The following is a 114,120-nucleotide window of genomic DNA, read 5'->3' as shown; positions in this document are numbered from 1 at the left end:
CTGCGCGACCAGCTCGCGTCGCGCCTCGGGCAGCGCGCCCAGGGCGATGGCCTGGGCATCGAACAGCGCCGGTGCCACCAGCAGGTCGTCGGGCAGCGGCACGGCGAGTCCCAGGTGCACCCCGAGGTGCTCGGTGATGCGGTTGTCCTCCAGGGTCGCGTTCAGCGCCGGGAACTCGGCCAGCGTCTGCACCACCAGGCGCAGCAGCAGGTCCTGCACCGAGGGCGCCGGCAGGCCGACGGCCCGGCAATGGCGACGCAGGGCCTGCAGGGCACCGAGTTCGGCGCCGGCATGGTGGGTCAGCTGGGCCGACGCCTGCAGGCTCTCGCGCATCCGGGTGGCGATCATGCCGCGCATGCCGCGCAGCGCAGTCTCGCGGGGCTCCCGTCTTACACCCGCTGGCGAGTGAGCCGCCCCCTCGGGGGCGGCGGCATTCTGGGTGTCGAGTGGCATGGGGGACCTCCTCAGGCTTCCAGGCTGGCGATGGGGGTGCCCTTGGCGACCACCTGGTCTTCCTGCTTGGCGATGGTCAGCACCCCGGAGACCGGGGCCTCGATCTCGTACTGGGCCTTCTCGACCATGACCTCGGCCACCAGGTCGCCCTGGGCGACCTCGCTGCCGTCGTCGACCAGCCAGGCGGTGATCACGCCTTCGCCGTCGCCTTCCCAGAGGTCCTCGGGTACGGTAATCGCGGTCATCATATGGTTTCTCCTGTCTTTAAGAGCTTCTTTCACGACTCGACGAAAGCGGTGAGCTGTTCCGGCGCCAAGCCGTCGCGAGGGCGCTGTGAACCCTTCCCTGGGCGCTACCTTTGCCCTGCTGGCGCTCTCGCGTCCTGCGCCGCTTGCAGGGCCGGTGCTGGCCTTCCATGGCCAGCCCGTTCGGCGGAATCCGCCTCACCCATGGCAAAGGACCCTCGCGCCGGCTCGTCCCCGGCGCTCAACGCGCTGGTTCTTTTGCACAGCGCCCTTAGTCGTTGCGCAGCATCTGATGGAAGGCGGCGACGATCTTGTCGGCATTGGGCAGGGCCCACTGCTCCATCGTCGGCGCGAAGGGGATCGGGATGTCCGGGTAGGCGACCCGGGCCGGGGCGGCCTTGAGGCGATGGTCGTGCTCGACCACGCTGGCGATGATCTCGCCGCTGACGCCGAAGCTGTGGTAGTCCTCGTCGACCACGATGAGCCGCCCGGTCTTGGCCACCGAGGCGCGCACCGTCTCGCGGTCCAGCGGCACCAGGCTTCTCAGGTCGACGACCTCGGCGTCGAAGCCCTCCGCTTCCAGGGCCTTGGCGGCGCGCAGGCAGTGGTGGACGCCGGCGCCCAGGCTGACCAGGGTCAGGTCGCGGCCTTCCCTGGCCACCGCCGCCTTGCCGATCTCGACGCTGTAGGCCTCCTCGGAGACCGGCACGGTGGCGCCCTTCTCGGTGCCCAGCCAGCCCATGCCCTGCAGGGCCTTGTGGTACATGAACACCACCGGGTTGTCGTCGCGGATCGCCGCGGTCATCAGGCCCTTGGCGTCATGGGCGTTGCTCGGCACCACCACCTTCATGCCCGGCAGGTGGGCGAAGGTGGCGTAGAGGCACTGGGAGTGCTGGCCGGCATCGGAGTAGCCGCCGCCGGTGGAGGTCATCAGCACCATGGGCACCCTGACCCGGCCGCCGGAGAAATAGGTGTTCTTGGCCATCAGGTTGTAGATGGCGTCCATGCACACGCCGAAGAAGTCGACGAACATCAGCTCGACGATGGGACGCATGCCGTCGGAGGCGGCCCCCACGGCGGCGCCGATAAAGGCGGTCTCGGAAATGGGCGTGTTCCTGACGCGCTCGCCGCCGAACTCGTCGTGCAGCCCGCGGGTGTTGCCGAAGACCCCGCCCAGGGGACCCACGTCCTCGCCCATGACGAAGACCGCCGGGTCCTCGCGCATGGCCTGGGCGGTGGCCTCGGCCATGGCCCGGGCGATGGTCAGCTTGCGTGTCGCAGTGGTGGTAGTCATGTCGTTCACCTCGATGGTGGCGTCGCGGCCCGCCTCAGGCGGGCTGGACGATGATCTTGACGTTCTGGTCCTTGCGGTGGACCAGCTCCTCGAAGCCCTTGTCGATGATCTCGGGCAGGCGGATGCGGCCGGTGATCAGGGGCGCCACGTCGATCGCCCCCTCGTCGATGCGGCGAATCACGTCGGCGAACTCGCCGCTGTAGGCCAGCGAGCCGACCACCTCCTTCTCGGTGGCCACCAGCTCGAAGAAGTTGTAGGCGCTGGGCTCCTCGAAGATGCCCACCATCACCACCCGGCCGGCCTTGCGCACGCTGTCGATGGCGAGCTTGGCGGTGTCCTTGTGGCCGATGCACTCGAAGGCCAGCTCGGCGCCAAGGCCGCCGGTGAGGGCCTGAATCTCGGCGATGGGGTCGCACTCGCCGGGATCGAGCACCAGGTCCGCGCCCACCTCCAGGGCCTTGGCCTTGCGGGCCGCCGACATCTCCAGGACGACGATCCGCTCGGCCCCCTCGGCCCGGGCACAGAGGATGGTGCACAGGCCGATGGTGCCGGCCCCGACCACCACCAGGGTGCGGCCCGCCACTCGGCCAGCCTTGCGCACGGCGTGCATGCCCACCGCCAGGGGCTCGATCAGCGCCCCGGCCTCCATGGGAAAGTCCTCGGGCAGCGGATAGATGACGTCGGCGGGCACGTTGACGAACTCGGCGAAGGCGCCGTCGTTCATCAGCCCGGTGAAGGCCAGCCGCTCGCAGAGGTTGAAGCGGCCTTCCCGGCAGTAGGTGCACTCGCCGCAGTGCTGGCAGGCATCCGCGGCGACCCGCTCCCCGGCGGCGAGCCCCTCGACGCCCTCGCCCACGGCGACGATCTCGCCGCAGAACTCGTGGCCGAGGATGCACTGTCCCTGCACCCCGGTGAGCGGGTGCGGGGCGTCCACCGGGATGAACACCGGCCCGGCCAGGTACTCGTGGAGGTCGGAGCCGCAGATCCCGCACCAGTGGACCCGCACCGTCACCCAGCCGGCCGCCGGGGCCGTGGGCCGCGGCACCGTCTCGAGTCGCACGTCCTGGCGGCCGTGCCAGACCGCTGCTTGCATCGTGTTCATGGCATTGCTCCTGGTTGTTGTTGTGGATTCATGGTGAGAGGCGTCAGACGAAGACGCTCTCCAGCGCCGCCTCCGGGGGCAGGAACTCGCTGTCCTGGGCGAAGCGGATCGCCGCCTCGACGCGCTCGTGGGCCTCGTCGACCAGGCCGGCGTCGGCGGCCGCGTCGAGCAGCCCGGCCTCGAGCAGCGCCGACCGGTAGCGCGGGATGGGATCGCGGCTCTGCAGGCCCGCCTTCTCGCCCTCGGGCCGGTAGTCCTCGCCGTCACCCATGAAGTGGCCGGCCAGCCGTGCGGTCTCGATCTCGATCAGGCTGGGTCCCTGGCCCTCCCGGGCCCGGGCGATGGCCTCGCCGGCCGCGGCGAAGACGCCGTCCACATCGTTGTCGGCCACGTGATGACCCGGCATGGCATAGGCCGCCGCGCGGCTGTCGTTACGCGGCACGGCGGTGGAGGCCTGCTTGGCCACCGAGATGCCCCAGGCGTTGTCCTCGATGACGAAGACCACCGGCAGCTGCCAGACGGCGGCCAGGTTCAGCGCCTCGTGGAAGGCGCCCTGGTTCGCGGCGCCCTCCCCCATAAAGGCCACTGCAACTCCCGATTTTCCTTGCATTTTCCTGGAAAGCGCCGCGCCCACCGCCGGGCCCAGGCCCTCGCCGATGATCCCCGAGCAGGAGAAGTTCACGGCCTCGTCGAAGAGGTGCATGTGGCCGCCGCGCCCGCCGGCGAGGCCGGTGGCCTTGCCGAAGATCTCGGCGACCATGGCGTCCAGGTCGACGCCCTTGGCCACGGCGATGTGGTGCGGTCGGTGGGTGGCGGTGACGATGTCCTCGGGGCCCAGGTGGGCGCAGACGCCCACCGCGCAGGGCTCCTGGCCATTGGAGAGGTGCATCTCGCCGGGAATCGGCCCCTTGGCCATGTTGAACACCGGCGTCTTGCCTTCCATGTAGAGCGTCTCGATGCGCTCCTCGAGGTAGCGGCTGGTCACCATCTGGCGATACATCCACAGCCGTTGGTCGCGGGTCGGTTGCATGGGGATTCCTCCGCTCAGAGTTCGCGGCGCTGCATGCGCGCAGCGATGTGGTCGGCCTGGCGCAGCGCCAGGGCGACGATGGTCAGGGTCGGGTTCTCGGCGCCGCTCGAGGTGAACTGGCTGCCATCGGAGACGAACAGGTTGTCGATGTCGTGGGTCTGGCCCCACTTGTTGACCACGCCGTCGGCAGGCCGCGCGCTCATGCGGTTGGTGCCCACGTTGTGGCTGGTGGGGAAGTCCGGCACGTGGAAGATGCGCTCGGCCCCGGCCGCCTCGTAGCACCTGGTGGCCTGCTGCTCGCCGTGGCGGCGCAGCGCCTCGTCGTTGGGGTGGTCGCCCTTGTAGACGATCGGCACCGGCAGGCCGTGCTGGTCCTTGCGGGTGTCGTGGAGGCTGATGCCGTTGGCCTCCACCGGCAGGTCCTCGCCGCAGATCCATACCCCGGAGAGGTGGTCGTACTTGTCCAGGGCACTGGTGATGTCACGCCCCCAGCCGGCGTGGGTGGGGTCCATGAACTTGGCGAAGAACGGCACGCCCAGCGACATCACCTCCAGGTTGTAGCCGCCGACGAAGCCCCGGGAGCGGTCGAGGCGGGCCTCGTCGGAGATGATGCCGGCGAAGGTGGTGCCCCGGTGCATGTGCACGGGCCCCGGCATCACGCCGAAGATGCAGCTGGTGGCGTGGGTCATGTAGTTGCGCCCCACCTGCCCGGAGGAGTTGGCCAGGCCCTCGGGGAACAGCGACGAGTGCGAGTTCAACAGCAGCCGCGGCGACTCGATGGAGTTGCCGGCCACGCACACCGCCCGGGCGCGCTGGCGATGCCGATTGCCGTCGCCGTCGGCATAGACCACCGCGGTGGCGCGCCCCTGGTCATCGTGCTCGATCGTGAGGGCCATGGAGCGCGGGCGCACCTCGCAAAGGCCGGTGGCCTCGGCACGGGGGATGTCGGTGTACATGGTCGACCACTTGGCGCCGAAGCGGCAGCCCTGCATGCAGAAGCCGGCCTGCATGCAGCGCGCGCGGTCATCGTATTCCTCGGTATTGATGGCCATGGGCCCGGCGCGCAGCTGGGTATAGCCGACGCGCTCGGCGCCGGCGGCCAGGACCTTGAAGTTGTTGTTCCACTGGTGGTAGGGCATGCCGGTGGAGTCACCGGTCACCCCCATGTGGCGCTCGGCCTGCACGTAGTAGGGCTCGAGCTCCTCGTAGGAGAGCGGCCAGTCCAGCAGGTTGGCGCCCTGGATGTCGCCGACCTCGCTGTGCAGCCGGAACTCATGGGGCTGGAAGCGCAGCGAGACACCGGCCCAGTGGATGGTACTGCCGCCCACCCCCTTGACGATCCAGGCCGGCAGGCCGGGGAAGGTCTCGGTGAGCTGCCGGGGTCCGGCGGTGATGCGCTCGTCGAGCCAGGAGATCTTCTTGAACATCTCCCACTCGTCGTTCTCGATGTCGTTCATCTGGTAGCGCTTGCCGGCCTCCAGCACCACGCTCTTGATGCCCTTCCTGGCGAGCGCGTGGGCCAGGGTGCCGCCCCCGGCACCGGAGCCGATGATCACCACCACACCGTCGTCGTCATGGGCGAAACGGGTCGTCATGGCGTGTCTCCTCGTTGTCGTTGTGCTTGTCGGTGGCCGGCGCCCTTAAAGCCAGTCGATCACCAGGTCGTCGAAGCCACGGTGCAGGTAGCCGCCCTGCTGCCAGGACGCCCCCTCGTAGCCGAAATGCGGCTGCCACAGCTCGGGGTTGTCGTAGAGCCCCACCACCAGGGTGTTGCGGACCGTCTGGAAGAAGTCGCCGTCCTCGATCTCGCGCAGCAGCGCCACCCGGTCGTCCTCGCGCTCGAGGTCGCCGTAGCGCTTGCCATGGGCCTGGCGGGCGCGGCGGTCGAGGTCGGCGAGGCCGTCGGCGATCAGCGCCCGGTCGCTTTCCAGCAGCGGCTCGAGGGGCATCAGGTAGTAGCGGTCGGCGATGGCCTCGTGGGGGTAGATGTCGCGCCCCATGCGCAGCAGGCCGGCGGCCAGGTCGGGCTCGGCCAGGGCCCAGCGCGGCCACAAGCCACCGGCGCCGAGCGCCAGGCCGCCGGCGAGCAGCGCGCCCTGCCCGGAGAGGCTGAGGAAGCGACGCCGGCTGAGCAGTGTCGTCTTGGGGGAAGTCGTCATGGCATGGCTCCTGTTGTTGTGCGACGCACTCATAGCGCTTGTGGTCAGCCAGGGCGGCCTCTCGGCCGCACACCCCTCCCTGGCAGCTTTCGTGCCAGAACAGACCAGTTAGACGGCAACTCTTTGTTATGGATGGAGAATATTCACAGACAGGGGGACAGAAAGGACAGCCGCGGGGGCAAGTGGAACGGCGGGGATTACACTGAACGTGACAAGGGCGTTTACAGGCCGCGTTACAGCTGTAACGGGGGATACCAAGGTCGCATCTTCGGGGACTTCCCGGGGTCGTACCTTGAAGGACACGACAACGACAACGACAACGACAACGACAACGACAACACCATGCCACGCCGGTATGCCGACGAAAGGCCATGACCATGAGCACCGCCCAAGCACAGCGCGCCCAGACACAGCGAGAGCATGTCGCGACCATCCTGCGTTCCCTGGACCACCCCGATGGCAGCGAGGATGCGGTGATCGAGCGTTCCTGGCGCCGCTGCATCGACCGCTACGGCCTCGATCCCGCGGCCCCCAGCCCAGCCCGCTACGTTCCCGACCACACCCTGCGCGAACACCAGGACCAGGCCGACGCCCTGATCCAGGTGGCGCGGGCCGGCGTGGAGCAGCTCTATCGTCAGGTGACGCCGCTCGACTACGTGGTGCTGCTCACCGACGCCCGGGGCATCGCCGTGCAGTTTCTGGGTTCCCGCGACGCGCAGCGCGAGCACCAACGCACCGGGCTCTACCTGGGCTCGGACTGGAGCGAGGAGCACGCCGGCACCTGCGCGGTGGGCACCTGCATCCAGGAGCGGGTGCCGCTGACCTGTCATCACAGCGACCACTTCAGCGCCCACCACATCCGCCTGACCTGCACCGCGGCGCCGATCTTCGATCCCGACGGCCAATTGCTGGCGGTGCTGGACATCTCCGCCTACCAGTCTCCCGAGTCCAAGGCCTCCCAGACCTTCGCGCTGCAGGTGGTCAAGCACTATGCCCGGATGATCGAGGATGCCTACTTCCTGCAACGCTACGGCGGCTACCACCTCGTCTGCCTGGACCGCTCCCGCGAGTTCGTGCAGATCAACCGCCGCTACCTGATCGCCATCGAGGAGGACGGCACCCTGGTGGCGGCCAACACCGCCGGGCGCAAGCTGCTGCGCCACCACGAGCTGCCGCTGCCCGGCCCCGGGCAGGCGCGGCCCTTCCGCGCCTGGAACATCCAGGACCTGCTCGACGCCGAGATCGACGCCATCCTCGACGGCCAGCACTATGGCGACGACCGGGTGCGGGCCTTCCATACCCACCGCCACCACGAGCTGCACTTCGCCACCCTGATCGAGCCCCGGCGCCGCCGGCCCGCGAGCGGCCAGGGCCGCCCGCGCGACGCCAGCCTGGCGCCACTCGAGGCGCTGGCGGACGACGACCCGGCGATGCGCGACACCCTGACCCGGGCCGCCCGGTTGCGCAACGAGCCGATCAACATCCTGGTCGTCGGCGAGACCGGTACCGGCAAGGAACGCATGGCCCGGGCCCTGCATGAATCCAGCCGGCGATGCGACAAGCCCTTCGTGGCCATCAACTGCGCCGCCATGCCCGAGTCGCTGATCGAGAGCGAGCTGTTCGGCTACGAGCCGGGCAGCTTCACCGGCGCGCGCAGCAAGGGCATGAAGGGGCTGATCGCCCAGGCCGACGGCGGCACCCTGTTCCTCGACGAGATCGGCGACATGCCGCTGCAGCTGCAGACCCGGCTGTTGCGCGTGCTGGCCGAGCAGGAGGTGCTGCCGATCGGCGCCAGCCGGCCACTCAAGGTGGATTTGCGGGTGGTGGCCGCCACCCACCGCGACCTGCGTGGGCTGATCGACCTGGGCCGTTTCCGCGAGGACCTCTTCTACCGCTTGAACGGCGCCAGCCTGCGCCTGCCGCCGCTGCGCGAGCGGGCCGACCAGGGCTACCTGATCCGGCGGCTGTTCGAGGACCTGCAGGCCGAGCGCGGCGGGCCGCGGGTGCGACTGCGCGGCGACGCCATGAGCGCCCTGCTCGCCTACCCCTGGCCGGGCAACATCCGCGAGCTGCACAACGCCCTGCGCTATGCCCTGGCCACCTGCGAGGGCGACGAGGTGGTGGTCGGCGACCTGCCGGAGGAATGCGTCAGCGGCCATCTGGCCCACCCGGCGGCGCGCACCCCCGTCACCGGCGGCGGCCGCGTGGCGCCGGCCCTCGGCGAGGACCCGCTGGAGGAGGCCCTGCGCCGTCACCGCTGGAACATCAGCGCCGTGGCCCGGGAGCTGGGGCTGTCGCGCCCGACCATCTACCGGCGCATGAAGCGCCTCGGCATCGTGCCGCCCAATCAGCAGATGCCGACATGACACCGCCCGAGGACACGTCCCCGGGCGGTGGTATGAAAGCTGGATTGGCCAGTCTCTCCGATTCAGACGTACATGATTTCCCCTTTCAGCGAATAGGCAATGCCGAGCACTTCCAGGCGCGTTTGCGGGTCGATGCCGTGACGATCGAGGACGTCCAGGATATCGTCAACGGCGGCCAGGTATTCCACCTCATTGATGTTCATGCCGCGGTGGGCCTCGGGCATGCTCTGCCCGCGATACTCTTGGGGCCCACCGCTGCCGGAGGAAAGGAAGTCGCGCAGGTGGCCCTTCACCTCCTCCAGATGCGCCGGGTCCTCTCGATAGGGCAGAAAACGTGCCTGGATCCGCGGGTTCTGCATATGGGCCGCCACGATATCCTCGACCAGGGCAGCTATGCCGCGCTCGCCCCCCAGGCGCTCGTAGAGGGTTGCACTAGTCATTTCACACCTCCCAGGCCGGCCATGTTACCGACCCTTGTCACTGGTGAGGGACGGTTCGAGACACCGTCCGGAATGGACCGGTTGGATCAGGCCCCCTCGCCTCCTAGCCCCCCAACCAACGACTTATCGGATCGCGGCCGAGAAATAGAAGTCGAGCATGGTCCCGAGCGGACCGGGATCGCGGCGCAAACGACTGCGCAGGGCGGCGCCCTCCCAGCAATCCACCAGGAGGTCCGCCATCTGCCGGGGATCCTTCTCCGGCGGCAGCTCACCCCGCTGCTGGGCCTCTTCCAGGCAACCAGCGATCCGTGTGGCAATAGCGGTGAAGCAGGACTCGATCTTGCGCCGGAACGTCTCGTTGACCCCGGACAGTTCCTGGCCGACCCCACCGAGCAGGCAGCCCAAGTAGCCTTCCTGGCGATACTTTTCCTGCGACAACTCGAAGAACAGGCGCACCCGCTCCACGGGCGGCAGGGACGTATTGCCCAAGGAGTGATCCAGTCCCCGGTGAACTTCCGCCATGTAACGGTCGATGACCTGGAGGGTGAAGTCCTCCTTGCTGCGGAAGTGGTGATAGAAAGACCCCTTCGGTGTCCCCGTCGCCTCCAACAGCGCCTGCATCCCCAGGTCGTTGTATCCGCGTTCCAGCAACATGCCGAGCCCCGACTCGAGTAGCCGCTCCTTCGTCATATGCGTCATCACACATCCTTCCAGACCGACCGGTCTATTGGTAAGTATTGAACACCAGCGGCCATCGTCAAATTCAGTATGCTTCGCTTTGCAGCCAGAGGCTCGAATGCGACTCCGCTTGGCGAATATCGACATCTTGTGCCTTACGCAAGTGCCATGCAGACCAGAGCCCGGCGGCTGGATCGGCTCCGGCAACCAGCCACCGACCATTCCGCAACGGCTTGATATTCAGCCATGTTTATGGGGATTCCACAGGGTCAGATCGGTGAGGGATCGCATCGCCGGTCTCCACCCTGGCGATGGGGCGACCGACGGTGAGCGCCCCGAGCAGCTCGGCGGGAAGCGAACGATAGGCCGAATCCGGCTCGGTGCCGAGGCCATCGAGGATCCGCGTGAAGAAGGCCCGGGCCGCCGCCACGGCGACGATGTCGAAGATCTCGTCGTCGCCGAGCCCGTGGTCGCGCAGGCCCTCGACATCCTCGGCGGTCACCGCCGGGGCCTCGCAGGCGACCTTGCGGGCGAAGGCCATCATCGCGCTTTCCGCGTCGCTCAGGGTGCCCGCCTTACCGGCCACCAGATCACGGGCGGCGTCCATGCCCAGCAACTCGCCAAGCGCCCGGGCATGGGCCAGGGCGCAGTAGCTGTTGCCCAGGGCCTGGGCGGCGGCCAGCGTGACCAGTTCGAAGCGACGCGGCTCGACATGGCGCCGGATGCTCGCCAGCAGGCTCGCCCAGCTCGCCATCACGTCCGGGCGGTGGCTGAACACCCGGGCATAGTTGGGCAGGTAGCCGAAGTGCGCCTGCTGACGCTGGTACATCGCCAGCACCTCGCCCTCGGCCTCTTCCGGGGCGATCGTCTCGATATAGCTCATGACCGGATCTCCAGATTGTCGGGGAGCCCGGGCCGACAGGCGGGCCCGGATCGAGCCCGGGGAATCGAGTCCCCGGCGGATGTGACACTCGATGCCGGAAGCATCGCCCCATGGCGAGGAAGCCGGCGTGGAACCCAGCGTGGTATTTCGTGTGCCCCCGCGTCGTCCACCCCGACGAAACGCGCGGGGGGGCGAGGCGCGCCGGACTATACTGAAGGCGTCACGACTGGCATCGGCCAGCCGCCCGGGACATGCCATGTGCGCCTTGACCCTCAACCTGCTGGGCGACCTCGAGGTCCTGCACGACGACCGCCCGATGTCGTTGCCTCCCTCGAGGAAGACCCGCGCCCTGCTGGCCTACCTCGCCCTCCACGTCCGCCCGATCAGCCGCGACCATCTCTGCGAGCTGTTCTGGGAGCGTCCCGACGACCCTCGCGGCTCGCTGCGCTGGAGCCTCTCCAAGTTGCGCCGCCTGGTGGATACGCCGGACAGGGTGCGCCTGGTCGCCAATCGCCTGACGGTCGGCCTGGATCTCGAGGACCTGGACGTGGATGTGCTGCGGCTGCACCGCCTGGTCGACCGGGAGCTCCCGGACGCCGACCTCGCCTGCCTGGAGGCCACCGCCGCCCGCTACCGAGGCCCCCTCCTGGAGGGCCTGGAGCTGCCCAACCTGCATGATTTCCACGGCTGGTGCCTGGCCGAGCGGGAGGGTGCCATGCGCGCCCAGTCGCGGCTGCTCTGGTCGCTGGTGGATCGGCTCGGCGACGCTTCCGAACACGCCCTGCCCCACGCCCGGGCCCTGGTTCGGCTGGCACCCTTCGACGAGTCGGCACGGGTCCGGCTGGTGCGCCTGCTCCAGGCCCTGCACCGCCCTCGGGAGGCCGAGCAGCAGTACCAGCTCGGCATGCGCCTGCTCAAGGAGGCGGGCCTGCCCGTCGCCGGGGTGCTGCCGGCGGCCAGGCGCCAACCGGTGCCGGTCACGCCGCCGGCGTCCCCCTCGCCGGCGGCCGGCTCGGCCGAGACCCTGGCGGGACTCGCCCCCGACACCCGGAATCTGCTGCAGTGGGCCTCGCTGCTCGGCCGCTGCCCCGACACGGGCGCCCTGGCTCGCTACAGTGGCCTGGACAGCCACCGGATCGGCCTGGCCCTGGAAGCCGCCGAGCACCTCGGGCTGCTGGCCACCAGCGAGCATGGCCTCTGCCTTGCCGACGATGACCTGGTCGCCCGCCTCTACGCGAGCATTTCGCCGGCAAAACGCCAGGTCATGCACCGCAGCATCGCCCAGCAGCTGGTTGAGGCAACCATCCACGACCTCGATGACGCCGCCGAGCTCGCCCATCACGCCCAGCGCAGCGGCGATCCGGCGCTGGCCGCCGAGGCCCTGGTGACCGCCGGCCGACTCTGCCTGCGCTTCTTCGCCAACGACGAGGCCCTGCGCCTGGCCCGGCGGGGCCTGGCACTGGCCGAGAGCCTGCATGGCCGGCGTCGCGTCTGCCTGCTGCTCGATCTCCAGGCGGTGCTGCTGGGCGCCGCCCCACCGGCGGACTGGCAGGCGGCCGCCGAGGAGCTGGTGAGGCTCGCCGAACAGGCCCTCGAGCATGGCGACCTGGCCCACGCCCGTCTCGGCTATCACCTGGCCAGTCACCTGCGCTGGGCCCACGGCCAGTGGACCCATGCCCGCGAAGAGTCCCTGCAGTCGGAGCGCGTGACCCGCAGCGCCGAGGATCCCGAGCAGGTCATCGCCATGGCCGAGACGGCTCGCTGCCTGGCCATGCTGGAACGCGACCTGGACCAGGCCAGGACCCTGCTGGCCAGTGCCGAGGAGCGCGCCGCGCGGCATCACCTCGCCCACCCGGCGATGTCACTGGCACGGGGGCTGCTGGCCTGGCACGACGCCCGGGCGACGGACGCGGAAGCGGCCTTCCAGGAGGCGCGAACCCTGTGCAAGGCCGGCGGCGACCACCTCGGCGAGTTCCAGGCCAACGAGTACCTGATGATGATGGCGGTGGACACACACCACTACCTGACGGCGCGACAGCGCTGCCAGGCCCTCGTCGCCCTGGGCGATCGCCTGCGCGGCGGCAGCGAGGGTCCCTTCGCCCATGCCGCCGAGGCCCTGTGCCGGCTGGCCGAGGAGGATGAGCCGCTCCCCCTGACGGCCGCCCTGCCGACCCTGCGCGATGCCGATGCCAAGCATCGGCTGGCCTGGGTGCTGAACCGGGCGGCGCTGCTGCACCTGGCCCGGGGACGCCCCAGCGAGGCGAGCCTCGCCGCCGAGGAGGCGCTGGCCAATGCCCAGGCGCTGGAACGCGACAGCGAGACGCTGCTGGCCCATGGCGTGCTGGCCCGCGCGCGGCACGTCCTGGGCGATACTGCGGGCAGCACCGCCCATGTCCGGGCGGCCGAGACACTGGCCCCGGCGCCCGTCGCCCATCGGGCCCGCCAACAAGCCCTCGCACTTCTGGCCGGGCTTGGGAGCCCTACCCCGACGCCAGTCGAGGCCGCAACGCACGCCCCCGATGGCGACGCGAGGAGATCACCATGATCGATATCTTCGTGGAGCGGGACTTCACGACCCCTCTGGCGCCGGAGTTCGTCCGCCAGCTGACCCTCGCCGCCCAGGACTGCCTGGACCTGCACCGCGTCGCCTGGCAGGGCAGCCTGCTGGCCCGGGACGGCCGACGCCTGGTCTGCCACTTCCGAGGCCCCGACGCCGAGGCGGCCAGGGTGGGCCTGCGCCAGGCCGGTGCCGATGTCAGCCGGCTGTGGGCCGGCACGGTCCATCAGGTCCCCGGCACGGCGGGCGCCTGGGGCAATGTCCTGGTGGAACGGGCCTTCGCGGCCCCCGTCGAGCTGGCCGAGATCCAGGCCATCGAGGATGCCGGCGCCGCCTGCCTGCAGAACCATCGCGTGCGCTTCCTGCGCACCCTCTTCTCGCGGGACCGGCGGCGCATGCTCTGCCTCTATCAGGCACCGGACGCCGAGTCGGTGCGCATCGCCCAGCGCCAGGCCGGGCTGCCCATGGAGTCGGCCTGGGCCTTTCGCTGGGTGTCCCCGGCCGCGTCCGCGTCGGCCGCTTCCACGCCGGCGGCGTGAAAAACCACGCGCGCTCCCACGCTGGGTCCCACGCCCCCCTCGCAGACTGATCCTCGAGCCGCCAGACACCCCGTCGGCGACCTCGATCATCGCAACACGCGAGGAGAGTCCCGATGACCACCACCATCCATGCCATCGACCATGCCGTCGACAACGGCGTCAACGTCGCCGCCCTGCTCGGCGCCCGCGAGGCCCTGGCCCAGGCGCCCGAGGCCGCACGCTTCACCTGGCAGGCCCGTTGCGACTGGGTCAACGGCACCCATAGCCGCAGCACCATCGATACCTTCCACGGCCTAGGCGACACTCAGTGCCACCGCCAGCGCACCACCTTCGATACCGACCACCCGGAGGTCTTCGCCTCCGAGGACCACGGCCCGACCCCGGTGGAGTACGTGCTAGTCGGCCTAGCGGGTTGCCTCACCGCGGGCATCGCCGCCGTGGCCCAGCATCGCGGTATCCAGCTGCGCTCGGTGAAGGCCTGCGTGGAGGGCAGCATGGACATCCAGGGCATCCTGGGCATGGACAGCGAGGTGCGCAACGGCTTCGATGCGGTCCGCGTGAGCTACGAGATCGACGCCGACGCCAGTCGCGAGGAGATCGCCGCCCTGGTGGCCCAGTCCCAGAAGCGCTCCGCGGTGTTCGACCTGCTGACCAACCCCACCGATGTCGCGGTGACGCTGGCATGACAGGGGAAGCCCTCCACCGCCGTGACCGCGCCGTGACCGTGGTGGTCATCGGCGCGGGCCACGCCGGGCTGGCCATGTCCCACCACCTGGCGGCGCGCGGCATCGACCATATGCTCCTGGAGCGCGGCGAGGTGGCCAACTCCTGGCGGAACGAGCGGTGGGACTCGCTGCGCCTGCTCACCCCCAACTGGCAGTGCCGCCTGCCGGGGCTGCGCTATGCGGGGCCCGCCCCCGATGGCTTCATGACCATGCCCGAGCTGATCGCCTTCCTCGAGGCGCATGCCCGCCGGACCGCGGCACCGATCCATCCCCATACCCGAGTGCTGTCGGTGCGACCGGGAGACGGCGGCTACCGGGTGGACACCGACCGGGGAGCGTGGCGATGCCGGGCGCTGGTGCTGGCCAGCGGCGCCTGCAATCTTCCAAGGGTACCGGCCCTGGCCGAGGCGCTGCCGGCCGGCATCGCCAGCCTGAGCCTGCACGACTACCGGCGTCCCGAGGACCTGCCGGCGGGCGGCGTGCTGGTGGTGGGCGCCTCGGCGAGCGGGGTCCAGCTGGCCGACGAGATCCAGCGCAGCGGGCGTCCCGTGACCCTGGCCGTGGGCGACCATGTGCGCATGCCGCGCCGCTATCGCGGGCAAGACATCCAGTGGTGGATGGAGGCGACCGGCCTGCTCGACCAGCGGCACGACGAGGTGGAGGATCTCGAGCGCGCCCGCCGCCTGCCCTCGCCCCAGCTGGTGGGCAGCCCCGAGTCGCGCACCCTTTCCCTGGGCACCCTGGCCGAGCGGGGCGTACGCCTGGTCGGGCGCCTGGTCGGGCTGCGCGATGGACACCTGCAGTTCTCGGGGGCGCTGCGTGCCCACTGTGCCGCCGGCGACCTCAAGCTCGGCCGCCTGCTGGACACCTTCGACGACTGGGCGCGGACCCATGACCGGGACGCCAGCCTGGCGCCGCCCGAGCGCTTCGCCCCCACGACCGTGCCCCCCTCGCCGTGCCTGGACCTCGACCTGGCCCGCGGCGAGATCGGCAGCGTCCTCTGGGCCACCGGCTACCGGCCCGACTACAGCTGGCTGCACCTGCCGGTGTTCGACCGCAAGGGCCGGCTGCGCCATCTCGGGGGGGTGGTCGACGCCCCCGGGGTCTACGCCATGGGCCTGCCGTTCATGCGCCGGCGCAAGTCCAGCTTCCTCCACGGCGCCGATGACGACGCCCGCGAGCTCAGCGCCCACCTCGCCGCCTATCTGGCGGGGACATCGGCGGGTGCGTCGCTGGGCGAGACGAATTGCCAGGGCGCGGGAACGCCCTTCGCCAGCGTCCTCGACTGAGGCGTTGTCCGAAATGTCGTCGAGCGATGATCAGGGCCAGGCTCGCTCCCGGCGGGCCAACGCATTTGCCATTTCCATGTGGGTCACAAGGCAAGAATCGGCGACACATCGTCAGGATTGACTTCTTGGGCAGCTCCGCTGCTCGCAGAGCGAGCGACAGGGATGTCGCGAGTCCAAAGACGGACGGGGCTCGCACACGAGTTTACGGGGGTAAATGAGGACCATGAGCCGATTTCTGACGCCGTATGGCCGAGCACAGACACGTTTCGGACACTGCCTGGCAGGGCGGCCCCCGCGAGAGCGGCGAGAGCTAGATCAGCCCGGCCGCGACCAGCACGTCGGCCACTGGCTGGAAGGTGTCGTCGGGGATCGCCTCGCCGTCGGCGGCGAGCCTGGCGATCCTTGCCGCCAGTTCGCGCTCGTCGGCCACCGGTACTCCTAGCCTGGTGGCATCCTCGAGCATCGCCGTGGACTGCAACGGATCCGCCCTGCAGGCCACCACGGGCACGGGCGTTTCGCCGCTCACGTAGCGCAGGCCTACCAGCCAGTCGCCGGCGGCGCCGAGCATGATCGATGCATGCTGCATACCCGTGCGGGCAGAGCCGGCCTGCATGTCGCGGCGCCGCTTCTGGCGGGCTCGACGGATTTCCGGGTCGCCCTCCATGTCCTTGCGCTCGCGCTTGTGCTCGGTCCGGGTCATGCGTTGATCCCGCCGGAACAACCAGCGCTGCATCTGCACGTCGATCAAGCCGACGATGAGAAAGGCAACCAGCGCGGTGATGATCAATGGCCGGAGCAGAGCCACGAGGATGCCCTCCAGGCAACCGAAGCCACAGCGGGGCGAATCCATCAGCGCCTGCAGCCCCAGCCGATAGACGACCACGAAGGCCACGGCCAGCGAGCCCATCTTGATCAGCGACTTGATGAATTCGATGATGCCCCGGGCCGAGAAGATGCGCTTGGCGCCTTCGGCCGGGTTGATGCGTTCGAATTTCGGCTTGACCGGATCGGCCGAGAACAGCATGCCGCGCATGATGACGATGTTGGTCAACACGACCGCCACGATGGTGATGACGATCAGCGGCAGCACCGCGCGCACCACGATCTCCGAGCCCAGCCCCAGCAGGCGCGGCCACAGCGTGTCGAAGGGTTCGTGGTAGAGCCGGGTCGTGGTATTGATCAGGTTGCGCACCCGGTCCTCGATGTCACCGGCGGCGCTGGCGAGATAGAGCGTGCAGCCGAGCATGACCATGGCGGTGACCATGTCGGAGCTCTTGTCCACCTGCCCCTTCCGGCGCGCATCGCGCAGTTTCTTCTCGGATGGCGGCAACGATTTCTCTTCGCTGGGCTTGTCGCTCATGACGGATGCCTCCTTGCTGCCGGTGGGATCACGACCTCGTACGGATCAGCGCCTCGAAGTGTCGATAGCTGTCGCCCACCGCCCCCAGCTCTTCGAACATCAGCGGCACCAGGAACACGATGTAGAGCAGCATCAGAAAGGTGAACAGCAGGTTCTTGATCGCCAGCGACAGCGAGAATACGTGAAGGTTGGGTGCCATCCGCGCCAGGTAGGCAAGCATCAGATCGGCGACCAGGATGGCGATCGCCAGGGGCGCGACCATCATCACCCCGACGCGCATCACTTGGTCCAGCAGGCCGAGCACGGCCAGCGCGGCCCGGGTTTCCAGCACCGGGACGAAGGCCTCCACCGGCCATAGCGCATAGCTGCGGTAGAAGCCATCGAGCATGACCATGAAGCCACCGGTGATGAAGAACAGCGCCACCAGGATGACGACCAGCAGCGTACTGGTCACGCCGGATTCGGTGCTGCCCATCGGGTCGAGCAGTTGCCCCATGGTCGAGGCACGCTGCAGGTCGACCAGCTCGCCGGCGACCTCCGCCGCCCAGAACGGGATGCCGAACACCAGGCCGATGATCACGCCGATCAGCAGCTCCTTGATCAGGAGGGCGGCGATGGTGAAACTCGACGGGGAGTCCATCGACGATAGCGTGGCGAAGATCGGCACCATCATCGGCAGCGAGATGGTCACGGCGACGGCGGTACGGATCAGGCCGGTCAGGCCGAGACGGTTGAACGCCGGGGTGATCAGGATCACGCCCATCGCCCGGGCCATGCCGATGGCCGCGGCGGCGAGCAGCGGATAGACCAGCTCGGTGAGAAAACGAACGACCTCGTCGAACACCATGCCGAACCTAACGCGACCAGATGGCGAAGTTGTCCAGCACCTGGTCGGTCAGGTTGACCAACTGGCCGGCCAGCAGCGGGCCCGCCACGATCAGCACCAGAAACACGACGATGACCTTGATCGACTGCGGCAGGGACTGGTCCTGGATCTGTGTCAGCGCCTGCAGCAGGCCGATGCCGAAGCCGATCACGATCGCCGCCAACAGCGCCGGTGCCGACAGCAGCAGCACCGTCCGCAGGGCGTTGTTCATCACCGTGAGAAAGATGTCATCCGTCATCGGCACTACTACCCCCCATAGCTGAGAATCAGGCCATGCATCAGCCGCGACCAGCCGTCGACGGCGACGAACAGCAGGATCTTCAACGGTACCGAGATCAGTGGGGGGGCCACCATCACCATGCCCATCGCCATCAGCACATTGGCCACGATCAGGTCGATGACCAGAAACGGAATGTAGATGAGGAAACCGATCTCGAAGGCGCGGGTGAGCTCGGAGGTGACGAAGGACGGCATCAGCACCACCAGGTCGTCTTTCTCGAGGTTATCGCGTGCCTGTTCCGACCAGATGTTCTGGGTGGCATCGATGAAGAAGGCGCGCTCGCGTTCGTTGGCATAGAGCGAGAGATAGTCCTGCAGTGGTTCGCGCAGTAGCGCGCCGGTTGCACGAATGTCCTCCACGTTCTCCAGTTCGCCGGTGTGACTCTCGAACTGGTAGACCATCTCGCCGACCAGGGGGGTGGTGATATACACGGTCAGCACCAGGGCGATGCCGTACAGCACCAGGTTGGGCGGCGTCTGCTGGATGCCCAGCGCATTGCGGATCAGAAACAGCACCACGGCGATCTTGAGGAACGCGGTCATGGTGACGACCGCCAGTGGCAACAGGCCCAGCGAGGCGACAACGATGATCATCCCGATCAGGTTGGGCTCGAAGTCACTCATCGCGGGACAGCCTCACGATCTGCACGCCCAGGCTGTCGCCGATCTCCACCAGCCGGCCGCGCCCCATGTGCCGGCCGTTGACCACGATATCCACGGCGTTCTCCGCCGGTCGAGACAGCGGCAGCACACTGCCCTGGTCCAGTTCGCGGAACTCGCCGAGGGAGAGTTCCAGGCGTCCCAGCTCGCATACCAGGCGTACCGGCAGGCGGTCCAGGGTCGCCGCATCCAGGCGTGGCGGTGCCGGTTTCCGAGCGTCGTCTTCCATGTCGTCACTCCTCCTCTGGGGGTTGTCGTTGTTCGCGGGCACCGGCGACGTGTCGAGGTCGCCGTCGTGCCAGGCGGCCGGCGGCACGGCCAGCTGAAGACCACCACGCTGCTCGGCCACCCGGATCAACAGGCGACCGGCCACCGCCACCGCCCTCTCCGGCCGCTCGAGCAGCACCACGTCGCCGGGCGCGAGACTGCGCAGCTCGGCCAGCGTCAGGTCCTGATAGCCGGCAATCCATTGCAGCGGCAGCGGCAGCGCCGAGCAGGACGTCGGTGTGCATGGGCAGTGCGCATCGAGCAGCGGCAACAGCGTCCGGGCGGTGGCGACACCCAACGACAGCGACAGGCGACAGGCCTGGCCGTCGACCTCGAGGCGCAGCGGCAGGCGAATGGGCGGCCCGGCCTCGGACTCGGGGGCATCGCCGAGCAACTGGATCGGCTGGCCCAGCTGCTCCTCCAGGGGCCCGATCCACTCCAGCAGGGCGTACTCCAGCCACAGCGCCCGCTGGTCGGGCGTGCACTCCGACAGCGAGCGGTGCAGCGCCAGATGTGCCGTCAGCACCGCCAGGCTCTGGTGAGAAACGTGCAGCACCGCTGGCGCTTCACCGATGCTTGCCGCGATCGAGATCGCCAGGGATGCCGGCTCAGCGCCCTTATCGAGTCGCACCAGCCACTCACGCTCGCCAAGGGGCAGCGTCAACGCCAAGCGGGGGCGATTCAGGGCGTTCAGCGTATCGACGAGCTCCGGGTCCAGGCTCGGCAACCGTGGAGGCACAGCGCCTGCCGGGAAATCCGCCGGGACATGCTGCCGCTCATCGCCGCGCGGCACCTCGAGCTCCACCATCAATGTCCTCCCCGGGGTGCGTCGTCCTCGATATCCAGTTCGTGGCGCCCTTCGGCGGCGATGTGGTCGGCACGGCGGTGACGCTCCAGCAGGGAGCCAAGGGCTTGCCTGGCACGGGTCCGGCGGACCCACTCGCTGGCGCACCGTTCGCGTTCGGCGAGTTGCCGGCGATGCTCGAGGTCGGCGGCGCGTCGGGCCTCGGTCAATTCGGCCTGGCGCCGGTAGTGGTCGTCGATGGCCTGCCGCGCCTGCTCCAGTTCCTGTGCCGACAGGGTCGTGCCCTGCATGGCGTCGAACCACTCGCGCTCGAGGCGATCGAAGTCGCTGCGCTCCCGGGCCAGGTCGCCGTCCAGGCGGTCGATGCGCCGCGCCTCGGCCTGACAGCGGTGGTGCTGTTCCATCAGGGCGGCCTGGGTCAGGCGTTCGCGACGCTCGCGCAGCGTCATCAGCCGTTCGAGGCGCTGGCGGTCGCTCATGACAGGAGCTCGCTCATGCGTCGCTGGGTCTCCTCGAAATCGCTGTGCTCCGTGCCGCCCTGGCGCAGGAAGGCTTCGATGGTGGCGTGCCTGCTGACCGCATCGTCGGTGCGGGCATCGCTGCCTTCGCGGTATTCGCCGACCTGCAGCAACAGCTCGACATCGCGGTAGCGGGCCAGCAGGTCACGTATCCGGCTGGCGTGCTGGCGCTGTTCGCTCGTGGTGACCGTCTCCATCAGGCGACTACGGCTGGCGAGCACGTCGATGGCCGGGAAGTGGTCGCGTCGGGCCAGGTCGGCGCTGAGGATGATGTGGCCGTCGAGGATGGCGCGGGTCTCCTCGGCCACCGGGTCGAGGGTTCCGTCACCCTCGGTGAGCACGGTATACAGCGCCGTGATGCTGCCGGTGGCACCCGGCCCCGCGCGTTCCAGCAGGCGCGGCAGGGCAGCGAAGAACGACGGCGGGTAGCCCCGCCGGGTCGGCGGCTCGCCGGCGGCCAGACCGATCTCGCGCTGGGCGCGGGCAAAGCGGGTGATGCTGTCGACCAGCAGCAGGACGTCGCGCCCCTGGTCGCGAAAGTATTCCGCCACGCTGGTAGCGACCATGGCGGCCCGGGCCCGCTCGATGGCCGGGCGGTCGGAAGTGGCCACCACACAGACCGTGCGCCGCCGTGCCTTGGCATCCAGTTGCACGTCCAGCAGCTCGCGCACTTCGCGGCCACGCTCACCGATCAGCCCCAGCACGATGACATCCGCCTCGCTACCGCACACGATGGCGGACAGCAGCGACGACTTGCCGACCCCCGGTTCACCGAAGATCCCGACGCGCTGGCCCTTGGCCACGGTCAGCAGCCCATCGATGGCGCGAATGCCCAACGCCAACGGGTGCTGGATCAATTGTCGCGACAACGGCATGGGCGGCTCGGCATGGACGGGATAGGCACTCAAGACGCCGACGTCGCCTTCCGGGGCGGCATCGACGAACGCCCCCAGCGGGCTGATCACCCGGCCGAGCAGCGCTTCCCCCACGGGCACCCCCTGGGGGCCGCCGGTGGCGATGACCTCGGCACGGGTCGACATGCCCTGCAGATCGCCGATCGGCGACAGGATGGCGTCCTCGTCCTCGAAGCCGATCACCTCGGCGGCCACGTGGCGGCCGCTCAACGGGTCGCGCAGGTAGCACAGTTCGCCGATGCCGGTGCCAGCGACGCTGGCATGCACCAGCAAGCCGCGGATGCGGCGTACGCGACCGTGCACCGGGCGCAGTTCGGCCTCGGCCAGGCGCTCGCCCAGGCGCGGCAGCAGCGCGTCGAAATCGATCTCGGGGCGGCTCATCGAGGCGGCTCCTTGCCGGCCATCAGCGCACTGCGCAGGGTCGTCAGCTGCACGTCGAGCCCGACATCGACCACCGCGACCGGGCTGACCAGCAGGCACTGTCCGGGGCCTAACTGGGCATCGCCCTCGACCCGGTAGGCGGGGCCATCGGGCGCGCCCGGCACGGCGGCCAGCAGCGCTTCGACATCCGCCACCCGCTCGGAGGCGACGCGGACGGTCACGTTCATGTCATGGCGATACTCGCGCAACGCCTGGCGCACGCAGCGGCCGATCAGTTCGGCATCGTCGAACTCGCCCAGGATGCGGTGCACCATCTGCAGGCAGAGTTCGGCCATCGACCGGTCGAGACCGCCCAGGTAGGACGCCACACGCTGCGTGGTCTGTGCCAGCAGTTCGGCCGACTGGGCTTCGCCCTCGCGGCGTCCCTCCTCGAAACCATCGGCATAGGCAGTGGCGGTGGTACGGCGCGTCTCGACGTCGATCTCGCTGGCACGCGCCCTGGCGCGTTCGAGGAAGGCGTAGCCGTCTATCCATGCCTGCGCTTCGCCGTTACGCAGAATCGTCTTGCTCGGACGTGTCGGAAGCTCGTTCATGATGTGATTCCCTGGGCTCGATAGCGGCGAGGATAGCCGCGGCACGGCGGGTAATGAGGACGCCCTGTGCATGAATTTCCGGCGGCATGCCCGCGTCACTCGCTGCCAGGTCGCAGGCCAGTCCCAGGCGTAGCCAGGCGATGAGTGCTGCCGGCTGGCTCGACAGCCATGCCGTGAAACAGGCCGAGCCATCGCGACGGACGGCATGGGCGAGCGCATCATCGTCGGCGAAGGTGGCGCCGGAGATCGCCAACTCCCGATTGGCCAGTGCAGCGGCAAAGGCGGCCTCGCCGAAACGCTCCTTGAGGGCCACCACCCGCGGTGCACGTATCTCCCGGACGAAGGCCATGGCGTGGCAGATCATGCCGCAATAGTGCACCAGGGTGTCGGCGGCATCGGATGGCAGCCTCAGCAGTGTCAGATCGGGCTCCCCTGGCGCGGGCAGCGACTCGGGAGGCGGCAAGTCATGCCGTCGGATCAACAACTGCATCAAGCGCCGCTGGAAGCGGGGATGACCCGCCAGGCTGTCCAGGGTGGCGTCGTCGGCGATATCGCCCAGGCAGTCGCGCAGCCATCGCGGTGCGATGCAGGCTGCCGGTGAGTCGAGGAAGCCCGCCCTCCGGGGGCTGTTGCCGGCGGCTCGCTCAGGGGGCTGGACACGCGAAGTGGAGCTCATGGCGGGGTTTCCAGTTCATAGGTATCCCGTCGGCGTCTGTGCCAGGCCATCCAGCCCAGGGCAGCGGCCAGTCCCAGCACCAGTACGATGAGGATGCCGAAGATCCATCCGACACGCCCCACACTCGTGGCCGGCATGGCGATGCCCAGAAAGGAGCTCATCGAAGGGGCGACGTCGATCCGGGATTCCAGCCTCATGGCCGCGACCGGCACCACCGAGACATTGTCGTAGGCGAGACCCGAGATGCCATTGGCGACCAGCGTCTTGATCCGCGGGATCAAGGGGCCGACATCGAGTTCCGGTGCATGACGAACGAACACCGATGCCGACGACGGCGTGCTGTTCTGGCGCATCAGGTCGTTCTCGGGCAATACGACGTGCACCCGGGCCGAGAGCACACCGTCGACCTGGGAGACCGTATGCGACAGCTCCTCGCTGAGCGCATAGATCATCTGGGCACGTTCCTGTACCGGCGATGACACCAGGCTGTTGTTCTCGAAGACCTCACCGAGGTTGGTGAACGTCTCCTCGGGCAGGCCGAGGCGGTCGAGGATCGCGACCGCCTCGGCGAAGCTGTCCTCGTCGACGGTGACGGTCATGCGCCCCTCATCCTCGGCCACCCGCTTGGCAGGAATGCCATGCCGCGCCAGGGTCGCCACCATGACGTTGGCTTCACGTTCGCTCAGGCCGGTATAGAGTTCGGCATCGCATGCCTGCAGCAGCAGGGCAGCGACGATGATCAGCAGCAGCCTGGCGGCCTGGGAGCGTGGCGCCCGGATCCGATCAGTAGAGAACAAGGCTCATTGTCCCCGCAGCAAGGTCTTGCAGGCCCCTGACACCTGGGACGCACTGGACGAGATCAGTCGCGCCTCGACCGCATGATCGAACATCGCGCCGAACGATGCGATCATGCGCTCGTACTCGGAGTCACCCAAGCCGCTGGCCTCCTCGCTGCGCATGCCTTCGCCATCGGCAATGGACGATGGTGCACCGGCGTCTCCACCGACCCTGTCGGTGAAATTCTGTATCCGTTCGATCGTGCCTTCCAGCTTGCTCATGAGGTCGCCGCCCAGCTCGGCGGGGGTCACGGCCTGCAGCGTCGAGCCGGATGTGCGCGCCATGTGTTCGAACAGATTCTGCGAGGCCAGGGCCCCGAGATCGGGGCCACTGGCCGACGCCGGCATCGGGCCTGCGCCAATCGCTGTCGTGGGGGTCATCTCGCTCCCTCCCTCGCTACCATCATGGAAAGTGCGGCATCACCCGCTGGTTCACACCGCACGCGGCCAGGCGAACATTCAGCCTTCGTCCTTGAGCATGTCGCCGGCGTAGTCCAACAGGTGCGATGCCGCCAAGGAGCCAACGGCTTCGCCGACCATCTCCGTCGCCCTGGCATTGTCGACCGCCGCATCGAAGGCCTGCTGATCGGACCCCGAGACGTCATTGGGCCCCGGCGCAGCTGTGGGTTCGATAGTCGCCATGTCAATCCTCCTAATCCAGTTCACTCATTCGACGACCGAGGTTTCCGTCGCCGTTCCTCCACGAAATACCCGGACCCCTGAAGGGCCTCTCGAAGCCGGTTTCCTCAGGCGCTCGACGTGGCGTGCCACACTGTCGATCCAGGGCTCGGGTCCCCAGGCCTGCAGCGTCGATTCGCCGTTTATCAATCTTGCTCTCAGTGGGCTGCCGATACGGGCGCGCTCGATCTCGTCCATCAAGCGCTGCGAATCGATACCCTCAAGATCGAAACGACGCTGGGTCATCTCCTGGCGGGTGTTGACATGCAGCACACCGCCATCGAAGAACCAGGCCAGACCATTGGTGGCACTGATCTGCTCGAGAAATTCCTCGACACTTCCGGTGCGAATGTCACCACGCACGCGCCCACTTACCTCACGAGAAATCTCCACCGGCATGGACAGGTTGTAGCCTAGTTCCTTCAATACATCGCGAACATCCTGATCGATGATGACATAGCGATACTCACGCTCCTGCCACTCGTCACCGAGCCATCCCGTGTCGTCGCTGGCTAGCGCATTCGTTGGCCAGACGAAACTGACGATGGCTGTCATGATGATAGAACCGATGAGGCGCAGCCATCTTTCGAACCGCTTGCGTGGCAGCACGTCAGCACATGGATCAGCCAAGCCAGGCTCGGAATTCATACGAGAAACCAGTCGCCCTTCCGACCCATTGCCGATCCCGATATTTTCATCACCCGATGTATCAAGGAGTGAAAGTTTCGCATAATATAGCGATGAATCATCACGCCATTGCTGCAGCCACCGCGTTACTTCATGCACTGAACTTCTTGACGCAGCACAGGCATTCCCGACTCGTCCTTGCCCGTTACCCCAAGGCCCCTGAAGAGCCCGGAAGAAGGAGAACCCGACAGTGACATGCCCCCATTTACGCCTTTCTCTCCTGCTGTCCTGCGCGGCATTGGCTGCCTGCACGACCACCGGCCCGAGGGGAGAGGAAGCGCGGTTGCTCGGCCTGGCTGACGACATCAACCAGCGCGGAGACCATGCGACTGCCGCCGCCATGTACGAGCGAGCCCTGGAAATGTCGGACGACTCCCCCGACATCCACGTTCGGCTCGGCAAGGCACGACTCGCCGCCGGGAATACGGAGGCCGCCAAGGCCGCGTTCCGTACTGCGCTCACTTTCGACATCGAGAACCCGGAGGCGCTGCTGGGACTGGGTATGACCCAACTCCAGCTCGGCGAAGTCGAGGGCGCAACACGCAATCTGCAAAAGGCCGTCCCCGAACTCGATACCCGACAGGCATGGAGCCGACTGGGCGTCGCCCACGCCTTGCTGGGCCAGGGAGAGGCCGCGCAGCATGCCTTCTCGCGTGCCGTGGCCCTTGCCCCCCAGGATCCCGACACCCTCACCAACCTGGCACTGGCGCACGCGCTGGTCGGCGAGAGCACCGAAGCCATTACGCTGATGCAGCGGGTCAGTGATTCGCCACTGGCCGAGCAGCGCCATTTCCGTAACCTGATACTGGTGCTGGTGCTGTCCCAGGACCTGGATCTTGCGGCAAGCGCGACGATCCCCGACATGCCCGACTCGCTCCGCCAGTCGCTGATCGAGCGTGCCCAGCGCATCGCCGAGATCCCCGACCCTGTCGAACGCGCCCGCGCCATGGGGCTGGCGATGGCCAAGTGATCCTCGCCGCCGGCGCCATGGGCGCCGGCGCCATGGGCGCCGGCCCCCGGGCGGCACAGGCCCAAGGCGCTCACATATCCCCCGAGGTGGCACTTCTGCCGGTGGCGCTGCGCGCCTCCGACTCGAGCTGAACGCGGCGACTGTTGGCCTGCTCACGCCCGTCCAGCCGCTCGCGGGCCGCCGCAGCGACCGGCGCCGCCGGCGCGGGGCCCATCTCGCGCCCATGCAGCAGATCGTCGGGACGCTCGACCATGCGTTGCAGGTTGAGATCGTTGGCACAACCGGATGGCAGGGTGACGATGCCGCTCTGGTCGGGTTGCACTCGACAGCTATAGGGCACGATCGCCAGGCGCTGGGCGGCGTCGCCATCCGCGGGATCCTCCGCGACCTGCCGGTACCCCGTCTCCCAGGAGATCGGACCGAGTGACGATGCGCAGCCGCCCAGCAGCATCGACAGGGGGATGAGTCGCCACCAGGCCGTGCGGCATGCATGCTTCATGTTCTTCATCCCCCCATTCATTGCAGATGAAACCCGAAGGGGTCATTCCGCTCCACCTGGTAGATGGTGCGAGTGTCGAGTCGGCCGTCGTCACCGGTGACTCTTGCCAGGTCCAGCGGCGTACGCGGTGTCGGCGCCGAGCTCGGCTCGACGATGTAGGGCGTGATCAGGATCACCAGTTCGGTTTCGTTGCGCTGGAAGCGCCGCGAGCGAAACAGGTTGCCGAGGATCGGGATATCCCCCAGCCCGGGAATGCGTTCGACATTGTTGAAGGTGTCACGCTGGAACAAGCCGGCGATGGCGAAGGTCTGGCCGCTCCCCACCTCGACCAGGGTGTCGGCGCGGCGTACCTGCAGCCCCGGCACGCTGAGGCCGCCGATCTCGACGCTGCTGCCGGTCAGGCTGCTCACCTCGGGACGTACCTGCAGGGAGATGCGGTCGTTGGGCAGCAGTGCCGGGGTGAACAGCAGCGAAACGCCGAATTGCTTGTATTCGATGCCGACCAGGTCGCGGCTGACCGGCACCGGGATGGGGATCTCGCCACCGGCCAGGAAACTGGCCGTCTCCCCGGTGACGGCAGTGATATTGGGCTCGGCCAGGATCTGCAGCAGGTCGTTTTCCTGCAGGGCCTGGAGCAGGCCGTCGACGCTGTCGGCTCCCGCCCCGATGGTGCCGAAGGTATTGCCGGCCTGGGAGCCGGGGAAGACGCCGAGCGAAAAGGAACCGTTGTTGATCAGCGCGCTCCAGCTGACGCCATACTGCAGCAGTTCCTCGCGAGACACCTCGGCAAAGCGCACGCGAAGGTTGATCTGGGTACCGCCCTCGTAGGTGGTATTGTCCAGTGACCCGCCCTCCTCCGGCGCGTGACTCTCGAGGGTGGACTGCGTGGCGATGGCACTGGAGACATCCTGGCCGTCGCCTTCTGCCACCAGTTGATTGCCGGCCATGCGCAGGCGGATCGGGGCATCGGCGCCCGCCTCGCGAAGCGCCTGGCGGGCAACCTGGTCGCCGTTGCGCACCTGCAGACGCATCGAGGCCTGGGTGCGATCGTCGTCACTCAGCACGATCAGGTTGGTATCGCCCTGAGTCTTGCCGAACAGGTAGAGAACGCCCTGCGACACGACCTGCACGTCGGCCACCTCGGGATCGGCCACGAACACCGAGGCCGCCGCTTCGCTGAAACGCAGGATACGCCCCTGTCCGGTTTCCAGGGTCAGGCCCTGCTCGTCAGCGGTATCGACATCCGTCTGGGCATGGCCGGGCAACGCCAGCAGCATCAGGAGGGGCGCCAGCAGCAGTGCCGCCAGGTGCGAGAGATGACGCTCCAGCGCCGCGTAGCCGAAAAGCGCTCTGGATATCGAGAAGGGGGCTGGCGACACAGGGGCTGCTCCATGCACAGGGGGTGGATTGTCATTGATCGACACACTCATTGGGCCTTGCCTTTGGGGGAACTCGTCGCTTCATTGATGCCGGTGCGTGACGGCACCTGCGGCAACTGCACCTGTGCCAGTGACTGCAGGTTGAATTCCGGCGCCACTTCCGGCCAGGCGATGACCGGCAAGTCCAGCTCATGGCGCTTCGACCATTGCTGCAGCGCCGGCCGTACGTCGGCGGAGGCGATCACGACGGGGGCCATGTCATCGTCCAGCTTGTCCAGTCGCTGCTGAAACCACTGGCTCAGCGAGCGGGACAGCGTCACCGGTAGCCCCCCGCCCCGGGGGGCGCCATCACCATCGCGTTGTGATGCGCGGATGGCATCCTCGAGCTGGCGGGTCACCACCCAGGCCGGCAGCACACGGTCCGCTCGCGCGAAGCGATGGCAGATCTGACGAGCCAGGGCGGTACGGATGCGCTCGGCCAGGCGCGGCACGCTCTGCTCCTGCGGCCCCCAGGTCACCATCGCCTCCAGGATGGTGCGCAGCGCGCGCAGGGGGATGCCGTCATCCACCAGGCGACGCAGGATGTCCGACATCTTCTGCAGCGACACCACGCGTACCGCCTCCCCCACCAGTTCCGCGTAGTCCTGCTCCATGCCCGACAACAGGGCACGTGTCTCCTGGATGCCGATGAACTCGCCGGCGTAGCGGGCCAGGATGCGCTCCAGGCAGTGGCACAGCACCTGATCGACCGTCCGGTAGCCGATGCCGGCCTCATCGAGGCGCTCGAGTTCCGGGGTGGCGACCCAGTGCCCGGGGCGGCGGCTCAACAGCGGCGGGTGACTGACAGATTCGACCCCGAGCAACTCCAGGTGTACGGGATCGTCGTCGAGCAGGACACGGTCGACGGGTATCTCGCCCTTCATGATCGGCACTTCGTCGAGCTCGATGCCGAAGTGATGCGCTTCCAGTGCCGCATCGACACCCAGACCGACGCTCGGCAAGTCGATGCCCAGGTCGTCACCCGCCCGGCGTCGTGCCTCGTCGAGCCCCTGGCGGAGAGTCTCGAGCACCAGCGCCTCGGCCAGTGACGTGGCCAGCGATAGCACCACCCGATGCGGGGCCGCCTGGGTTGCCGCCGAAGTAGTAACGGTCTCCGATGTTGCCGCCGCCGAGGGCGAAGAAGGCATCTCTCCCCTCGACTCCACCGTCGGTGCGGTGTCCGGCATCATGTCCCCGGCGAGCCGGAGTTCACGACGACGAATCACCCAGGCGGCAAAGCCGAGCCCTGCCGCCAGGCTCAGGAATACCGTGGAGGTGAACCCCGGGATGAAGGCGACGAAGAACAGGATCACGGCGGTCAATCCCAGTGCCCGTGAGTTCCTGCCGAGTTGGCTGACGATCTCGCTGCCGAGGTCGCCGCTGTGGTCGGAACTGACCCGCGTCACCACCGTGCCGGCGCCGACGGCGATCAGCAGTGCCGGGATCTGGGCGATGAGCCCGTCCCCGACGGTCAGCAGCGAATAGGTGTTCACCGCCTCGCCGAACGACATGTCACGCTTGACCATGCCGATCGATAGCCCGCCGACCAGGTTGACGCACAGGATCACCAGGCCCGCGATGGCATCGCCCTTGACGAACTTCATGGCACCGTCCATGGCTCCGTAGAGCTGGCTTTCCTGTTCCAGGCGCTTGCGCTTGGCATGCGCCTGGGCCTGGTCGATTTCGCCATTGCGCAGGTCATTGTCGATGCTCATCTGCTTGCCCGGCATGGCGTCCAGGATGAAGCGGGCGGCCACCTCGGCGACGCGTTCCGCGCCCTTGGTGATCACCAGGAACTGGGCCACGGTGATGATCAGGAAGACCACCAGGCCGATCACCACCTCACCGGCAATGACGAAGTTGCCGAACGCCGAGACGATCTGACCCGCATCCCCCTCGAGCAGGATCAGCCGCGTGGTGGTGATCGACAGCGCCAGGCGAAACAGCGTGGCCAGCAGGATGATCGGTGGCAGCGACGAGTATTCGACCGGATGGGTGATGTAGAACGCCACGATCAGGATCAGCAGGCTGAAACCGATGTTGAGGCCGATCAGGGCATCCACCAGGGCGGTCGGCAACGGGATGATCATCATGATGACCGCCAGCACGATGAAGATGGCGATCACCACGTCGCTGCGTTGCGCAGCGCGTTGGGCGATGACGTTGAGCTTGGTGAAGGCGCCGTTCATGTGTCGCCCCGGCGCTGCATGTACTCACGAAAACAGTGCCGGGCATCGTCCTCGCGCCCCTCGGACCAGAGTGCCCGGCTCTGCAGCAGCATCAGCGTGGGCGAGGAACCTTGTAGTTGCTCGAGGCGGTCGATCGCATTGAGCGCACGCCGAGCGTCACCGACAGCGATGAAGGCCCGGGTCAGTGTATGCAGAATGCCCGGGTGGACAGGAGCGATGTGCGCAGCCAGCAGCAGCAACACGAGCCCACGCTTGTGGTCGCCACTCTTGGCATAGAGGTGTCCCAGCATATGCAGCAGATCTGCGGCATTACGATCGCTATCGTTCATGAATGGCTTTCCCCGGCCTCGGCATGGCGCTCCGCCCACTCCAGCCGCTGGCTGATCTCCTCGGTGAGTACCTGGGCGGCCAACTCGGCGATGTCGACGTCAGTGTCCATCCCTGGCAGTACGTTATCGACGATGTGCTGCAGCAGTTCGATGCTGCGTTCATTGCTGTAGAGCGACGGATCGCTGGCGGTAGGCAGCGTCAACCGCTCGATCTGCTCGAGCAGCGAGCCGTGGTCCTGGCGGCGTGCCTGGCTGCTTTCCACGGCTCGCGCGAAATCGGCCTGGCGTTGCGGGTCGACGGGGCGGTGGCCACCGGTGTCATCGACACGCGCCGCCGACTCCGGGCTCCCGCGGAGCCGCTGGGCGTCATTGGTCCGGTCGGCAGTGACTTTCATCGGGTCCATCCCGCTAGAGCGTCAGGGAAAATTCATCGTCGCCACGGCGCACCGTGACACGGCTGTCGCCGATCTCGGCGAGCACCCAACCCTCCCGCAACGCGGCCCCTGGATAGAGTCTCTCGCCCCGGGCGTCGATGACGTAGGGGTTGTCACCGAACCACACCGCCTGGAACTGAAAGGCCGGGGCGTCGAGCGCCAGACCCGGCCGGGCATCGCTGATCAAGACCTGACTGCTGCCGTGGTGCTGGTCGAACCAGCGTTGCACGTCGCGCCAGGCATCGTATCTTTCCGGGGCGAACTCACCGGAAACGACCAGGTGGTTACCGGCATCCCGAACCTGCAGGCTGTCGAGACCGGCTTCCTCCAATTGCTGGGCCAGTGCCTCGCTCGGAGACAGGGAGGGTGTCATGAGCAACCGGGCGGCCTCGGCCGCCTGTGGGTGCAGGAAGGCGGCGGAGTGCAGGGCATGGGGAGAAATGCTGGCGTCGGCCTTGCCGACACCGACGAATTGATAAATGCCGATGAGCGCCACCGCCATGCACAGCGCAGTGACGGCCGCACTGCGCTTGACGAAGGTACCAGGCACAGCGCGACGTCGAGGCATCAGGCGTTCACGCCAGCGCTTCGGGACCGCAATCTTGCTCCCCTGTTCGCGTATCCACCGGGATGCTGGAGCCAGACACCTACCGAGCCAGCGGGCACCGGGGGAGACGAACCGCCTCACACCCAGGAAAAGCGGGGAAAGCGCCCGATGAATGGCGTTAAGGCCGGGGGCAGCGAACCCGCCGATGGCGTGGAGAGCGGGGGGAACCCTCTGCCTGGCCGCTTGCAGCACACCAGTGATGGACTCTCCCGTGGCACGGTAGACACCTTTAGCGATTTCCTGGATAGCTTGCACGGCCGGCGGCAAGGACAGTTCCGGCCGGGAAAGCTGCAGCCTCACCTCACCGATATCGAGCGTCACCGGTAGCGCGGTTCGCCAGCCGGTCCCGTGCGGGAGCCGCTTGCCATTGACCTCGATATCTCCCCCCACGGCCTCGATGGCGACCATGCGGGCATGGAAGCGCAGGGTGGCATGCTCGGCGACAACGGCATCGTCACTCAGCATCACGTCGGCATGCCGCGAGGACCCGATCCGACAGACCGGCTGTTCGACGGGAATGGCGACACCACGGTGGAGACCACGCGTGACCTCCAGTGTCGAGAAGACATCGGTCGTCGGCAACAGGAAGGTGCTTATGGATGTCATGAATGCGGAGGCCATGAGGACACCTGCCATCAGGAATTCAAGCCACCCCCCAAGGACGAGCGGCTAGTGAAAAAGTAACTGGCGTCCCTCGCGTGCAATGTCGATTGTTGCCAACACGCCAGGCGTGATTCAGCGGGCGGTGACACCACCGCCCGCCCTGACAACGTCAGTTATTCGGCCGCGCCGCCCTGGCGGTGTCGACCTCTGTGTTGCCCTCGGTCTTGGTCTTGCTGACCTCCATGGACTTGTTGGCAGCGTCTTCAAAGACTTTCTTCAGTTCGTTGACATCGATGCCGCCACTACCGGAACCGCTCACCCCCTCTGCACCGTTTTCCTTCTTGGGCATCAGTTTGAAAAGGACCATGGCATTTCTCCTTTACTGGCCTGTGGAATTGGAATGGAACATTCTTCTGAACCCCTTGCCGTCTATTCACAGACATCACAGCGACTTCAGATCACGGCTACGCCAGCGGGGTTACCAACCTACGGGTTCATCATAGATAAGTGAAATGACAGTGCAATTGCCGCAGGAGAAAAAACCAGATAAAAATGTTACCAAACAGAAACCTTTGGTTTTATATTATTATTAGCACACATAATTCATCACGCAGCGCTATGTATCAACCCAATTATAACGCCATACAATAAATACAAGAGGCGATCTCTATCATCACTAGAAACCACTCCCATGCCGTTGCTTATTTTCAAACTTATCAAGCATGGCCTTTTAATGGACGCTTGGCCGGAGCTGGTCGATGTGTGGGGGGGGAAAATGCCGGGTTCATTTCCCCTTGATGCCGTTTGAAAGCCAGGCATCGGCACCGTGACGTTCGGCAAACGGAATCGCCACGCCACGGAGCAAGCGATCCTTCATCTCCGGCACCGACAGGGCAGTGACAACGATGTAAACATCGTGGCAGGCCCGAACTTTGAGGTTGCTGGGCCACCGGACATGACCATCATCGCCGACATGCCCACTGCTCAGCACCCTACACCGGTGCAGAGAAGACATGGCGGTGACCAGACCGCGCATACGTATGAAGTGAACATAATGGCCGGGAGGCAGGGCACCCTGGTTCGACGCCCTGTTCAAGGCCTTGATATCACCAAGATGATAGAGAAGTGCCCCCCCCTCGGGAGGCACCATTGCTACCCGCGGTGTCAAGCTACTTGACCGCTGGTTCACAACGTCGTCGCCTGGCGTCCCGCGAGCCTTTTCCTGGACCAGGGCAAAGAAATTGGCATAATCCTTCCCCAGTAGCCCCAAGGCCCTGTTTCGCTCCCGGGTATCGGCTTCCATCGCCAGATCCGCCCTTAATCCGTGCGCCTCCAGAAAAGCGGGTTGCGTATATAGGCCCTTCGGGGCAGATGTCGTGGAAACGGGCTTCAGCCCGACACGCGCCCCGACTTTCGACAGCACGACAGGATCGACGTGAGACGTCATATCGACCGCACCGGGATATCGATACCCGATATCCAAGGGGTACTGCTCCCAGTCAAAGACAGTGTAAGGCGCTTGCCTGATGACACCCGGCCGTCCATAGTCGAAAGTCAGCACATAGCCCTCATCGAGGGCCACCCCGAGCTCACGCATCCAATGCATGGCCCTGGCGTTGACCGTCAACCGCTCGCCATCAGGCTGTGCCGCGATGGGGAACAGCTTGTTCAGGTCCAGGAGCACGGCGGCGAGAGCCGGACTCGGCGACCGCTCCTCTTCGACGAAGGCCCCGTGGGAATCGACGGTGACGTAAATCTCCCTGAGCTCGCCATCCCGAACCACGGCACGGTGCACCGGAAAGGCATCGGGGAGTTCGTTGGACAGCAACACGCCTCGTACCTTCCGCAACGGCAGGCTGTCTGCGTTGGCGTGGACCCAGCGAACCCGTTTCTTTCCCGCCAGGGCTTCCCGCTGACGCATGATCAGAGCCCGGCTGCACTCCACGATCGTATAGCGAAGCGCGCCATGAAGCTCGACGTGGTCGGCCTGCAAGGTTTCGATGATATCGTGAGCCAGCGTACCATTGCCCGCCCCCATCTCGACCACATCGAAGCACCGGGGACGGCCCATCGCCGCATGCATATCGACCAGCGCTTTCGCGATCGTACGGCCAAAGTAACGACTTCGCTCCGGTGCCGTGAGGAAATCGTCGCCACTGGTATTGCCGATCGAGACGATTCCCGAATTGTAATACCCCCCCTCCCCGTCGAGCCCATAAAGAGAGCGGTCCATGAACTCGGCAAAGGGAATGCCATCCCTCGTCCGGACATGCTCGACCAGCGCACCGACAAACCGGGGATCGAGCCGCAAGTCCAGCGCCGGATAGGGATTCGCTTCATGCCTGGCAACTCGTGAGTTCATCGGCCGAGTTTCCCGTCGATCTCGATAGCGCTAGGCCAGTTCCCGCTTTGGCAGATAGACCCGGTCCCCCGGTTGCAGAGCACCGGGATCACCGATATGGCCTAGGTTGAGCTCCACCACTTCCGCGACATCGTGTCCCCGGCTGATGGCGATGCCTCCCAACGACAGGTGTGACTCGACCTCGACCCAGTCATGCCCTCGGTGCTCAAGCTCCAGATTGAAACGGGCTCTCTCATTTCCACCAAGAGGTTCTAACTTAGGTCCTTCATCTTCGTGGCCATTTTCATCATCACTCGGAGGCCCTCCCATGGGTGCCTCATCCACTTCCTGGTCATTCTCTTCATCATTCGGAGGTTCAACCGTAGGTGCCTCATCCACTTCCTGGTCATTCTCATCATCACTCGGAGGCTCTACCGTAGGTGTCTCATCCACTTCCTGGTCATTCTCATCATCACTCGGAGGTTCTACCGTAGGATCTTCATCCACATCAAGGTCATCTTCTCTTTCGTTTCTTGAGTTGCTCCAAGCCACTGCAGCAGATGACGCTGCAAAAAAACCCAATCCAATTCCGTAGGTAAGGGGCGTGGTAAGAGTTGGCTTCAGCTTCGACTCACTTTTCTGTGATGATGCTTCAGACTCACCATTCATCCTAGGCAATGTCGAATTTTCTTGAGGAAGTTTCGTCGAAGACGACGTTACTGGCCAAAGCTTCGTGATAATTGGCTTGACACCTTTCTGCCATGTAGCACTCCCCTGCACCCACAAGAGTGCCGACCCAGCAACAAACAGGCCTCCTCCAGCAGCTCCCGTGGCATCAACGAATGCACCATGATCTCCCCCCCTGAGGCTCGATGCTGTATAGGGAACACTTCCAGCTAAATATAACGGGAGTGCGACATCATCCGCGTAGGGTGCAAATGGCCTCCCTGTCGTAGCCTCAACGTAATTTTTAATTATATATGCCAAATGACCCGCGCTATAGGGAAGATTTATATCGACATTACTACCCTGCATCACTGCGTTCGCAGAGCCAGGAAGATTCACCGACAGCGTACAGAACTCCAGCCCACGAAGCACGCGACCCCAGAATTGATCCACCTTAGTGTGATTGGGAAGGCGCGATCTCGCAATCAAGCTGGCACCACGCGCCGCGAAGGCGATGGCATCCGCGAGCGGATGAGTGGAAAGGGAAGCACCCGCAGCACCAGCAACACCAAGAATTGAGCCGATAACCTTCTCAGATCGACTTTTCCTTTGAGGTGTCTCACTACTTCCTTGCGACCGATACTGCTGACTTTCAATAGTTGCTGGTGGCACTTGTTGTTCGGATGTGTTCTTCTGGGTCGTCTCCGAAAACTGTGTGATATGACTGGGCTTCTCGGCCGCTGGCGGTGACTGTGGATGATGCGCCGACAGTTTCGACGCCATACTCCATAGACCTTTGCCACTATAGAGGGCGAAGGGCAGGCCCTCGCCTCTGCGGAAGCGCTCGCGGATCTGGCTAGCCGACAACTCGCTGACCACCGCGTAGATCCGGCCATGGCGGTTGGCGACATTGACCTCCCGGCCGGCCGGCCACCGGAAGTGACCGCCATCGTCCACCACTCCACTACGAGGCACCGTCCCACGCTGCAGCGCAAAGGTACCGGTATCCAACTCGGGGGGGCGAATCAGGTGAACGTAATGCCCCGGCGGCAACGCGCCATCGTTCGATGCCCGATTCAGTGCCTCGATGTCCTCGAGGCGATAGACACGAGCAAGGCCTTCGGTTTCCGGCGATAGCGACCGAACGCGCGCTGCCGCCTGGGTCGAGGATGCCTCGGTCAGCCGCTGCTGTGTCTCGACGGCGTGATCGGCCATTCGCGTCTGGGTGTCGATCGCCGGTCTGGCAAGCCGGGCCGCGATGGCTTCGATATGCTGAGGATTGATGCCGTCTCCTTGATCGGGCACGTGGCCTTCCGCGGCACCGCGGATCCACGGCATGAGCACCCTTTCGTCGGTTTCCGGGTCGCGGATCAGGATATGCGTCTTGTCCGCCACCGCCGAAGAGTCGCCGCGCTCCGCCTGAGCCCCCTCCGATTGCACGTAGATATGTCCTTCGGACTCGGGATAGGCCCCGTATACCCGATCCGCGATCGTCTCGCCCGTCGCTTCGCTGAAGTAGCGGCGAGGCCGGGCAGCCGGCACCGGAGAGGCACTGGTCTCCCCGAAAGTGGGATTGCGCACGAACTCGCCGACGAAGTTGCCATTTGGGTCCACCTGACGCCAGCCCAGCACCTCGTTCCATGAGATGCTGCCGTCGACGGCCATTTCGTTCACTTGCCCCATGTGGTCGCTGACGGGATGCCCCAGGGCCTCGAATTCTCCGGGAACGTGGAGGCGCTTGTTACTCGGATTGAGGATGTAGACGAACGTGTGCCCCAGATGCTTCGCCGCCCGGGACTCCTGCGAGACGAAGGCCTTGATGCCCTCGACCGAACCGCTGGTGCCGACGAAGCGTCCCGGCGTATTGGCAAGCACATAGTTGCTTAGGCTGACGCCCTTGGGATCATCCACCCAGATCCCCGTCGGCTCACGGGGATGGAAGCCGCCAGCGGCCTCGATATCCTGTGGAGAGCGCGTATCCGCCCGGAAGACGTAGGGGCCCATATTGCCTCGCGACCTGCCGCCGTGAGGGGGATGGTTGGCCGCGGTAGGCGTGGGGGACTCCCCTCCTGAACGGGCCTGCAACGCTGCGGTATCGATGGCCTCCGAGCCGGCACGCACGTGCGCCGTCGGATAAAGCCTCGTCGTCGTGGAAAACTCCCCGGACGTACTCCAAGGGGTAGAAGTGCGGTTGAGTTCCGGTAAAGAGGGGGGCGCTTGCTCCCTCGCCCCCCCCTGGTTCGGCCACGACGCCCGCAGCCCCCGGTACCCCATCCCGGTCCCGAAGATACCGCTGGCCACCCCCATGACCGCCTCGTGCCGCTCGAGACTCGACATCTCCTCCCAATGCGCAGCGATATTGTAGCCGGAGTAGCCCAGCAGCGGTGCACCGATCCCCATCGCCCCCACGTCCGCCCAGCGGGCCGCCGAGAAAGCCCCCCCCGGCTGCGAGAGCAGCTGCGACGCGTGGGCGTATTCCGGCGCGTAGCGGGCATGATTCGGATCCAGTCGACGGGCGTTGAACGCCCCGATGCTGGTGCGTGCCGCCACTGCGCCGTCCACCCCGCGCGCCGTCATCGCGGCGAAGCGCAGCCCGCTCGACACCATCGGCAATACGGAGGTCGCCAGCATGGCGCCTTCCATCACGCCTTCCGCGCTCGCCCAGGAGCGGCCATGCCGTTGCATGCTGGCCAGATTATCGATGCTGCGTGCGGCAAAGTAAGCCCCCCCTGCGAAGGCGATTGGAGCAGCGACCGGCGCCAGCAGCGGCATGAAGGCGGCTACCGTCGCGATGCTGGTCCCGATGCCGATGATCGGGTCCAACCACTCTTCGGTGAAGCTCTTCTCGCGGGCCTGCTGCCATTCATATTGGATGTCGCCGCTGATATCGGCGATCTCCGCGAGATTCTCCGGCACATAGACCTGGCCGTCCTCGGACAGGTAGTTGTTGTACTGGAAATCGGCGAAGTTGCGGTACCGGCTGCCGCTGTCATCGATGAGCCAGGGGTGGGTATCGTCTTCGCCCATCCGGAACAGGGCCGTGTCGTGGTAGGTACCATCTTCCTGGTAGAGTATGGGGATGATCTCGACCTCATCTCCATCGTCACCGAGGTCCCGGATCTGATCGGCCACCGGGTCGATCAGCTCGGCATCTTCCGTGCCGAACACTTCGCCCAGGCTCTCATCCAGTTCCTCGTCGATGGTGACGACACGCTCCTCCGGCAGGGTATCCAGTCCCGCCTCGACACGCGCATCATCGGCCTCCTGATCCTTGAATGCAGTGACGATCTCGGGCCAGTTATCCGGATCGAGGCGATGCGTCTCCTCCTGTTCCAGCAGGTGCGCGTTGAACCGACTGGATCTCTCGATATTTCGCCGATGCTCGTCATTCTCTTCCAACGATTCGCGCAGGGATGCCACTTCACTCTCCAGGGCGTCCAGCTCATTGGCTAGCTCCAACTCTGGATGCTGGTCCTGCCACTCCTCCGGAGCATTCTCCATCGAAGAGATACCCGCTTCCCCGAGGCCTATCTGGGTGAGGATACGCGCCTCACGACTGTCGGTGAGGGCCTGCTGGGCCTGGAGGTAACCACCCTCCAGCTCGAGATAGGCGTCCTCCCACTGCCAGGCTTCCGCCGGCCCCGGCCCTTCTGATGCCGGTGCGGCCGAGGTGCCGCCGTCGAGCAGTTGCCAGGTCGACGGCTGGGCGGCACGATAGGCTTCCATTCGGGCGTGCCACTCACTCGCCTCGAGAGAGTCGCGCTGCTCCTCGAGCAGCACCAACGCCTCCTGTGCCGCGGCCACTTCGGGATGCACCCAGCGCATCCCCTCCCCCATCTCATCATCGATGATCGGCACCAGCACCGGGTCCACGTCATCGGGCAGGGAATCGGTGAGTTGCTCCGTCCCGCCACGGCCGTACTCCTCGACGGTATCGTCATAGGAAGTCTGGGCTTCCTCCTTGGCCGTCGTGGCCTCCTCCAGGCTGCCTCCGGCGACCCAGTCCGCCCACTCCTGGTCGAGCCGTTGCTGCGTCTCGCTACGTTCCATTCCCTCGGAGACGTCACCCGGCGCATAGGTCAGCGGGGTTTCCAGGGTGTGGTTCTCGTAGATGATCGTCAGATGGAGCTGGCCGTCTTGCACGGTGACATTGACGTCGTTCTCGCTGAACCGCCCGGCAGACTGCATGCGTCCTTCTCCCCGAAGGTCGCGGCTCGCATCATAGTAGCGATAGTTGTCGCCGAAGCGATCCGGGTGCTGTTCCCGATAGGCCTCGAGCACCTCGTCCTCGAGGCGTTCATACTCCGCCAGCCGCTCCTCGGCGTCGTTCAATACCTCATGGGCCGCGGCGACCTCCGGGTGCACATACCAGGTCTCACCGTCGTCTCGCTCGATCGGTACCGTGGCCTCCCCATCGGGCACCAGCGAGCCATCCCCGAGCCGTTCCTCAACGTCATCGAGGCTCTGCTGGGCAGTGGCGATCTCGCCATCCTCGCCCTCGAGCCCCGCTCGCTGTTCCGCGAACTGCTCGGCGAGCATCTCCTGGTAGGCTTCCCTGGCCTCGTTATAGCTCTCCGTGACATCGATCAGGCCATCCTCGGCGCTGGCCCGATCCGCTTTCCAGCGCGTCCAGTCCTCATCCACCTGCTGTTGTGCTTCCGTACGCCCGGCTTCACCGGGGGGTTGGGTGAGCTGGATTTCCACTTCCTCGTGGGCGTAGGTATTCACCAGATAGAGCTGCCCGTCCCGCTCGATGACGTCCTGCTCCAATAACTCCCCGGTATTCTTGTCTCGGGTGGTTCGTCCCCCTCGACCTTGGGACGTCACTTCATATTCGTATCCCTCCGCCTCGAAATAGTGCGGATTCTCTTCACGTTCGGCATCGAGGGCGCTTTGCCGGATATCATTCAGCTCGAGGGGGTCGCCGCCGCGCATCAGGCTTTCCCACTCCTGGTCGAGATCCCGCGCCTGATCCGGACGATCCCCCGGGGCGTCCCCCGGGGCATAGGTAAGCTGGACCTCCTCCTCCTCGTCCATGTTCTCGTAGGTGTTGACCAGCCAGAGCTGCCCATCCCGCTCGATGACCTCCTGTTCCAGCAGCTCACCCGTATGTTTCTCCTGTGAGCCAGCCCGGCCACGGCTCACGGTAAATTCATAACCGTCCTCATCGAAATACCGTGAGTACTCCTCGTCTTCCTCATAGAGTGCCAGCAACCGCTCCTCGATATCCTGCGCTTCTTCCTGACGCGCCTGCCATTCCCGCTCCGCGTCGAGATAATCGATCCAGGAATTGACGTCCTCCAGCCGCTCTTGCGTCTCTTCCAGTGAGTCCTCGGGTTCCGGCAGCTCCCAGTAGACGCCATGAGCCTCGCCCGCAGCGTTGAGGCGCTCGAGGGCAGCGCTCCCGGCGCCCTCGTGCTCCGGCTCGAGGGCGTAGATATCCAGCTGCAACTGCCGTTGCATGACGGCTGACAGGGCCTCGTCACGGGCGCGACGCGCGGCCTCCTCCGCCTCGATCGCCTCGACCAGCTCGGCGTCCACCCAGACCCATACCCCGTTGCGCCGCACGGCCTCCCAGTCACCGCCGGAGGGCGCCTCTTCATCGGGTGGCGTACCCGGGTCGTCGCCGGCCGCATCGGAGGCGGGCTTGATGACGTCGTCCGCGTCACCTTCGTCCCCGAGGATCTCGTCGATGGCGGCTTGGGTCTCCTCCTCCAATCCGGCGAGCTCCTCTTCCAGCTCCTCAATGCGGGCCAGCTCCTCGCTACCCAGCAGGATACTCTCGAGAATTCCCTGGAGGGCCTGCTCCTCGTCCGAGTCGCCGTCCAGCCCCATCAACAGCTCGGTGAGCGACTTCTCCGGCGTCGCGGGTTCGATGTCGACTTCCAGGCCATCCTCGTCGCGCCGCAGTGTCATGCTCCCATCCGGCGAGGTGGTCAGCGTATAGCCATTGTCGGTCACCTCGACCGTGGTCTGCGTGGCACCCTCGATGACCACCGTTTCGCCTTCGTGGATGACATTGGGGTCGCGAGGCGAATCGAAGAGTTCGGGGTTACTCTCCTCGAGTTCCTCCAGTGTCACACCGTGGCGTTCGGCAATGGCGATCAGATAGTCGCCATCCTGGACCTCATACTCGATGGCCTCTCCATCGTTCTCCGCCACCGTGGTCGTCCTGGTTTCACGCCCGTCGGCGTCGATCACGGTTTCGATCACCGTGCCATTGCCATATTCGGTCCGGCGAGTCTCGTTGCCTTCGGCGTCGATATAGACCGAAGAGTTGCCGGTGCCTCGCCCGGAGCTGTGACTCGCGATCACCTCCTCGCCATCTTCCGCATCGACGATGCTGGTGGTGTATTGTTCACCGCCATTGCCCAGGGCATTGGTCTCGGACTGGATCACGTAACCTGCCGCCCGCAATTGGGCCTCGATTTGCTCACGGGTCAGATCACGCTCCTCGGCGATAGCATCGATGCTCTGCCCAGCGGCGAGGGCCTCGGCGATGCCGTCGATGCCCTCGCGGGTCGTCTCCTGCCCAGGATCAAGTGTCGTGCGCTCGCCGTCTTCATCGATGATCGTGGTGGTGGTTTCGCCATCGTCACCGGTGACTTCCTCGACCGTCACGCCATTTTGCTCGTATGTGACCGTCTCGGTCGTCTTTCCATCGGCATCCACCTGCGTCTCGGTCTTGCGACCATCCGGCTCGGTTACCAGCGTGGTGGTGCTGCCATCGGGGTGCACGGTATGGCGTACCTCGTTGCCATCGTCATCGGTCCGCTGAGAGACCGTCGTACCATCGGGCTTCGTCTCCTGATGGACCAGCGGCTCCCCGCTCTCTTTATCGGTGATCTCGGTGGTATTGCCTAAGGAGGGGCCCTGGCCCGTCCTGTCCGATTCGACATCGAACCCGGCCGCCTCGAGCTGAGCGACCACCTGGGCACGGGTCAGCCCCTGCTCCTCTGCGATCTCGTCGAGGCTCTGCCCGTCGGCGACACCGTCGACGATCTCGTAGGCGCCCTCGCGGGTCGTCTCCTGCTCGGGATCGAGCTCGGTGCGATTGCCTTGCTCGTCGATCACCGTCGTCGTGGTTTCACCATCGGCATTCGTGCTCTCCTCGACCACTACGCCATCTGGCTGTTCGGTGAACCTGTATTCGACGACTGTCTCATCCGTTTCGCCGTCGACGATTTCGACCGTGCTCTCACTGCCGTCATCGGATTGGGTGGCCTCTACCTCCAAGCCGCCCGCCTCGAGTTGGTCGAGAACATCCAGGGGGCTGATGCCGTATTCCTCGGCGACCTGGGCAATGCTCTTGCCCTCGGCGACGTCGTCGACGATATCCTCTGCCGTGGCCTCGTCGGTCTCGATATTGTCCACCGGCTCGACCGTAGGCACGTCCTGGAGTGGATCCTCGCCTCCCGCCGGGGCGTAGCTATCGGGAATGAGATAGGGGTCGTCCTGGTTCACGCTGAGGTCCAGGCTCATCGCCTCCAGATATTCCGGCGAATAGACGCCGTAGCCGGGAAAAGGCGTGCTGTTCGTGGCCTGAACCGGATGGAAGGTCGTATTGCCGCCGTTCCACTGCACCGGGGTCGCCACTTGCGGCGCGGAATATTGCGGTGGGTTCGGCGGCGGCGGGGGGGGCTTGGCGGCAGCCGTTGCGACGGCCTTGGCGAAAAAGGCCGCATTGCCGGCGAGGGCGAGTTTCGGGCTCAAGCGCAATATCGCGGGTATTCTGGCCATGACGATCTCCGTGCCTTACCGCTATCTCCCTGATGGCCGCTCATTCGACATCCTCGCCACAGGAAGAGCTCGGCGTATCGATGCACGCCGATATTCATCGACGATGCGCCCCTACCCGGCCACATCATGCTCGGCAGTGTGTTCAACCAGCGTTGCTGTTTTCCTGCCCTCAGGTTCTGTACGAAAAGTCAGCACGTACGCTCAGGCCGGCTCGGCCACCTGGGAAACCACCAGGTGCTCGGCAATGCCGTCCGCCAGTGCCGTCAACACTGCCTGGTCGCCGGCCGGGCTGGTCATGAGCATGAACTCTGCATCGGGCAAGGCGGGGAGACCGTACTCCGATGTCAAGGCCACCAAGCCCGAGGTCAGTTGACTGGCCGGCATAGGGGCCAGGGCGAATTCGCTCTCGGCCGCCGCCCGCAGGCTGGCACCACTCGTGCACAGCATGGCCGTGCGCTGGGCAATCCCCGACAGCGCCAGTTTCGACAGGGCGGCTTCCCGGTAGGGACATGGCTCGGGAAACAGGGCCAGAGGCAGGGGGGCCGACAAACGGACCGGAGCCCGCTCGGCCCAGGCCCAAACCATGGGTTCGCGCCACAGCAACCGCCCCGGTTCGTGCGTACCGCACTGGGCCCCCAGGACCAGGTCCACGTCTCCCCGCTTCATCGCAGTGACCATATCGCCGGGGATGCCGACATGAACCCCGATATCGACCCCGGGGTTGTCATCCATGAAGCTCTTCAGTGTCTGCAACAGAAGCGGATGCGCGCAATCCTCGGCGACACCCAGGCGAACGTTGCTCTGATACTTCGATCGCGAGAGTTGCGTCATGGCATCCCGGTTCAGGGCGAGAATCGCGCGAGCATACCCTGCCAGGCATTCACCATCCGGCGTCACTTCGAAGGCCCGCGTGGTACGCTGCAGTAGCGGCTTGCCGACCTGAGCTTCCAGTCGACGCAGATGGCCGCTGATCGCCGGCTGGGTCAAGTGAAGACGGTGGGCAGCCCGAGTGAAACTGCCCTCGTCGATGACGGCGACAAAGCTCCTCAGCAATAGTAGATCGAGCATGGGTATATCATTCCATGATAAATATTGTCACGCCATCTTATATATCGTTAAGGCAGCTCCGGCATCTGCCACCACTTTTCCGATCTTGTGGAGAATAGCAGAAGCTTGGAAAGTTACACATTCAGCTTCATGATCAATACCATCATGTAACGCAATTTATCTTTTCTTATGCGGCGTGTTTGCATAGGGTGCCCCACACACAGACATCACGAGCAATGACCACCATCCTGCATATCGAGTCTTCCCCGCGAAAGCAGCGCTCGGCTTCCTGAAGGTTGCCCGAGAGTTCATCTTTCACTATCGACAGCGCCATCCGTCCACAGCGGTCAAGAGCCTGGACCTCTGGACTGCGAGCCCTCCTGACATCGATGAAGATGCCTTGTCAGCAAAATACGCCGGCCTCAACGGAGCCTCCCTGACCTCGGCTCAGGAGCATGCCTGGAATGAGCTACGCTCCCGCGGCGCCTGTGCATGAGGCGGACATCCTCGTCTTGTCCGTGCCTCTCTGGAATTTCACCATTTCCTATAAACTCAAGCACTTCATCGACCTCGTCTCGCAGATGGAGATTTTCTTCTCGTTCGGTCCCGAGGCAGGATTCAGTGGGCTGCAGGAGAACAACAGAGCGGTCGTCGACTACGCGTGAGGCCTCGACTATCGAATGGAATCCTTGACCCCCGCCCAAGGGTTCGACTTTCAGAAACCCTACATTGAGGCATGGCTACGATTCATCGGCATCACCGATGCCTCCTCCTTGATCGTCGAGAAGACGCTGCTCGACAATCACGTCGATACGGAATCCAGGGCGCTGGCCAACTGCCAGGCCCAGTAGCTCGCCGCCATCCTTGCGTCCCCCCATCTCACCAGGCCGTCGCCTTGGTTCACCTGATCCCTGACCGGCCTTCGCGGGCTCGAACGTGGCTCGCGCCTGGGACGAAAGCCTCCGCACCAGGTCAGGTGCTGCCGGGCAGCGACGCATCCCGCTTGTCCCTGCTCATCATCGCCCCCCCCATTCCCGCAACGCGAGTCGTAATTCAGGAGGTGTGGCAACGGCTCAACAGCAAGGTGATTAGTCAATCACGCCATCAATTCGGCAAGCACATATGACATTCAGCCGCAAAAAAACCACCAAGGCCTGTATTGTTATCGGGTGATTGATCCTCTCCGCTCTTCTTGCATATCGCTGGCCGTTCTGCATGGCAGCAGACACAGGGCTAAATAACATCAATCGATGCCGTGCACCATCGAATGACATATGGTAAGCCCACTGATGCTCAGTACTACAGCCGCAATTGAACAACTGACAATGCATGTGATTGATAGGGAAGCGATTACATGCTGAAGGATGCAAGAGCTCGATCTCTGTCTCAGCATTGTCGGATGACCTGGCGGATCGGTTAGGCCCGCGCTTTCCCCGTTCGGAAATGCGCGATCGCGCTGCGCTATCTCCAGGGGCTGCTCAGTCATTGCGAACGTACGAATAGCTGGCATCTTGCCGAGTGGCTCGGGGATGCCACCCCGGATGGGATGCAGTACTTGTCGGATCGCGCCCTGGACTTGCACAAGGCCTGGACACAGGATCGTGAGCGTTGCCGGCGTGCCCGGATTCCCGATGTCGTCGGCTTTCCAACAAGCCAGAGCTCGCCCGTCGCATGCTGGAGCATGCGCTGGACCAGGGGATACCGGCCTCCCGGGTGACGAGGGATAGCGTCTATGGTGGCAACCGCAGCCTGCGTCTTTGGCTGTGGGATCGTGCCCACCGCTTTGTTTTAGCAGTGACTTGCAACGAACCCTTGTGGTGGCAGAGCTCACTACACGCGAGCCGACGAGATCGCGGCGGCACTGTCGGATGACACGCGGCGGACATCATCCGCCGGCTCGGGCACGAACGCTGTACGACTGGACCATGGCATCCCTGATGAGGCTGCAGCCTTCGGAAGAGGCGCGTCGATAAAACTGTTGCCGACAGGATCCAGTGGACATCCCGAGATCAGGCGGTTGATCGCTCGATGGCTATGGCACGGACAACAGGCCTTGTCACATGTCCTTCAATGGTCGGACTGACGACGAAAGCATCGGTACCGGCTTGGCAGTGCCATTGTCGGCAGCAGCGAGCCCGGATGGCGGCTCATGAATAATCACCACTATCGTTACGGCTGTAGTGTTGGAGGGTGTTTACAAATCTCTCCGGCTATGTGAGTTAATCAGGGGAGCGTCCTTGTGGCGCGTGATACCTGCCTCCTGAAGCGCCTTGCTCAGGGTGCCGATGTACAACGAGATGCCAGTCCTGTCGGCACACACATCGCGAATTTCACCGATCGTGCCGCTCATATCCGGGACCGTGGGTGATTGCAGCTGGACACCAGAGCACTGGAGCAGGGTTCGCTGTGACTCGCCCAGGATATCTCAGGCATCACTGTTCAGGCGTTGTAGGTCACCCGGCCGAGTTCGCCGACGTCGTAGCCGCCGAGCGCCTCGGCGCGCTCGCGAAAGCGCGGCTCCCGGGCGAAGGCCAACAGCCGCTGCAGCGGCGGCTCGAAGTAGCTGCGTCGGCGCAGGGCCAGGTCGAAGGCCTCGTCGTGGAGCGCCACGAAGGCCAGCCCCTGGCGCCGGGCGGCGGCCTCCACCCCGAGCCCCGCGTCGGCCTCGCCCTGGCGAATGGCCAGCGCCAGGTCGTCCTCGCTGAGCGAGGGATGAGCGGTGACGGCGAGCCGCTCGGCTGCCACCCCGGCCCGTCGCAGCAGCCAGCCCAGCAGCCGCTGGGCCCCGGCCCCGGCCTGGCGATGGGCGAGCCGCACCCCCGGCCGGGCCAGGTCGGCCAGCCGCATGATGCCCAGGGGATTGTCCGGGGCCAACAGCAGCCCCTGGCGTCGCGTCGCCCAGCGCACCATCACCAGGTCGCGCAGGCCGGCAAGCCCCAGGGCCTCGGGCCGGTTGTAGCGCCCGCTGACCTCGTCCACCAGGTGCAGGCCGGCCACCATGGCCTCCCCGGCGAGCAGGCGACGCACGCCATCCCCGCTGCCGTGGCACAGGGTAGCCAGACCCGCCCCGCTCTCGCGCACCGCCCATTCCAGCAGCGGGTCCTGGCTGCCGGCGAGCACCGCCGGCACCGGACGGCTTCCCGGCTGGTCGCCCTCCAGGTGGCTCATCAGCCACAGGTCGATGCTCTGGCGGGGAAACAGCAGCTTGCCGGTGGCCCGGGTGCAGGGGATCTGCCCCTGGCGCACCAGGTCATAGACCTTGCGCGGCTTGAGGCGCAGGTACTCGGCCACCTCGGCGGTGGTCAGGTAGGCCGGCCCGGCCCCGCTGAGGTCCGTCGTCATTCCCTCGCCTCCCGTCGCCCTCGGAATGTCATTATCAGGTGTTTTGCTGCATATTTTTCACTACCCGATGCAAGCAGCTTACACAGGGCACATCATGCCTGGAAACGTCAGGAGAATGGGATGCCCCAGCACGACTCCGCCTTCGCCACCGCGCTCGCGCTGATCCTCGACCTGGATCCGGCGCTGCTCGGCATCGTCGTGCTGTCGCTCAAGGTCTCGCTGACGGCGGTGCTGATCGCCGCGCTGCTGGGCCTGCCGCTGGGCGCCGCCCTGGCGCTGTGGCGCTTCCCGGGACGCGGCGTGCTGGTGGTGGTGCTCAACGCCCTGATGGGCCTGCCGCCGGTGGTGGCCGGCCTGGCGGTCTACCTGCTGCTGTCCCGGGCCGGCCCGCTGGGCGACCTCGGGCTGCTGTTCACCCCCGGCGCCATGGTGGTGGCCCAGCTGCTGCTGGTGCTGCCGATCATCGCCGCCCTGACCCGCCAGCAGGTGGAGGAACTGCACCTGGAATACCGCGAGCAGCTGCGCTCCCTGGGCCTGTCCCGCACGCGCATGATCCCCACCCTGCTGTGGGACGCCCGCCTCGGCCTGATGACGGTGGTGCTGGCCGGCTTCGGCCGGGCCAGCGCCGAGGTCGGCGCGGTGATGATCGTCGGCGGCAATATCGACGGGGTGACCCGGGTGATGACCACGGCCATCGTGCTCGAGACCAGCAAGGGCAACCTGCCCCTGGCGCTGGGCCTGGGCATCGTGCTGCTCGGCCTGGTGGCGCTGGTCAACGCCGCGGCGCACCTGGTCGGCGAGACGGCGAGGAGGCGGCTGGGATGAACGACATGCTCCAGCTCCACACCCCGGCCTGCATCGCGCCCCTCGAACTCGAGGGGCTGGGCTTCCACCACCGTGGCCAGGCGCTGCTGAGCGATCTCTGCCTGCGTCTGGACGGCTGCCGGCGCACCCTGGTGCTGGGACCCAACGGCGCCGGCAAGAGCCTGCTGATGCGCCTGGCCCATGGCCTGCTGCCGCCCACCCATGGGCGGGTCCGCTGGCAGGGCGAGATCCCCCGCCAGGCCATGGTCTTCCAGCGCCCGGTGTTGCTCAAGCGCTCCGCCCTGGACAACCTCTGCTACGCGCTGGGCGTCAACGGCACGCCCTGGCGCCGCCGCCGCCCCCTGGCCCGGGAGGCCCTGGAGCGCTTCGGCCTGGGCGCGCTGGCCCGCCGCCCGGCCCGGGTGCTGTCCGGTGGTGAGCAGCAGCGCCTGGCGCTGGCCCGTGCCTGGCTGCTCGAACCCCGGATGCTGTTCCTCGACGAGCCCACCTCGGCGCTGGACCCTGCCGCCATCAAGGCGGTGGAGGATGCCGTGACCGACTTCCACCGGCGTGGCACGCGCATCCTGATGAGTACCCACGACCTGCACCAGGCCCGTCGCCTGGCCGACGAGGTGATCTTCCTCTGCGGCGGCCGGCTCCTCGAGCATACCCCGGCCGAGCGTTTCTTCACGGCCCCCGCCACCCCGCAGGCGGCGGCCTTCCTGCGCGGGGAGCTGGTCTGGTAGCCCCGCCCATCGCCATCACGACCGCCATCGCAACCACGCAACGCCACACAAGGATGCCAAGCATGCGTACAGGACTCACCCTCGCCACCCTCGGCCTGATGGGCCTCTCGATGACCGCCGTCGCCCAGGACGAGGCGCCCTACATCACCCTGGCCTCGACCACCTCCACCGAGAACTCGGGCCTGTTCGACGCCATCATCCCGCAGTTCCGCGAGGCCAGCGGCATCGCGGTGCGGGTGGTCGCCGTAGGCACCGGCCAGGCCTTCGAGATCGCCCGCCGCGGCGACGCCGACAGCCTGCTGGTGCACGACACCGAGGGCGAGGAGCGCTTCGTCGCCGACGGCTACGCCAGCGAGCGGGCCGACGTGATGTACAACGACTTCGTGATCATCGGCCCGGCCGAGGACCCGGCGGGCATCCGTGAGGCCGAGAGCGTCGAACAGGCCTTCTCGCGGATCGCCCAGGCCGAGGCTCCCTTCGCTTCCCGGGGCGACGACAGCGGCACCAACCGGGCCGAACTGCGCCTGTGGGACGCCGCCGGCATCGAACCCGGCGGCGAGTGGTATCGCGAGCTGGGCAGTGGCATGGGGCCGACGCTCAACACCGCCGCCGGCATGGACGCCTACGTGATGTCGGACCGCGCCACCTGGGTGGCCTTCGACAACCGCCAGAACCTCGAGCTGCTCTTCGAGGGCGACGAGGCGCTGTTCAACCAGTACGGCAGCCTGCGGCTCTCTGCGGAGACACACCCGCACCTCAAGCACGACCTGGCCGCGCAGTGGCACGACTGGCTGCTCTCCGACGAGGGTCAGCAGGCCATCGCCGCCTTCGAGGTGAAGGGCCAGCAGCTGTTCTTCCCCAACGCCGACTGAGCGGTCGCGCCCGGCGACGCTGGCCCGCTTGGCATAGACTGGAAGCACGGGCGCCACAGCCGTTATGACGGGGAGGAGTGCCGGTGGCCACGACCGGACCAGGCGGCATCACGGCGCCGCCCAACCACTGCGACGTCAAGGGCAAGCTGGTGTCGCTCGAGCGGTCGGCCCGCTTCCCCGACAAGCACGAGCTGACCTTCGCGTTGCTGGCCTCCTCTCCTCGCGAGGGTCCCGACCTGGCCCAGCGCCGAGTGGGCACCACCGTGGCGGGCTTTACCTTCGAGCCGACCGCCGGCCTCCACCCGGGGTGCGTCTTCCTGGCGGAGGCCGAGTATCTCGGCGATGCCCGGCACGGCCTGTTCCAGCTCTCCCGGCTGAGGCAGGCCGAGCCGTGACAGGTGCCCACCCCGCTACAGCAGGTACATGCGGTAGAGCGTGTCACCATCGGCATAGACACTGACCTGATGGCCGCTGGCCTGCGCCTCGCACAGGGCCAGGAAGGTGTTGGTCACCCCATCGGCACTGCCCGCCTCGATCTTGCGCCAGCCGAGCCCCTGGACGCTCGCCCAGGCATTCTGCGAGTGATAGGTGCTGTAGGTCTTGAGCACCGCCCTGTTGTGGTGCCACGCCTTGATGGCCACGCCTCCCACGTTGATGTCGGCCGTGATGGTGTCCCCCACCCGCTGGATGGCGGTCACCGCCACCCGGGAATCCGAGCCGTCGTAGGCCTTGCTGTCCGGCGTGGTATCCACGGCGAAGGCGTCGTTGCCGACGGTGGGATAGGGATCCTCCGCATCCCCGGCGTTGGCGTTGCTGTTCAGGTGCGCCTGGCCATCGGCCTGCTCGATATTGACCAGGTAGTGGGTCTCGTCAGTGTTGTTGGACTGGTTGTCATCGACATGCTCGATGAGGCAGCCCGCCCCCGGCAGGTGGGTGTCGAACCCCGCCTGCTGGCGGTTGGAGACGAGGAAGTACTCCTTGCTGTCGGCGCTGCCGATGGGCAAGCGGTAGACGTCGGGGTGGCTGGCGTAGGGTTGCAGTGTCACGCTCTGCTGGGCATTGAAGATCGTCGTCGGCGTGACCCAGCCCGCCTTGACCTTGCACCAGGCGGTGGGGTGCGCGGGGGTATGGCCCCCGTCGTTCCAGCTGCCGCCGGCCATCAGGTCCCAGCGTCCCGTGCCCCGTGAGGTGTAGTCAGTGTCGTAGAGATCCGGCCACTTCATCAGCAGGTGGCCGAGCTCATGGGCCATGACCCCCACGCGACCGTCCTCCGGCGCCATGAAGTAGTTCCTCACCTGGACGCCATCGACGGTCCGCGGGGTAATGCCCCACTTGTGGGACCAGATATCGCCGGTGTCGCCGGTCACCTCTCCCCCCGAGCCGGCGGCGATGATGACCAGCGCATCGACCACGCCGTCGCCGTCGTTGTCATAATCGGCGAAGTTGACGTGCGGGGCGGCCAGGTCGACGACGTCCTCGACCAGCTTCTGGGCGTTGCGGGGATAGGCGCCGAACCCATAGTCGCCATTGGTGTAGTAGGCCTTGGTCTGGGGCGCGCGGTACCAGCCCGCGGTGTCGCCGCCGGTGCCGCTGACCTCGCCGGTGACGTCGAGCTGGTGGTAGGACGCTTCCCGGTAGTAGTCACGCATGCTGCCGGTGGCATGGCTGCCCACCGAGAACAGCATGTCCTGGTAGTGGCCCTGGGACTGAGTCGCCGCCGCGTCGGAGAAGTCCACCAGCAGCACGAGCGCCCGGCGCACGCCGGTGATGGGCGCGAAGTCGACCCTATGGGAGATGAGGGTGTGGGCCCGCGTCTTGGGCGGGCGGGTCAGGATGCGCGTCACGCTGCGCAGGTCGAGGACATCGGCCGTGGGCGCGTCGGGCAGGGTGTGCCCGGCCAGCAGTTCCTGGCGCGAGCGGATGATGCGTTCTTCCAGCTCCGGCGAGGGAGGGACGATGCAACGCTGGTCACACATGGGGGCCTCCTCGGGGAATCCCGTGCCGGCCGCCTCACCACCCTCGTCACCTGCGGCTACGCGATCTGCTTCACGCTGAGCGTCACGCGGTCCGGATGCCCGAACGTCAGCACCGGGAAGCTCTGCACGGTGACGAGATCGCCCGGTGCCAGCTGGCCGCTGCCGTCGAGGTCGACATGGGCGCGTACCGAGTAGTGCGCGGCGGGGTCGACGGGATCCCCCCTCAAATCGAAATCGAACCGGGACACCTCACCCGCCCGATGGTGAAGGTTGGGAATCGACGCCCTGGCCACGGGCGTGGCGGGCGCGTCGCTGCGACTGACGTCCTCGAGGTAGACGTGAAGGATGGCGCCGGAAAAGCTCGCCACCTCCCCGCCAAGGACGAGGACGCCATGGACACGGGCTGGGGCAGGTGGCGACATCGGTTCGGATCACTTCCTGGTCTTGGGGGGCTTGGGCGATGCGGCAGACTTGCCTGCCGAACGCTTGCTCCCGGGATCGCCACCTGCCTCGCCGTCGTCCATCGCCGGCGCATCGGGGGCCTCGGGGCCGGGCGGCGCCTCGGCCGACACGCCCGCCTCGGCCTCGGCGGCCATGAGATCCGGCGGTGGCGGCGCTTCGGCCATGGCCGAAGCGGCTGCACCGAGGGCCTCATCGGGCGGTGGCGCCACGTCACCATCGCCCTCGGCGAAGGCGGCACCCACGACTTCCTCGGGCGGCGGCCCCTCGCCCACGTCACCCAGAGTGAAGGCGACTCCCCCCACCTCCTCGGGCGGCGGCCCCTCGCCCACGTCACCCAGAGTGAGGGCGGCTCCCCCCAGCGGCTCGGGGGGAGGTGCTGCCGCCAGGTCCCCCTGGAGCATGGCGGCGCCTGCACTCCCGTCGGGCGGCGGTCCCTCGGCGGCCCCGGCATCGAGGGAGGTGACCACCCCGCCCCCGGCTCCCTGGGGCATGGCATCCCCGGCGGGCATGTTGATATTGATGTTGATCGTGTCCGGGCACATCTCTGTTCTCCTGTCCTCTTCGAGGCCGTCGTGCCGGCTCGGCATCGCGCGCAGCGCCCCGGGTCAATTCATGTAGGCTCGCTCGATGCGGTTATCCACGATATAGACGTTCACGGTCCGGTTGTTCGCCTTGGCGGCACTCAGCAGGCAAAAGGTATTGGTCACGCCATCCGTCGCGCCGGTCTTGATCTTTCGCCAGCCCATCCCCTGGATATTGGCCCAGGCATTCTGCGAGTGATGCGTGCTGTACACCTGCTGGACCGTTTTGCCGTTGTTCCACATGGTCGTCGCCCCCTCTTGTTCATGGAATCGTCAGGCCGTGTGAGCTGCCCTGGCGGCAGGGCGTGCCGCTAGAGCAGGTACATCCGATACAGCTTGTTACCATCGGCATAGACGCTGACGTTCCGGTTGTTGGCCTGTGCGTCGCACAGGGCCAGGAAGGTGTTGGTGATGCCATCCGCACTGCCCGTCTCGACCTTTCGCCATCCCAGGTCCTGGAGATAGGCCCAGGCATTCTGGGCATGGTGGGTACTGTAGGTCTTGAGCACCGCCTTGTTGCCATGCCAGGTGGTGTACATGGCGTGGATCGTGGCGATGTCGTGATCGCTCAGGGCGTTTCGCTGACCGATGGCGATCCCCGGGGGAAGGGTGGTGATCGTGGGCTGGCCATTCTTGGAGAAGGCGGTCCCCGGATAGTGCATGATGGAGCCGTAGTCGTAGGACCCATAGTCGTCGCCGTCGGTGATGTGCTGGTTGAAATTGTGCTCCCGGCCCGACTGGATGTTGTCCCAGTGCACGACGATATGGGAGTCCCGATCCTCACGACTCTGCTCGTGCCACAGGCCCAGCGCATGGCCGATCTCGTGGATCGCATTGCCGGTGCTGCAGCCTCCCGCGAGGCTGATGTCCTGCTTGCCGCCCTGCATGCCGACATAGGACCAGCAGCCCGAGCCGGCCATGAAGTGCACGTAGTCGGGATACTGGCCCGCATTGCCGGCGGTGCGATGCACGAAGCGGATATTGGTGTGTTGCTCCCAGTGCGCGATCGCATCCGTCACGCGGCTCTGGTTCGGCATGGCCGGGTCGATATCATAGGGCACCAGGGCATTCGGCCATCGATACTGCGCGCCGGTGATGCCCACGCCCAGTTCGATGGCGCCCTCGTCTCCGGCCTGCTGGGCGGCGCGGACGGCGGCCACCCTGGCTTCCATCTGCTCGACGGTGCCGAGCACGATGCAGCCCTCGAACACCGCCAGCCCATCCACCACCGAATACTGGACCGGCTTGTTCCTGAAGGTGACACCGGAAATGAAGCCTGTCCTGACATCGTCACTGGCCAACATGCCAAACTGGTAGTTATCGCTGTTCGTCGCCATTGCCCCCTCCCCAATCATGATGGCGTCAGGTGCATTCCGACTGGGTCCGAAACCCCATGGGGCCACAGTCCGGCAACAGGGATGCCTTCCGAATATCCGCGGGTTTCGGCGGAGAGCCCTCCTGACCGGAGGGCAGGTAGGCAGAATTTCATACCCTGTCACTCACGTTTATTAACTATTCCATATCTTACCTGTCAGACTTTGTTATGAGATGTAACGTTGGCAAAATTCAGTATAGTTTCGCCATCCATAGCCACAGAAAAAAAAAGCTAAAAACAAGCGACAACCAATAGCCGCTCTCAATATTAGAGGCTGTATTTATCGTTAATAAAGCCACAGCAATTAAATGAAGTAACTAATGTAAATATTGACGCGATCATGTGCCCGCAGGGCGCGTGTCCCGGTCGGTGCTATCCCAGGCGCCCCTCACCCCATCAGCACGAAGCCGTTGAACTGCCAGAAGATCACCAGCATCAGCGCGAGCAGCCCCGCCATGCCGGCATGACGCAGCCGGCGTCCCCAGCGCCAGCCGAACGAGCCCAGCGCCGGTGGCAGCAGCGCGAGGCTTCCAGCGGTGGCCGCCCCGGCCAGCATGGCGGCGGCCTGGCCGGCCACGAAGGCCGCCGACGGGAAGGCGAAGAACACCAGCCGGACGTTCATCAGCAGGGGCACGGCGCCCGCCAGCAGCAGCCCGAGACTCAGGGCCCACAGCGCCGCCGCCAGCACCGTCAGCCGCGACGCCCAGCGCACCACGGCTCGCCGGGGCGCCGGACGCCGCCAGCGGTCCACTGCCATGATCACCGCCACCAGGCACACCAGCCCGCCCACGCCGAGCCCCACCAGGCGCAGCCGGGGGTTGGCCAGCGGCCCCACCCGCTCCATCACCATGACCGGTTCCGGCACCGCCAGGTGGGTCACGGCCCCGCCGTCATCGGAGAGAAAGCGCAGCGACTCGCCGCTATCGGCCCGCCGGAAGTGCCCCTCGCCTTCCGCCGGCAGCAGGCGCACCTGATGCCCCCGGCCGCTCAGCACCAGTTGGCCGTCCCGGTCCAGGCGCACGCTGGCCATGTCATGGTTGAGCAGTGCCTCGACGGTGGTATAGGGCCGGCGGGTGGACAGGTAGTCCCCCGCATAGCGCTCCGGAGCCTCGACGCCGGCCGAGCTCGCGTTCGGCGGTGAGGCGGGGAAGTAGCGACGTACCAACTGCTCCACGAAGCCACGGATCAGCGCCTGGCCGCCGTTGCTGTTGGTGGTGATGAACACGCCAAGCCCGAGCTCGGGCATCAGCTGCAGGTCGGAGACGAAGTGCACGGTGCCCCCGCCATGGCCGATGGCCCGGTACCCGGCGATCTCGCTCTCGATGAAGCCGTGAGCCATGCCGGGCTGTCCGGGGACCACCCGGTAGTGGGTGCGCTGCATTTCACGGGCCGTGTCTGCCGACAGGATGCGCGCCTCGCCCAGGCGCCCCGCGTTGAGGTGCGCCCGCATGAAGCGCGCCATGTCGGTCGCCGTGGTAGACAGCGCCCCGGCCGGGCCGATGCCACCGATAAAGGTGAAGCCGCCCGGGCGGAAGCCGCCGTCGGCCCAGCGGTAGCCCTCGCTGACCCGTTCCCGCAGGGCCGGCGCCATGGGCGCTTGCTCGCGCTGGGGGCCCCAGGGCTCGCGGAAGGTGCTGTCGCGCATGCCCAGCGGGCCCAGCAGGTGGCGCTCCGCATAGCGTTCCCAGGACAGGCCGCTGACCTCGGCCACCACCAGGCCGGCCAGCGCCACGCCGTAGTTGGAGTAGGCCGGCCAACGGCCCGGTGGGCGGACCTGGGCCGGGCGGTGCCGGCGCAGGTAGTCGCGCAGCGACAGGACCGCCTCGGGGTCGTCCTCGAACAGATGGCCCATCACCGAGTCCTCGAAGCCCGGGGTGTGGGCCATCAGCTGGCGCAGAGTGATCGGGTCGGAGTAGCGGGTCGCCAGGGGCAGGTCCGGCAGGTAGTCGCGGATATCGGTATCCAGGTCGAGCCGGCCCTGCTCCACCAGCTGCATCACCGCCGTCCAGGTGAACAGCTTGGAGATCGAACCCGGGCGGAAGAGCGTTCGCTCGGCCACCACCGGGCGCCCGGCGTCGATGTCGGCCAGCCCGTAGCCCTTGGCCAGCACCAGCCGGTCGTCCTGGACCACCGCCACGCTGACCCCGGCCACCCGATGCGCCGCCATGCGCGCCGTGACGAAGCCGTCGACGAAGGCCTCGAGGTCCTGCCGGTCGATGGGCGCGGCCAGGCTCATCGCCGCCATCGACCAGGCCAGCAGTCCCAGCAGTCCCGTCACGATGCGCGTCATGCCCCCTCCCTCGCCCTGGATCGAAAGACCGGCGTCGTGACGAGTCTAGTCAGAAGGCGTCACCGTCGGGCGGTGACGGGCAATTCGAGCGCCACCGGGCGGCGAACGCCGCGAGGATGTCGTCCCCCGCCGGTCCCCTCTATCCTCAGGGGAAGGCAGGGCATCCGGCGCCCAGGCAGGTTTGCGGCGCGTCTCTCGGCGGCCGCCCTTGTTATCGACTGCGACCTTGGTCTACGCGGCTCGAGCTGCCCTTTACGTTAACGTAAACCTCGCCTAGGCTAGCGATATCGGTCCCTAATCTGCCCGGTGGGCCGACCTGCGGCCCACCCCCTGCATCATCACGGAGTTCGCCATGTACGCGCCTTACAAGCCCCTCGACTTCGGCCTCGACGAAACCCTCGACATGCTGCGCGACCAGGTCAATGCCTTCGCCCGCGACGAGATCGCCCCGCGCGCCGCCGAGATCGACGAGAAGAACGAGTTCCCCAACGACCTCTGGCAGAAGTTCGGCGACATGGGCCTGCTCGGCATCACCGTGCCGGACGAGGACGGCGGCAGCGGCATGGGCTACCTGGCACACTGCATCGCCATGGAGGAGATCTCCCGGGCCAGCGCCTCCGTGGGCCTGTCCTACGGCGCCCACTCCAACCTCTGCGTGAACCAGCTCAAGATCAATGCCTCGGCCGAGCAGAAGGCCAAGTACCTGCCCAAGCTGATCAGCGGCGAGCACGTGGGCGCACTGGCCATGTCCGAGCCGGGCGCCGGCTCCGACGTGGTCTCCATGAGGCTGCGCGCGCGCCAGGACGGCGATCGCTACATCCTCAACGGCAACAAGATGTGGATCACCAACGGCCCGGACGCCGACGTGCTGGTGGTCTACGCCAAGACCGACCCGGACGCCGGCTCCAGGGGCATCACCGCCTTCATCATCGAGAAGGGCATGCCCGGCTTCTCCACCGCCCAGAAGCTCGACAAGCTGGGCATGCGCGGCTCCAACACCTGCGAGCTGGTGTTCGAGGACTGCGCGGTGCCCGAGGCCAACGTGCTCGGCGAGGTCAACAAGGGCGCGCGCGTGCTGATGAGCGGTCTGGACTTCGAGCGCACCGTGCTGGCCGCCGGCCCCATCGGCATCATGCAGGCCGCCATGGACGTGGTCATCCCCTACATCCACGAGCGCAAGCAGTTCGACCAGTCGATCGGCGAGTTCCAGCTGGTGCAGGGCAAGGTGGCCGACATGTACACCACCCTCAACGCCTGCCGCGCCTACCTCTACAGCGTGGCGGCGGCCTGCGACCGCGGCCAGACCTCGCGCAAGGACGCCGCCGGCGTCATCCTCTACTGTGCGGAGAAGGCCACCCAAGTCGCGCTGGACGCCATCCAGCTGCTCGGCGGCAACGGCTACATCAACGAGTACCCCACCGGGCGGCTGTTGCGTGACGCCAAGCTCTACGAGATCGGCGCCGGCACCAGCGAGATCCGCCGCATGCTGATCGGCCGCGAGCTGTTCAACGAATCGGCTTAACACCAGCTATAAGCCGTAAGCTGGAAGGAAAATCACTTCGCATGAAGACACGCAGGCGTTCATCGCATCTGGATTGTTGCGGCGCACCCTCTACAGCTTAAGGCTTACAGCTTACGGCTCATCTCGGAGAGATGTATGTCCATCCTGACGTCCCAGATCAATTCGCGCAGCGACGGCTTCCAGGCCAACGACGCCTCGATGCGCGCCGAGGTCGGCAAGCTGCGCGAGCTGACCGCCGCCATCGCCCAGGGCGGCGGCGAGAAGGCCCGCGACCGCCACGAGTCCCGCGGCAAGCTGTTCGTGCGCGACCGCATCGACCACCTGCTCGACGAGGGCTCGCCCTTCCTCGAGTTCTCGGCGCTGGCCGCCCATGAGGTCTACGACAGCCCGGTGCCCGCCGCCGGCGTGGTCACCGGCATCGGCCGGGTGTCCGGCGTGGAGTGCGTGATCGTCGCCAACGACGCCACGGTCAAGGGCGGCACCTACTTCCCGCTGACCGTGAAGAAGCACCTGCGCGCCCAGGAGATCGCCCACAAGCACCGCCTGCCCTGCCTCTACCTGGTGGATTCCGGCGGCGCCTTCCTGCCCCGCCAGGACGAGGTCTTCCCGGACCGCGACCACTTCGGGCGCATCTTCTACAACCAGGCCACCCTCTCCGCCGAGGGCATCCCGCAGATCGCCGTGGTGATGGGCTCCTGCACCGCCGGCGGCGCCTACGTGCCGGCCATGGCCGACGAGTCGATCATCGTCAAGCAGCAGGGCACCATCTTCCTCGGCGGCCCGCCGCTGGTGAAGGCGGCCACCGGCGAGAGCATCAGCGCCGAGGACCTGGGCGGCGCCGACGTCCACGCCAAGCAGAGCGGCGTGGCCGACCACTATGCCGAGAACGATGCCCACGCCCTGCAGCTCGCCCGGCGCTGCGTGGCACGGCTCAACTGGCAGAAGCGCGGCCGGCTGGCCATGGCCGAGCCCAAGCCGCCGCGCCTCGACCCCGAGGAGCTCTACGGCATCGTCGGCACCGACCTCAAGAAGCCCTTCGAGGTGCGCGAGGTGATCGCCCGCATCGTCGACGACTCCGCCTTCGACGAGTTCAAGCGCTATTACGGCGACACCCTGGTCACCGGCTTCGCGCATATCCACGGCCACCCGGTGGGCATCATCGCCAACAACGGCGTGCTGTTCTCCGAGAGCGCCGTCAAGGGCGCCCACTTCATCGAGCTGTGCGCTCAAAGGAAAATCCCCTTGATTTTCCTACAAAATATTACCGGTTTTATGGTCGGCTCCAAGTACGAGCACGAGGGCATCGCCAAGCACGGCGCCAAGCTGGTCACCGCCGTGGCCTGCGCCAGGGTGCCCAAGTTCACCGTGCTGATCGGCGGCAGCTTCGGCGCCGGCAACTACGGCATGTGCGGCCGCGCCTTCGAGCCCAACCTGCTGTTCATGTGGCCCAACGCGCGCATCTCGGTGATGGGCGGCGAGCAGGCCGCCGGGGTGCTCGCCCAGGTCAAGCGCGAGCAGATCGAGCGCGAGGGCCGCGAGTGGTCCGCCGAGCAGGAGGCCGCCTTCAAGCAGCCGACCCGCGACCAGTACGAGCACCAGGGCCACCCCTACTACGCCAGCGCGCGGCTGTGGGACGATGGCGTGATCGATCCCGCCCAGACCCGCGACGTGCTGGGCCTGTCCCTGGCCGCCGCCATGAATGCCGAGGTGGAAGAGACCCGCTTCGGCGTGTTCCGGATGTGAGGTTGCCATGAGCACAGACAGCGTTTCCCGTCCCCCGATGTGCCGCCTCGAGATCGACGACCGCGGCGTGGCGCATCTGACCCTGACCCGGCCCGAGGTGCACAACGCCTTCGACGACCACCTGATCGGCGAGCTCAACGATCACCTGCGGCGCGTGGGCGAGCTCGCCTACCGCGGCGAGGTGCGCGCGCTGGTGCTGGGCTCCGAGGGCAAGAGCTTCTCCGCCGGCGCCGACCTGCACTGGATGAAGCGCATGGTCGACTACGACTTCGAGGACAACCTGGCGGATTCCCGCGAGCTCTCGGCGCTGATGCACGGCCTCGACACCCTGCCCTGCCCCACCGTGTGCCGCGTGCAGGGCGCCACCTTCGGCGGCGCCGTGGGCCTGGCCGCCTGCTGCGACATCGTCATCGCCTCCGAGAAGGCCCGCTTCTGCCTCTCCGAGGTGAAGATCGGCCTGTCGCCGGCGGTGATCAGCCCCTACGTGCAGCGCGCCCTGGGCGAGCGGCAGATGCGCCGCTATGCCCTGACCGCCGAGGTCATGGACGCCGCCACCGCCGAGGCCCTGGGCCTGGCCCACCGAGTGGTCGCCCCCGACGACCTGGACGCGGCCGTCGCGGCGATGGTCGACACCCTGCTGGCCACCTCGCCCCAGGCCAGCCGCGCCACCAAGGCGCTGCTCGCCGAGGTGGCTCGCGAGCCCGACAGCAACGCGACCCGCGATCACACCTGCCGGATCATCAGCGAGCTGCGGGTCGGCCATGAAGGCCAGGAGGGCCTCGCCAGCTTCTTCGAGAAGCGTCGCCCCGCCTGGGCCCCCGACTCCCCCTCGAACACGGAGCGCAATAAATGAGCCTGACGAACCACAACGCCAAGCGCTTCGACACCCTGCTGGTGGCCAACCGCGGCGAGATCGCCTGCCGCGTGATGCGCACCGCCCGCGCCCTGGGCCTGCGCACCGTGGCCGTCTACTCCGATGCCGACGCCAACGCCCGCCACGTGCGCGAAGCCGACGAGGCGGTGCGCCTGGGCCCGGCCGCGGCCCGCGAGAGCTACCTCAAGGTGGAGGCGGTGATCGAGGCCGCCCGCCGCACCGGCGCCGGCGCCATCCACCCCGGCTATGGCTTCCTCTCCGAGAACGGCCCCTTCGTGGAGGCCCTGGACGCCGCCGGCATCACCTTCGTCGGCCCACCCGCCTCGGCCATCGCCGCCATGGGCGACAAGTCCGCCGCCAAGGCGCGCATGCACCATGCCGGCGTGCCGCTGGTGCCCGGCTACCACGGCGCCGACCAGGACGACGCCCTGCTGCGCGACGAGGCCGAGCGCATCGGCTATCCGGTGCTGCTCAAGGCCAGCGCCGGCGGCGGCGGCAAGGGCATGCGCGTGGTGGAGTCCGCGGACGGCTTCCAGGTCGCCCTGGACGGCTGCCGCCGCGAGTCCCAGGCCGCCTTCGGCGACCAGCGCATGCTGATCGAGAAGTACCTGACCCAACCGCGCCACGTGGAGGTCCAGGTGTTCTGCGACAGCCACGGCAACGGCGTCTACCTCTTCGAGCGCGACTGCAGCGTGCAGCGCCGCCACCAGAAGGTGCTCGAGGAGGCCCCGGCCCCGGGCATGACCGCCGAGCTGCGCCGCGCGATGGGCGAGGCCGCGGTGCGCGCCGCCAAGGAGATCGGCTACGTGGGCGCGGGCACGGTCGAGTTCCTGCTCGACGCTTCACAGGGTCAGGACGGCTCGTTCTACTTCATGGAGATGAACACCCGCCTGCAGGTGGAGCACCCGGTCACCGAGATGATCACCGGCCAGGACCTGGTGGCCTGGCAGCTCAAGGTCGCCATGGGCGAGCCGCTGCCGCTGGCCCAGCACGAGCTGACCATCACCGGCCACAGCTTCGAGGCGCGCCTCTACGCCGAGGACCCGGAGCAGGACTTCCTGCCCGCCACCGGCACCCTCTCGCGCTTCGCCATGGATCTCGACGGCGCCGGCCTCGAGCCGTCACGCGTGCGCCTGGACAGCGGCGTGGAGACCGGCGACGCCGTCTCCATGCACTACGACCCGATGCTCGCCAAGCTGATCGTCCACGGCGACGACCGCACCCAGGCCCTGGCCACCCTCAACCGGGCGCTGGCCGCCCTGGACGTGCAGGGCGTGGTCACCAACCGTGCCTTCCTGCAGCGCCTGGCCACCCATCCGGCCTTCCGTAACGCGCAGCTCGACACGCGCTTCATCGAGCGCAACGAGGCGACGCTGTTCGCCGCGCGCCAGATCGACCTCGAGGAATACGCCGGCGCGGCGCTGATCGGCCTGCACCAGCTGGCCCGCGAGTGCGAGAGCGACTCCCCCTGGGATCGCCACGACGGCTTCCGCCTGAACGCCCCGCACACCATCCGCATCGCCCTGTGTCCCACTACTCAAAACCCGGCCCACGCCCAGCACGAAGACGACGCCGAGGCCGTGGTGGTGGTCGAGGGCCGCCGCGAGGCCGGAGGCTCGCCCTGGCAGCTGACGCTCGGCGGGCGCACCTTCGCCGCCACCCTCGAGCCACTGGAGGGCGACGCCGTGGCGATGACCCTCAATGGCCATCGCCGCCGAATGCTGGCGCGCCTGGTGGGCGAAGGGAGGGAGCGCAACGTGGTGGTGATGGTCGACCCGCAGCGGGAGACCCGGCTGTTCTGGCGGCGCATCGACGCCATCGACCACGGCCACCATGAGGCCGAGTCGACCCTCACCGCGCCCATGCACGGCACCGTGGTGGCGCTGCTGGTGGAGGCCGGCGCCCGGGTCGAGAAAGGCATGCCGCTGATGGTCATGGAGGCCATGAAGATGGAGCACACCATGACCGCCCCCGCCGACGGCCACGTGGAGAGCTTCCACTTCGCGGCCGGCGACACCGTGGGCCAGGGCGACGTGCTGCTGGAATTCGCCGCCGACGAGTAACCCATCACCGAGCACAGTGCTCAAGGGTCGGCGGCGCCGGAGACATCCTCCAGTGCAAGCGGCGCCGGAGACAGGCCAACGGGGAGGTCCTGGCCCAGGGAGGGGTTCACAGCGCCTCCCCGCCGGCCTGTCACCGGAGAGTGCCGCGTCTCGAGGCCCCGCAGGCCCGCCGCAAGTCAGTCAGGAGACTATCCATGGCCTTTCCCCAATCCGTGCGTCTGGTCGAGGTCGGCCCCCGCGACGGGCTACAGAACGAGCCCGAGGCGATCGCCACCGACACCAAGCTCGAACTGATCGACCGCCTCGGCGCGGCGGGCCTTGCCCATATCGAGGCGGCGAGCTTCGTCTCGCCCAAGTGGGTGCCGCAGATGGCCGACCACCGCGAGGTGATGCAGGGCCTCAAGCGGCGCGAGGGCATCGTCTACTCGGCGCTGACCCCCAACCTCAAGGGCCTGGAGGCCGCGCTGGAGTGCGGCGTCGAGGAAGTTGCGGTGTTTGGCGCCGCCTCCGAGGCCTTCTCGCAGAAGAACATCAACTGCTCGGTGGCCGAGTCCCTGGAGCGCTTCGCCCCGGTGCTGGAGCGCGCCAGGGAGGCGAACGTCCGCGTGCGCGGCTACGTCTCCTGCGTGCTGGGCTGCCCCTACGAGGGCGAGATCGCCCCCGCCAAGGTGGCCGAGGTCTCCAGGGCCCTGTTCGAGATGGGCTGCTACGAGATCTCGCTGGGCGATACCATCGGCACTGGCACCCCGCTCAAGGCCAAGCGCATGCTGGAGGCCGTGGCCCGGGACGTGCCCATGGACAAGCTGGCCGCCCACTTCCACGACACCTACGGCCAGGCGCTGGCCAACCTCTACGCCGTGCTCGAGGAAGGCGTGGCGGTGATCGACAGCTCCGTGGCCGGCCTCGGCGGCTGCCCGTATGCGAAAGGCGCCTCCGGCAACGTGGCAAGCGAAGACGTGATCTACCTGCTCGACGGCCTCGGCATCGAGAGCGGCATCGATCTCGACGCGCTGGCCGCCACCGGCAGTTGGATCACCCAGGCCATCGGCCGGCCCAACCGCTCCAAGGTGGGCGTGGCCCTGGCCGCGCAGTAATCGCCCTAGAAACGCAAAGCCCCCGAGCCGGGAGACCGGCTCGGGGGCCTTTCATTGTGGCGAGAAACGCTCGGCTTACTACAGGCCCGCCCGGGCGGCGGGCGCCGCGTGCAGCATGTCGTCCAGTTCGCTCTCCTCGACGCCGAGCATTCGCAGGATATGGCGCTGCGTGGCGTTCAGGACATGCTGACGCTCCTTCTCCTCGGGCAGGCTCTTGGCGATGGCCACGGCGCCCACCAGCGAGGCGAGGATGGCGCGGGATTTCTCGGCGATGACCTCGCGATCGGGCTCGAAGGGCAGTTTCTTCAAGCGCCCCAGGGCGATGAGCCGGGTTTCCAGCATCTTCTTCATGCGCAGGTAGGAGGCCTCGAACAGCGTACGAACCTCGGCATTCTCGTTGCCGATCTCGTTGAACAGCACCGTCTCCGGTCCCGGCTCTCGCTTGCGCTCCAGCTCCTGGAGATTCCAGCAGTTGGCCACCAGCTCCGTCAGGTGCTTCACCGACAAGGGGCCCTTGACCAATCTGGCCGCACGACTGCTCTCCAGGGTCTCCTGAACCGATGCCTGATAGAGCGCCTCCTTGGAGGCGAAATGCGCATAGAAGGCCCCATGGGTCATCCTGGCCAACTTCATGATCTGACCGATGGAGACCTTCTCGAAGCCTTGGCGGCTGAACAGCTCGATGGCCGACTTGAGGATGCGCTCCCGGGATCTCGCCTTGTGGTTCGCTGAGTAGGGCATGGTGACCTCACACTCCCACGCTGAATATTACCTTGATCATATAAAGCCCGGTGCTAGCGTGGCATAACCCCAAGCTTTTCAGGACATCACCATGCAGTCACCGCTCGTCATCACCGGCATGGGCATGATCAGCCCGCTTGGTTGCGGCGTCAAGGCAGGCTGGGAGCGCCTCCTCGCCGGCCACTCCGGCATCTCCCCGATCACCCGGTTCGCCACCGGCGACCTGCCGATCAAGGTCGCGGGCTCGGTGCCCGACCTTGCCGACGACCCCGAAGCCGGCCTCGACCCGGACCGGGTGGCCGATGCCAAGGAGCGCCGCAAGCTGGAGCGCTTCAGTCTCTACGCCATGGCCGCCGCCGAAGAGGCGCTGACCCAGGCCGACTGGTTGCCGACGAACGATGCGGACCGTGAGGCCACCGCCACCATCGTGGGATCCGGCATCGGCGGCTTCCCCACCATCACCCAGGCGCAGAACACCCTGACGACACGCGGCCATCGCCGGCTCTCCCCTTTCACGGTGCCGGCCTTCCTGGCCAACCTGGCGGCGGGCAACGTGTCGATTCGCCATGGCTTTCGGGGGCCATTGGGGTGCCCGGTGACCGCCTGTGCGGCAGGCATCCAGGCCATCGGCGATGGCATGCGCCTGATCCGCAGCGGCGAGGCCGAGGTGGCCCTGGTGGGCGGCGCCGAGGCCTGTATCGACCCGCTCTCGTTGGCCAGCTTCCACGCCATGAAGGCACTCTCCACCGAGCAGGACGATCCCACCAGGGCGTCGCGCCCCTTCGACCAGGCACGCAATGGCTTCGTCATGGGGGAAGGGGCGGGACTGCTGGTGATCGAAAGCCTGGACCACGCCGAGGCCCGCGGGGCAACGCCCCTGGCCGTTCTCAGCGGCTATGGCACCAGCGCCGACGCCCACCACATCACCGCCGGCCCGGAAGACGGCGCGGGTGCCGCGGCGGCCGTTCGAGCGGCGCTGCGGATGGCGGGGCTATCTCCCGAGGGGATCGAGCACATCAATGCCCACGCCACCTCGACGCCGGTCGGCGACCGTGCCGAGATCGCCGCCCTGCGCAACGTATTCGGCGATGCCCTCGCCGGCATCCCGATCTCCGCCACCAAGTCGGCTACCGGTCATCTGCTCGGCGCCGCCGGCGGCGTGGAGAGCATTTTTACCGCGCTCGCGACAATGCAGGGCCGGCTACCCCCGACCCTGAACCTGGAGAACGTCGACGACGACATGCTGGGCCTGGATTTCGTTCCGCACGCGGCACGGGAGCATCCCACCCGGCACGCACTGTGCAACGGCTTCGGCTTCGGCGGGGTGAATGCCGCCTTGATCGTCAGCAGGTTGTAGCGACCGACGCCGACCGTGCACGCCGAGAAACGCAATGCCCCGAGCCAGTTGCTGGCTCGGGGCACTCAGGTGTGACACCTGGTCCTTGCGTGACTTACACCGCCACGCCGGCCCGGGCGGCACGCGCCGCGTGCAGCTTCTTGTAGCTCTCGATCAGGCGCTGGTGCTTCTCGAGGCCCTCGAGCTGCATGTTGGTCGGGGTCAGGCCGTGGAAGCGCACGCTGCCGTTCACCGAGCCGACCACGGCCTCCATGGTCGCCTCGCCGAACATGCGGGTGAAGTTGTACAGGTAGTCGTCGAGCTCCAGCGCGTCGTCCAGGGCGATCTCCAGCACCGCGTTCACCGCCTGGTAGAAGAGTCCACGCTCGACGGTGTTGTCGTTGAACTGCAGGAACATCTGCACCCGGTCCAGGGCGTCCTCGTGCTGGCCCAGCGCCAGGTTGATCAGCAGCTTGAGCTCGAGGATGGTCAGCTGGCCCCAGGCGGTGTTCTCGTCGAACTCGATGCCGATCAGGGTGATGATGTCCTCGTGGTCGTCGATCTGGGTCTCCTCCAGGCGCTCCAGCAGCGCGGCCAGGCGCTCGTCGCTCAGCTCGTGGAGGTGCAGGATGTCCTCGCGGAACAGCAGCGCCTTGTTGGTGTTGTCCCAGACCAGGTCCTCCACCGGATAGACCTCGGAGTAGCCCGGCACCAGGATGCGGCACACCGGCGCGCCCAGGTCATCGAACACGGCCTGGTAGGCCTCCAGGCCCAGCTCCTCGAGGATGCCGAACAGCCCGGCGGCCTCCTCGTCGTTGGTACCCGAGAAGTCCCACTCGACGAACTCGACGTCGGCCTTCGCGCTGAAGAAGCGCCAGGACACCACGCCCGAGGAGTCGATGAAGTGCTCGACGAAGTTGTTGGGCTCGGCGACCGCCAGCGAGTTGAAGGTCGGCGGCAGGAAGTCGTTCAGGCCCTCGAAGCTGCGGCCCTGCATCAGCTCGGTGAGGCTGCGCTCGAGGGCCACCTCGAAGCTCGGGTGCGCGCCGAAGGAGGCGAACACGCCGCCGGTCTTGGGGTTCATCAGGGTGACGCACATCACCGGGAACTGGCCGCCCAGGGAGGCATCCTTGACCAGGATCGGGAAGCCCTGGGCCTCCAGCGCCTCGACGCCCTCGAGGATGTCCGGGTACTTCCTCAGCACCTCCGTCGGCACGTCGGGCAGGGTGATCTCCTCCTCGATGATCTGGCGCTTCACCGCCCGCTCGAAGATCTCCGACAGGCACTGCACCTGGGCCTCCGCCAGGGTGTTGCCGGCACTCATGCCGTTGCTGAGGAAGAGGTTCTCGATCAGGTTGGAGGGGAAGTAGACCGTCTCGCCGTCCGACTGGCGCACGTAGGGCAGCGAGACGATGCCGCGCTCCACCTTGCCGGAGTTGGTGTCGATCAGGTTGGAGCCGCGAAGCTCGCCGTCCGGATCGTAGATGGCCCGGCAGTGGTCATCGAGGATGCCCTCGGGCAGCTCGTCGTTGGGTCCCGGCTGGAACCACTCCTCGTCCGGGTAGTGGACGAACTGGCTGCCCGCGATCTCCTCGCCGAAGAACTGGTCGTTGTAGAAGAAGTTGCAGCTCAGGCGCTCGATGAACTCGCCCAGCGCCGAGCACAGCGCACTCTCCTTGGTGGCGCCCTTGCCGTTGGTGAAGCACATGTTGGAGTAGGCATCGCGGATGTGCAGCGACCACACGTGGGGCACGATGTTGCGCCAGGAGGCGATCTCGACCTTCATGCCGAGCCGCTCGAAGATCGCCGTCATGTTGGCGATGGTCTGCTCCAGCGGCAGGTCCTTGCCCTCGATCCAGGTGCTCGCGCCCTCCTCCGGCTCGGCCATCAGCAGCGCCTGGGCGTCCTCGTCGAGGTTCTCGACCGTCTCGATCTGGAATTCGGGGCCGGTCTGCACCACCTTCTTGACCGTGCAGCGCTCGATGGAGCGCAGGATGCCCTGGCGGTCCTTCTCGGAGAGATCCTCCGGCAGCTCGACCTGGATCTTGAAGATCTGCTTGTAGCGGTTCTCCGGGTCGACGATGTTGTTCTGCGACAGGCGGATATTCTCGGTGGGAATATTGCGCGCGTTGCAGTAGACCTTGACGAAATAGGCCGCGCACATGGCCGAGGACGCCAGGAAGTAGTCGAAGGGACCGGGGGCCGAGCCGTCGCCCTTGTAGCGGATCGGCTGGTCGGAGATGACCGTGAAGTCGTCGAACCTGGCCTCCAGCCGGAGGTTGTCGAGATAGTTGACCTTGATTTCCATTGACAAAGCACCGGATTCGTGTATGGGCGGCCGTAGCGCGTAACCCGCCATTATCCAGCTTTTCCGGCCCTGCGTCTTGGGCGAGTGGTCAAAAATCCACCGGCCTGGGCGCCAGCCAGGGGAAGGATGGTCCCGGCCAGGCCTCTTCATGCCCTCAGGTCACGCCCGCCCGTCGATGCTGGCGATACCACTGGGATAGATAGACCAGTGCATAGAGGCTCACGCCAAGAATATCGGTGATCCAGTTGGGTTGGATCAGCATGAAGGCCACGCCCAGCAACACCAGCCGCTCGGGAATGATGGTGCGGATGCGCACGAAGCCCTGCACCCCGGCGGCGAAGGCCATCATGCCCACCAGGGCGCTGGCGAAGATATGCACGATCTGCAGCCAGCTCTCCACGTTTATCTGCAACAATTGGGTGTTGAAGATGAACATGAACGGCAGGATGGCGGTGCGCATGTCATAGATGAAGCCCTGGACCCCGGTGCGGATCGGGTTGCTGCGGGCGATGCCGGCGGCGGCATAGGCGGCCAGACCCACCGGGGGGGTATCGTCGGCGAGGATGCCGAAGAAGAACACGAAGAGGTGAGCCGCCAGCAGCGGGATGCCGAAGCCGAATTCGTTGCCCAGCTGATAGATCACCGGCGCCGTCAGGGTCGCCATCACCACATAGTTGGCGGTGGTGGGGAGACCCAGGCCGAGGATCAGGCTGGCCACGGCGGTGATCAGCAGCACGATGGCGAACTGGGTGGTGGTGTCGAAACCCGTCACATCACCGCCGAAGAGGTCCACCACCGGCAGGGTGACCAGGCCGATGCCCGACGCCATGGCGGCGCTGACGATCTGGATGATCTCGGTGAGCCGCAGCCCCACCCCGGTCTGGCTCACCGAGCCGACGATGATGCCGGCGGTGGCCACCGCCACGGCGATGCCCACCATGTTGCGCGCCCCGGCCAGCAGGCCGTGGAAGAGCGTCACCACCCCATGCCACAGGGCCGGCAACAGCGGGCGCCCTTGTCGAACCGCCTTGACGGGCTCCTGCACCAGCATCAGTACCGCCAGGGCCAGGATCGCCACCATCACCGCATAGCCCGGCGTGCGCCGCTCGATCACCAGGTAGTAGACCAGCACCGCCACCGGGATCAGGAAGTGGAGGCCACCGAGGAAGGTCTTGAGCCTCGGCGGCAACTCATCACGCGGGATGCCGTACAGGCCCAGCTTCAGGGCCTCCAGGTGCATGATGTAGAAGAGCGCGAAATAGGCCACGAAGGCCGGGATGGCGGCGGCACGGATCACCTCGATATAGGGCACCCCGACGAACTCGGCGATGATGAAGGCCGCCGCCCCCATCACCGGCGGCATCAGCTGGCCGTTGGTGGAGACCGCCACCTCGCAGGCCCCCGCCTTGTGGGCCGGGTAACCGGTGCGCTTCATCAGCGGGATGGTGAAGGTGCCGGTGGTGACCACATTGGCCAGCGACGAGCCGGAGACCATGCCGGTCAGCCCCGAGGCCACCACCGCCGCCTTGGCCGGGCCGCCGCGCAGGTGACCGAGGAAGGAGTTGGCCACGTCGATGAAGTACTTGCCCGCCCCGGCCTTGTCGAGCATCGAGCCGAACAGCACGAAGAGAAAGACGAAGGCCGTGGAGACCCCCACCGGTACCCCGAAGATGCCCTCGGTGGTCACGTACTGCTGGCTGATGGCCCGCTGCAGGCTGGCACCGCGGTGGGCCAGCAGGTCCGGCATCCACGCCGCCAGCCAGGGCATGGCGCCCCGCGGCCCGGTCAGCTGATAGAGGAAGAACAGCCCGGCGATCACCGCCAGGGCGGGCCCCAGGCTGCGCCGGGTCGCCTCCAGCAGGAGCAGCATGAACAGCAGGCCGATCCAGATCTCGCGCTCGATCGCCAGTCCCTGCCGAGTCTGCAGGCCCTGGTAGTCGAACACCAGATAGAGCGCGCCGAGCCCGGCCAGCAGGGCGAACAGCAGATCGAACCAGGGCACCCGGTGGATCTGCTCGCCGCGCAGCGACCAGAGTACCGCCAAGCCCAGAGCGAGCCCTACGGCGAGCGCCAGCCAGTGGGGCGGTGAAAGCGGCGTGACCTCCCCCACCAGGCGCACCGCCGCATAGCCGACTCCCAGGCTGAGGCCGCCCAGCACCGCCAGTTGGAAACCCCCCGGGCGCCGGCGGCCGCGAATGGCCGGAAACACCAGGAAGGCCAGGGTGATGCCGCAGAAGACATGCACCGCCCGCTGGATGATCACGTCCACCGCCAGCACGCTCGCCGCCCCGAGCTGAAACAGCGACCAGCCCAGTGACAGGCCGATGATCCCCCAGAGCAACACCCCGCTGGGCAGGCGGCCACCGGTCTCGAGTTCCTCGACCAGCCGACGCGCCGCGCGAGCGGCCTCGGCATCGTCCCGGGTCGGTTCCTGTGTACTCTGGGGCGATGCCGGCGGCGGATCCGGGGGCTGAGAGCGATCGGCCATGGCGGTGCCTCACGGAGTGGCCGTGCGAGAAGCCGGCCGGGGCCCATGGCCCCGGCCGCGGATCCGAGAAAAAGCTCTCGAAAGAACCGCCGCCCCTACTGCAGGCCGGCCTCCTGATAGGCCCGCTCGGCCCCGGGATGCAGCGGGGCGCCGAGGCCGCTCAGGAAGTCCTCTGCGGTGAGGAGGTTGAGGGCCGGATGGATCCGGGTGAAGTCCTCGAGGTTGTCGAGTACCGTCTTGGTGACCTTGTAGACCACCTCCTCGTCCAGGTCGGTGGTGGTCACGAACAGCGCCTTGACGCCGAACAGGGTGATGTCCTCCTCCTGGCCACGATAGGTACCGGCGGGCACCTCGGTGAAGGCGAAGTACGGGAACTCCTCCACCAGGGCCTCGAACGCGGGATCGTCCATGGGCACGAAGACCACGTCCTGGGTGGTGCTGATATCCTGCAGGGCGGCCCCGCCGATGCCGACGGTGAAGAAGAAGCAGTCGACGCGACGGTCACGCAGGAAGTCCACCCCCTCGGGGGCGGTCAGGTTATAGGCATCGAAGTCGTCCGGGTCGATTTCCAGGGCCCGCAGCGCCTGCTCCACGGTGAAGCGGATGCCGGAGCCGGGGTTGCCGATGTTGACCCGCTTGCCAACGATATCGCGCACATTGGTGATCCCGGACTCCCGGGAGCAGACCAGATGCAGCGGTTCGGCATGTAACCCCATCACGGTGCGCAGCTCGGACACCGCCTCCCCCTCGAACGCCGCCTCGCCGTTATAGGCCTGATAGACCACGTCGGACTGGGCCAGGGCCAGGTCGAGCTCCCCGGCGGCCAAGGCTCGGACATTGAAGGCGGAACCACCGGTGGCCTCCACCGTGGCCCGCAGGCCCACATCGGCCTGGTTGATGATCTGCCCTGTGGCGCCCCCCACGGGATAGTAGATACCCACCACGCTGGCGGTGCCGATGGTCAAGAACTGGCGCTGGGCGAGGGCCTGGTGGGTCACCAGTCCGAACGCCAGGGCCAAGAGAACAACGATGAGTCTTTTCATGACAGCCTCCCGATGGAATGGATGGAACATCCGCCTCCTGCGGGGGCCCTTGCCCCGTGGCCTCTCTTTCACCGCCTCCACTCGGGGCGGTGAATCCACGACATCGGCGACAGGGCCGGTTCGTCGATGGTGTCGAGGTACGGTCAATTACCAGTTTATACGCAAATGCCGACCTGTTACCGAATGAGCGTCGCGAAGTTGCGACGGGCTCGGCGCGACTGCGCAGCGATGGGTGCCAGTCCTTGAGCCCAGTTCCCCCCCCATGACGGATGCTCCTCTGGCATCAGGCTCTTGGCGTAACACAATGATTTCTCGTGAGAATGCCATCCGCCACCTGCGTTTTCAGACCTCCTTCATGAATCCCGGGCAAACAGCTCTTGCTCACTCGGCAAGCTTCCTGGTTTGCCAGGCAACTCTGCGTCAGGGTAAATGGCTACAACTGATCCAACCGACAACGATCAAAATCTGTAGCTGAACTCGATCATGTGAAAATCTGCCCCGGTCGTGTCAGATCCATTAACGCCGGCATCGGAATAGTGAAGAAACCGATAGCCTATCCCCAGGTTTTTATATAATGGGACACCGACGCCCAAGGTCAGGGCAAACTGGAAAGGCCCGCCAAAATCCTGAGTCCCGAAGCGATGCCTGCTGAAGAGTGCTCCACCTGCGCCCAGATCCAGGACGAAGCGCCCGTCTTCACTTCCCAGCGTCAATTCGGGGATGAGCGAAACGACGAGAGCATTTTCCCCCGCTCCACGCAACATCCCGGTACTCGCCATCAAACGGGTGCCCATCCCCCAGCCCGAAGTGGAGTAGCGCTTCCATGGCAACGCCAAGTTAGCCGACACGTCGTACTCCTGAAAATCTTCCGGCGCCTCTTCTCCAAGCAAGGTCTTCTCTGAAACTCGTGCGCGCATGCTGAGACTCTGTAATCTCAGGTCGTCAGAGTAGCTCAGGTTCGGAGCGAGAAGGCAGCCGATGACGACCGGCAACAGCCCGAAATAAAATGAAGTGTGAGAAAAACCGATCACTGGCAGCATATATCCTGTTAAGTTAAAGGCGCTTTCCAGACATGTCAATGTAAACGCAGAGCTTTGCGGCGTTGTTAGAGATGCGAAGCGGCGGAAAGTTGTCCGCCAACAAAGTCATGTTAAACGCAGGGGGAATCTATTCAATTTCCGTGACGCTGTAATGCCTTTCTACGTTCGCCGCGATGTTTCCCCAGGCCGAGGTACTGACACGCAGTTGGTGTGCTTCGAAGGCATGCCGGTCAACGAATTCCTCGTACACGTTGAAAATATTCTGGGCCTCTGGCTGTTGCGTGACCTCAAACTGTAAGCAGCCGTCTTCTTTCCGGCTATGCTGAATATGGGTTGGAAGCTCTGCGGTCACCGCTGCCAGGTCATTGTCTGGGACCACGATATAGCCTTCTAAAACCACCTTGGACATATCTGCACTCTCAAGACGTGTAACGCCGCTCAGTGCGCGCGGCTACGGAATGTAGGCGAAGCCGCAATGTAGTAGACGTCGCCGAGACTGGCCAGGTCATACGTGAGATTCCTCCGGAATCTGAGCCAACAGGTCAGTAACCCCAATATCCACACCCGCCTGTGAAAGCAAAGTAGAAACTTGCCCTCGATGGTGAGTCTGATGGTTAAAGAAATGAAGAACCAGGCTCGAATATCGTTTTTTGGCTGGGAACCCTTCGATGCTGTGGTAGTTGAGAATGAAACCCAGATCATCTTCTGATAGCTCAGCCACCCAGTTGATAATGTTGCGATCCAACCAGATCCGGTGCTCAGATAAACGACCAAGATCATGAAAGACTATCTGATCCGGGCTTGTTGGATTCTGAAGTTCGGCGACATCCCGCAACGAGTTCAGGCAGGAGGGATGGGTAGCAAACCGTTTGAGCCAGACAGTGTCAGCCACAAGGATATGGTTGAGCGTACCCAGGATGGAGCCAAAAAATGCCCCGCGATCCTTGGCTAAATCTGTTGAAGAGAGGTGACCGGCACCTTCATAAACCTTTGAGTTCATCCACTGATTGTAGATGGCCAGCAATACAAAGTTATCTTTCATTCTCATCTGAGCTCCTCCTCATGTATAACACCTGAGTTGAGGGGCTTTTGCGGAACAGGCGCAGCCTGCGTAGTAAAAGTCTTCTCCTACGATTTGTTATAAGACATTTTAGAAGACATCCTACCTAGCTCTGAAATCAAAAGACCCTCTGGCTGTCACTTGGTTGCCGCTTCTGTCCTGAGTGGAAAATTCGAAACTCCCTGTCACGCGATTCCCTAAGACGTTGTTACCATCAGCCGGGAAGGCATCTATGGTGATCTCGCCTTCTGTATTGAACTGGAAAGAGTCGGTTCGATCCTTTAAAGATCGGTCTATACGAACCTCGAATTCTCTTCCCGCATCTATAGGGTGGGCCGACACGAGATGATAGGTTCCAGGCTGTGCAGTGGCTGGAATTGTGAACGTAATACCAATCTCTCGGACGCCAGAATCGTCTGCAACGAAAAAGTAACCCGGGCGAGTACCAAAATTGGCATCGTACGGCGGGGTAAAGCGAATGAGCCCCGGACCAGAGACTTCACCCGTAACGGCTCCAGATACCTCGGCTACAAAATTGGCGGTAGCGACCTCCGCGGTTTCTGAGGCGTCACAAGCAGGGATGAAAGCAGCGGAGGTCAAAACCAGAGCCAAGAGTAAGGGTTTAGGAGTCACGTTTTCCGCCTACGCTGGTATCTGATGTGTTCTAACGCCGCAATCACGCGCTTGTCGCGTGCATTGCATTGTTAGCTGCTGTCGCTCCAATAAATATGATCGACGCAGGCTTTTGAGTCTTCGGATGAATCGGCTCGCGTATCTCGAGCAATCGAAGCCCATTATCTGAAAACAAGCTTGTCCAGTTTTCGAGCGTCCTGAAGTACCAAGGGGCAGGATCAATAAAGTCAGAGCCAAAACCCGCCCAAGAGCCTTCTCTCCAGCCATCTATATAAGGTAAATCACCACACGCTACCATCGGGTGGAGCGTTTGCACAATACAAACTCCCCCCGGTTTGAGAAGTGATGGCATAGCGCCGAACAGCGCCTGGACCGACTCCTCTCCAAGGAGCGAAAAATTGCACACGACGACATCAAACAGACCTTTGATTGCACCATCTGCTATAGCTTCATAGGACGCGACAAAAAAATCACCACCGCCGGCAGCTTTTGCTTGATCAATTAGACCGGGAACCGCATCGATCCCTACCACCTGTGTTATCCGTCGCGCGAGTTCACGAACGAGCCATCCCTCGCCACAGCCTATATCGGCGACTGCCTCGGGAGAATAACTCAGCACAGCCTCTACTATAGCTTTGTTAGTTACCACCTCGCGGCTCTCGATTTGTCCAACTTGCACAGCCGCACCCCACTGCCGCGCATTTTTCTTCCACGAGTCGATAATTTTCTCATCACTAAGCGGCTTCATTGAGCAATCCTATTCATGCAGTTAACACCCTCAGCTCGTGCGGATACGGCATGAAGGCGCAGCCGCAATGCAGTAACCGTCGCCGTGACTATGATCGTTACATGGCAATTACGCCATAACTTTGAAATTTGGCAATGAAGCCACCCGGTCTAGCCATGCCCGAATGGCCGGATAGGCCTCTAGCTCAAACCCGCCCTCGTGAGCTACATGTGTGTATGCATACAGCGAAATGTCTGCGGTGGTAAAGTTCTCACCTGCTATGTATGGCGTCCTCCTGAGCTGCTGCTCCATAACATGCAACGCCTTGTGCCCGCCAGCTTGCTTTGAGGCATATTCGTCGGCTTTTTCCTCAGGCAATCCCAGATACTTGTTGATGAAGCGGGCTACTGCGATAAACGGCTCATGACTGTATTGCTCAAAAAATTGCCATTGCAGAACGCGTGCTTGAGCCAGCCCCCGTCTGGATATAAAGCTGAACCGCCTGCCAAATAGTTGATAATGGCGTTTGACTCCGCAAGGGTTTCACCCTCATCGAGCTCAAGCAAGGGTATTTTTCCATTGGGGTTCTTATTCAAGAACTCGTCAGACGACGTGTCTCCATCCAGGATATCGATATCAATCCATTCATGGTCAACGTTCAGCAGACTACAAACGAGCTGAACCTTGTAGCAATTTCCTGATTTTGTATCACCGTAAATTTTCACACGCTCTCCTTTACTATGTAACGACAAAATAAGCCGCGCGAGCTTGCGAGCATCGGGCGACCATATGCAGCGTACTTTATTTGCTGATTATGTATTCTTTCCGTACCATAAAATGAATTCTTCACGCCACCACCCGAGAAGAAACCAGAGCTGACACACCCCGTGTTAGCAGCTGTGATTTTCTCTATATTCATGGTTATCGTTAAAGTCGCACTCGCACGTTTCATAGTTGAAGCTTCCGCCACTATCTAAACAAGCATCAATTGCAGCATCACCGCAACCTGTGACGAATGCTGTGATAATTGCTATAAGGGTGACTTTTTCTTTCACGCTTGTTCTCTCCGATCACAAATAACGCGGAGCTTTGCGTCAGTTTTTGAGCCGCGCAGCGGTGGAAACATTGTCCGGCAACAGCGGCTGGTTATACATTAGTCTCCTCCGGTATGTGAACCAACCGGTCAGTATGAATGTGCCGGCACGTTCAACAATGTTATATAGCGCGCCTTGCTTTATCTAACTCATTGATATTAAGACAACCTAATAACAGCTCGGCTACCTATGCAGGATTCGTGTGCTTGCACGTTTTGCCGGCACCAATAATTTTGTATGCATATCCATGCACTGAGGGGACGGGCGTATGGATACGCACAGACCGCGAAGCTGATGCTCAGAGTGAAGGCCACCTTGAGGGTCAAACACTGCAGCCCGCGAACCGTGAAGAGATACTGCTACTGGATTCGCCTCTTCATCCGCTTCCACGGCATGCGGCACCCCGCCAGCACGGGAGCACCCGAGGGGCAAGCCTTCCTGGAGTACCCGGCGGTGGAGCGGCATGTGGCGGCGGCCACACAGAACCAGGCCTTGAATGCGCTCGTCTTTCTCTACCGTCAGATCCTCGAGCATACCCTGGGCGATATCGGGGAGTTCTTCCGTGCCAAGCGGCCTCGCCGGCTGCCGGTCGTGCTGTCACATGACGAGGTCATGCACGTGCTTGGTCAACTGTCGGGCCCGATGCCTCTGATGACCGCGCTGATGACTGGAGCGGGCTTGCGCGTGACCGAAGGCTGTCGGCTGCGCGTGCGTGATATCGACGTCGAGCACCGGATCCTCACGGTGCGGGCCGGAAAGGGCGACAAGGATCGAACCACGCTTCTTCTGCGTCTTCTGTCCTCCGGGATGAAAGCATAGCCAGGCGTCCTGGCACGCTACCGCCCGACCCACCTGCATCACGCGACGGCATTCCAGCCGTCTCACGCGGTAGTCCCTGCGTATTCCCTTTCATGACCGTCTTCAGCAACCTTAGCCATCAAGACTAGGCAAAGGGGCCCACCACTGCAAAAGAGTTATCAATCCGGTGATGATGGGCGCAGTTCGCAGCGTTGATCGCAAGCACGCCGACGCCAAACCGGACGGTTCTGGGCTGGCATGGCTGTTAATCGTCACTGTCACCGATAGATGAAGGGATTCGGTAATGGGCAGTCGCGACGGGGCCCATGGCTAGCACGAGACACGCCCTCGAGAAACGCCATGGCCACCGCCAGGATGGCGAGCGGATGGCCGACGAAGAGAGTGGCGAGCCGTTCCATGGCGGGCCCTGGGGCGGGTGATCTCAGCCGCCGAGCGCGACGGCATCCGGGAGTTCGTAGCGCTCATCACCGATGCGGATCAGGTTGAGATCCCCCTCGCGGGTGGCGCTGAATGCCCCCGGATCGGCCTCGCTGGTACCGGCCCCGATCGGCCGCCCCATGCGAAAGTAGATCGCGCGGGGGCGGCCATCGGGCCGCGTGATGATCACCGTGGCGTAGCCGCCGCCGCTGCGGGCCACGCCGAATTCGCAGCGCGTCGTGGGCTGCCCGCCCGCCATGGCACACGGCAGGCTCCCGGTGGCATCGAAATCGCCCTGCCCGGCACGCAGCGCGGAATCGTCGGGGCCAGTGGCCGCGGTGCCGTCGGGGGAGATGGCGGGCTCCAGGAAATCGGCGGCCACATAGCCCCGGGGACCGCCGCCCAGCTGCTGGACGTCGCACCAGGCCCGCTCCTCGGCGCGCTGGCAGCCCAGGTTGTCGAGGAGCGTGCCGGGGCCGTAGCGGGCGACGACGGCCGCCGTCATCGAGGGCCTCTCCCGGAGATGCAGGGCGCCCGACACCGTCACCCGCCAGTTGCGCGGCCCACCCTCCTCCGGCGCGGCAGGCACGGTGCCGGCCGCACTGCCCGGAGACGGCGCCTCGGCCATGGCCGGCATGGCCAGGGGCGAACCCAGCAGCACCAGCCACAGCGCAATCTTCACTCTGCCCACAGGCCTCCCCTCCCCCCGCTTAGTGCCCCTTTCGGGCCGGAGCTCCGGCTGCCAGCACGTCGCCCCGAGCCCATCCGCTCCTCGAGCCCACCGGCCTTCCTCCAGCGGAACGGCGTCGCGATGGCCATGCCTCGTTATAGGCGATGGCCGGCCCCGTGGACAGGCCTTGGCTGACGGCGCCTCCCCCTGACTCCAGAGGGAGAACGGGAACGGCCGATTCGCGGACGCTCTCCGGCCTCCCAGCGTGTTGGGGATAGGAGTGGTGGGCTGCCCCTCATGGCTCCCTTGGCATTTCCGTGACCATCGCCTCGCCGTTGCCGCCCGTCAATCACGGGTCTGTTGATGAGGGCCTTGGTTAGATGCCGTAGTCGCGTTCCACCTTCGCCACCCGCACGCGAAAGCCGCTATACCATTGCTGGTGGCCCAGTCGTTGGGCCTCCCGATGCTCGGCATGCATTTTCCAGTCGCGGATCGCCTCGAGGCTGTCCCAGTACGATACGGTAATGCCCAGATCCTCCCGGGCGGATTCCATGCCCAGGAAGCCCGGCTGCTGGGCTGCCAATGCCACCATTCGCTCGGCCATTTCCGCGTATCCCCTGTCACCTTCCGTACGATGGCTGCTGAAAATGACCGCATAGTAGGGAGGCTCCGGGGTATGGGCTATCTCTGACATGACTATCTCTCGGCGTTATTCGTTGAAGAGCGGCGACCTGAAAGCGTACCTGTTGGCCGCCAATGGCGGTGAGAGGGTGAGTCAGCCTTGTCGATGGCACCTTGGGCAACGGCAATGGATCTCCCTACGGATATAGAGTCTCAGCAAATCGTTCCGGAAGGTAGTCCACCAGATGTCGTAACTTGTCCGGGTTGCGCACAACATATAGGGACAGGATACGATCGCCCGCGACCTCCAGCGCCAGGACCTGCGGCAGTCCATCCTGTTCGATGGTCAACCACCCTGGCAGTCCATTCACCATAACGGGCTTGACCCAGCGAGGGGCGGACGACGTCGGCTTGCGTGCCAGCCCCGCAAAGAATCGACTGATCTTGTCGGCACCGACGATCACACGCCGCGCAGCCATCCGCTTTCCGCCGCCGTCGGTATGCAGGGTGGCACTTTCACTCAGCAGCACCTTCAACGTCGTGACATCGCCACTGCGGGCCGCGTCAAGGAAACGCTCGGTGAGGCGGCCGTGCTCTCCGGGCATGACCGGGTAACGCGGGCGCTCGGCCTGTACCCGTTTCCGGGCCCGGCTGGCGAGCTGTCGGCAGCTGGCTTCGCTGCGCTCCAGGGTGATGGCGACCTGGGGGAAGTCGAGTGCGAAGACATCGTGGAGCAGGAAGGCAGCACGCTCCAGCGGCGATAATCTCTCCAGCGCCAGCATCAGGGCAAAAGACACATCGCTCGCCAGTACCTCGGCATCGACCGGCGCCTCCAAGGGTTCCATCAGCGGCTCCGGTAGCCAGGGGCCCACATAGATCTCCCGTTGCCGGTGGGCGGCCCTGAGGCGATCGAGGCACAGTCGGCTGGTGACCGTCGTGAGATACGCGCGAACATCGGTCACCGAAGGGTGGTCGGCATCATGCCAGCGCAGGTAGGCATCCTGAACCACATCCTCCGCCTCGGTCACCGAGCCGAGCATACGATAGGCGACACCGATGAGATAACGACGCCAGTCATTGAACTGGCGTGTCGGCCGATCCGTCATGGCCTGAGGCTCTTCGAAAGGTGAGTCACGAACCGCGGAAACTTGCTGTCCATCATACACCGGCTCCATCAAGGGTGGGCTCAGGATTCGCGCATCCGGCTTTTAAATCGTTCGGATGAACGGCTCGAAACCCCACACTGAGCCGGTTCCAGACATTGATCGCGCCAATCAGTAACGTCAGGTCAACGAACTCCCTCTCGGAAAAGTGGGTAAGCCCCTGCTCGTAATCCCGGGTGGGGGCGCCGCTATCGGCCAGCCTCGTCAGCGCGTCGGTCCAGGCAAGCGCCGCCTTTTCTCGAGGAGTGTACAGGGCCGACTCACGCCATGCCGACAACAGGTAGAGCCGTGCCTCACTTTCACCGGCGGCGCGAGCGTCGCTGGTGTGCATATGCAGGCAATAGGCACAGCCGTTGATCTGGGACGCGCGAGTCACCACCAGCTCGATCAGGCTATTCTCGAGTCCGCAACGGCGGACGTGGTCCTCCAGCCGGCCCATCGCCGCGATCGCTTCTGGGTTGGCCTCGTAAGCATTCAGACGTTTTTCCATTGTCTTGCTCCTCTGAGCTTGGTTGATGGTGCCCATGGGGGCTACAGAGGGAGACGAAACTGCCTGAAGGTTTGTGACATACCGGATGGCCTTTAGGGTCGGCTCGGAACCATCGGGGCAGCTACCCTGTATTCACGGCCCTTCAACATGGCAGTGAATCGACGGTTTCCGGGCGCGCGGGCCCGCATAGGCTGGTAGGGACCGAGCGCGGAGGAACCACCCGCCATGTCACGGCTGATCGATTTCCAGGCCCCCGAGGAAGCCAACCGCTGGCACGCCATCCACGACGACGTCATGGGCGGCGTCTCCCAGAGCGTGATGCGCAGCGAATCGGGTGTTGTGCGTCTTCGCCGGCGAGCGGTTGCTGGAGAACGGCGGCGAACTCGAGCTGATCGACGGACGACAGGCGAGCGAGGCACGCCGCGAGCTCGGTGCCCGGGGCATCGATCCGGACCAGGGGTTCGCCCTGCTGATCGGCGATCGCCGGGATCACGGCAGCGACGCCCTGCATCGCCTCACGCGGCTCGGCACCCGCAGCGGGGTGCTCAACCGACTGTTAAGCGGCTAATGGGGTGACGTCGACTGCACCATCACAATAAATCGTAAAAGGAGGACCCCATGCGTCTAATCTTTCGATTTTCGATTCCCGTGCAGAAAGGGAACCAAGCCGTATCCGATGGGACCCTGGCTCTTGCACTCCGAAGCCTGGTCGAGAGGGTCAAGCCTGAAGCCGCCTACTTTCACCTTGATGACGGGTGTCGGGCTGGCACTATTGTTTTCGAAGCAACTGATCAATTGCAAATGGCTGAAATCAATGAACCACTATTTTCGAAACTGGATGCAAAGATTGATATTCAACCCGCTATTGGTCTGGAAGAGTTGCTCGAGAAGATTTAAAAGCACTGGCATCTTGCCACATAACAAACCCTAGCAGCCGGACGCGGCTTTGCCGCGCCACTGATGGGAGGCGATGTATCGCCTGTTCGCCAGATCCGGGCACGCCTCCCGCCTCTATCCCTGGCTCAAGGCCTGCTGCGCATCATCCGCGTGTCGCCCATCGATAACCTGCCCGGACGGCGGTCGATATCACCCCGCTACATGGGTGGCTTGGGCGTGACCGAGCCCGCCGGGTTCAGGCGGCGCTGGCACTCATGCAGCGCTTCCGGCTCCGTGACCGGCTCGTCCAGCCGGCAACGCTCGGTTTCGACCAGCCCCGCCTCCCCCAGCCCGATAACGCGCACTGCCTCCCGCCGCCCGTCGGGCACCAGCAGCCGCATGCGCCCATCGATCCGTGCGGGCTTCGACAGTTTCAGCTGCCGGGAGCCATAGACGTGATTCGAGAAGCCACTCAGCGAGGCGATCTCCACCAGGCGCTCGCCGCGTCGTCGATAGACCCTCAGCACGCCGCCGACATGAGGGGTCGTCACCGCGGCGATCTCCGCCTCCCCGTCACCGTCCAGGTCGGCGACGCCGACCGGGTTCAACCATCGGTTCGCCCTGCCGATGGGGGCCGACTGCGCCAGCATCTCGAGACGATCCCCGCCGAGGCCGACCAGCGCCAGCCGCGACCCGCCATCACGCGAGCTGACGATCACCAGCAAGGCCGGCGGCGCCTGTTCCGTAAGCTTCACGAGGCGCGGCGCCAGGTCCTCGAATACCTCATCCCCGGGCAACGCCAGCGCCGTGTCCCGCCCGGCGTCGGTGGTGGCGACCAGGCGCGCGTATTCATGCGGCCGCCCCAGGGCATAGTGCCCATAGCGCTCGACCGGCTCGGCATACCTGGCCGCGATGATCTCTTCCGCCCAGGCAGATGACGCCAGCAGCACGAGCAGGGCACACAGCGCGGGGAGGTAACGAGTCATCATCCTGTCCCCTGAGGCGGTTGGGCGGTTGCCCGGCTATGGCGCAGCACATGGCGTCCGGAAGACAGAGGTGCTGTCCGCGATAGCCTCGGCAAACGGTGAGGAGTCCGTATACGAACGGCGATCCCCTTCGCAAGTGACCAAGCCCGGATAGTGATCGCTGCTCGCCTACAGGATAGGTGCCTGAACTCAGCAGAGTGGCAACGTGAGGTCATCGCGATTACCGAGGTTTCCTCGACTGCCAGTAGCGAGCAATAGTGGGCTTCACGCTGATCCCGTGAACCAGGATCGATAAGGCAACCACCACCAGAGTCAAGTGTATCAATTCCAGTGCTATATCCTCTGGCAGCCCGTGTTGGATGGCGTACATCAGATAGTACAGCGAGCCTATACCACGGACGCCAAACCACCCCACGAGGTGGCGCATACGCATGGTTGCCCTGCTTCCGAGCAGGCCCAGGTGCACGCTGATGGGGCGGGCGACAAAAAACAGAAACGCCGCAAAGCCAACGGCTCGCCAGCTCCAGGAGTCCCAGAACAGCGAACCGCCGATCAGTAACACCAGCACGATTTCTGCCAGCCGCTCGAGGTGTTCGTTGAAGACCAGGGAGCTTTCGCTCACGTGCACGTGCACGTGCGCCAGGGCCTTCGGCTCATCGTCCTGGCGAGTGTCGATACCTTCAGAGTACCCTTGCTTTAAACCGGCCAATTTCAGTTCGGTATGGCGCAGAGCCACTGCGGCACTAAACACTGCCAAGAAGCCCCAAGCATCCACTAACAAGCTGACGCCATAGGCGAGCGCTATCAGTCCCAGGCCGAGAAAGCTCTCCAGAAAGGCGGTATCCAAAAAGGTAGTGCGAATCTTGTTTACCAGCCAACCTACACCATAGCCTGCCAGAATACCGATGCCGATACCTGCACCGCTGGCCCAGAACACATCCACTGCCAGCCAACGCCAACCGGCATCGCCAAGATCGTGCAGACCCAGCAAGCCCAGGCCGAGCATCACGAACGGGAAGGCGCTGCCGTCATTCATTCCGGCCTCGCAGGTCAATGCAAAACGTAGATGGTCAGGATCATCGGCATGGCGAACCTGAACCTCGGTCGCCAGAACCGGGTCGGTCGGTGCGACTACGGCACCCAGCAACACGGCAGCCCCAAGGGGCAAAGAAAGCCAGTAATAGCCGAACAGCGTCACTAACCCGACGGTAATCGCCATCGTGATCACCGCCAGTTGCAGGGGATTTCTCCAGCGCTTGATGGTCACCGGCGCTGGCATTTTCACGCCGGCGCAATACAATGAAATAAGGACTGCTATCTCGGTCAGAAACTCCAATAAAGCCGATTCTTCCAATGAATTGAAGTAAAACAACCCAAAGCCCATCGGCCCAAAAATGAGTCCGATAACAAGATACACAATGGCAGAGGTAGCGGGTACTCTCTTGAAATAGGAGAAGGTAAAGCCCACTACCAGCAGCAGCGTTCCAACCAATATGAACCAGGTCGCGGTAGTCATAGGTTACTCATTAACCTCCTCCCCCGCCTCAAGCCGGGGGATTTCCACGGCGCTCAGGTGCGGCATTCAGCCGCTCCGGTGAGTTCCTTCTGCTGGGGGCATCAATTCGTATCTGAAGGCTTGCAGGCATTGCATCATCATGACCTGTTCACTCACACAGTTCCGGCATGATTGGACGGCTGCGACTACCACGCTAGCCATCTCCCCCACCTGAACCCTGAATGAGGGCGTTTCTCGCGCAACTTGGCAAGCCTGCGCTCACTGGCATGATCACGGCCAACCGAGCGCGAACCGAAAGGATCGGACCAGGGTAATCGCGCTCGTTTCTGAACTCGCCTCAACCCGCTAGCCTCGAATGCCCCCTCGCATACCCGGCGCGTCAACGCCCCTGCGCGCCCCGGCGCAGCCAGTCATGCACGAAGGCGAGCTTGCGGCGCGCGGCGTCAGACAGCACGAAGGGGTAGAGGTCCGACAATCCCATGGAGCGGTTGACGTGATTGACCCCCTCCGTGAGGGAGGCCGCAACATGGATGAGGCGCCCGGCATCCGCTTCCGAATACGGGTCCCAACCCCGGCTCGGCAGCTCAGGCGAGGACAGGCCCGTCGCGACGAAGCTGTCGGTAATATCGGTCAGGTGCAGCAGATGTGCAGCGGTCTCGGCCCAGTCCTCATGCGGATGCGCGGAGGCGTAGGTGGTCAGGAAGCGTAACTTCCAGTCGGGCGGCGGGCCGTCTTGGTAGTGGCGATGGAGCGCGGTCGGGTAGTCCGTGCGCTCGTCGCCGAACATGGTACGGAAGGCGTCGAGGAAGTCGTCGCGCAGGCTTAGCCGCCACCACAGCATATGCGCGATCTCGTGACGCATATGGCCGATCATGGTGCGATAGGGCTCGTCCAGCGCCTGGCGGCGGGTGATGCGCAGGACCGGGTCCGCCTCGGCCACGCTGATCGTCACCACGCCCTGAGCATGGCCCATGGGCACGGGTGTCGGGCCTTCTGCGAGCATGTGGAAAACGGGGCGCGCGCCCGGATCCTCCGGCCGGAACCAGTGCCAGCGACCGAGATTGTCGAGCGCCCAGCGCTTGGCGGCCTCGGTCTGTGCCCAGTTGGGGATGGCGTTCGGGATGGAGGGATCCGGGGCCAGGGCCGTCATCGCACAGGACCGGCAGAAGGCACCCTGCGCAGGAGCAATCCAATTGCAACCGATGACCTCCCGGTTGGCGCAGAAAGGGGGCATTGGCAGGAAGGCTCGCGCCTGCGGGTCGTAAGCAACGGGGGTGCCGTCGGCTGTGGTGAGGTTGTCAAACCAGAGTGATCCGGAACCGACTGGGTTTGCAAAGACGCGCATACAGTAGGTTCTCCGGAAGAAGTACAGGGCACAGGACCCGAATAGTCACGAATTCATGCTTCGCTTCTCCCGGTCGTGTGTCAACACTAATTGGAGCACGGCCGGCTATTCTTCCTGATCGAAAGCTTGAGGGGAGACAAGTGGGTCTGACCCTGGGGCCTCCTCAACCATACTGGTTGGGAGCCGGATTCGTGAAATGGCGGGCTATTCGACTCATCGCACCGATCACCTTGTCTCGAGATCGTGCCTCTCGCGACGCTCGGTCGAGTTCGACAGGCCCTGGCGCCTTGGCCAATCGGTCCCGCACGACCCCGGAGGGACGAACCGGATTTCCGTGAATGCTGATCAAGGGACGCTATACAGTGTGGTTGCTGGTCATGGCGGTGTTGCTCTCGGCGGCGCTGGCAGGCGGCTACTGGTGGATGTTCCACATGCCGGGCAGCAGCTACCGGGGCACGCCGCCGTCCCTGGATGCCCAGGGCGAGGCGCTGCGCGGGCGGTTGCGCACCCACGTGCGCGCGCTGGCGGAAGAGATCGGCGAGCGCCATGTCTGGCGCCCCGAGGCGCTGCGCGCGGCCGCCGACTACATCGAGCAGGCCTTTCGCGACGCCGGCCTCGAGCCGCGGCGCCTGCCGGTGCCCCGCGGCGGCCAGGCGTTCCACAATCTCGAGGTGCGCTTGCCGGGCCGCGGGTCAACGGACGAGACCCTGGTGGTCGGCGCCCACTACGACACCGTGCGCGGTACGTCCGGGGCCGACGACAACGCCTCCGGCGTGGCGGTGCTGCTGGAGCTGGCGCGGCGGCTGCAGGGGGCCGAACTCGAGCGGGAGATTCGCCTCGTCGCCTTCGTCAACGAGGAGGCGCCACACTTCGGCAGCGACGCCATGGGCAGCCTGAGCTATGCCCGCGAGGCCCGGGCGCGGGGCGATACCATCGTCGGCATGCTCTCGCTGGAGATGCTCGGCCACTATACCGACGCGCCCGGCAGCCAGGCGTATCCGCCGCTGCTTGGCCTGATCTATCCCGACCGCGGCAACTTCGTGGCCTGCGTCGGCAACCTGCGTTCACGACGCCTGGTGCGTCGGGTGACGGGCGCCTTTCGTCGACATGCCGAGATACCCTCGGAAGGGCTGGCCGCCCCGGAATTGCTGCGCGACATCTTCCGCTCCGACCACTGGGCGTTCTGGGAAATGGGCTGGCCGGCGATGATGCTCACCGACACCGCCAATTTCCGCAATCCGCATTACCACGGCCCAGGCGACACCTGGAACAGGCTCGACTACGCCAGCATGGCGCGGCTGACCCCGGCGCTGGCCGACACCCTGACGCAGTTGGCGCGCTGAGCCGAGGCGTCGCGGGCCGCCGATACCATCGTGCTGCGCGGATCAGCGTGAAACGGACATGGCCCGTCGCAGGCCGGGTAAACGCGCCAGCGAGTGCCTCCGGCGAGCCCCGCGCCGGGACGTGGTGGAGGCGCGAACGCTTATTCCCCTAGCTGTCAACCCGAGACGATGGGTCTGTCCGAACGCTGGAACTCGCCTAGGGTGTAGGGGAAGGCAGGCAACCGGGGTACTGGCCGAGGGAGCGCCGATGAGACGTCTGTTGTTTCTTGGCGCGACACTGATCCTGGTGGGCGTGGTCGCGGTGGCACTGCGTCAACCGGCACCGTCGACCGCGCCGACCATGGGCCAGGACAGCGCGGAGGCGGATCTGCACTCCCGCCGCGGGGCGCTGGTGGATCAGGTCGTGTTCACCCGCGAGGACGAGGCGGGACGGGTCACGGGCCTGATCGAGGCGGGCACCCATCAGGTCTTCACCCAGGGCATCTCCAATCCCGGCATCTTCCGTCGGCTGCGCGATTCGCTCGCCAGCGGCTACGACCTCTCCTACGGCACCTCCAGCGAACTGACCCTGAACCCGGCCGGGCCGGAGCTGGCCGACGGCACGCTCAATCCCTTCCATGTGCCGGCCATTCGCGAGGCGCTCAATCGCCTGGTGGATCGCGAGTATATCGCCCAGGAACTCTATGGCGGCCTGGCCGAGCCGCGTTTCCTGCCGCTCTCCACCGTCTTTCCCGACTATGCGCGCCTGGCCGCCGTGGCCCGCGAGCTGGAGCTGCGCTACGCCCATGACCCCGACGCCGCCCGCGAGGTGATCCACCGCGAGATGGCGGCGCTCGGCGCGCATCGCCGCGAGGGCGTGTGGTACTACGCGAACCAGCCGGTGCGGCTGATCGCGCTGATCCGCAGCGAGGACGAACGCCGCCAGGTCGGCGACTATGCCGCCAACCTGCTGGAGGCGCTGGGCTTCGTCGTCGAGCGCCGCTATCGCACCGCCGAGGAGGCCTCGCGCATCTGGATCGCCACGGACCCCAGGGCCGGGCGGTGGCACCTCTATACCGGCGGCTGGATCAGCATCGTCATCCAGCGCGATCAGGCGGAGGCGTTCAGCTACTACTACACCCCCCGCGGGCGTTCCGAACCCCTGTGGCAGGCCTACGCGCCGGTCCCGGAGTTCGATGAACTCGCCGACCGCCTGCAGCGCCGTGACTACCGGAACTGGGAGGAACGCCAGGCGATGATGGCGCGGGCACTGGAACTGGCCATGCAGGATTCGTCGCGGATCTGGCTCGTCGACCAGCTCAACGCCTCGGCGCGGGCCGCCAACGTCGAGGTGGCCGTCGATCTCGCCGGGGGGCTCTCCGGCTCGGCGCTCTGGCCCTACACCCTCCGCTATGCCGACCGGGTGGGCGGACGCATGGTGTTCGGCACGCCGGGGCTGCTGACCGAGCCGTGGAACCCGGTGGCGGGCAGCAACTGGCTGTTCGACCAGATCATCATGCGCGCGACCCAGGACCCGGTGGCGCTGCCCGACCCCTTCACCGGGCTCTACCGTCCCCAGCGCATCGAGCGTGCCGCGGTGACCGTGCAGGAGGACGTGACGATCGCGCGCACCCTCGACTGGTTGAGCGTCTCGACGGCGGAGGAGATCGTCGTGCCGGACGCGGCCTGGATCGACTGGGACGGCGAGGCGGGGCGCTTCGTCAGCGTCGGCGAGGCGCACGACGCGCCCGTCACCGCCCGCACCCGGGTCCGGGTGCGCTACGACGAGGACCTGTTCGAGCAGCGCTGGCACGACGGCTCGCCGCTGTCGCTGGCCGACTTCGTGGTGCCGTGGATCCTGGCCTTCGCCCGGGCCGACGAGGCGAGCCGGCTCTTCGACCCGGCCTACCTGCCCACCTTCGAGGTCTTCCGACGCCACTTCCGCGGCTGGCGCATCGTCTCCCGCGACCCGCTGATCATCGAGGTCTACAGCGATCAGAGCTTTCCCGATGCCGAGACCCTGGTGGCCACCCGCGCACCCGCGCCGCAGCCCTGGCACACCCTGGCCCTGGGGATCTTCGCCGAGCGCCAGGGGGAACTGGCATTCTCCTCCAACAAGGCGGACCGGCAGCGGGTGGACTGGATGAGCCTGGTGGCCGGGCCCAGCGTGCCGATCCTCGAGCGCCATCTCGCCTGGGCCCGCGAGCGCAATGCGCTCCCCTTCCCCGGCGTGCTCGACGAACTGCTCGGGGAGGACGAGATCGCCGCCCGCTATCGGGCGCTCACCGACTGGCATGCGAAGCGCGGTCATTTCTGGGTCGGCAACGGCCCCTTCCTGCTCGATTCGGTCCATCCCGTGGCGGGCAGCCTGGTGCTCGAGCGCTTCCGCGACTTCCCCGACCCGGCCGACAAGTGGCTGGGCTTCACCCGTCCCGCGATACCGGAGCTCGAGCTCGACGGCCCCCTGGTCACCGAGCTCGGCACGCCAGACGAGGGCGGCGCGGCGACGTTTCGGCTGGCGGTGACCCTCGAGGGCGAGCCCTACCCGCCGGCGGCGATCGATCGGGTGCAATTCCTGCTCTTCGACGGCCGCGGGACGCTGGTCGAGCGCGGCGCGGCCGAGCCGCGCGACGACGGGATTTGGCGGATCGCCCCGTCGCCGGCGACGCTCGCCGCCCTGGGCGTCGGCGCCAATCGCCTGGAGGTCGCCGTGACCAGCCACCGCGTGGCCCTGCCGGCCTTCGCCTCGCACGTCTTCGCCACGGTGCCGCCCGGCGGCACTGAGGCCTCGCCATGAGATCCCGGCAGGCAGCGGCCGTCACCGAGCCAGCCGCCCGCCGCGGCTTGTGGCGCGACCTGAGTCGCCTGCTGCTGTTCACGGTCAAGCGGCTGCTGGCGCTGTTCGTCACCGTGCTGGTCGGGGTCTACCTGACCATCGTCATCGCCAACATGGGCGGCCAGGTGGACGACCTGCGCCGCGTGCAGATCCGCAGCGAGGCCGCCGAGGCGGTGCGTGCCGACCGCGCCTTCCAGGACCTCCCGCCCCAGCAGCGCAACGCGCTGATCGAGCGCCAGGTGGCGCTGGAAGTCGAGCGTCTGCGCCTCGACGAGCCCTTCCTGGTGCGCAGCGTCGACTACCTGCAGCAGGCGCTGCGCCTCGACCTGGGGCGTGCCGAGCAGATGCACAGCGACCGGGGGTCGCGCGACGTCTACGACATCATCGTCGAGCGCCTGCCGGCGACCCTGCTGCTGTTCGGTACCGCCAACCTGCTGGTCTTCTTCGTCTCGGTGTTCGTGGCGCTGTTCCTGTCGCGGCGCTACGGCAGCGCGCTGGACCGCAGCGTGGTCGCCCTGGCCCCGACCTCGGCGGCGCCGGGCTGGTTCTACGGCATCTTCCTGATCCTCGTCTTCGCCTTCGTGGCGCCCCTGCTGCCCGCCGGCGGCATGGTGGCCGTGCCGCCGCCGGAAACGGGCTGGGCCTATACCGCCAGCGTGGTGCGACACATGCTGCTGCCGGTGGTGGCCATGTTCCTGTCGCAGATCTTCATCTCCATCTACTCCTGGCGCACCTTCTTCCTGATCCACTCCAGCGAGGACTACGTGGAGATGGCCCGCGCCAAGGGCTTGCCGTCGCAGCTCATCGAGCGGCGCTACATCCTGCGCCCGACCCTGTCGCCGATCGTCACCAGTTTCCTGCTGATGCTGATCGGGCTGTGGAGCGGCGCCATCATCCTCGAGCAGGTGTTCAACTGGCCGGGGCTGGGCTCGCTGCTCTTCCAGGCCATCGGCTACCGCGACACCCCGGTGATCATCGGTGGCGTGGTGATCTTCGCCTACCTGCTGGCCGCGACGGTGTTCGTGCTCGACCTCCTCTACGCGCTGCTCGACCCGCGCGTGCGCCTGGAAGGAGCCCAGCGATGACGGGCGCACGCTGGAGGGAGGGATGGCGGGAACTGCGCCGCTACCCCTCCGCGCTGCTGGGCCTGACGATCATCGCCGCGCTGGTGGCGCTGTCGCTCTACACGGTGATCGCCATCCCCTACGGCGAGGCGCTGGCCAAGTGGCGCGGCAGCGAGGCGTGGCAGCGCCATCCCGTCAATGCGGCCCCGCTGTGGCTCGACCGCCTCACCGGCGGTGAGGCGCCGCGCACCCTGGTCGTCGAAAGCGATATGGCGCCGGTCGAGGAGCGCGCCTTCACGGGCGGGCGCCGCCTGCGCATCCCGCTCGCCTTCGACTTCGATGCCGGCGATTTTCCCAGCGAACTGAACCTCTTCCTGCGCGCCCCGGGCCATGAGCAGCCGCCCTTCGCGCGGCTGAGCTGGCAGACGCCCGACGGACGCGAGCTGGCGCTGGGCGGGTATCGCATCGGCGCGCGCGAGCGCATCTCGCTTTCCCAGGATCGGGCGCTGGAGCGGCGGCTGGGCGGGCTGGTGCCCCACATCGGCCTGCTGGCCGAGCCGGGAACGGTGGAGGATCCCGACGCCGAGCCGCGGGTGCTGCCCGGGCGCTATACGCTGCTGATGGACGTGCTGGTCTTCGACGAGGCGGCGACCTTCGACGCCGAGCTGGTGCTCTACGGCCGGGTGCACGGCATCGCCGGCACCGATCACCAGCGCCGCGACCTCAGCCTGGCGCTGATGTGGGGCACGCCGGTGGCACTCGCCTTCGGCCTGCTGGCGGCCGTGGGCACCACCATCACCACCCTGGTGATCGCCGCCGTGGGGGTGTGGTATCGCGGCTGGGTCGACGCCATCATCCAGCGTCTCACCGAGGTCAACATGATCCTGCCGATCCTGCCCATCCTGGTGATGGTCGGCACCCTCTACTCGACCAGCATCTGGCTGATGCTCGGCGTGGTGGTGGTGCTGGGCATCTTCAGCGCCGGCATCAAGATGTACCGGGCGATGCTGCTGCCGATCCGCGAGGCGCCCTACATCGAGGCGGCCCAGGCCTACGGGGCGAGCAACCCCCGCATCGTGCTGCGCTACCTGATCCCGCGCATCCTGCCGGTGTTGATTCCCACCTTCGTCACCCTGATCCCCACCTTCGTGTTCCTGGAGGCCTCGCTGGCCGTGCTGGGCCTGGGCGACCCGCGGCTGCCCACCTGGGGCAAGGTGCTCAACGATGCCCAGTCGCAGAGCGCGCTCTACAACGGCTACTACTACTGGGTGGTGTCGCCGGCGGTGCTGCTGATGCTGACCGGGCTGGGCTTCGCCATGCTCGGCTTCGCGCTGGACCGTGTCTTCAACCCGCGGCTGAGGAGCCTGTGATGCGCGACCGGACGCTGCTGCGCGTGGAGGCGCTCGAGCTGCACTACCAGACTCGGCGGGGAGCGGTGCATGCCGTCGACGGCGTGAGCTTCGACCTGTGCCAGGGCGAGGCGCTGGTGGTGCTCGGCGAATCCGGCTGCGGCAAGAGCTCGCTGGCCAAGGCGCTGATGCGCCTGCTGCCGCGCAACGTCCACCACACGGCGGGGCGAGTCACCCTGGACGGCGTCGACGTCACGGCGCTGCCCGACGAGCGCTTCCGCCGCGAGGTGCGCTGGTCGCGCATGGCGCTGGTCATGCAGGCCTCGATGAACGCCCTCAATCCCGTCGTGCGGGTCGGCGAGCAGGTCGCCGAGCCGTTGCGGGTGCTGCGCGGCTGGCCGCGGAGGAAGGCCCTGGCGAGGGCCGCGGAGGTGTTCGAGCTGGTGGGGGTGTCCACGGACTTCCTGGCCCGCTACCCCTTCGAGCTCTCCGGCGGCATGCGTCAGCGCGCCGTGCTGGCCATGGCGCTGGTCGCCGAGCCGGCGCTGGTGATCCTCGACGAGCCGACCTCGGCGCTCGACGTGCTCACCCAGGCAAGCATCATGAACGCCCTGAAGCGAGTCAAGCGCGAGCTGGGCACGAGCTTCATCCTGATCACCCACGACGTGGCCACCTCCAGCGAGCTGGGGGACCGCGTGGCGCTGATGTATGCCGGCCAGTTCGTCGAGGTGGCCGATGCCGCGCGCTTCTTCACCGCCCCGGCGCACCCCTATTCGCAGATGCTGATGGCCAGCGTGCCGCGCCTGCACCAGCGGGCCCGCCCGGTGGCGATCCCCGGCGAGCCGCCGAGCCTGGCTGATCCGCCCGGCGGCTGTCGCTACGCCGAACGCTGCCCGTATCGCTTCGCGCGCTGTGCCCAGGACCCGCCCTCCTTCTCGCTCGGCGAACGCCACCGGGCGCGCTGCTGGCTGCACGCCGACGATAATCCGTCCGGAGGTGGCGCATGACCTCGTCCCCCGGCCATCAGGCCGACGATGACCAGGCGCCGCTGATCGCCGCCCGCGACCTGCACACCTGGTTCGAGCTGCGCCAGTGGGGCTTCAGGCGCGTGGGCGCGGTGCGCGCCGTGGACGGGGTCGATTTCGCGCTGGCGCGCGGCGAGGCGGTGGCCTTCGTCGGCGAGAGTGGCTGCGGCAAGAGCTCGCTGGCGCGTACCCTGCTCGGGCTGCACCGCCCCACGCGCGGCGAGGTGCGCTTCGCCGGCCGCTCGCTCGGCGACCTCGAGGGGCGCGCGCTCAAGGCATACCGGGCCGAGGTGGGCTACGTGCAGCAGGATCCCTACGGGGCCCTGCCGCCCTTCCTGGACGTGCGGCGCATCCTCGCCGAGCCACTGATCGTGCACGGCGTGCGCGACCGCGCCGAGCGTGAGCGGCGCATCCGCGCGGCCCTGGAGGAGGTGCGCCTGTCGCCGGCCGAGGCCTTCCTCGGCCAGTTCCCGCACATGCTCAGCGGCGGCCAGCAGCAGCGGGTCGTGATCGCCCGGGCGCTGATCCTCGCCCCGCGGCTGCTGATCGCCGACGAGCCGGTCTCGATGCTCGACGCCTCGGTGCGGGTGGAGATCCTCGAACTCCTGCGGCGCATCCAGCGCGGGCGAGGGTTGACCCTGGCATTCATCACCCACGACCTCTCCACGGTACGCCACTACGCCGAACGGATCTTCGTGATGTACGCCGGGCGCGTGGTCGAGAGCGCGCCGGTGGACGACCTGCTCGATCACCCCCAGCACCCCTACACCCAGGCGCTGCTCGCCGCCATCGCCGACCCCGACGCCGCCAACGCCACCCGGCTGCGCGAGGTGCCCGCCGGCGAGCCGCCGAGCCTGCTGCATCCACCGGCGGCGTGCCGCTTCCACCCGCGCTGCCCGCACTTCATGGCCGGGCTGTGCGACGTCGAGGATCCCCCCGACTTCGACCCGCGCCGCGACCACCGCTCGGCCTGCTGGCTGCATCGCTAAGCGCTGGCGGCGGCGGTGCGGCGGGCAATGGGCCCCAACAGCACCAACGATTAAGCCCCCGAGCCGGCCGACCGACTCGGGGGCGATGTCTCGGGGCCACTATGGACAAGCGACTCATGCGTTCGCGGCCAGGGGCGCACGCCGCGTGCCGCTTCTTGTCGCTCTCGATCAGGCGCCGGTGCTTCTCGAAGCCCTCCAGCGGCATGTTGGCCAGGTCAGGCCGTAGAAACGCACGCTGCCGTTCATCGAGCCGACCACAGTACTACCGCGGGTAAGATGGCATCATGGTCATCCAGGCACATGCCAATGGGAGCAATTCCTAACGCCCTAATCATCCGACGCGTTAGCGGTCGACTGCATTTGATTGTTAGGGCTTAGATACTTTTCCATTGAGAAATTGACTAAACTCACCCCGTTTCTTTTCACTTCATTTCTCTTGACTACAGAGAAACCACGATGCTCGAAGAACGGCTTCGCAACAAGCGACGCCTCAACGTATAAGCACTTGATACTTTTTGCCCTTGCTTCAGCAAGCAAACGTTCATACAGGGAGGACGCAACTCCTCTTCCCTGAAAATCTGGGTGAGTATAAGTGCAGTCAATATGACCATCTGCATCCAACTCAATAAAACCAACCACGCTGGTTTCAATTAAGGCAATGAACGGTTGTTTCACGTTCAGTCGCTCAGCCCAGCGCTCATAGTCGACAGGTGTGGGTGCCCAGGTTTCTTTTTGCTTTGGCGTGTATACCAAGGGATCAATTGCATGAACAGATTTATAAAATAAGTCGGCAATTTCCATAGCCTTGTCTGCAGAATATGCTTGTATATCCATAGTAGTCCTAACGGCTAGGATAAGCGGCGGCAAAAGGAAGGCGAAGCATTGCTTTTGGCCGCCGCTTGATCCCTTAGTTATGCAGCGCAATCTGGCCGCTAAGCGAGGCCCACACCCAGCGTTTAATAGCTAAAGCGTGCGACACGTTGCCGATAAAAGCAGGATTGTAGCCGCAGCTGCTTTACGCCTTTTTTTCTTGTGTCTCTTGGCCCAGCTTTACTCTCCTTTATTCTCCAACGACGACATGGCCTCTCTCGCTGTCATAGTGGGTTTAGTATCTCCAAACGCCGGCGATCTTTCATTAGTGTATGGCTCCAAATTTAACCATGTCTGAATAACATTTTTGCCTTCAGCTACATAGATAGTGTACTTAATCGAATGGATCGTGTAGCGAGTTGGCGTCTCTTCTGACGCTATTACTCCTACATTCCTAAACCTATCCCAACCATGATCATCAAAACGTTGCCCTTCCTGAAAGGCCGGGAATGGGGTATCTGAGCGAAAACACGCCACCGGCTCGTGGGCGCCAGATACATCGCATAGAAATAAGTGATATTCAGAATTCACAACAGACCCCATACATCCCTTACACCCGTTTGGACTCGCATAACGCTCAGCTCACCGAGCAAATTTTACTGGCGACGGTTTTGCCGCGCAGCGCAAAAACGGTGACAGTAAAATTTGTCCGGTGCAGCTGCTTGTTAGGGCCCTGTCCCCGCATTATAGTCTTCGAATTAAGTTCTTTGTCCATATCATACAAAACTCAATTGCCCAGTCTGTTTGGGGGACGGACAACTCTGGAACTGGTTGGCTCCCAGCACCATGCCCGAATGGGTTACGAACTTTTGAAAAGAACTCAACTAAACTCTCTCTTTCCCAGCCATTTATATACTCGCCGTTTGCCTTTGATCGAAGATTGTCAATGTAATTGGCCGCTCCCCTTTCATTCCCCTTAGTCCACCCTTTGATGTCAGAGATAATTTTGATGGTGCTTTCCAAAGCTTTCGCTGCAAATAGGGCCGGGTCTCTTCCACCGCTGTCCCGAAGGTCAATGGCTTCCTTCATATCATGGTCTACACTCTGCCACATAGGAGCGCTTACCAAATTCCAAAATGGTTGCTCAATTTCTCGCGTAATGGATTCATCCTCCGAGATTTGAATAAAACCATTATGATAATGAAGATTTGCCCTAGATTGACGGAAGCGCTCGTTTAGTTCAGCGCAAGACGCTCTAAACATCTCATTTTGAGTTTTATTCCACGCGCGGAGACCATCACCTGGATTTCCTGGTAGACGCATTCCTCGATTGGGCCTCATTTTCGCTGCCAACTTTTCCTCTTGAACTCGTTTATCGAGGCTAGCATTTAGTGTTTTAAGTTTTTCTTCTTGCTGTCGGAACGCTATTTCTATGAAGCTCAAACGCTCTTTAATAAACTGATCAGCTGAAACGGAGCCATCGTACTTGGCAAGAACAAAATTTTCGCAAACTGTGATTTTCGACCAAGATCCGCTATTCCAGTGCTTATTTCCATTCCACTCAGTGTAGTAACCGTAAGTAGAAACAGAAAGGTCCTTAAGGCCAAGTTCCATAGCTAACTTCTTGTTTAATCCATCCCATACTGCCTTAGCTTCTGACCTTTCCTTGCCGTTAGCATCGTAATAGGGAAACAGCTGTTCAGAAACGATTCGAAACCCTTGAACCAACAGCCTACGTGCATTTTCATCGAAATTATCCCAAATGGGCTTATCAAGGTATCTATAAGCAAATATATCGGTGAGCATTGCCGGTCCATTTAAATCTGAATTTTTTTAATCTCATCTTGAAGAAATTATCTACGATCAACTCTAAAGCCCTAACGCCCCGCTAAACGGCGAGCGTTAGCGAGTCCGGTGGAGGCCACGTTTTCTGTGGCCGGAACGTATTTGAGCGGCTTGTTAGCCTTCATTGCTTTGGAACCAACTTTAGCCGCCCCGTTGCCCCAGCCTTTGCTGTTCTACCCGGAGGGATTGCAAGAACACGACCATCAGAGCCTTGCCTTGACGTGTAACCTTTTGGGATAGCTACGACTCTCCCGTCCGAACCTTGACGACTTGTGCCTCCGGGTGGAATTGCGACAACACGCCCATCTGAACCTTGCCTAGATGTATACCCCTTGCGAATTTCAACGACCCTTCCGTCACTTCCTTGTCGTGAAGTTGAGCCAGGCCGCAAAGGAACAACTCGACCATCTGATCCCTGACGGGAAGTCCATCCATCTGGGATTTTTATTTTTTTACCATCAGAACCAGTTCGGTGTGTCGGCATGAGATAAATCCTCCTTGAAGGCTAACGCCGCACTCTGCGGCAAAGTTGGAGCGCAGCGGAAACTTTGTCCGACAGCAGTGCCTTGTTAGTTCTGGAATACACTTCGAATGACTTTTTCACCTAGGAAATTCGCTAGACTGTTTTCCTTTGAGACATCTATATCGGCAAGCTGACCTATAGCCTGACCCACAACAACCTCCCAAGGCTTATGACTACCTATTATTCCCATCAAGTCATTCCTAATGTGTTTCAGATTGTGGCTCTTCCGTTGATACCCACGATCTCTGAATTCGCACATGTGCGAATAATGAGGGTGATCAGTGTTTCTCTGAATCCACATCTCAATTTTATCTTCGAGATTGGACCATGTTGTTTTAATTCTTTCGAGGACCTCTTCAGAAAGAAGAAGATTTTCAGCTGCACGACACGAAAGTTTCATTCTTATCACTGGAGGTATATCGGCGATCTCTTCATCAGAATCGTCTCTGTCTCGTAGAGAATATGCAACGGCATTGTCATAGATTGAGTTGATCACACTTGCCACTTCAGTTTCATATTCATTCAAACGGGTGATGCTATCGACAGCGCAGGGAAATACTTTTAGTCTTCCCTGTGAAGTCCTGATTGCTTGCTGCCAGACCCTTTCATCATCCTCTCCCTCAACGAGGAAGATCGGGGCTTCATTGAATACGTTGGACAATGGGTGCGCACCAAATACGGGCAGTATCTTCCTGTAAACATCACTTATTGGTTTGAACTGTATATCTGTTTGCCCGGAAACAACAAAATCAATTGCCACATCGTTACACGTATCGAAAGCGCCTAAAAAAGAGGTGCTATGAGTCGCCGTGATAACAAAAAATTTATGTCCATCAACCAGGTTCTTAAGAAAATGGCCGAGCCTCGACTGCAAGTCTGGGTGTAGGTGAGCATCGGGCTCATCCAAAAACAAAATATTTGTCTTATTGGAGATACATTCTTTGGCAAAGACTAGGCACTCAATACCAAGCGATATCAGCTCAGATTCACCACTACTTATATCTTTGGGCGATATTTCAGACCCTTTTTCCAATGAATAGATCTTAAAATCCGTCCCTTCACGGCGAACCTCTATGTTGTCGAGAAGACTGTTAATTAAATCAACAATACTTTGAAAAGTGTAATTGTGGTCATTTCTAAGTTCGGGCTGCTTTTCAATTTCCCTGAGGCTTAAGAGCTCAAGCTTTCTAAACTGAAGAAGCGTTTGCTGTTTAAATTGTACAAATTGGTTATTTCTAAGTTGGTTGTTAAGCCATTGCTCATTTGTGGAGTTTTGAGCCAAGCTGGCATCAAATGTTAATGAACCGCCTCTCTCTGGTGTTATATAGCGTGTATTGCCAAAATTCTCATCATGCTCCAGAGCCTGTTCAATTTTCTTTAATGTGGTGCTTTTTCCACATCCATTCTTCCCCAAGATTACGTTTATTCTGGCTAAACTGAACAGATTGTATCCATTTTTTTCGACTATATTCATTCGCATTTCATTACTCTTGGCTTATCGCACTAACGCCGCAATAAGCGGTGAGTAATAGTTGGCTATAATGTGTAGCGTAGCGGAACCGAGCCAACTGTTACGAATCCGACTTTATTGCTTTGTTAAGTGCCGGCATTATACTTTCATAGATAAGAGTTGAAACCTTATATCTTCGCATTCGCCGGACTGAACATTATATTTAAAATTAACTCGGTAGAATGGTCTAGCATAATGGTCGTAATAAATATTATCTTCATCTTGTTCTTGATTGTGGAGGCTCCCAATAGAGGTGATTGAAGGCTTATAATATTCATGCTCTACTTTAGATATTTGCAATCGAAGAAATACTATTCTCATATCAAATAATGCATTAATACCTATATTTCCATCATCTAACAATGAAACAGACTCAATAGACAAGTCTTCTAAGCCTTCCATGATGTAGGCATCAAAACAATTAAATAGTTTCAACGTTTCCGAATAATCTTTTTTCATAAGAGCACGATCAAAAACACTCTTATCTGCCACTGATAAATATTTAAGACCTTCTTCTTCCAGAAACTCTTCAAAATTCTCGTAAGCAAAATCCGAAAATTCATAGTCTTCATTTGGAAATTCAACACCAGCAGACTTTAATACTGACAACATCGAATCCGAGGTTTGCTCAGGAAATTTAACCCGAAACGCACCATGTTCATCGAATCTCGCTTTTCCTAACAGTCGAGCGCCTTCTCCATTTGAAGCAGTCTGTATACCAGCTACTTCTTCTGGCCAATGACCTTCTGGCCATGGTGAATGTACTGTTGATAAGAGTGATGTCCAAACAAGAGAAACATAAGTAGGGCCCTTCGAATCATCTTGACCTTCTAAACAAGAAGAAATAACTCCAACTACTCTTCCTTCAACATTAAATACTGGTCCCCCGCTCATACCTCCTAAAGCTTGCATAGCAACTTCAATACAAGGTCCATTAATATGTGCCCCTCTACCTTCTAGGTATTGTTCAGTTACTAGTCCAGAAGTAATAAAGAATGATATGGTGGGTACGCCATCATTTAATATTTCTCGATATCCTGTAGACCAAAGCCTTTCACCTATCTTAGGAACGGATGCTTCAATGGGAGCGAAAAGATAATTATCATTATCTTTGAACTTGGAGAAAGGTGAATAGGATAAAATCCCAACATCACTGTATTTGGGTTCTGGCTTTTGAAATGGCAATAATCCTAAAGATACTTTTTCCTGAGCAGAGAAGTCTTGAGGCGTCCAAATTCTCATACTGCTATCACTTGGAAATGTAAATAATAGCGGATGTTTCTCTATTGTTTCTTCGATGACATGAGTCGCTGTCAAGCAAAGCCCTGGGGCAATCATAACGCCGCTACCGATAATGCATTGTCGCTCACTGTCTATAAATCCAATTGCAACAATTAGCCCTTCAAGCCTCCATAACGCCTCCTCACCAATTCCGTCAATTGGATGAAATTCTGGACGTATCCATTTGCAATCTCGATCTAGAGAATTGGTTTCAGGGTGTTCAATCATTGTTTGGAATGATTTTTTCAATTTTACCTCTAAAAAAAATAGTTTTTAAGGCGAACAGGTGTAGCTAGATTAGGCACTTAACAGTGATTAGACGGAACGCTATGATATTGGATGAACGTGCTGGCACGTTCAACAATGTTATCTAGCGCGCCTTTCTTCACATAACCAATTGATATCTAACAATATTAAGAATAGCTCGGCAGTCTATGCAGGATTCGCGCGCTTGCGCTTTTTGCCGGCGCCAATAATACTGTACGTATATCCATGCATCGAGAGGACAACCATGGATACGCAGAGTAAGCCGCCGAAGCTGATGGATCGAGTGAAGGCTACCATGCGGGTGAAGCGCTACAGCCCACGTACCGAGAAGACCTACTGCTACTGGATACGCTACTTCATTCGCTTCCACGGCGTGCGGCATCCCGGCAGCATGGGAGGCTCCGAGGTGCGGGCCTTCCTGGAACACCTTGCGGTGGAACGCCATGTGGCGTCGGCTACACAGAACCAGGCCCTGAATGCCCTCGTCTTTCTCTACCGCCACGTCCTCGAACAGCCCTTGGGCGACATCGGTGAATTCTCACGCTCCAGGCGCCCTCGCCGGCTGCCGGTGGTGCTGTCCCACGAAGAAGCAATGCGAGTGCTGAGCCAACTGTCAGGCCCCATGCGGTTGATGGGAGCCTTGATGTACGGTTCAGGGCTCCGGCTTCTCGAAACCTGCCGTCTGCGCGTACGAGATATCGACTTCGAACGCCAGATTGTCACGGTGAGAGCCGGCAAAGGCGATAAGGACCGCACCACCTTGCTCCCGGCCACTTGTATCCCTTGCTTACAGCAGCAGATTACCTCGGCCAAGCGCCAGCTTGACTACCGGCTCGCTCAGGGCCGGGGGCCGGTGACGCTACCCCATGCGCTGGATCGCAAGTACCCGAATGCGGGAGTCTCCCTGGCCTGGCAATGGCTCTTTCCAGCCAGCCGCCCCTGCTTCGATGACACTGGCAAGGTTGTTCTTCATCATATCCACCCATCCGCGGTACAGAAGGCCGTCAAGCATGCAATGAGAACGGCATCGCTGACGCGGCCCGGCTCCTGCCATACCCTGCGACACAGCTTCGCCACCCAGTTGCTGAACCAGGGCACGGATATCCGCACGGTTCAGGAACTGCTGGGGCACAAGAGCGTGGAAACCACGCAGATCTACACCCATGTGCTGGGAAATGGGTTCGCCGGTGTGAAGAGCCCTCTGGGGTAGCCACGGTATCGTCATGCTCGGGCACGCTACCGCCTGACCCACCGGCATGATGCGACGGCACTCCTGCCATCTCCTGCGGTAGTCCCTGCGCAATCCCCTCGTGGCCATCTTTCGCGGCCTTATCAGGCCAGACTAATCAAGGACCGGTGCCAGCGCAAAAGTCGCCTGCCAATTGTGCCAAGAGGTGCCTAAGAGGCACGGAAGTGTGTCATTCATCTTTCACTTTCGGAGAATCCCCGCTGGCTCGGCCAAGCGTCGAAACGCATTGTTCAGAAGTCTTGTATGTCGTCCCAAGGGAGAGTGCTGATCGGGTATCCGATATCCGGTATCCGCCGAATAGCGCCGTGGTGCCGTGTCGCTGGCTCGCCATTGGCGATAAAGGCGCCCCATGCAGGGCATGCCAGGATGGGCCTCAGCCCCACGGCTCGAGGTGGATATGGGCCTCCGGCGACCCCGGGATGCACGGGGCGCCTGACGACGGCTTCGCGCAACGAGTGGCGCTGCTACGATACCCCGATCGGTGGCCTCGTCCATCGAGTCGAGGTCAGGGCGTGGACGCGAGGTCGCGCTGCATGATGGTCACCGCCTCGCCGCGGTAGTGGCGATCCTCCAGGTCCCGCCAGCCGAGCCGCCGGTAGAGGGCCTGCTGATCCGGCGTGTAGAGATAGAAGCGACGGTGGCCGTGGGCGCGGGCCTCTTCCTCCACGCGGCCCACCAGCCGCGAGGCGATCTCCCTCCCCCGCCATTCCGGCAGCACGTAGACCGAGGCCAGCCAGGGGGTCAGCTCGCGGCGATCGCTCATGTCGTCGACCACCAGGCTGGCCATGCCCACCGGGCACTCACCGGCCATGGCGGCGAACACCGAGGGCACCCCGGCCGGGCCACAGTCGGCGCGAAACGACTCGACGGCGGCCGCCAGGCTGCGCCCGGGATGCAGGTGCCCCCACTCGCCGTGGGCCCAGCCCGCCAGGGTGGCGATATGGGGCGAGGTGTCGTCGATGCGGAGGAAGCGAAGGTCGGTGTCCATGATGCGGTGTCCCTGTCGAGGGTGGAGGAGAGAAATTACCGAGCGCAAGTCGCCAGGAACCGGGCCATTGCCTCGTTGACCTGGGCCGGCTGCTCGAGGGCCACCAGATGCCCGGCGCGCGGAATCACGGTGAGGGTGGAATCGGGCAGCCGCTCGTGAATTCGGCGAGAGAGCGCCACCGGCAGGGAGCGATCCTCCTCCCCCACCAGCACGAGTGCCGGCACGCGGATCTCCTCCAGGCGATCGAGCACCGAGTCCCGCTTGATCAGCGCATCCAGCCCCAACAGCATTGAGGGTACGTGGTTCTCGGCAACGCGCGCCATCCACTCGCTGACCAGGGCACGGTTCTCGCGCCGAGTGGTGGCACCGAACATCAGCTTCGCGATGGACGGCAGCAGCGGGCGAAAGCCGAAGGCGCGAGCCGTGGCCCCCATGGCGCGATACTTCACCCTGTGCCAGGCGGTTTCCGCGCCGGCATCCGTATCCATCAGGATCAGGCCGGCGACCCGGTCCGGGTGGCTCAACGCGCCGCGAAGCGCCACCATCCCGCCAATCGACAGGCCACACCAGATCGCCCGTTCGATGCCGAGCTCATCCAGCACGGCAATGACGTCAGAAACGGCATCGTACAGCGTGAACGGCTCCGAGATGTGGCCGGACCGGCCATGGCCGCGCAAGTCGGGATTGATGACCCGGTAGTGCTCGGCCAGCACCGGCACCTGCTCGCGCCACATCTTGCCCGAGCAGAGAAAGCCGTGGCCGAGGACGATGGGCAACCCCGCGCCGCTGTCTTCGAAGGCGATCCGGATGCCCTGGTGATCGACCACGGTCATGGGTGTCTCCAATGGAAAGAATGAACAGGGGATACCTCGTCAGGGAACACGGATCGGCAACCCCACAACCAGCCAGCACAAGAAACACGCGTCCAGTTGAGCGCAATAGTGACGCGTCATTCAATAAATCGATACTGTAACCGAGTGATTGCGTGAGTTTGTCAATCGACGAACGGCTTCCAGCAGCCAAGGTGCAAGGTCCGGCTGGTCTGTTTGATAGACTTCCTCGTCACAGCCGCCAACGCAAAGCGTATCCTTGTCGCGCCTCAAGGCGTTTCTAACGAAAGTATCTCGTCTCGTAGGTGGTGACCTTGAAATGCTCAATCGCCAAACTGGCAAGAAAACCGACTGGTGCCAACAGCACACCGACAAGAGGGCGGTCCACGACAATTCGTCTAATGCCTAGTCGGTGTTAAGTACAAGTCGCAGTTCGGTTGAGAGAGCATCTGCGTGCGAAAGTGTTGCGGATGTTGCCATTCCTTGGACCCCTCAGGCAAAGCATCGATCACGCCCAAGGCCAGCCCTCATGCATGTTTCGCGTCCATGGTATTGTGATGAGATGTTTCCCATTGCGCCGAGGTCAGTCGGTACAGCCTCACTTGACGACCATGGAACTCGAGAACATCGAACTTGGAAAATCCAGATTTCGCAGCGACCTTCATCGATGCCACATGCGCAGGCTCGACGATGACTACCACCGAATGGAACAGTCTATTCCCGAAAGCAATATTCAATACTGCCTTCGCCGCCTCAGATGCCAACCCCTTGTTCCAATAACGTGTCGCGAGCCGATAGCCAAGGCTGATTTCCTCGGCATCAGCGACCATCTCTGGCCCTACACCGCAGAACCCTATCAATGCAGAGTCTTTTTTATCGATTAACGCCCATGGCCCCACGCCATGGGAGTCGTAGCAAGCCAAACACCATTCAATGAAGTTTCGGGTAGCAACCTCATCACAAACGCCACTGACAGAATGTCTCATCACTTCAGGATCGCTGAGGATCTCGGTCAACTCGGGAGCGTCGCCAAGAGACAGCGTCCGCATGATCAACCTCTCCGTTTCACAAATTTTCACGATCACCTCCCTGTGCATGACGTTTGAGGTAATGGGCGGCAATGCAACGAAGTCACAATCCGGGTCAGACCTCGTTCACGGCATATAATCAAGAGCAGAGCCTGTCCCTGATTTTCCGTTTCAGGCTTGGCGGGAGCGAACGACAAGCGACCGCTGTAAGCCGTCACCTGAAAGCGATTGTTTGGCTTGGCTTTGATTGGAGTGATGGCGTACGGATCATAGCCACTTCCCCAGCAGAAGACACTCGCTGCTGTTAACTCTACAGAGGGTATACACTTTTATCGTACTGCCTCATCGTAGCACACCAGCTCGACGATATTCCCCTCTGGGTCTTTGACGTAGATCGAGCGCCAATGACACCATTGATGGGTGGCGGTGGTGACCTCCACTCCACAACCCTTGAGACGCTCCAGTTCAGCCTCGTAGTCGGCCTTATCGATCTCAAGTGCGAAGTGATGCAAGGAGGTACGGGCTATGCTGACTTGGCCACGATCTGCATCTTGGAAGGCGACAGGCATCGATTCATGGAATAGTCCAATGATTTGCGTGTGCCCCCCATACCCATCGGCGATGCGCAAGAAGGTGATCCCCTCCAACTCTCGCAACACCTCGAGCCCAATCACGTTGGTGTAGAACTCCGTGACGCCTTGCAGATCTTGCACCCGGAGCACGGTCTCACCTAACGCCTTGATACGTGTATTCAAGTGCATCCTCCATTTCAGTAAAAAAATGACTCTATGATGTTAGATGCCGAAACCGTAAAGCACCGGAGATTGAAGAGGGCTCAGTGACATCAATCTTCATGCTTCAACTTGTCTAAAATCACATTCATTTCTATCGGTTCCAAGCGCTCAGAAATTGCTTGATTCATTTTCTCCACTGCCCCTTCTGGAGCATCATTGGCGTCGAATGCAGACTCTCTTGCTTCCTTGGAACTCCACTGCGCATATGCTGCAAAAGTGTTATTCGACACTTTATGCAGCCTGGAACCTAACGCATCATGGTTACTGATAAAATGTTGTGTAACAGATTCCCATCCTGAGATAAAGTCGTCCTCTTTCCCAGGGTGTACGATCCATCGATATAGAACGGTATACATACATGACTCTTTATAAAATTATCAAAATCGCACCGGCGGCCTTTTCGTAACGAAGCGGCGCAGAGTGCATGCGTATCACGCGACTGGTTATGGGGTGATCGCTCCATAGTGGAACTCATATGGCCCATCCGCGCGGAACCCCATTCGCCGATAAGGATCGGCTGCGCTGGAAGCACGGTGAGCCACGAGCCAAGCTCCCCCACCGTTCAGAGTAATAGGGGGACGTCCCCAATTACTCTCCCACCGGACGGCTTGAGGATTGGTTCGACGCCCTGAAACGGCAATCAAAATATCCTCCGCGAGTGCACGCCCACCAGGCCTGTAGCTGTCACATGGTCTCATCGGGAAGTCTGCTGCCCGAGCTCCTGGGCGAGCCCGATGAGAATTCCTTCGGGGCCTCGGATGTAGCAGAGCCGATACATGTCTTCGTACTGGACCACTTCGCCGACGAGTTCCGCGCCGCGTTTGCCAAGCCGGGCGAGCGTATCGTCGATGTCCTCCACGGTGAACATGACGCGTAGGTATCCGAGAGCGTTCACCGGGGCGCTGCGGTGATCGGCGATCACAGGCGGCGCGAGGAATCGGGACATCTCGAGCCGGCTGTGACCGTCCGGCGTACGCATCATGGCAATCTCGACGCGCATGTTGCGCAGTCCAGTGACGCCATCTGCCCAGTCTCCTTCGATCGGGGCACGTCCCTCGAGCTCGAGGCCAAGTTCGGTGAAGAACTCAATTGCGGCATCAATGTCTTCTACCACGATGCCGATGTTGTCCATACGCTTGACCGTCATGATGTCTCCTTGGCGCCTAACGCCAGAGAGTAATTGGGCACGCCCCCAATTACTTTATTGTTACGCGCAAAGCTCACCAAGACTACCGATTATTCTAGTACTTCTGGGAACGTCTTCCTCAGGCCTGGCCGTCAGCCAATACGTTTCAATGCCAACCTCGGCTGCAGGAACTATATCTTTTTGCAGATTGTCGCCGACCATGGCGACGTTATCGGGCTCCTTGCCAAGTATTGCAAGTATGGCTTGAAAGAACTCTGGCGTGCCTTTGCCTAGACCAACATTTGACTTGCAAAAGTATCCAGATATATATTTATTTAGCCCGACCCTCTCAAAAGCCTTTTCTATATCAGATTCCGTTGAGTCCTCAGCACTAGTTGCTATATATATTTTCCTTGTTTCGGAAATATGGCTTAATGCCATTTCTGCGCCATCTACGACTTCAACAAACTCCCAGTTGCACATTTTTCCTTGTGCATCAGGAAAATCTCTCATCAATGTGCCACCCCAATCGAAGAGGAAAGTATCTACCATAACCTGTCCTTTGAAAACGTATAACGCCGCTCAGTACTCGGAGCTACGAAATGAAGGCGCAACCGAATGTAGGCGCCGTCGCCGTGACTTGTATGGTCATGCGCTCTCACGGATGGCACGAACATCCTCGATATCTACTGGCCGAGAGAGTACAGATTTATACTTGACCAGATCCTCCTTCAGCATAAGGGGAAGCTCGAGACCCAGCAAGTGCACGGTCGAAAAGCGAGAAAAATCTATGTCTAGAGGGACCCAGATCTGGTTGACTGCATCAAAGATTCGTGGACCATCAGCGTTGCCGACCTCTACCTTGATGGTCTCGTACTTGAACTGAACGTAGGTTAGATCCCAACCCTCCTCACAGCGGTGAGCGGCAGCCTTGGAGACAAATTCCTGGCCAGCCTGAACCACTTTCGTAAAATATTCTCCGGGGACGAAAAGATCAATGTCGTTCAGATCACGCTCAGAACCGTATCCCTTTGCAGCGAGTCCGCCACAGATAAGGAAGGGGACATTCATATCTCTCAGTAACCCCACCATCCATTGTACAGCTAATTGATTCACGCCTCCTCCTCTTGCGAATAGCGTAAATATTATAAATCAGTGGTCATGGTGCTCATGAGAGCACTGTTCCCAGAGAAGCCAAACTTCTTGTACAGTCCATGGGCATCACGGGTTTGCAACACCATTTGAGTACCCTTGATGGCTGGATGCTCAATCAAGCACTCCATGATCCACTGTCCAAGACCCGCACCTCGACACTCTGGCTCAACCACAATGTCCGCTACCCAGGTAAACGTAGCACTGTCGGTGACTGCACGCCCAAAACCAATTTGCTCACTCCCACGGAAAAGGCTGAAACAAATGGAACTGGAAATAATGTGCTCCATAATATCTTTTGGACGACGGTCTCCCCAATATGTTGCAGCGAGCAAGCGGTGGACCGTATCCAGCTGCACCATGGATTTGTCGTCAGTGATCAGGTAATCGTCCTTGCGCCATTGCACTGTTGGCTACCCCATGATTTATAACGCTACGAATAAGCTTCCAACCACACTACACCGCAACCTATTCACACCCACACAGCCGAGTGTTTTTGGTCAACTTGATACGCTTGTTATGGCGATGATATAAAGCTAAATCCATTGGGATAAGAATGGATTCCATCAAAATCTCCCTTACTTAACTCGACTCCATTTGCCTTCGCTATTGCATACACCATGCTAATGTGAAAAATGAAATTAGGTAAAATATATTGATGTATGAACAATGGCTGAGAAAACTCTACTTCAATGAAGCCAGCTGTATCCTTCACTAACTCTTTATCATTCAACCGCATGACCTCAGGTAGATCACTTAAATATGCAAGCGTGTCTGCAATCTGCTTTTTAACCGCTGCCTTACCAGGCTCATCGCTAATAAACGAAACCACGTCTTGATGTAACAGCGGACAATAGCCGCGCAAGACAAAGTTAGCAGCTATTTTCGCATTCATCTCCAAAGAAAACATACCTTCAGATAAAGCCAAGGAGAAGTTCTCAGGTGGGATCCTTGACACGATAACCTCTAACTGATACAAGTAATGTTTAAATATCTCCTTGATACTCATGTTCATCAATCCCTCTAATCTCTAACAGTATGCTCTGATATTGAATAAACGTGCCTGAGCGTTCAACAATGTTATCTAGCACGCCACTATCCACCTAACCCATTAATTTATCTATATCTTAAGAATGGCTCGGCCACATATGCCGAATTCGCCCGCTTGCGCACTTTATCGCCGCCAAAAATCCTCTATTTATATCCAGGCAACGAGTGAGCAGCCGTATGGATATGTACAGCAGGCCGCCGAAATTGATGGACTGTTCAAAAATTGCCTGGCCACAAGAGCGTGGCCTCCAGATCTATACCCATGTGCTGGGCAAGGGCTTTGACGGCGTGCGCAGGCCTCCGGGTTGAGGGAATTCCAGGAGCCCCGGGCACGCTACCGCATCTACCCTGCACACCATGATGCTCCCTGCCATCCGTGCGGTAGTCCCTGCGTTGCGCGCTGCTGGGTTATCCCTGGCCGTCTTCAGCGGCCTTTGGACAAGCCTAGGCAGGCGTAACGTTGGATGCAACGCACCCGTTGAGCGACGCCAGGGGAAGAACGCCCAGCGAGACCACCAGGGCCGTGTCCCGGGCGGGCGCCGTGGGAACGGGAGTGGCGACAGGTTGCAGACCGATCGGGGGAGCTGTCGCTGCGGTTCGGTGCGCTTCGAGGCGAAGTTCGATCTCACGCAGCGTGCGTACCCCTGCCCTGGCTCCCTCTGCCGCAGCAATCGCTTGTGGCTGGCCGAGGCGAGGGAGGCGCTGTCGCGGATCCCCATCCAGCCACTTCTATAGATGCCATACCCGACCGGTGGGAACCGGCCCCGGCGTTCTATGCCCACCGGTAGCGATGGCGGCAGCCTCGCCGCGCACGGCAATTTCGTTCAATACCGGGCGCGGTCGTCAGCGCAGACTCCGATCAACGTCTCGACCGGAGGATGACCATGAACCTGTCGCTGTTGCTGCCGATGTCGGCCTTCGCCCTCGCCGCTTCGATCTCGCCGGGGCCCGTGAACCTGGTGTGCCTGAGCAGCGGTACCCGCTATCCCCTCGCCCGCGGGCTGGTGTTCGTCAGCGGCGCCACCCTGGGCTTCATCGCCCTGTTCATCGCCGTGGGCCTGGGGCTCTACTCGCTGCTGGCGATGGCACCGGGCATTAACGAGGCCCTGCGCTGGGCCGGGGTGGCCTTCCTGCTCTACCTGAGCGTACGGCTGTTTCGCGACGACGGCCGCCTGCCGGAGGACGCCGCCCAGCGCGCCCCGGGCTTCATGACCGGCGCGCTGATGCAGTGGCTCAACCCCAAGGCGTGGCTGGCCTCGGCCTCGGGGATCGGCGCCTACACCAGCGGCCACGACCTGCAGCAGGTGCTGCTGTTCGCCGCCCTCTATCTGCCCATCTGCTGGCTGTCGCTGGGAAGCTGGGTGTATGCCGGGGCCTTCCTGCGCCGCTACGTCCATCGCCCCGCGGTGCTGGTCACCATCAACCGGAGCCTGGCGGTGCTGCTCGCCGCCAGCTGCGTCTACCTACTGCTCGGGTAGCGACCGCCGGTACTGGTTCGGCGTGGCGGCCACCAGCCGCTTGAAGGTGCGCTGGAAGTGCGGCTGGTCACTGAAGCCGGCATTCAGCGCCGCCTCGGCGATGGGCGTTCCCTGCTTGAGCTCCCGCTGCCCGCGCTGGATGCGACGATTGATCAGGTAGGCATGGGGCGTGAGGCCGAAGTGCTGGCGGAAGGCGCGGATGAGGTGGCCGGGACTGTAGCCGGAGCGCTGGCACAGGGCGTCCAGCGAGACGTCCTCCGCGGCGTGCTCGTCGAGGTAGGCGGCCAGCTCGCGCAGGAGGGCCGGGGGCATCGGCAGCGGCTGGGTCGGCTGGCCCGCCACCCGGTGCATCAGCGCCGAGAGGTATTCGACCACCTCGCTCTGCTTGTCCAGCAGGTCGCGGCGCGGGTCCAGCAGGCAGGCGGTCATGCGGCAATAGCCGTCATACCAGGCGGGCTCGTCGATCACCGCGGTGGCGATGTCCTGCCAGCGCGGCGCCGCGAGCAGGCCCGCCGCGTAGCGCAGGCGCGTCAGCCAGTCGGCCTCCACATACAGCATCAGGTAGGCCCAGGGCCGGTCGCCGATGGGGTTGCAGGCGTGCACCCACTCCGGGTTCATCATCACCAGGCTGCCGGCTCGGATCCGGTACGCGTCGTCACGATAGCGAAAGGTGCTCTCGCCCGCGGTGATGGCGCCCAGCGACCACTGGGTATGGCTGTGGGGCGCATAGCAGACCTTGCGACCGTCCCCGACCTTGCGCAACTCCACATGGGGCATGCGCGCGTCGCGCCAGAACAGGGGCTTGCCGGGATCGGTCACGGTCGCGGTTCTCCGGAGTACGGGCTCGGTCGAGGGGATGGGCGCAGGCGCGCCGGGGCGAGGGCCGCGCGAGCGTCTTCCCCCATGGTAGCGGAATGCCGCTGGCAGCGCTCCCGACCCGCGTCCCCGCCGGTTTCCCGCTGCCGCGCTCGCGGGTTGGCCGGGAACCGCCGACCGAAGCGCACGAGACACGCCATGACACGACCGATCGATGGCCGGCCCCCGCGCGGCAAGGCGCGCTCGCGAATGACGACGCGCGGCAGGTTAGCGGGGCCCGCCGCGAACTCGCCGCACGGGGCCGACTCGGCGAGGCGCCCTGGTTCCGATTCTCGCTGCCGCTCGCCGGTCCTCGGGGCCCTCTCCCCCGTGCCCTCTCCTCCCGGGCCTGCTCCCCAAGGCAGGGGCACTCGGCTAGACTCGGGGCTTCGGTCACCAGGGAAGATGTCCATGTCCGCCGTCCTCGAACAACGCGCCCTCAAGGTCTCCATCGCCATGACGCTGGTCGTCGCCGGCCTCGGCGTGGTCTTCGGCCTGCTCGCCGGTTCCCGCTCGATCCTCTTCGATGGGGTCTTCTCCAGCCTGGATGCGGCGATGTCCGGGCTCGCGCTGGTGGTCTCGCGGCTGGCGGTGCGCGAGGCCAGCCGGCGCTTCCAGCACGGCTACTGGCACCTGGAGCCGCTGGTGGCCGCGCTCAACGGGGCCATCCTGCTGCTGCTGTGCTTCTATGCCTTCCTCAACGCGGTGCAGGGCCTGATCGACGGCGGCCATCTGCTGGCCTTCGACGTGGCCATCGCCTACGCGCTGGTGGTCACCCTGGTGTGCACGGCGATGACGCTGCACCAGCGCCGGCTCAACCGCGCGGCGGACTCGGAGTTCGTGCGCATCGACATGCACGGCTGGCTGATGTCGGCGCTGATCACCGGCGCCCTGCTCATCGCCTTCGCCATCGCCTTGTGGCTGCAGCAGACCCGCTATGCCCACCTCACGCCCTATGTGGATTCGCTGCTGCTGGCGGTGCTCACGCTGGGCTTCCTGCCGGTGCCCATCGGCATCGTGCGCCGGGCCATGAAGGAGGTCTTCCTGATCGCGCCGAGCGCCGTCGACCGCGAGGTGCAGGCCGCCATGGCACCGGTGATGCGCCGCGAGGGGCTGCTCGACTACTCCAGCCACGTCGCCAAGGCCGGCCGCGGCCACTTCATCGAGATCCATGTGGTCACCCGACCGGACTTCGCCGCCGGGCGCGGCATGGCCGAGCTCGACGAGATCCGCGAGGCGATCGCCGCGGGGCTGAGCATCCCGCCGGAGCGGCGCTGGTTCACCGTGTCGTTCACCGCCGATCCGCGCTGGACCTGAGCCGGCCGGCGCCCTGCCGGGAACATCCCCGGCACCCGGCCTGTCGCAGGGAGTGACGGCCAACCGACAAGGAGGACGTCGATATGCCGAAGTTCCACAACGATTCGACCCTGCCCACCCCCACCTTTCCCGGCAGCCACGTGGTGATCGACGAGGACTACGTGCACCTCTCGGGCCTCACCGCGGCGGACATCCAGGGCGGCGAGGCCGTGCTCGGCGATGTCGCCGAGGAGACCCGCTGGGTGATGCGCCGCCTCGTGCATATCCTCGAGCAGGTGGACTGTCGGGCGGAGGATGCGGTGCGCGTCGACGTGCACCTCACCGACCTGGACCAGGTGGAGGACATGAACGCGGCCTACGCGGAATTCTTCACGGAGCCGGACTACCCGGCCCGCACCTGCACCGAGGCGCCGAGGCTGCTCGGCGGTGCCAACGTGGAGATCACCCTCACCGCGCGGCGTCCGGCAAGCCCCAAGGCCGAGGAAGGCGACTGAGCGAGCGCCGATCCCACCGCCGGTCCCCATCCCTACTGCAGGCGCAGCCGCAGGCTGCGAAAGCGTCGCCGATACTGGCTCGGCGTCAGGCCCACCCGGCGGCCGAACAGCCGCCGGAAGAAGCTCGGGTCGGTATAGCCCACCTCCTCGGCCACCGCGTCGATGAGCGCGTCGCCGCTTTCCAGGCACTGCTTGGCCTCCTCGAGGCGCAGGGTATGCACATAGTCCATCGGCGTCATGCCGGTGGCCGCCTTGAAGCGCCGCTTGAAGGAGCGCTCGGTCAGCCCGCTGACCGCCACCATGCCGGCCACCGGCGAGGGGGTATCGTAGTGCTCGGCCACCCACACCTGGCAGCGAGCGATGCAGGCATCCTCCACCTGGCGCGAGCTGGTCAGGGTGGCATAGGGCTGCTGGCCCTCGCTGTGCCAGGCGATCAGATTGAGGCGCGCCAGGTGCATGGCCTCGTCCACGCCCACCAGCCGCGCGACCAGGAACAGCGCCAGGTCCTGCCAGGTGGTGCCGCCGCCGGCCATGATCAGCCGCTGCCCCTCGCCGCTGACCACCAGGCTGCGATGGGCATGCACCCGCACCCGGGGGAAGCGCTGTGCCAGCACCTCGCAGTAGGCCCAGTGGGTGGTGGCGTCCTGGTCGTCGAGCAGCCCCGCCTCGGCGAACAGCAGGGCCCCGGTGCAGGCCGCGGCCATCAGTGCCCCGCTCTCCTGGCAGCTCCTCAGCCAGGCCATCTCCGGCGCGTAGCTCGCCAGGCTGGCGCCGGGGGCGATCATCAGGTCCGGCACGCACACCGCCAGCGGCGCGGGGCAGTCGGCCAGGGCGGCATCCGGGGCGATCCAGGCGCCGTTGGCGGTGCGAAAGCCCTGGCCATCCCGCGAGACGATCATCGGATGGAGCAGCGGCTCGCCCGGCCGGCCATGCATCAACAGCTCCCAGTCGCGGCCCGCCGAGCCGAAGATGTCGTACATGCCGAAGAGGGTCGAGGCGGTGGCGTCGGGACCGGCCAGCAGCGCGATGGTCGCCTTGCCGAGTGTCTCGGGCTCACCCATGGCAGAAACCCCTCGTTTGCGGCGCGATGCGCCTGAGTGTCGTCGGCCTCCCGGTCGTATCGTGAACCTGGCCCCAACGCCAACACGCCAACGACAGGAAGAGCCCGCTCATGTGCGATATCGCCATTCCCACGCGCCAGACACCCCCGACGACCCACGCCGACGACTTCGAGTCACGGCTGGTCCAGGCCCTCAACCACGGCGGCCTGCTGCTGCTGACCTCGATCGGCTACCGCACCGGGCTGCTGGAGGCCCTGGCCGGCCAGCCGCCGCTCACCAGCCAGTCCCTGGCCGAGCGCAGCGGCCTCCAGGAGCGCTACGTGCGCGAGTGGCTCGGCGGCATGGTGGCGGCCGAGGTGGTCGAGACCGACCCGGCCACCGCCAGCTACTGGCTGCCGGACGAGCGCGCCGCGCTGCTCACCGACCGGGGCGAGGCGAACCTGGCCGTCTATGCCCAGTTTATCCCCTTGCTGGGCAGCGTCGAGGACGAGGTGGTGCGCTGCTTCCACGAGGGCGGGGGCGTGCCCTATTCCCGCTATCCGCGCTTCCAGGAGGTGATGGCCAGCGACAGCGGCCAGACGGTGCTGCCGGCGCTGTTCGACCACATCCTGCCGCTC

The 114,120-nt window shown here is 64.1% G+C and carries 106 protein-coding genes and 1 pseudogene (2 of these 107 only partly in view); 34 read left to right on the top strand and 73 right to left on the bottom strand.

Annotation, left to right across the window (positions count from 1 at the left end; genetic code table 11):
* The 7 genes from QWY76_RS13115 to QWY76_RS13085 all read right to left on the bottom strand — a co-directional run.
* Positions 1-453, bottom strand: the 5' portion of a protein-coding gene (locus tag QWY76_RS13115; RefSeq protein ID WP_290311715.1) for a 2-oxo acid dehydrogenase subunit E2. The gene continues 318 nt to the left of window position 1, outside the view; the window shows 453 of its 771 coding nt (coding positions 1-453); the start codon lies at positions 451-453; its stop codon lies off the left edge, out of view.
* Between the two features lie 11 nt (positions 454-464).
* A complete protein-coding gene (locus QWY76_RS13110; RefSeq protein WP_290311714.1) occupies positions 465-701 on the bottom strand; it encodes a lipoyl domain-containing protein in 237 nt (78 codons plus the stop codon).
* 268 nt (positions 702-969) lie between these two features.
* Complete coding sequence (locus QWY76_RS13105) at positions 970-1,992, bottom strand: alpha-ketoacid dehydrogenase subunit beta (RefSeq protein WP_290311713.1); 1,023 nt, start codon at positions 1,990-1,992, stop codon at positions 970-972.
* 34 nt (positions 1,993-2,026) lie between these two features.
* Positions 2,027-3,094: a 2,3-butanediol dehydrogenase gene (locus QWY76_RS13100; protein ID WP_290311712.1), complete on the bottom strand. Its 1,068-nt coding sequence runs from the start codon at positions 3,092-3,094 to the stop codon at positions 2,027-2,029.
* A 43-nt stretch (positions 3,095-3,137) separates the two neighbouring features.
* Complete coding sequence (locus QWY76_RS13095) at positions 3,138-4,124, bottom strand: thiamine pyrophosphate-dependent dehydrogenase E1 component subunit alpha (RefSeq protein WP_290311711.1); 987 nt, start codon at positions 4,122-4,124, stop codon at positions 3,138-3,140.
* A gap of 14 nt (positions 4,125-4,138) precedes the next feature.
* A complete protein-coding gene (locus QWY76_RS13090; RefSeq protein ID WP_290311710.1) occupies positions 4,139-5,719 on the bottom strand; it encodes a GMC family oxidoreductase in 1,581 nt (526 codons plus the stop codon).
* Positions 5,720-5,764: 45 nt separating this feature from the next.
* Positions 5,765-6,283, bottom strand: a complete 519-nt coding sequence (locus tag QWY76_RS13085) for a gluconate 2-dehydrogenase subunit 3 family protein (protein ID WP_290311709.1) — start codon at positions 6,281-6,283, stop codon at positions 5,765-5,767.
* 371 nt (positions 6,284-6,654) lie between these two features.
* Between QWY76_RS13085 and QWY76_RS13080 the strand changes: the two genes are divergently transcribed.
* Positions 6,655-8,649: a sigma-54-dependent Fis family transcriptional regulator gene (locus tag QWY76_RS13080; protein ID WP_290311708.1), complete on the top strand. Its 1,995-nt coding sequence runs from the start codon at positions 6,655-6,657 to the stop codon at positions 8,647-8,649.
* Between the two features lie 62 nt (positions 8,650-8,711).
* On the opposite strand, the gene QWY76_RS13075 is transcribed toward QWY76_RS13080, so the two are convergent.
* The 3 genes from QWY76_RS13075 to QWY76_RS13065 form a co-directional block, all read right to left on the bottom strand.
* On the bottom strand, positions 8,712-9,089 hold the full coding sequence (locus tag QWY76_RS13075) for a group I truncated hemoglobin (protein WP_290311707.1): 378 nt from the start codon (positions 9,087-9,089) through the stop codon (positions 8,712-8,714).
* Positions 9,090-9,212: 123 nt separating this feature from the next.
* Positions 9,213-9,788 (bottom strand): TetR/AcrR family transcriptional regulator, encoded by a 576-nt coding sequence (locus QWY76_RS13070; protein WP_290311706.1) that lies wholly within the window; start codon positions 9,786-9,788, stop codon positions 9,213-9,215.
* Between the two features lie 229 nt (positions 9,789-10,017).
* The gene (locus QWY76_RS13065; protein ID WP_290311705.1) at positions 10,018-10,650 is read right to left on the bottom strand and encodes a carboxymuconolactone decarboxylase family protein; all 633 of its coding nucleotides are present in this window, start codon (positions 10,648-10,650) and stop codon (positions 10,018-10,020) included.
* A 256-nt stretch (positions 10,651-10,906) separates the two neighbouring features.
* On the opposite strand from QWY76_RS13065, the gene QWY76_RS13060 reads away from it, so the two are divergent.
* From QWY76_RS13060 to QWY76_RS13045, 4 genes are all read left to right on the top strand, one after another.
* Positions 10,907-13,195, top strand: coding sequence for an ATP-binding protein (locus QWY76_RS13060; RefSeq protein WP_290311704.1), 2,289 nt, complete (start codon positions 10,907-10,909; stop codon positions 13,193-13,195).
* Entirely contained in the window at positions 13,192-13,746 is a 555-nt protein-coding gene (locus QWY76_RS13055; RefSeq protein WP_290311703.1) for a DUF4242 domain-containing protein, read from the top strand. Before QWY76_RS13060 ends, QWY76_RS13055 begins: the two co-directional genes overlap by 4 nt.
* A 113-nt stretch (positions 13,747-13,859) precedes the next feature.
* Positions 13,860-14,432 (top strand): OsmC family protein, encoded by a 573-nt coding sequence (locus QWY76_RS13050; RefSeq protein WP_290311702.1) that lies wholly within the window; start codon positions 13,860-13,862, stop codon positions 14,430-14,432.
* On the top strand, positions 14,429-15,760 hold the full coding sequence (locus tag QWY76_RS13045) for an NAD(P)-binding domain-containing protein (RefSeq protein WP_290311701.1): 1,332 nt from the start codon (positions 14,429-14,431) through the stop codon (positions 15,758-15,760). The genes QWY76_RS13050 and QWY76_RS13045 overlap by 4 nt, the downstream gene beginning before the upstream one ends.
* A gap of 310 nt (positions 15,761-16,070) precedes the next feature.
* On the opposite strand, the gene QWY76_RS13040 is transcribed toward QWY76_RS13045, so the two are convergent.
* From QWY76_RS13040 to QWY76_RS12980, 13 genes are all read right to left on the bottom strand, one after another.
* Entirely contained in the window at positions 16,071-17,120 is a 1,050-nt protein-coding gene (locus tag QWY76_RS13040) for an EscU/YscU/HrcU family type III secretion system export apparatus switch protein (protein WP_290311700.1), read from the bottom strand.
* Between the two features lie 28 nt (positions 17,121-17,148).
* On the bottom strand, positions 17,149-17,967 hold the full coding sequence (gene sctT, locus QWY76_RS13035) for a type III secretion system export apparatus subunit SctT (protein ID WP_290311699.1): 819 nt from the start codon (positions 17,965-17,967) through the stop codon (positions 17,149-17,151).
* 7 nt (positions 17,968-17,974) lie between these two features.
* The gene (locus tag QWY76_RS13030) at positions 17,975-18,244 is read right to left on the bottom strand and encodes an EscS/YscS/HrcS family type III secretion system export apparatus protein (RefSeq protein WP_290311698.1); all 270 of its coding nucleotides are present in this window, start codon (positions 18,242-18,244) and stop codon (positions 17,975-17,977) included.
* A gap of 8 nt (positions 18,245-18,252) precedes the next feature.
* On the bottom strand, positions 18,253-18,909 hold the full coding sequence (gene sctR / locus QWY76_RS13025; RefSeq protein ID WP_290311695.1) for a type III secretion system export apparatus subunit SctR: 657 nt from the start codon (positions 18,907-18,909) through the stop codon (positions 18,253-18,255).
* Positions 18,902-20,020 (bottom strand): type III secretion system cytoplasmic ring protein SctQ, encoded by a 1,119-nt coding sequence (gene sctQ, locus QWY76_RS13020; protein ID WP_290311693.1) that lies wholly within the window; start codon positions 20,018-20,020, stop codon positions 18,902-18,904. The genes sctR and sctQ overlap by 8 nt, the downstream gene beginning before the upstream one ends.
* The gene (locus tag QWY76_RS13015; RefSeq protein WP_290311692.1) at positions 20,020-20,496 is read right to left on the bottom strand and encodes a hypothetical protein; all 477 of its coding nucleotides are present in this window, start codon (positions 20,494-20,496) and stop codon (positions 20,020-20,022) included. The genes sctQ and QWY76_RS13015 overlap by 1 nt, the downstream gene beginning before the upstream one ends.
* Positions 20,493-21,830 carry a FliI/YscN family ATPase gene (locus QWY76_RS13010; RefSeq protein WP_290311691.1) on the bottom strand — a complete coding sequence of 446 codons (1,338 nt, stop codon included), beginning with the start codon at positions 21,828-21,830 and terminating at the stop codon, positions 20,493-20,495. The genes QWY76_RS13015 and QWY76_RS13010 overlap by 4 nt, the downstream gene beginning before the upstream one ends.
* The gene (locus QWY76_RS13005; protein WP_290311690.1) at positions 21,827-22,423 is read right to left on the bottom strand and encodes a FliH/SctL family protein; all 597 of its coding nucleotides are present in this window, start codon (positions 22,421-22,423) and stop codon (positions 21,827-21,829) included. Before QWY76_RS13005 ends, QWY76_RS13010 begins: the two co-directional genes overlap by 4 nt.
* A complete protein-coding gene (locus QWY76_RS13000) occupies positions 22,380-23,099 on the bottom strand; it encodes a hypothetical protein (protein WP_290311689.1) in 720 nt (239 codons plus the stop codon). Before QWY76_RS13000 ends, QWY76_RS13005 begins: the two co-directional genes overlap by 44 nt.
* Complete coding sequence (sctJ, locus tag QWY76_RS12995) at positions 23,096-23,896, bottom strand: type III secretion system inner membrane ring lipoprotein SctJ (RefSeq protein WP_290311688.1); 801 nt, start codon at positions 23,894-23,896, stop codon at positions 23,096-23,098. Before sctJ ends, QWY76_RS13000 begins: the two co-directional genes overlap by 4 nt.
* Before the next feature lie 3 nt (positions 23,897-23,899).
* Positions 23,900-24,316, bottom strand: coding sequence for a hypothetical protein (locus QWY76_RS12990; RefSeq protein ID WP_290311686.1), 417 nt, complete (start codon positions 24,314-24,316; stop codon positions 23,900-23,902).
* A gap of 78 nt (positions 24,317-24,394) precedes the next feature.
* Positions 24,395-24,577, bottom strand: coding sequence for a hypothetical protein (locus QWY76_RS12985; protein ID WP_290311685.1), 183 nt, complete (start codon positions 24,575-24,577; stop codon positions 24,395-24,397).
* A 24-nt stretch (positions 24,578-24,601) separates the two neighbouring features.
* Entirely contained in the window at positions 24,602-25,399 is a 798-nt protein-coding gene (locus QWY76_RS12980) for a hypothetical protein (RefSeq protein WP_290311684.1), read from the bottom strand.
* A gap of 184 nt (positions 25,400-25,583) precedes the next feature.
* On the opposite strand from QWY76_RS12980, the gene QWY76_RS12975 reads away from it, so the two are divergent.
* Positions 25,584-26,270: a tetratricopeptide repeat protein gene (locus QWY76_RS12975; protein ID WP_290311683.1), complete on the top strand. Its 687-nt coding sequence runs from the start codon at positions 25,584-25,586 to the stop codon at positions 26,268-26,270.
* 70 nt (positions 26,271-26,340) lie between these two features.
* On the opposite strand, the gene QWY76_RS12970 is transcribed toward QWY76_RS12975, so the two are convergent.
* The 10 genes from QWY76_RS12970 to QWY76_RS12925 form a co-directional block, all read right to left on the bottom strand.
* Positions 26,341-26,769 (bottom strand): hypothetical protein, encoded by a 429-nt coding sequence (locus tag QWY76_RS12970; protein WP_290311682.1) that lies wholly within the window; start codon positions 26,767-26,769, stop codon positions 26,341-26,343.
* Between the two features lie 17 nt (positions 26,770-26,786).
* Positions 26,787-28,148 carry a type II and III secretion system protein family protein gene (locus QWY76_RS12965; protein WP_290311681.1) on the bottom strand — a complete coding sequence of 454 codons (1,362 nt, stop codon included), beginning with the start codon at positions 28,146-28,148 and terminating at the stop codon, positions 26,787-26,789.
* 47 nt (positions 28,149-28,195) lie between these two features.
* Complete coding sequence (sctV, locus tag QWY76_RS12960) at positions 28,196-30,376, bottom strand: type III secretion system export apparatus subunit SctV (RefSeq protein ID WP_290311680.1); 2,181 nt, start codon at positions 30,374-30,376, stop codon at positions 28,196-28,198.
* Positions 30,373-30,705, bottom strand: a complete 333-nt coding sequence (locus tag QWY76_RS12955) for a tetratricopeptide repeat protein (RefSeq protein ID WP_290311679.1) — start codon at positions 30,703-30,705, stop codon at positions 30,373-30,375. Before QWY76_RS12955 ends, sctV begins: the two co-directional genes overlap by 4 nt.
* Complete coding sequence (locus QWY76_RS12950) at positions 30,702-31,100, bottom strand: hypothetical protein (RefSeq protein WP_290311678.1); 399 nt, start codon at positions 31,098-31,100, stop codon at positions 30,702-30,704. Before QWY76_RS12950 ends, QWY76_RS12955 begins: the two co-directional genes overlap by 4 nt.
* Positions 31,101-31,113: 13 nt before the next feature.
* Positions 31,114-32,367, bottom strand: coding sequence for a SctD/MshK family protein (locus tag QWY76_RS12945; protein ID WP_290311676.1), 1,254 nt, complete (start codon positions 32,365-32,367; stop codon positions 31,114-31,116).
* A gap of 151 nt (positions 32,368-32,518) precedes the next feature.
* Positions 32,519-32,716: a hypothetical protein gene (locus tag QWY76_RS12940; RefSeq protein WP_290311675.1), complete on the bottom strand. Its 198-nt coding sequence runs from the start codon at positions 32,714-32,716 to the stop codon at positions 32,519-32,521.
* Between the two features lie 417 nt (positions 32,717-33,133).
* Complete coding sequence (locus tag QWY76_RS12935) at positions 33,134-34,711, bottom strand: SAM-dependent methyltransferase (protein WP_290311674.1); 1,578 nt, start codon at positions 34,709-34,711, stop codon at positions 33,134-33,136.
* A gap of 30 nt (positions 34,712-34,741) precedes the next feature.
* Entirely contained in the window at positions 34,742-43,096 is an 8,355-nt protein-coding gene (locus QWY76_RS12930; protein ID WP_290311673.1) for a LysM peptidoglycan-binding domain-containing protein, read from the bottom strand.
* Between the two features lie 201 nt (positions 43,097-43,297).
* The gene (locus tag QWY76_RS12925; RefSeq protein ID WP_290311672.1) at positions 43,298-44,164 is read right to left on the bottom strand and encodes a LysR family transcriptional regulator; all 867 of its coding nucleotides are present in this window, start codon (positions 44,162-44,164) and stop codon (positions 43,298-43,300) included.
* 443 nt (positions 44,165-44,607) lie between these two features.
* Here QWY76_RS12925 and QWY76_RS12920 point away from each other — a divergent pair, with 443 nt between their 5' ends.
* The 3 genes from QWY76_RS12920 to QWY76_RS20125 all read left to right on the top strand — a co-directional run bounded on the left by QWY76_RS12920 (position 44,608) and on the right by QWY76_RS20125 (position 46,015).
* Positions 44,608-44,808 carry an NAD(P)H-dependent oxidoreductase gene (locus QWY76_RS12920; protein ID WP_290311671.1) on the top strand — a complete coding sequence of 67 codons (201 nt, stop codon included), beginning with the start codon at positions 44,608-44,610 and terminating at the stop codon, positions 44,806-44,808.
* A 15-nt stretch (positions 44,809-44,823) separates the two neighbouring features.
* Positions 44,824-44,994 (top strand): hypothetical protein, encoded by a 171-nt coding sequence (locus QWY76_RS12915; RefSeq protein ID WP_290311670.1) that lies wholly within the window; start codon positions 44,824-44,826, stop codon positions 44,992-44,994.
* Between the two features lie 757 nt (positions 44,995-45,751).
* Entirely contained in the window at positions 45,752-46,015 is a 264-nt protein-coding gene (locus tag QWY76_RS20125) for a transposase (protein WP_353960410.1), read from the top strand.
* A gap of 567 nt (positions 46,016-46,582) precedes the next feature.
* Here QWY76_RS20125 and QWY76_RS12910 read toward each other — a convergent pair.
* Positions 46,583-47,485, bottom strand: a complete 903-nt coding sequence (locus QWY76_RS12910) for a substrate-binding domain-containing protein (RefSeq protein ID WP_290311669.1) — start codon at positions 47,483-47,485, stop codon at positions 46,583-46,585.
* A 120-nt stretch (positions 47,486-47,605) separates the two neighbouring features.
* On the opposite strand from QWY76_RS12910, the gene QWY76_RS12905 reads away from it, so the two are divergent.
* The 4 genes from QWY76_RS12905 to QWY76_RS12890 all read left to right on the top strand — a co-directional run bounded on the left by QWY76_RS12905 (position 47,606) and on the right by QWY76_RS12890 (position 50,302).
* Positions 47,606-48,310, top strand: coding sequence for an ABC transporter permease (locus QWY76_RS12905; RefSeq protein WP_290311667.1), 705 nt, complete (start codon positions 47,606-47,608; stop codon positions 48,308-48,310).
* Entirely contained in the window at positions 48,307-49,035 is a 729-nt protein-coding gene (locus tag QWY76_RS12900) for an ATP-binding cassette domain-containing protein (protein WP_290311665.1), read from the top strand. The genes QWY76_RS12905 and QWY76_RS12900 overlap by 4 nt, the downstream gene beginning before the upstream one ends.
* A gap of 62 nt (positions 49,036-49,097) precedes the next feature.
* Positions 49,098-49,907 carry an ABC transporter substrate-binding protein gene (locus tag QWY76_RS12895; protein ID WP_290311664.1) on the top strand — a complete coding sequence of 270 codons (810 nt, stop codon included), beginning with the start codon at positions 49,098-49,100 and terminating at the stop codon, positions 49,905-49,907.
* Positions 49,908-49,990: 83 nt separating this feature from the next.
* Entirely contained in the window at positions 49,991-50,302 is a 312-nt protein-coding gene (locus tag QWY76_RS12890; RefSeq protein WP_290311663.1) for a hypothetical protein, read from the top strand.
* A gap of 15 nt (positions 50,303-50,317) precedes the next feature.
* Here the strand turns inward: QWY76_RS12890 and QWY76_RS12885 are convergent, their stop codons facing one another.
* From QWY76_RS12885 to QWY76_RS12860, 6 genes are all read right to left on the bottom strand, one after another.
* On the bottom strand, positions 50,318-51,883 hold the full coding sequence (locus tag QWY76_RS12885; protein WP_290311662.1) for a M6 family metalloprotease domain-containing protein: 1,566 nt from the start codon (positions 51,881-51,883) through the stop codon (positions 50,318-50,320).
* A gap of 56 nt (positions 51,884-51,939) precedes the next feature.
* Positions 51,940-52,305, bottom strand: a complete 366-nt coding sequence (locus QWY76_RS12880; RefSeq protein WP_290311661.1) for a YbaY family lipoprotein — start codon at positions 52,303-52,305, stop codon at positions 51,940-51,942.
* 9 nt (positions 52,306-52,314) lie between these two features.
* Positions 52,315-52,887, bottom strand: a complete 573-nt coding sequence (locus QWY76_RS12875; protein WP_290311660.1) for a hypothetical protein — start codon at positions 52,885-52,887, stop codon at positions 52,315-52,317.
* A 63-nt stretch (positions 52,888-52,950) separates the two neighbouring features.
* Complete coding sequence (locus QWY76_RS12870; protein ID WP_290311659.1) at positions 52,951-53,169, bottom strand: hypothetical protein; 219 nt, start codon at positions 53,167-53,169, stop codon at positions 52,951-52,953.
* Between the two features lie 68 nt (positions 53,170-53,237).
* Positions 53,238-54,263 (bottom strand): Dot/Icm T4SS effector Zinc-dependent metalloprotease LegP, encoded by a 1,026-nt coding sequence (gene legP / locus QWY76_RS12865; RefSeq protein WP_290311657.1) that lies wholly within the window; start codon positions 54,261-54,263, stop codon positions 53,238-53,240.
* Positions 54,264-54,689: 426 nt separating this feature from the next.
* Positions 54,690-56,591 (bottom strand): serine hydrolase domain-containing protein, encoded by a 1,902-nt coding sequence (locus QWY76_RS12860; RefSeq protein WP_290311656.1) that lies wholly within the window; start codon positions 56,589-56,591, stop codon positions 54,690-54,692.
* 352 nt (positions 56,592-56,943) lie between these two features.
* Between QWY76_RS12860 and QWY76_RS12855 the strand changes: the two genes are divergently transcribed.
* The 5 genes from QWY76_RS12855 (at position 56,944) to QWY76_RS12835 (ending at position 63,887) form a co-directional block, all read left to right on the top strand.
* The gene (locus QWY76_RS12855) at positions 56,944-58,113 is read left to right on the top strand and encodes an isovaleryl-CoA dehydrogenase (RefSeq protein WP_290311654.1); all 1,170 of its coding nucleotides are present in this window, start codon (positions 56,944-56,946) and stop codon (positions 58,111-58,113) included.
* A gap of 135 nt (positions 58,114-58,248) precedes the next feature.
* Positions 58,249-59,856, top strand: coding sequence for a carboxyl transferase domain-containing protein (locus QWY76_RS12850; RefSeq protein WP_290311653.1), 1,608 nt, complete (start codon positions 58,249-58,251; stop codon positions 59,854-59,856).
* 7 nt (positions 59,857-59,863) lie between these two features.
* Positions 59,864-60,709: an enoyl-CoA hydratase-related protein gene (locus QWY76_RS12845; protein WP_290311651.1), complete on the top strand. Its 846-nt coding sequence runs from the start codon at positions 59,864-59,866 to the stop codon at positions 60,707-60,709.
* Positions 60,706-62,793, top strand: a complete 2,088-nt coding sequence (locus QWY76_RS12840; protein WP_290311650.1) for an acetyl-CoA carboxylase biotin carboxylase subunit — start codon at positions 60,706-60,708, stop codon at positions 62,791-62,793. Before QWY76_RS12845 ends, QWY76_RS12840 begins: the two co-directional genes overlap by 4 nt.
* Before the next feature lie 194 nt (positions 62,794-62,987).
* Positions 62,988-63,887 (top strand): hydroxymethylglutaryl-CoA lyase, encoded by a 900-nt coding sequence (locus QWY76_RS12835; protein ID WP_290311649.1) that lies wholly within the window; start codon positions 62,988-62,990, stop codon positions 63,885-63,887.
* Positions 63,888-63,965: 78 nt separating this feature from the next.
* Here QWY76_RS12835 and QWY76_RS12830 read toward each other — a convergent pair whose 3' ends face one another.
* Positions 63,966-64,628, bottom strand: a complete 663-nt coding sequence (locus QWY76_RS12830; RefSeq protein ID WP_290311648.1) for a TetR/AcrR family transcriptional regulator — start codon at positions 64,626-64,628, stop codon at positions 63,966-63,968.
* A 91-nt stretch (positions 64,629-64,719) separates the two neighbouring features.
* On the opposite strand from QWY76_RS12830, the gene fabF reads away from it, so the two are divergent.
* Entirely contained in the window at positions 64,720-65,985 is a 1,266-nt protein-coding gene (gene fabF, locus QWY76_RS12825) for a beta-ketoacyl-ACP synthase II (protein ID WP_290311647.1), read from the top strand.
* Between the two features lie 94 nt (positions 65,986-66,079).
* On the opposite strand, the gene QWY76_RS12820 is transcribed toward fabF, so the two are convergent.
* The 9 genes from QWY76_RS12820 to QWY76_RS20115 all read right to left on the bottom strand — a co-directional run bounded on the left by QWY76_RS12820 (position 66,080) and on the right by QWY76_RS20115 (position 75,988).
* Complete coding sequence (locus QWY76_RS12820; RefSeq protein WP_290311646.1) at positions 66,080-68,272, bottom strand: OsmC domain/YcaO domain-containing protein; 2,193 nt, start codon at positions 68,270-68,272, stop codon at positions 66,080-66,082.
* A 154-nt stretch (positions 68,273-68,426) separates the two neighbouring features.
* Positions 68,427-70,760, bottom strand: a complete 2,334-nt coding sequence (locus QWY76_RS12815; protein WP_290311644.1) for a TRAP transporter permease — start codon at positions 70,758-70,760, stop codon at positions 68,427-68,429.
* A gap of 95 nt (positions 70,761-70,855) precedes the next feature.
* Complete coding sequence (locus QWY76_RS12810) at positions 70,856-71,803, bottom strand: TAXI family TRAP transporter solute-binding subunit (protein ID WP_290311643.1); 948 nt, start codon at positions 71,801-71,803, stop codon at positions 70,856-70,858.
* Positions 71,804-72,261: 458 nt separating this feature from the next.
* A complete protein-coding gene (locus tag QWY76_RS12805) occupies positions 72,262-72,843 on the bottom strand; it encodes an acyloxyacyl hydrolase (RefSeq protein ID WP_290311642.1) in 582 nt (193 codons plus the stop codon).
* A gap of 127 nt (positions 72,844-72,970) precedes the next feature.
* The gene (locus tag QWY76_RS12800; protein ID WP_290311641.1) at positions 72,971-73,252 is read right to left on the bottom strand and encodes a putative quinol monooxygenase; all 282 of its coding nucleotides are present in this window, start codon (positions 73,250-73,252) and stop codon (positions 72,971-72,973) included.
* A 96-nt stretch (positions 73,253-73,348) separates the two neighbouring features.
* Positions 73,349-73,891: a DinB family protein gene (locus tag QWY76_RS12795; protein ID WP_290311640.1), complete on the bottom strand. Its 543-nt coding sequence runs from the start codon at positions 73,889-73,891 to the stop codon at positions 73,349-73,351.
* A 688-nt stretch (positions 73,892-74,579) separates the two neighbouring features.
* The gene (locus QWY76_RS12790; RefSeq protein ID WP_290311639.1) at positions 74,580-75,284 is read right to left on the bottom strand and encodes a class I SAM-dependent methyltransferase; all 705 of its coding nucleotides are present in this window, start codon (positions 75,282-75,284) and stop codon (positions 74,580-74,582) included.
* A gap of 108 nt (positions 75,285-75,392) precedes the next feature.
* A complete protein-coding gene (locus QWY76_RS20120; RefSeq protein WP_353960409.1) occupies positions 75,393-75,641 on the bottom strand; it encodes a glutathione binding-like protein in 249 nt (82 codons plus the stop codon).
* Between the two features lie 26 nt (positions 75,642-75,667).
* A complete protein-coding gene (locus QWY76_RS20115) occupies positions 75,668-75,988 on the bottom strand; it encodes a glutathione S-transferase N-terminal domain-containing protein (RefSeq protein ID WP_353960408.1) in 321 nt (106 codons plus the stop codon).
* Positions 75,989-76,651: 663 nt separating this feature from the next.
* On the opposite strand from QWY76_RS20115, the gene QWY76_RS12780 reads away from it, so the two are divergent.
* Entirely contained in the window at positions 76,652-77,176 is a 525-nt protein-coding gene (locus tag QWY76_RS12780) for a phage integrase N-terminal SAM-like domain-containing protein (protein WP_290311638.1), read from the top strand.
* Positions 77,177-77,597: 421 nt separating this feature from the next.
* Here QWY76_RS12780 and QWY76_RS12775 read toward each other — a convergent pair whose 3' ends face one another.
* The 4 genes from QWY76_RS12775 to QWY76_RS12760 all read right to left on the bottom strand — a co-directional run bounded on the left by QWY76_RS12775 (position 77,598) and on the right by QWY76_RS12760 (position 80,537).
* Positions 77,598-78,275, bottom strand: coding sequence for an SH3 domain-containing protein (locus QWY76_RS12775; RefSeq protein WP_290311637.1), 678 nt, complete (start codon positions 78,273-78,275; stop codon positions 77,598-77,600).
* A gap of 364 nt (positions 78,276-78,639) precedes the next feature.
* Positions 78,640-78,957 carry an antibiotic biosynthesis monooxygenase family protein gene (locus QWY76_RS12770; protein WP_290311636.1) on the bottom strand — a complete coding sequence of 106 codons (318 nt, stop codon included), beginning with the start codon at positions 78,955-78,957 and terminating at the stop codon, positions 78,640-78,642.
* Positions 78,958-79,081: 124 nt separating this feature from the next.
* Positions 79,082-79,990 (bottom strand): sigma-70 family RNA polymerase sigma factor, encoded by a 909-nt coding sequence (locus QWY76_RS12765; RefSeq protein ID WP_290311635.1) that lies wholly within the window; start codon positions 79,988-79,990, stop codon positions 79,082-79,084.
* Positions 79,991-80,042: 52 nt separating this feature from the next.
* Positions 80,043-80,537 carry a carboxymuconolactone decarboxylase family protein gene (locus QWY76_RS12760; RefSeq protein WP_290311634.1) on the bottom strand — a complete coding sequence of 165 codons (495 nt, stop codon included), beginning with the start codon at positions 80,535-80,537 and terminating at the stop codon, positions 80,043-80,045.
* Between the two features lie 225 nt (positions 80,538-80,762).
* Here QWY76_RS12760 and QWY76_RS20110 point away from each other — a divergent pair.
* From QWY76_RS20110 to QWY76_RS12750, 3 genes and pseudogenes are all read left to right on the top strand, one after another.
* Positions 80,763-80,855, top strand: a pseudogene (locus QWY76_RS20110) (CIA30 family protein); the annotation flags it as partial.
* Between the two features lie 19 nt (positions 80,856-80,874).
* Positions 80,875-81,105, top strand: coding sequence for a hypothetical protein (locus QWY76_RS12755; RefSeq protein WP_290311632.1), 231 nt, complete (start codon positions 80,875-80,877; stop codon positions 81,103-81,105).
* Between the two features lie 50 nt (positions 81,106-81,155).
* Positions 81,156-81,434 carry a hypothetical protein gene (locus QWY76_RS12750; RefSeq protein ID WP_290311631.1) on the top strand — a complete coding sequence of 93 codons (279 nt, stop codon included), beginning with the start codon at positions 81,156-81,158 and terminating at the stop codon, positions 81,432-81,434.
* Between the two features lie 197 nt (positions 81,435-81,631).
* On the opposite strand, the gene QWY76_RS12745 is transcribed toward QWY76_RS12750, so the two are convergent.
* The 3 genes from QWY76_RS12745 to QWY76_RS12735 all read right to left on the bottom strand — a co-directional run bounded on the left by QWY76_RS12745 (position 81,632) and on the right by QWY76_RS12735 (position 85,260).
* Complete coding sequence (locus QWY76_RS12745) at positions 81,632-82,402, bottom strand: hypothetical protein (RefSeq protein ID WP_290311630.1); 771 nt, start codon at positions 82,400-82,402, stop codon at positions 81,632-81,634.
* A 217-nt stretch (positions 82,403-82,619) separates the two neighbouring features.
* Positions 82,620-83,915, bottom strand: coding sequence for a cation:proton antiporter (locus tag QWY76_RS12740; RefSeq protein WP_290311629.1), 1,296 nt, complete (start codon positions 83,913-83,915; stop codon positions 82,620-82,622).
* A gap of 379 nt (positions 83,916-84,294) precedes the next feature.
* Positions 84,295-85,260, bottom strand: coding sequence for a zinc-binding metallopeptidase family protein (locus QWY76_RS12735; RefSeq protein WP_290311628.1), 966 nt, complete (start codon positions 85,258-85,260; stop codon positions 84,295-84,297).
* A 338-nt stretch (positions 85,261-85,598) separates the two neighbouring features.
* Between QWY76_RS12735 and QWY76_RS12730 the strand changes: the two genes are divergently transcribed.
* The 6 genes from QWY76_RS12730 to QWY76_RS12705 all read left to right on the top strand — a co-directional run bounded on the left by QWY76_RS12730 (position 85,599) and on the right by QWY76_RS12705 (position 93,845).
* Positions 85,599-86,603, top strand: coding sequence for a M28 family peptidase (locus tag QWY76_RS12730; RefSeq protein ID WP_290311627.1), 1,005 nt, complete (start codon positions 85,599-85,601; stop codon positions 86,601-86,603).
* A 247-nt stretch (positions 86,604-86,850) separates the two neighbouring features.
* Complete coding sequence (locus QWY76_RS12725; protein ID WP_290311626.1) at positions 86,851-89,379, top strand: ABC transporter substrate-binding protein; 2,529 nt, start codon at positions 86,851-86,853, stop codon at positions 89,377-89,379.
* Positions 89,376-90,503 (top strand): ABC transporter permease, encoded by a 1,128-nt coding sequence (locus tag QWY76_RS12720; RefSeq protein WP_290311625.1) that lies wholly within the window; start codon positions 89,376-89,378, stop codon positions 90,501-90,503. The genes QWY76_RS12725 and QWY76_RS12720 overlap by 4 nt, the downstream gene beginning before the upstream one ends.
* Positions 90,500-91,852 (top strand): ABC transporter permease, encoded by a 1,353-nt coding sequence (locus QWY76_RS12715; protein ID WP_290311624.1) that lies wholly within the window; start codon positions 90,500-90,502, stop codon positions 91,850-91,852. The genes QWY76_RS12720 and QWY76_RS12715 overlap by 4 nt, the downstream gene beginning before the upstream one ends.
* Positions 91,852-92,838, top strand: a complete 987-nt coding sequence (locus QWY76_RS12710) for an ABC transporter ATP-binding protein (RefSeq protein WP_290311623.1) — start codon at positions 91,852-91,854, stop codon at positions 92,836-92,838. The genes QWY76_RS12715 and QWY76_RS12710 overlap by 1 nt, the downstream gene beginning before the upstream one ends.
* Positions 92,835-93,845 (top strand): ABC transporter ATP-binding protein, encoded by a 1,011-nt coding sequence (locus tag QWY76_RS12705; protein WP_290311622.1) that lies wholly within the window; start codon positions 92,835-92,837, stop codon positions 93,843-93,845. The genes QWY76_RS12710 and QWY76_RS12705 overlap by 4 nt, the downstream gene beginning before the upstream one ends.
* 327 nt (positions 93,846-94,172) lie before the next feature.
* Here QWY76_RS12705 and QWY76_RS12700 read toward each other — a convergent pair whose 3' ends face one another.
* The 4 genes from QWY76_RS12700 to QWY76_RS12685 all read right to left on the bottom strand — a co-directional run bounded on the left by QWY76_RS12700 (position 94,173) and on the right by QWY76_RS12685 (position 100,063).
* Positions 94,173-94,679, bottom strand: a complete 507-nt coding sequence (locus QWY76_RS12700; RefSeq protein ID WP_290311621.1) for a GNAT family N-acetyltransferase — start codon at positions 94,677-94,679, stop codon at positions 94,173-94,175.
* A gap of 720 nt (positions 94,680-95,399) precedes the next feature.
* Positions 95,400-96,461, bottom strand: coding sequence for an AbiJ-NTD4 domain-containing protein (locus QWY76_RS12695; protein ID WP_290311620.1), 1,062 nt, complete (start codon positions 96,459-96,461; stop codon positions 95,400-95,402).
* Positions 96,462-97,069: 608 nt separating this feature from the next.
* Positions 97,070-98,497, bottom strand: coding sequence for an AAA family ATPase (locus QWY76_RS12690; protein ID WP_290311619.1), 1,428 nt, complete (start codon positions 98,495-98,497; stop codon positions 97,070-97,072).
* Between the two features lie 135 nt (positions 98,498-98,632).
* Positions 98,633-100,063: a S1 family peptidase gene (locus QWY76_RS12685; RefSeq protein WP_290311618.1), complete on the bottom strand. Its 1,431-nt coding sequence runs from the start codon at positions 100,061-100,063 to the stop codon at positions 98,633-98,635.
* 262 nt (positions 100,064-100,325) lie between these two features.
* On the opposite strand from QWY76_RS12685, the gene QWY76_RS12680 reads away from it, so the two are divergent.
* Positions 100,326-101,291, top strand: a complete 966-nt coding sequence (locus QWY76_RS12680; protein WP_290311617.1) for an integron integrase — start codon at positions 100,326-100,328, stop codon at positions 101,289-101,291.
* A gap of 544 nt (positions 101,292-101,835) precedes the next feature.
* On the opposite strand, the gene QWY76_RS12675 is transcribed toward QWY76_RS12680, so the two are convergent.
* From QWY76_RS12675 to QWY76_RS12630, 10 genes are all read right to left on the bottom strand, one after another.
* A complete protein-coding gene (locus QWY76_RS12675) occupies positions 101,836-102,318 on the bottom strand; it encodes a GNAT family N-acetyltransferase (RefSeq protein ID WP_290311616.1) in 483 nt (160 codons plus the stop codon).
* A gap of 35 nt (positions 102,319-102,353) precedes the next feature.
* Positions 102,354-103,151 carry an alpha/beta fold hydrolase gene (locus QWY76_RS12670; protein WP_290311614.1) on the bottom strand — a complete coding sequence of 266 codons (798 nt, stop codon included), beginning with the start codon at positions 103,149-103,151 and terminating at the stop codon, positions 102,354-102,356.
* A gap of 524 nt (positions 103,152-103,675) precedes the next feature.
* Entirely contained in the window at positions 103,676-104,197 is a 522-nt protein-coding gene (locus QWY76_RS12665; RefSeq protein ID WP_290311613.1) for a GNAT family N-acetyltransferase, read from the bottom strand.
* A 308-nt stretch (positions 104,198-104,505) separates the two neighbouring features.
* The gene (locus tag QWY76_RS12660; protein WP_290311611.1) at positions 104,506-104,931 is read right to left on the bottom strand and encodes a VOC family protein; all 426 of its coding nucleotides are present in this window, start codon (positions 104,929-104,931) and stop codon (positions 104,506-104,508) included.
* 89 nt (positions 104,932-105,020) lie between these two features.
* The gene (locus QWY76_RS12655) at positions 105,021-105,326 is read right to left on the bottom strand and encodes a hypothetical protein (protein ID WP_290311610.1); all 306 of its coding nucleotides are present in this window, start codon (positions 105,324-105,326) and stop codon (positions 105,021-105,023) included.
* A 338-nt stretch (positions 105,327-105,664) separates the two neighbouring features.
* On the bottom strand, positions 105,665-106,117 hold the full coding sequence (locus QWY76_RS12650; RefSeq protein WP_290311609.1) for a VOC family protein: 453 nt from the start codon (positions 106,115-106,117) through the stop codon (positions 105,665-105,667).
* Between the two features lie 60 nt (positions 106,118-106,177).
* Positions 106,178-106,648, bottom strand: a complete 471-nt coding sequence (locus tag QWY76_RS12645; RefSeq protein WP_290311608.1) for an HAD family hydrolase — start codon at positions 106,646-106,648, stop codon at positions 106,178-106,180.
* Positions 106,649-106,744: 96 nt separating this feature from the next.
* Positions 106,745-107,212, bottom strand: a complete 468-nt coding sequence (locus QWY76_RS12640) for a nucleotidyltransferase (protein ID WP_290311607.1) — start codon at positions 107,210-107,212, stop codon at positions 106,745-106,747.
* A gap of 29 nt (positions 107,213-107,241) precedes the next feature.
* Positions 107,242-107,610 (bottom strand): GNAT family N-acetyltransferase, encoded by a 369-nt coding sequence (locus QWY76_RS12635; RefSeq protein WP_290311606.1) that lies wholly within the window; start codon positions 107,608-107,610, stop codon positions 107,242-107,244.
* Between the two features lie 155 nt (positions 107,611-107,765).
* On the bottom strand, positions 107,766-108,257 hold the full coding sequence (locus QWY76_RS12630; RefSeq protein ID WP_290311605.1) for a DUF1993 family protein: 492 nt from the start codon (positions 108,255-108,257) through the stop codon (positions 107,766-107,768).
* A gap of 925 nt (positions 108,258-109,182) precedes the next feature.
* Here QWY76_RS12630 and QWY76_RS12625 point away from each other — a divergent pair.
* Positions 109,183-109,776 (top strand): LysE family translocator, encoded by a 594-nt coding sequence (locus QWY76_RS12625; protein ID WP_290311604.1) that lies wholly within the window; start codon positions 109,183-109,185, stop codon positions 109,774-109,776.
* Here QWY76_RS12625 and QWY76_RS12620 read toward each other — a convergent pair.
* On the bottom strand, positions 109,762-110,595 hold the full coding sequence (locus QWY76_RS12620) for an AraC family transcriptional regulator (protein WP_290311603.1): 834 nt from the start codon (positions 110,593-110,595) through the stop codon (positions 109,762-109,764). The genes QWY76_RS12625 and QWY76_RS12620 overlap by 15 nt on opposite strands.
* Before the next feature lie 447 nt (positions 110,596-111,042).
* Here QWY76_RS12620 and QWY76_RS12615 point away from each other — a divergent pair, with 447 nt between their 5' ends.
* Together QWY76_RS12615 and QWY76_RS12610 are read left to right on the top strand one after the other, a co-directional pair.
* Positions 111,043-111,948 (top strand): cation diffusion facilitator family transporter, encoded by a 906-nt coding sequence (locus QWY76_RS12615; RefSeq protein ID WP_290311602.1) that lies wholly within the window; start codon positions 111,043-111,045, stop codon positions 111,946-111,948.
* Positions 111,949-112,031: 83 nt separating this feature from the next.
* Entirely contained in the window at positions 112,032-112,442 is a 411-nt protein-coding gene (locus QWY76_RS12610) for a RidA family protein (protein ID WP_290311600.1), read from the top strand.
* Positions 112,443-112,474: 32 nt separating this feature from the next.
* On the opposite strand, the gene QWY76_RS12605 is transcribed toward QWY76_RS12610, so the two are convergent.
* Entirely contained in the window at positions 112,475-113,503 is a 1,029-nt protein-coding gene (locus tag QWY76_RS12605; RefSeq protein WP_290311599.1) for a GlxA family transcriptional regulator, read from the bottom strand.
* 110 nt (positions 113,504-113,613) lie between these two features.
* On the opposite strand from QWY76_RS12605, the gene QWY76_RS12600 reads away from it, so the two are divergent.
* A protein-coding gene (locus QWY76_RS12600; protein WP_290311598.1) for a methyltransferase domain-containing protein crosses the window boundary here: on the top strand, positions 113,614-114,120 show its beginning. The gene runs 588 nt beyond the window's last position; only the first 507 of its 1,095 coding nucleotides appear in the window; it begins with the start codon at positions 113,614-113,616; the stop codon falls past the right edge of the window.

The sequence above is a fragment of the Halomonas maura genome, assembly GCF_030409305.1.
Taxonomy (GTDB): Bacteria; Pseudomonadota; Gammaproteobacteria; order Pseudomonadales; family Halomonadaceae; genus Halomonas; species Halomonas maura.
The sequence above is the reverse complement of the archived record's forward strand: the minus strand, read 5'-3'. Positions and strand labels throughout refer to the sequence as shown.

Bases quoted from the DNA above. Each gene is read 5' to 3' on its own strand.
- QWY76_RS13110 (WP_290311714.1), bottom strand. From the start codon at position 701: ATGATGACCGCGATTACCGTACCCGAGGACCTCTGGGAAGGCGACGGC.
- QWY76_RS13105 (WP_290311713.1), bottom strand. From the start codon at position 1,992: ATGACTACCACCACTGCGACACGCAAGCTGACCATCGCCCGGGCCATG.
- QWY76_RS13100 (WP_290311712.1), bottom strand. From the start codon at position 3,094: ATGAACACGATGCAAGCAGCGGTCTGGCACGGCCGCCAGGACGTGCGA.
- QWY76_RS13095 (WP_290311711.1), bottom strand. From the start codon at position 4,124: ATGCAACCGACCCGCGACCAACGGCTGTGGATGTATCGCCAGATGGTG.
- QWY76_RS13090 (WP_290311710.1), bottom strand. From the start codon at position 5,719: ATGACGACCCGTTTCGCCCATGACGACGACGGTGTGGTGGTGATCATC.
- QWY76_RS13085 (WP_290311709.1), bottom strand. From the start codon at position 6,283: ATGACGACTTCCCCCAAGACGACACTGCTCAGCCGGCGTCGCTTCCTC.
- QWY76_RS13080 (WP_290311708.1), top strand. From the start codon at position 6,655: ATGACCATGAGCACCGCCCAAGCACAGCGCGCCCAGACACAGCGAGAG.
- QWY76_RS13075 (WP_290311707.1), bottom strand. From the start codon at position 9,089: ATGACTAGTGCAACCCTCTACGAGCGCCTGGGGGGCGAGCGCGGCATA.
- QWY76_RS13070 (WP_290311706.1), bottom strand. From the start codon at position 9,788: ATGACGCATATGACGAAGGAGCGGCTACTCGAGTCGGGGCTCGGCATG.
- QWY76_RS13065 (WP_290311705.1), bottom strand. From the start codon at position 10,650: ATGAGCTATATCGAGACGATCGCCCCGGAAGAGGCCGAGGGCGAGGTG.
- QWY76_RS13060 (WP_290311704.1), top strand. From the start codon at position 10,907: ATGTGCGCCTTGACCCTCAACCTGCTGGGCGACCTCGAGGTCCTGCAC.
- QWY76_RS13055 (WP_290311703.1), top strand. From the start codon at position 13,192: ATGATCGATATCTTCGTGGAGCGGGACTTCACGACCCCTCTGGCGCCG.
- QWY76_RS13050 (WP_290311702.1), top strand. From the start codon at position 13,860: ATGACCACCACCATCCATGCCATCGACCATGCCGTCGACAACGGCGTC.
- QWY76_RS13045 (WP_290311701.1), top strand. From the start codon at position 14,429: ATGACAGGGGAAGCCCTCCACCGCCGTGACCGCGCCGTGACCGTGGTG.
- QWY76_RS13040 (WP_290311700.1), bottom strand. From the start codon at position 17,120: ATGAGCGACAAGCCCAGCGAAGAGAAATCGTTGCCGCCATCCGAGAAG.
- sctT (WP_290311699.1), bottom strand. From the start codon at position 17,967: ATGGTGTTCGACGAGGTCGTTCGTTTTCTCACCGAGCTGGTCTATCCG.
- QWY76_RS13030 (WP_290311698.1), bottom strand. From the start codon at position 18,244: ATGACGGATGACATCTTTCTCACGGTGATGAACAACGCCCTGCGGACG.
- sctR (WP_290311695.1), bottom strand. From the start codon at position 18,909: ATGAGTGACTTCGAGCCCAACCTGATCGGGATGATCATCGTTGTCGCC.
- sctQ (WP_290311693.1), bottom strand. From the start codon at position 20,020: ATGGTGGAGCTCGAGGTGCCGCGCGGCGATGAGCGGCAGCATGTCCCG.
- QWY76_RS13015 (WP_290311692.1), bottom strand. From the start codon at position 20,496: ATGAGCGACCGCCAGCGCCTCGAACGGCTGATGACGCTGCGCGAGCGT.
- QWY76_RS13010 (WP_290311691.1), bottom strand. From the start codon at position 21,830: ATGAGCCGCCCCGAGATCGATTTCGACGCGCTGCTGCCGCGCCTGGGC.
- QWY76_RS13005 (WP_290311690.1), bottom strand. From the start codon at position 22,423: ATGAACGAGCTTCCGACACGTCCGAGCAAGACGATTCTGCGTAACGGC.
- QWY76_RS13000 (WP_290311689.1), bottom strand. From the start codon at position 23,099: ATGAGCTCCACTTCGCGTGTCCAGCCCCCTGAGCGAGCCGCCGGCAAC.
- QWY76_RS12990 (WP_290311686.1), bottom strand. From the start codon at position 24,316: ATGACCCCCACGACAGCGATTGGCGCAGGCCCGATGCCGGCGTCGGCC.
- QWY76_RS12985 (WP_290311685.1), bottom strand. From the start codon at position 24,577: ATGGCGACTATCGAACCCACAGCTGCGCCGGGGCCCAATGACGTCTCG.
- QWY76_RS12970 (WP_290311682.1), bottom strand. From the start codon at position 26,769: ATGAAGCATGCATGCCGCACGGCCTGGTGGCGACTCATCCCCCTGTCG.
- sctV (WP_290311680.1), bottom strand. From the start codon at position 30,376: ATGAACGGCGCCTTCACCAAGCTCAACGTCATCGCCCAACGCGCTGCG.
- QWY76_RS12955 (WP_290311679.1), bottom strand. From the start codon at position 30,705: ATGAACGATAGCGATCGTAATGCCGCAGATCTGCTGCATATGCTGGGA.
- QWY76_RS12950 (WP_290311678.1), bottom strand. From the start codon at position 31,100: ATGAAAGTCACTGCCGACCGGACCAATGACGCCCAGCGGCTCCGCGGG.
- QWY76_RS12945 (WP_290311676.1), bottom strand. From the start codon at position 32,367: ATGGCCTCCGCATTCATGACATCCATAAGCACCTTCCTGTTGCCGACG.
- QWY76_RS12940 (WP_290311675.1), bottom strand. From the start codon at position 32,716: ATGGTCCTTTTCAAACTGATGCCCAAGAAGGAAAACGGTGCAGAGGGG.
- QWY76_RS12935 (WP_290311674.1), bottom strand. From the start codon at position 34,711: ATGAACTCACGAGTTGCCAGGCATGAAGCGAATCCCTATCCGGCGCTG.
- QWY76_RS12930 (WP_290311673.1), bottom strand. From the start codon at position 43,096: ATGGCCAGAATACCCGCGATATTGCGCTTGAGCCCGAAACTCGCCCTC.
- QWY76_RS12925 (WP_290311672.1), bottom strand. From the start codon at position 44,164: ATGCTCGATCTACTATTGCTGAGGAGCTTTGTCGCCGTCATCGACGAG.
- QWY76_RS12920 (WP_290311671.1), top strand. From the start codon at position 44,608: ATGAGCTACGCTCCCGCGGCGCCTGTGCATGAGGCGGACATCCTCGTC.
- QWY76_RS12915 (WP_290311670.1), top strand. From the start codon at position 44,824: ATGGAATCCTTGACCCCCGCCCAAGGGTTCGACTTTCAGAAACCCTAC.
- QWY76_RS12910 (WP_290311669.1), bottom strand. From the start codon at position 47,485: ATGACGACGGACCTCAGCGGGGCCGGGCCGGCCTACCTGACCACCGCC.
- QWY76_RS12905 (WP_290311667.1), top strand. From the start codon at position 47,606: ATGCCCCAGCACGACTCCGCCTTCGCCACCGCGCTCGCGCTGATCCTC.
- QWY76_RS12900 (WP_290311665.1), top strand. From the start codon at position 48,307: ATGAACGACATGCTCCAGCTCCACACCCCGGCCTGCATCGCGCCCCTC.
- QWY76_RS12895 (WP_290311664.1), top strand. From the start codon at position 49,098: ATGCGTACAGGACTCACCCTCGCCACCCTCGGCCTGATGGGCCTCTCG.
- QWY76_RS12885 (WP_290311662.1), bottom strand. From the start codon at position 51,883: ATGTGTGACCAGCGTTGCATCGTCCCTCCCTCGCCGGAGCTGGAAGAA.
- QWY76_RS12880 (WP_290311661.1), bottom strand. From the start codon at position 52,305: ATGTCGCCACCTGCCCCAGCCCGTGTCCATGGCGTCCTCGTCCTTGGC.
- QWY76_RS12875 (WP_290311660.1), bottom strand. From the start codon at position 52,887: ATGTGCCCGGACACGATCAACATCAATATCAACATGCCCGCCGGGGAT.
- QWY76_RS12870 (WP_290311659.1), bottom strand. From the start codon at position 53,169: ATGTGGAACAACGGCAAAACGGTCCAGCAGGTGTACAGCACGCATCAC.
- legP (WP_290311657.1), bottom strand. From the start codon at position 54,263: ATGGCGACGAACAGCGATAACTACCAGTTTGGCATGTTGGCCAGTGAC.
- QWY76_RS12860 (WP_290311656.1), bottom strand. From the start codon at position 56,591: ATGACGCGCATCGTGACGGGACTGCTGGGACTGCTGGCCTGGTCGATG.
- QWY76_RS12855 (WP_290311654.1), top strand. From the start codon at position 56,944: ATGTACGCGCCTTACAAGCCCCTCGACTTCGGCCTCGACGAAACCCTC.
- QWY76_RS12850 (WP_290311653.1), top strand. From the start codon at position 58,249: ATGTCCATCCTGACGTCCCAGATCAATTCGCGCAGCGACGGCTTCCAG.
- QWY76_RS12845 (WP_290311651.1), top strand. From the start codon at position 59,864: ATGAGCACAGACAGCGTTTCCCGTCCCCCGATGTGCCGCCTCGAGATC.
- QWY76_RS12840 (WP_290311650.1), top strand. From the start codon at position 60,706: ATGAGCCTGACGAACCACAACGCCAAGCGCTTCGACACCCTGCTGGTG.
- QWY76_RS12835 (WP_290311649.1), top strand. From the start codon at position 62,988: ATGGCCTTTCCCCAATCCGTGCGTCTGGTCGAGGTCGGCCCCCGCGAC.
- QWY76_RS12830 (WP_290311648.1), bottom strand. From the start codon at position 64,628: ATGCCCTACTCAGCGAACCACAAGGCGAGATCCCGGGAGCGCATCCTC.
- fabF (WP_290311647.1), top strand. From the start codon at position 64,720: ATGCAGTCACCGCTCGTCATCACCGGCATGGGCATGATCAGCCCGCTT.
- QWY76_RS12820 (WP_290311646.1), bottom strand. From the start codon at position 68,272: ATGGAAATCAAGGTCAACTATCTCGACAACCTCCGGCTGGAGGCCAGG.
- QWY76_RS12815 (WP_290311644.1), bottom strand. From the start codon at position 70,760: ATGGCCGATCGCTCTCAGCCCCCGGATCCGCCGCCGGCATCGCCCCAG.
- QWY76_RS12810 (WP_290311643.1), bottom strand. From the start codon at position 71,803: ATGAAAAGACTCATCGTTGTTCTCTTGGCCCTGGCGTTCGGACTGGTG.
- QWY76_RS12805 (WP_290311642.1), bottom strand. From the start codon at position 72,843: ATGCTGCCAGTGATCGGTTTTTCTCACACTTCATTTTATTTCGGGCTG.
- QWY76_RS12800 (WP_290311641.1), bottom strand. From the start codon at position 73,252: ATGTCCAAGGTGGTTTTAGAAGGCTATATCGTGGTCCCAGACAATGAC.
- QWY76_RS12795 (WP_290311640.1), bottom strand. From the start codon at position 73,891: ATGAGAATGAAAGATAACTTTGTATTGCTGGCCATCTACAATCAGTGG.
- QWY76_RS12790 (WP_290311639.1), bottom strand. From the start codon at position 75,284: ATGAAGCCGCTTAGTGATGAGAAAATTATCGACTCGTGGAAGAAAAAT.
- QWY76_RS12780 (WP_290311638.1), top strand. From the start codon at position 76,652: ATGCTCAGAGTGAAGGCCACCTTGAGGGTCAAACACTGCAGCCCGCGA.
- QWY76_RS12770 (WP_290311636.1), bottom strand. From the start codon at position 78,957: ATGTCAGAGATAGCCCATACCCCGGAGCCTCCCTACTATGCGGTCATT.
- QWY76_RS12765 (WP_290311635.1), bottom strand. From the start codon at position 79,990: ATGACGGATCGGCCGACACGCCAGTTCAATGACTGGCGTCGTTATCTC.
- QWY76_RS12760 (WP_290311634.1), bottom strand. From the start codon at position 80,537: ATGGAAAAACGTCTGAATGCTTACGAGGCCAACCCAGAAGCGATCGCG.
- QWY76_RS12750 (WP_290311631.1), top strand. From the start codon at position 81,156: ATGCGTCTAATCTTTCGATTTTCGATTCCCGTGCAGAAAGGGAACCAA.
- QWY76_RS12745 (WP_290311630.1), bottom strand. From the start codon at position 82,402: ATGATGACTCGTTACCTCCCCGCGCTGTGTGCCCTGCTCGTGCTGCTG.
- QWY76_RS12740 (WP_290311629.1), bottom strand. From the start codon at position 83,915: ATGACTACCGCGACCTGGTTCATATTGGTTGGAACGCTGCTGCTGGTA.
- QWY76_RS12735 (WP_290311628.1), bottom strand. From the start codon at position 85,260: ATGCGCGTCTTTGCAAACCCAGTCGGTTCCGGATCACTCTGGTTTGAC.
- QWY76_RS12730 (WP_290311627.1), top strand. From the start codon at position 85,599: ATGCTGATCAAGGGACGCTATACAGTGTGGTTGCTGGTCATGGCGGTG.
- QWY76_RS12725 (WP_290311626.1), top strand. From the start codon at position 86,851: ATGAGACGTCTGTTGTTTCTTGGCGCGACACTGATCCTGGTGGGCGTG.
- QWY76_RS12720 (WP_290311625.1), top strand. From the start codon at position 89,376: ATGAGATCCCGGCAGGCAGCGGCCGTCACCGAGCCAGCCGCCCGCCGC.
- QWY76_RS12715 (WP_290311624.1), top strand. From the start codon at position 90,500: ATGACGGGCGCACGCTGGAGGGAGGGATGGCGGGAACTGCGCCGCTAC.
- QWY76_RS12710 (WP_290311623.1), top strand. From the start codon at position 91,852: ATGCGCGACCGGACGCTGCTGCGCGTGGAGGCGCTCGAGCTGCACTAC.
- QWY76_RS12705 (WP_290311622.1), top strand. From the start codon at position 92,835: ATGACCTCGTCCCCCGGCCATCAGGCCGACGATGACCAGGCGCCGCTG.
- QWY76_RS12700 (WP_290311621.1), bottom strand. From the start codon at position 94,679: ATGGATATACAAGCATATTCTGCAGACAAGGCTATGGAAATTGCCGAC.
- QWY76_RS12695 (WP_290311620.1), bottom strand. From the start codon at position 96,461: ATGCTCACCGATATATTTGCTTATAGATACCTTGATAAGCCCATTTGG.
- QWY76_RS12690 (WP_290311619.1), bottom strand. From the start codon at position 98,497: ATGAATATAGTCGAAAAAAATGGATACAATCTGTTCAGTTTAGCCAGA.
- QWY76_RS12680 (WP_290311617.1), top strand. From the start codon at position 100,326: ATGGATACGCAGAGTAAGCCGCCGAAGCTGATGGATCGAGTGAAGGCT.
- QWY76_RS12675 (WP_290311616.1), bottom strand. From the start codon at position 102,318: ATGGACACCGACCTTCGCTTCCTCCGCATCGACGACACCTCGCCCCAT.
- QWY76_RS12670 (WP_290311614.1), bottom strand. From the start codon at position 103,151: ATGACCGTGGTCGATCACCAGGGCATCCGGATCGCCTTCGAAGACAGC.
- QWY76_RS12665 (WP_290311613.1), bottom strand. From the start codon at position 104,197: ATGCGGACGCTGTCTCTTGGCGACGCTCCCGAGTTGACCGAGATCCTC.
- QWY76_RS12655 (WP_290311610.1), bottom strand. From the start codon at position 105,326: ATGTATACCGTTCTATATCGATGGATCGTACACCCTGGGAAAGAGGAC.
- QWY76_RS12650 (WP_290311609.1), bottom strand. From the start codon at position 106,117: ATGACGGTCAAGCGTATGGACAACATCGGCATCGTGGTAGAAGACATT.
- QWY76_RS12645 (WP_290311608.1), bottom strand. From the start codon at position 106,648: ATGGTAGATACTTTCCTCTTCGATTGGGGTGGCACATTGATGAGAGAT.
- QWY76_RS12635 (WP_290311606.1), bottom strand. From the start codon at position 107,610: ATGGTGCAGCTGGATACGGTCCACCGCTTGCTCGCTGCAACATATTGG.
- QWY76_RS12630 (WP_290311605.1), bottom strand. From the start codon at position 108,257: ATGAGTATCAAGGAGATATTTAAACATTACTTGTATCAGTTAGAGGTT.
- QWY76_RS12625 (WP_290311604.1), top strand. From the start codon at position 109,183: ATGAACCTGTCGCTGTTGCTGCCGATGTCGGCCTTCGCCCTCGCCGCT.
- QWY76_RS12615 (WP_290311602.1), top strand. From the start codon at position 111,043: ATGTCCGCCGTCCTCGAACAACGCGCCCTCAAGGTCTCCATCGCCATG.
- QWY76_RS12610 (WP_290311600.1), top strand. From the start codon at position 112,032: ATGCCGAAGTTCCACAACGATTCGACCCTGCCCACCCCCACCTTTCCC.
- QWY76_RS12605 (WP_290311599.1), bottom strand. From the start codon at position 113,503: ATGGGTGAGCCCGAGACACTCGGCAAGGCGACCATCGCGCTGCTGGCC.